Origin of the sequence: Nannocystis pusilla, from assembly GCF_026626665.1 — a bacterium.
GTDB classification, from domain to species: Bacteria; Myxococcota_A; Polyangia; order Nannocystales; family Nannocystaceae; genus Nannocystis; species Nannocystis pusilla.
This window is the reverse complement of sequence record NZ_JAPNKE010000002.1, coordinates 11,722,645-11,835,275: the sequence shown is the minus strand read 5'-3', so window position 1 is coordinate 11,835,275 and position 112,631 is coordinate 11,722,645. Positions and strand designations below refer to the sequence as shown.

Here is a 112,631-nt window from a genome sequence, read left to right as displayed (position 1 = left end):
GCGGTCTGGAGGTCGAGCGGAGTCGCCGCAGCGCGCGGAGGAGTAGCGCCTGCTCCTCGCTCTCGACGACGATCTGGGTCACCGAGAGATCGAGGGCGGCGACCCGAGAGGCGTGGAACTCCTCGCCCTCGTCGCGCGCGCCCAGCGCTCGCGGTACTTGAGCAGGACCTTGCGGGCGATGGCGAAGAGGAACGTGCGGAAGGAGGCGTCCTGGCGGAACCGCTCCTTGGCGCCGACGCACTCGAGGAAGGTCTCCTGCACGAGGTCGTCGGCGTCGCGCGGGACCTTGTTGCAGAAGAAGCGGTAGACCGACTCGAAGTGACGTTCGAAGAGAGCTCGCCGGCGAGCGCATCGCCTCCTCTCCAGGCGTCGAGGAGCTCGAGATCCGAGCGCGCCGTCGTCTTGGAAGCGTGAGGCAAGGTGCGGATAATCGACGGCAGGCAGGAGAAACGCAACCGGAGCCCTCCGTGACAGAAAGTCTTCGTTTGCGGGGCGTGCGCCTCGACCCCGGCGCGATCGAGGTCCAGATGGCCCGGAGCCAGGCCCGCGCCCGACTCTTCGGTCGTCCGGCCGAGCCGATCCGTCTCGGCCGCTTCGTCGTCCTGCGCCGGCTCGGGAGCGGCGGGATGGGCGTGGTCTACGAGGCTCACGATCCGCAGCTTCGACCGCAAGGTCGCGCTCAAGTTGCTGCGCTCCGACGCGGGTACGAGCGCCATGCCCACGTCGCGGTCGCGCCTCGACGAGCTCGGCGCCGAGGCCCGGGCGATGGCCCGCCTCTCCCATCCCAACGTCGTCTCCGTCTTCGACGTCGGCGAGGTCGACGGCCGGGTCTACATCGCCATGGAGTACGTCGCGCCGCCGACGCTGCGAGGCTGGCTCGAGGCCGAGCCGCGCAGCGTCGAAGCGGTCGTCGCCGTGCTGCTCGAGGCGGGCGCCGGGCTCGCGGCGGCTCACCGCGCGGGCCTGGTACACCGCGACTTCAGGCCGGAGAACGTCGTCGTCCCTGCGGGCGAGCCGGTGCGAGTCATGGACTTTGGCCTCGCCCGCCGCCTCGGGCCCTTGCTCGACGGGCACGAGCGCACGGACCTCCGCGCTCCCGAGGCCCGCGAGGGCGTGCTGACCACCCAGATCGCCGGCACGCCGCGCTACATGGCCCCCGAGCAGCTCCGTCCCGGGGCGATCGACGGCCGCGTCGATCAGTGGGCGTTCTGCGCCACGCTCTTCGAGGCGCTCCACGGGCATCCGCCTTTCAGCCTCGAAGAGCGCCTGCGCGGCGAGGCCTCGCTCCGCCTGCCGACCGAGGGGCGCAGCGGCGCGATCCCCCCGCGGGTCAACGGGGTCCTGCGGCGCGGCCTCGCCTTCGATCCGGCGCAGCGCTTCGAGTCCATGGACGCGCTGCTCGAGTGCCTGCGACCGCCGCGTCGGCAGAGCCGCGCGCCGCTCCTCTGGCTCGCCGCGGCCGCGATCTTCGCGCTCGTCATCGCCGGGCTCCTCGGCGCCCGGCCGCCCGCCGCCGACCCGTGCCCTGCCCGTGAGGACAGGTTCCGCACCGCCTGGGACGAGGCCGACGCCGCCCGGCTCCAGGCTCGCTTCGCCGAGACGGGCCTCGTCTATGCTGCGGCGAGCGCCGACCGGGCCGCGGCCCTGATCGATCGCTACGGCGACGAGTGGATCGCCGCCGAGCGGCGGGTCTGCCTCCTCGGCCACGGCGGCGCCGAAGAGCTCGCGCGCGAGCGCAGCGCTTGCCTCGACGAGCGCCTCGAGGCCGTGGCGGTCACCCGCGACGAGCTGCTCGACGGCCCCGCGGAGGACCTGCCGCTGACGGTCGAGCGAGCGGTGTCGCTGGCCACCCGCCTGGCCCCGCTCCGCGATTGTGAGCGGGCGCAGAGCGTCCGGGCGACCGACCCGCTCGCTCCCGAGGCGCGGCGGCGGCTCTTCCCGTCACGCGAGCCGAGCGCGCGCACGGCTCCAGGCCCGTCGTCTCGACGCCGCCGACGCGGCGCTCGCCGAGGCGCGCGCCGACATGGGCGACGACCACCCCGAGAGCGAGGCCGTCCTCGGCCTGCTCGAGGCCGAGCTCGCGCTGCTGCGGGCGCAGCTCGAGCGGGCGCACGAGCGCCTCGATCGGGTGGTCGAAGTCGCGGGCCGCGCGCGCCTCGTCGACCTCGTCGCCGAGGCGGCGGTGATGCAGGCCGAGGTCGAGGCCGGCCTGCGGGCTCACGCCGAGGTCGCCCGCGACGTCCTCCGGGTCGCCCGCCTGGCCCTCGCCGTCTCCGACCCCGGGCCCCAGGCGCGGGGCAACCTCGAGCTGGTCCAAGCCCGCGTCGAGTACGACAGCAGCCGCTTCGAGGCCGGGCGACGCGCGACCGAGGCGGCGATCGAGGCGTTCGAGGAGGCCGGCGTTCGCGGCCACCTCAAGCTGGGCGAGGGCCTGCAGATGTTGGCGATCCAGACCTTCGGCGCCGGCGAGTACGAGCAGGCCCGCGAGCTCGCCGAACGGGCCGAGGCCCTGCAGCGCGAGCTCCTCGGCGAGTCCCACCCCGATCTGGCCAGGACCGCCCTGGTCCTCGGCGCCCTCGACCTCGTCGACGGTCGCGGCGAGCAGGCCGTCGTCCAGTTCCGTCGCGCCGCCGCGCTCCAGGCCGAGAGCCTCGGGCGCGAGCACCCGCAGCTCGCCCAGACCGCGCTCAACCTCGGAAACGCCTACATCGAGCTCGGCGACCACGCGGCCGCGCTCGCCGAGTACGAGCGCGCCCTTGCGATCCTGGAGCCGCTCCTCGGGCGCGATGATCCCAGGGTCCTCGCCTGCCTCGCCAACATCGGCGGCAGTCACCGCAGCCTCGGCGACGCCCCGCGGGCCGAGGGCGTGTTCCGCGAGGTCATCGCGCGCAGCCGCGGCCTCGGAGAGCCGGGCGCGGCGACGCTCTCCCTGGTGGTCGGCAACCTCGCCCGCGCGCTCCACGACCAGGGTCGCTTCGCCGAGGCCGAAGACACCTGCGAAGAGGCGCTGGCGCTCCGTCGCGCGACCTTCGGCGACGACCACCCGAAGACTGCCGCGCTCTACGACGATCTCGGCCGCCTCCTCCTCGACGTCGGTCGCCCCGAGCGCGGCGCCGCTGATCGAGCGCGCCCGGGCGATCCGGTCCACCCGCTTCGGCGACGACCACGTCGAGCTCGCCCGCAGCGAGGTGAGTCTCGGCCTCCTCGAGCTCGCGCGCGGCCGCAGCGACGAGGCGATCGATCGCATCGACCGCGCCCTCGTCCGGCTCGAGCGCGGCGGCCGAGCCGAGGTCCTGGGCGACGCCCACCTGAGCCTCGCCCGCGCGCTCAGTCAGCGTGGCCGTCCCGGGACCTCGAGCGCGCGCGCACCTTGATCGCCCGGTGTCGCCAGGGCCCCGCGGGCGCGCCTTACATGGCCGAGCTCGCGGCCTGGTGCGCCTCGCGCGGGGGCGGACCACCTTGCGATTGAGCCTGCGCGACGAGCACGCGCCCGAGGGGACTGCTACCGATCCGCGCCACCACGTGCTCGATCAGCGGCCGCGCCACCGGGCAGGCGAAGCGGTGCGGCGCGCCGGCGGGAGCTTCGACCCGCTCGCTGGGAGCCGCCTCGCCGAGGTGGAGGCGGCTGCATGCCTGGCCAGGGACAGCTCGCAGGCGCCCATCCGCTCGCGGCGGGCCGCGATGGTCCGGGCGTAGGCCGGCGTGGCGAAGCTGGCGACCGCGTCGGGCGCGAAGAAATTGCCGATCCGTCCGGCGGGCGTGTAGCTGTCGCCGTAGGTATAGGTCTCGCCGTCGGTATCGACCACCAGCGCCCATTCGCCGTGCCCCGGGTCGTAGGCGAGCCCCGGTGCGCCGCGGAGGTAGCGGAGGGCCGTCTGCACGTACTGATCGATCGGCTCCACGGCGATCTTTCGCGGCGACGCGATCACTCGCTCGGCGAGCCGACGCATCGCCGCGCGGACCTCTTCCTGGTGAAGGCCGAGGCCATGGCGACGGCCCGTGCCCGCGTCGAAGTCGAGGATGGGCAGCAGGCGGAAGTCGACGCCCTGCGCGTACCAGAAGTCGAAGATCGAATCGACCCGATTGAGGTTGCGACGGTGGAGCACACTGATTCCGCCGAAGCGCACTCCCGCCGCGCGCAGCCGGTCGAGGTTTCGAGCACCGCCTCGTGACGCTCGCGGCCGCTGATGTCGATCCGGGCGCCGCCGACGACGTCGTGGGAGACGCCGACGCCGACACCGGTCTCGCGGAGCATCGTCAGGCTCGCGTCCGGAAGGCGGACCAGATTGGTCTGGAGCTCCACCCGAGTCCGCAGCGGCTCGCCCGCGAAGATCTCGTCGCGCAGGGCGAGGAACTCGCGGATCAGCGCCGGCGGCAAGAGCAGCGGCTCGCCCCGTGGAGCACGAGGTGGACGATCCGCGGCTGCGGCGCCAGCGTCCGCGCATAGTCGCGGATGTTGATGAAGAGCTGACGGGCTGCGCCGGCCCCATTCGCGCGGGATCTCCGAGCTGGTCGTACTCGAAGCAGTACTCGCAACGGAGGTTGCAGAGCTTGGACAGCTTGATCACCACGTGGAGATGGTGCGTGGACGGGGTTCGGCGCGGCGCGTGCATCGCTCTACTCCAGGGGCGCGCCAGCACTCCACCCAAACGCCAGGCTCCGGCTAGCACATCGACCAGAAGCCGCCTCCGCCGTCGGAGAACTCCTCGCCCCACAGCGCGCCGATCTGGCCGCCCTCGAGGATCTCGGCGATGATCCCGTCCGGGAAGACGTAGTAACCCTGGGGCGCCGGGAGCACCTGACCCTCGCTGGAGACGAGGATGGCGATCTTGCGGTCGCGCAGGATCGTCGCGTAGTCGTATTCGGTCGAGAGCTCGAAGAGAGAGTGAACGAATCGACGCCCTCGGGCAGCTTGACCTCGTGCTTCACCAGGTACTCGATGACCGTCTTCTCGTAGCCGGGGACGACCGTCGGGTTGCACTCGTTCGAGGGGCCGGCGTGGGCGGTGCTGACGACCGCCGAACCGAGCGCGGTCAAGAACTGCTCGGCGACGCCGGGCATCGCTGCGAGGCCGAGCGCCGAGGCGGCGATGAAGAGCACCTTGCGCCCCCGCGAGGGCCATGGTCGGCGGCGCGGAGCGTCATCACGCTCGCCTTCGGGTCGGAGGAATCGTTGGTCTCGATGGTTCTCGCTGTGGTTCATGGCTTCGTCGGCGCCGAGGTCGACTCGGCGTTCGGCTCGGGTAGTCCGGCGAAGGCCCGCCGTGATCGCGACTCCGACGTTTTTTTTGAGGGCGCGGACGGAGCGCGACCGGCGCGAAAGAGCACCCGGTCTGTCGGTGAGAGGGCCCGAATGTCAGGCCGATCCCGATCGACCGCTTGCGACCTCGGCCCGCACCGACGACATCGCGCCGGCCCCTCGGACGACCGACCGCGCAGTCGCGTTCCCCTCCGGGCGCGAGCGCATGACCGTCGTCGTCGGCGAGCCGGCCGCGGTCGCCCTCCGATTCACGATGCCTCAGCGGGCCGCCGGTCCGTGTCTCATCGAGGACATGCAGGACGCAGTCGAACTCTCTCTGCGACGCCGGGAGCGCCCGCACCGGGGAGGCGCGCGTGAACGGCTCTGCATCGTCGCGGCGATGCGGCGAGGGCGTCTTCAACGGGCCGCCGGGAGGAGTGCCGGCGACCCGGGCCGCCTGCGCACAGTTGAGCTCGCACGTCTCCCTCGATTGGTCGGCCGCTCGTTGTCGAGGGGACACGTGCTCACGCAGGCCTGCAGCTGATCGAGCACCTGGGCGGAGGGCTGCGGCGTGGCACTGGCGGCCAGATTCCTGCATCCGGCGACACATGCATCTCCGCCGGTGGAGCCTGTGTAGCAGCGACCGAGGCAACTGGCGACTTGACCGATGGCGTCGCCCCCCGTCGCCGCGCGGTCGCCGGCGGCGGCGGAGTGCCGCATGCGGCGTCGCAGTTGAGTCGGCACGTGTGGCGGTTGGTGGCGATGACGTCGGCCTGCTCACACGAGCTCAAGCACTCGGAGAGGCTGTTGAACCGGGCGGACGGGGCGGCCGCGGCCGCGGCCGGGCTGTCGCCCTTGTCGACGAGGGCTCCGCCTCTTTCGTGGAACTGGCCTCGCCGCTGCTCTTGGCGACCTCCTTCGGGTCGCAGGCGGCGACGAAGAAGAAGAGGTGATGACGAGGACATGTCGATTCATGAGTTCTACTTCCTTCGGGATGAATGGAGCGATGCCGGAACCATGACACCGTGAACTCGACGGCCCAACGTCTATCGTCACGAAGCGACGTCGTCTACCATGATGATTCCTGCCATGTTCACCCGTGAAACGATTATGATTCACAGAGCCCAAGCTTCTCCGCTTCGGAGGCGGGTGCAGCGCCGCGCAATCGCCGAGCATTACCGAAAGGTCAGGTTGGCTGTCGGCGCTCTCGCGACGTGCGCGGTCAGCCGACCCCGCAGCGGCCGGAGATGCCGATGACGTCGTCGCTCGTCGTCGACACGAAGCTCGACGATCAGGTCCTGCTCCTGCCAGGTCGTCCTTCGCACGGCCCTCCGCCGTGCGCCTGCCGCTCCACGGAGCTGGCCTCCCGCGCTCGTCGTAGCATTCGATCGACGGTGGCTCGCCCCACGCCGAAGCGTTCGGCGAGCTGCTCGTGGTCAACCTTCCTGAGCACGGGCCTCGACAATGCGAATCCGAAGATCGGTGGAGGTGGCGATCGGCACACCAGCAAGAGCACATGAGCGCTTCCGCGCGAGCTGGCTCAGCCACGCGCAGGCGCGGCTTTAGCCAGGTTTCACGGAAAAAGCCGCGGCCTCGACGCCGTAGTGCGCCGCGATCACGCCGGGGAGGATCTGCCCGAGGATCGGCGCCGACACGACCCAGAAGTATTTCACGATGGCCCGCCGCGACGGCGTCGTCATCGCGCCGATCAGCGGATCGGTCTCCGGCGTGACCTCGGGGAGCGGCCCCGGCGGCCGCGCGGAGGGCCACCAGCACATCGCGCCGATCCCGGCGAGCAGGAGGATCACCGACACGCCATGATGCGATCTGAATGGAAGGACACGGCCGACACGCGCATTACAAATCGCAGGTGAGAGCGAGTCTTTCGGGGTGCGACATCGGGGCTGGGCCGCCCGGTCCTCACGCGTTGCTCTCGGCCTCACCTCACCGCACGCGACCAATAGACATATGTCCCCTGGACCATAATCTCTGAAATCCTCGCCCATACCATCGTTCTGCGGCCCGCGCGATCGCCGGGGCGCTCGCGCTCGCGCCGCCCGCGCATGCGCGCCGACGATCGCGGCGGTGATGATATAGATGCAAGCATGCAAAACACTCCGCGCATTCTCGCCCTCCTCGCCCTCCTCGCCCCCGTCGCGTGCGACGTCGACGACGAAACCGCGAACCCCATCGGCGAGGGCGTCGTGGGCATCGGTCTCGATTCGACCCAAATGGAGGATCTCGGCATCGAGGAGCTGACCGACGCGGTCGACCCCTCGTTCGCCTGCAGCGACGCCGGCTGGGATCCGGCCTGGGCCACGTTCGAGGACCAGGTGCTCACCCTCGTCAATCAGAAGCGCGCCGCCGGGGCCGTCCATGGCGGCGTCAGCAAGTCGCCCGTGCCGGCGCTCACCGCCCAGGCCCAGCTCGCTGCGCCGCCCGCAACCACTCCAAGGACATGGGCGTCAACAACTTCTTCAGCCACACCGGCTCGAACGGCTCGACCTTCTCCCAGCGGATCACCGCCGCCGCGTGCGGAAGGCCGCCGGCGAGAACATCGCCGCCGGCTATTCGACCGCCGCCCAGGTCGTCAACGGCTGGATGACCAGCACCGGCCACTGCAACAACATCATGAACGGCAATTACAAGCACCTCGGCGTCGGCTACTACAGGCCGCGGGCGCCACCTACAAGCATTACTGGACGCAGGACTTCGGCAAGAACTGAGCCCGGCCCCGCGCCCCGGGCATCGTCGTCCGCGCGGCGGATCGGCGGTGCCCCGCGCCGTTTCGCGGCCGCGCCTCAGCCGACGTCGAGCTCGATCGTGAAGTCCTGATCGGCCGCGGTGAGGTACTGGTCGTACCACGGCGAGTACGTCCGCACGTGCATCGTCCGCCCGTCGGGCTCGAGCTCGAGCAGCCGCAGGTAGCCCTCGCCGCCGAGCTCGCGGTGCTGATAGTTGGAGAGCATCTGGTGGACCACGCGGCCGTGGTCGTCGACGCTGGCCAGATAGCCGGTGCCGTCGCCGAGCACGTGGCCGCTCAGGGTGAGGACGAAGCGTGCTGCCGGACCAGCTCTGCCACAGCTCCTCGCCGTCGTTGACCCCGCCCGGCGTGCCGTACCAGTGCGGGTTGTAGGCCTGCGGGTAGATGTCGTCGTTGTGGTCGTAGCGCCGGTCGTTGTGGTTGAGGTACGCGTGGGTGACGAGGATCCCCAGGCGATCGGCGTACAGCCCCATCACGTCGTTGGCCCACTCCACGACCTCGTCGCGCGGGCCCCACTCGAGCAGCAGCGCGACCCACGAGTGCCCGCCGGCGTCGAACAGGTGGAAGCTGTTGTCGAGCTTGCCCGCCTCGTACGCGCCGCCGAAGCTCGGCATCAGCTCGGTGTCGTCGAACGAGAACCATTGGTTGAACAGCGACTCGCGGGTCGAGGCGTCCCCCGCCGGGCCGTAGTCGTGGTTGCCGGTCACGAGCCCGTACGGCACGATCCCGTCGAGCTCCGCCATCGCCGCGCTGGCCCGCTTCCACTCCGACTCCTTGTTGTAATGCACGAGGTCGCCGAGGTGGAACACGTAGGCGATGTTGCGGTCGATCGCGTTGCGGGCGATCCACTTCGTCTGGCTCGAGAACACCCCGGGGAACCGCAGCGAGTAGTACTGCGTGTCCGGCAGGACCACGAAGGTCGTCGAGCCCTCGACGAACAGCGGCAGCGACGGCCCGGGCGGCGTGGGCGGCGGCTCGGTCGGCGGCCCGGGCGGCTCGGGCTCGACGACGGCGCCTCCAGATCGCAGCCGCCGTGCGCCCCGCCGACGAGCTTGTCGAACAGATCCAGGCCGCCGTCGACCCGGCCGGTCGGCCCGGCGCACCCGCCGTGGCGTGGGTCGTCCGCGTCGCCGCCCTCGTCCGCCTCGTCGACCGGCGCTCCCGTCGGCGCGCCTGGTAATCCTGCAGCGCGTCCTGACACGCGACGATCGACAATGCGACAGTGACCAGGCCGAGGCGCCGGCGAAGAGCTGCATCCATGCATCGATCTTACCGGCGCCGCCAGGCGTCAGGACCGGCCCGCGCGGCCGAATGCGGCCGCAAGCGAGGCGGTCGCGCTGTCTGAAACGACAGGTTACTGTCACGATAAGTCGTCGCCGAGCGCGTCGCCGCCGCGGTCGCGCGACTCGATCGCGATCGCCCCACGCCGCCGCCGACCCGCGCCCGCGTCGTCGCCGGGCGCCGACAGGCCCGCGCCCGCGCTGCCTGACCGCGGCGACAGACGAGCTGCGCGCGACGCAGACTGTCTGCACCCGGACGCGACGGGAATTGCCTCGCCGCCGAGATCTGCAGCCCGCGCGCGCGCCGGCAGCGCCGGCCTCGTCGCGCGGGTCAGCCCGCGGCCGCCGGAGGACCGGCGGGGCCCGGCGGCATGCCCCTCTCCGGCGGCACACCCTCCTCGGGCGGCACGACGTAGAGCGTGCGGCTCGGGAACGCAAAGTCATAGCCGCGCTCGCGCATCTCGCGGATCAAGTCGAAGAGCAGCTGCTGGTGAGTCTCGGCGTAGAAGCCGCAATCCGGGCTCAGCACCCAATACACGAGTTCGTACTCGATCGCCGAGTCGCCGAGGTTGACCAGCGTCCCGCGCTCGAAGCGGACCTTCTCGCGCCGCTCCACGGCCGCTCGCAGCAGGTCCGGCAGCCGCTCGAGCAGGTCCTGCGGCGTCGAGTAGACCACGCCGACGCGCATCACCACCCGTCGGTCCTGCATGCGGGTGTAGTTCTGGATCCGGCTCGACAACAGGTCGTTGTTCGACAGCACCAGCCTCGCCGCCGAGGCTGGCGAGCACCGTGCTGCGCATGCCGATCCGCCGCACCGTACCCGACATTTGACCGGACGGAGATGAAGTCGCCCGGCTGGAACGGCTTGTCCATGATGATCGAGACCGACGCGAGGATGTCGCCGAGGACCTTCTGGACCGCCAGCGCGATCGCCACGCCGCCGACGCCGAGGCCGGCGACCAGCGCCGTGATGTCGATGCCGAACGCCGACAGCGCCACCAGCAGCACGATCGACCACACGATGACGAGGCCGGCCAGGCGCAGCAGCGCCTGGGCGATCGGCGTGACCTGCGGCGACGCGCCCTGGGCGTGCACGTGCCGCGCGAACCGGTGGTCGACCAGGTAGCGCACCACCGTGCTGGCCCAGATCCCGCCCTGGATCATCCCGCCGACGATCAGCGCCGTGTGGACCCGGTGGTCCCACCGCTCCGGCAGCTCGAGCATCAGCGTCGCCAGCCGCAGCCCGAGCAGCGCGAAGAACCACCCGCGCGTGCGCTCGATCAAGTCGGCGATCGCGTCGTCGACGTCCGAGTCCGTCTTCACCGCGTGCTTGCGTACCCGCCTGCACAGGATCCGCCGCACGAACATCAGCGTCGGCGTCATCGCCAGCAAGATCACCGACGCGGCCATCCACTGCAGGCCCGTGATCCCGAGCCAGGACCGCTCCAAGAGCCCTCCGAGGACATCTCCCATGGCGCGGGCGAGCATAACCGAAGTCGCCGCAGGCGCCACGCCGCAGGCCGCGCGCGCCTCCCCGGGACATGACTCTCGGCACATGCTCTAAAGCACATGCCCGAAGAGCCATCCTCACTGGCGCGAGCGCCGGCTCCGTGTACGGGCGGGCACATCCGTGTCGACCGTCGCCAGGCGCGGGGGCGGGGTGCGCCGAACCCGCGGCGCCCGGTGCGGAGCCCCGCGGAGCTTATGACGGGGGGCTACGGCGTTTTCGCAACCGGCGCGGGGAGCCGGCGGCGCTCACGTATCCTTGTCGTCGCCGTGATCCCGGGGACAGAGTTGGCCGAGCTGCTCGACGACGGCCTAGTTGGTCGTCTCCCACGAGGGCGAGGTTCGGGCCGCCAACCCAGCGGCCGAGCACGTGCTCGGGACGGAGCGGACCGCGCTGATCGGGCGCGGCCTGGGGTCGCTGTTCGTGGGCGTGCCCGAGGGTCTGCTGCAGGAGGCGTGCGCCGGCAGCCGCGAGCTCAGCCTGCGCGCGACCACCCGCCGCGGCTTCGCGGTGGCGGTCCGGATCGTCCCGCGCGCCGCCGACGCGTGGGTGTTCGTGCGCGGCCAGGTCGTGCCGACCCCCGCGGCCCTCAAGGACTTCGACGTGGTGCGCACGATCCTCGACCACGTCCCGGTCGTGCTGTTCGCCGTCGACGCCGACGCGATCATCACCCTCAGCGAGGGCCACGGCCTCAGCCTCCTGGGCCGCGCCCCGGGCACCAACGTCGGCCGCTCGTGCTTCGACGCCTACCGCGACGTCCCGTGGGTCCTCGACAGCGTCCGCAAGGCGCTGGCCGGCCAGCCGGTCACGATCGTGGGCGAGCTGCGCGGGCGCGTGTTCGACGTCCACTACTCGCCGGTCCGCGGCGACCGCGGCGAGGTCACCGGCGTGCTCGGCGTGGCCCTCGACGTCACCGAGCGCCAGCGGGCGATGGAGAAGCTGGCCTCGCAGCAGGCTGTCCTCAAGTACCTGCTCGCCAACGTCCCGCAGGCGATCTTCTGGAAGGACCGCCAGCGGCGGTTCCTCGGCTGCAACCAGAAGTTCCTCGAGCACACCGGCCTCGACAGCGAGGATCAGCTGCTCGGCAAGACCGACCACGACATCTGGGCCTCGCGCGAGGAGGCCGACTTCTTCCGCATGATGGACGAGCGGGTGATGTCGAGCGGCGTGCCGATCCTCGACATCGAGGAGCCGCTGCGCCGCCCCGACGGCCGCCAGACCTTCATCCTCACCAGCAAGGTCCCGATCCGCGACGACACCGGCGAGGTCACCGGGCTGCTCGGGATCTACGTCGACATCACCGAGCGCAAGCGCATCGAGCTCGAGGTCCAGCGCGCCAAGGAGGCCGCCGACGCCGCGCTGCGGGCCAAGAGCGAGTTCCTCACGGTGATGAGCCACGAGCTGCGGACCCCGCTCACCCTGATCCTCGGCCCGCTGGAGGCGCTGCTCGCCGACCCGGCCGAGCCGCTCAGCGACAGCGCCCGCGCCACGCTCGCCCGCACGTGGCGCAACGCCTCCCGCCTCGGCCGCCTGGTCGACGACATCCTCGACTATCAAAAGCTCGAGGCCGGCAAGATGAAGGTCGTGTGGGAGCCGGTCGACGTCCACGACCTCGTCGAGGGCATCGTCCTCGACGCCGAGCCCGCCGCCCACAGCGCCGGCATCAGCCTGCGTCACGAGCTCGCCGGCGACGTGCGGACCGTCCCGCTCGACCGGCGCATGTTCGAGAAGATCGTCCTCAACCTCCTCGGCAACGCCCTCAAGTTCACCCCCGCCGGCGGCACCGTCACCGTCTCGCTCGCGCGCCACGGCGACTATCGCATGCGCCTGTCCGTCCGCGACACCGGCCCTGGATCGCGCCGGAGGAGCACGAGCGGGTGTTCCAGCGCTTCCAGCAGCTCGACAGCTCGATCAGCCGCAAGCACGAGGGCACCGGCCTCGGCCTCGCCATCGTCCGCGAGTTCGCCGAGGCCATGGGCGGCGGGGTGCACCTGTACAGCGAGCTCGGGGCCGGCGCCTGCTTCGCCGTCGAGCTGCCGATCGACGCCGACCGCCTGGCCCACTGGGCCCGCCGACGGAGCGACCCACGCGTCCCCCGCCGCCCGTCGGCCCCGCGGTCGCCGTCCCCGTCGTCGCCCCGTCGCCTGCGCCGGGCCGCCCGCGCGTCGTCGTCGCCGAGGACAACGCGGACATGCGGGCCTATATCGCCTCGGTCCTGCACCCCGACTACGACATCGTCCTCACGGCCACCGGCGCCGAGGCGCTGGCGGCCATCCGCGAGCGCCGGCCCGACGTCATCGTGTCCGACATCATGATGCCGGAGATGGACGGCTACGAGCTCGTCACCCGCCTCAAGCGCGCCCCGGAGCTGCGCGACATCCCCGTGGTCGTCCTCAGCGCCAAGGCCAGCCGCGAGGAGGCCGTCCGCGGCCTCGAGGTCGGCGCCGACGACTACCTGCCCAAGCCGTTCGCCCCCGCCGAGCTGCGCGCCCGCGTCGGCGCGGCCCTCCGCCTGCACCGCGTCCACCGCGAGGTCGTGGCCCAGAAGCAGGAGCTCGAGCAGACCCTCCGCATCCTCAAGGACACCCAGGACCAGCTGGTCCAGTCGAGCAAGATGGCCGCCGTCGGCACCCTCGTGGCGGGCCTCTCGCACGAGCTCAACAACCCGGTCGCGATCATCCGCATGAGCGCGCAGATGCTGCTGCGCCGGGGCTCGCGCGACCCGTTCGTCCGCCGCACGCTCGAGCGGATCGACCGCCACTCGCAGCGGTGCGCCGGCCTGGTCGAGGCGCTCCTGGCCTACAGCCGCCGCCGGCCTCAGGTGGCCGAGCGCTGCGAGCTCGGCCAGGTGCTCACGTGGCTGCTGGAGCTCGCCCGACCCGAGACCGCGGAGCGCGGCATCCGTCTCGTCGCCGACTTCGCGGCGGAGAAGCTGCCCGCCCTCGTGGTCCACCGACCCGCGCTCGAGTCCGCGCTCCTGAATGTGATCGGCAACGCCGCCGACGCCACCAGCCGAGGTGGTATCATCGAGGTCCACGCGCGCGCCGCCGCCGGCGACGACGACGTCGACGGCGCGGAGATCCTCATCCGCGACAGCGGCGTCGGCATCGCCCCGCAGGCCCTCCCCCACGTGTTCGAACCGTTCTTCACCACCAAAGCCCCGGGCAAGGGCACCGGCCTCGGCCTGCCGATGACGCAGAAGTTCGTCCAGGCCCACGGCGGTACCATCCACGTCGACAGCGAGCTCGGGCGCGGCACCACGGTCCGCATGTGGCTGCCGCTGGTCCCGCCCGAGCCGCCCGAGCTGCCCCTGGTGCCCGAGCCGGCGCGCCTGGCCCAGGAGGTCCTGTGACCGCCGTCGACGCCGCCGGCGGAGCGGCCGACGCCTGCGCGCTCCCGCGGGTGCTGGTGGTCGACGACGAGCGCGACATGCTCGAGATCCTGCAAGACTTCTTCGAGAGCGAGGGCTACACGGTGCAGGTCGCCGACAGCGGCGAGCGGGCGATCGAGCTGTGCCGCCACGGCAGCTTCGACGTCGCCATCACCGACATGCGCATGCCCGGCATCGACGGCCTGCACACGCTCATGGGCCTGCGCCAGCTCGACCCCCGCCTGCCGGTCATCGTCGTCACCGGCTACGCCTCCGACGACACCGAGCAGCGCTGCCGCAACGCCGGCGCCTTCGACTGCATCCAAAAGCCGGTCGACCTCGACACGCTGCTGCGCCTCGTCGGCGCCGCCGTCCAGGCCCGCGACTAAGCGAGCGGTCCGCGGATCCCGGCCGCGTAGAACCACTCGTCGAGCGCCGCCGGGAACACGCCGGCGCGCCACAACGTGCTCACCGCCTGCAATCGTTCGCGCAGCAGGAACGCCTCGACCCCGCCTCGGACGGGTCGTCCTCGTACAAGCGCCGGCGAAACGACTCGGGACCAAGAAACGCGGCGATCCCCGCCTCGACCCAGGCCACCGATTCGGCGAGGTACGCCCGTGCCCGACTGTCGCCCAGGCCCCGGTTCAGGATGCACGTCGTCCGCCACGCGTGACCGATGCACTCGAGACCCTGGCGCGTGAACGCCTCCGAGATCTCGGCGGCGGCCGTGTCATAAGAGACGATCGTGGCCTCCGCCCAACCGGAAGCGTCGGCGCCCGGCGCCGAGCCGGTCGGCGACGAGGCGACCGCGGCGTAGGCCCTGCGCGCGCAGGCCTGGGCCAGGACGCCCCAATCCGGGAGCACGGGCCGCTGCCGCGTCCAGGATCGCAGCCGGTCCGCCGTCCAGCACCACTCGCAATCTGTCGGGCATAAAAAAGACGAGGACCGTTCGCTGCAGCGTGTCCGTCGGAGAGCGTCGGGCGCTCGTCAGGACCCGCGCTCGCGCCCCCGCTTGCCGGGATAGCGGCGCCAGCCACCGCGACGGATCTCTGTCGCGCTCGTGGTGACGCTCACGGTGCCGCGGCGCTGCGAGCCCTGCCGACGCGCCAGCGCTTGGCGGACGCGGGCGCGAACGACTATCGTCGCCCGCGTGAACGGCACCGACCTCGCCTACGCGCTCGTGCTCGTGTCGGGCGCGCTGCACGCCACGGTCAACGCGATCCTCAAGGCCGGCAGCGACAAGCTGGTCGGCCGCGCCCTCATCGACGCCGCCAGCGCCGCGTTCGTCCTGCCCGCGCTCGCCTTCGTCTCGCTGCCGGCGGGCGCCTGGAGCTGGCTCGTCGCCTCTCTGGCGATCCACCTCGTCTACCTCTACGCCCTCGTGCGCGCCTACGAGGTCAGCGACTTCTCGGCCGCCTACCCCGTGGCCCGCGGGACCGCCCCGCTGCTGACCGCCGTGGTCGTCCTCGGCGTGTTCCACGAGCCCGCGCGGCCGCTCGAGCTGGTCGGCATCGTCGCCATCGGCGCGGGCATGCTCGCCATGGGCCTCGGCCGCCACCTCAGCCGCGCCGCGCTCGGCTGGTCGCTGCTGACCGGCGTGGCATCGCCGGCTACACCGTCGTCGACGCCTGGGGCGTGCGCGCGGCTCGTCCGGCGCGAGCTACATCGCCTGGCTGTTCGTCCTCCACGGCGTCGTCATCAGCTCCGTGTTCGCCGCCATCCGCGGCCGCGGCGTCCTCGCGGTCGCCCGCGAGCAGTGGCGCCCGGGCGTGATCGCCGGCGCGCTCAGCATCGGCACCTACGGCCTCGCGCTCGCCGCCTACCGCCTCGGCCCCACCGCCCCGCTGTCCGCCCTGCGCGAGACCGGCATCCTCGTCGCCACCGTCATCGCCGTCGCCTGGCTCAAAGAGCAGGTCACCCCGCTGCGCGCCGCCGCGGCCGCCGCGATCGCCCTCGGCGCGGCGCTGATCCTGGCGGCCTGAGTCTCTTCCCAAATTGGACATGTCCGTTCAGACATGTCCAAATCCACATGCCCTCCCGGACATGCCCTGCTGGTCATGTCCGGACACACCGCGTCGGTTCGCCGCGAAGCGCAGGTCTCATGTCCCTTCGGACATGCCCTTCGGGCACGCCGGGCTCAGACCTCGTAGCGCTCGCGCGTCGGCGGGCCCTCGACCAACCTGAAAAATGCCACCGAGGGGTCGTCGGGGCCCTTGTAGTGCTTCGCCAGCGCGCCTTGCATGGCCGCGACGTCGCGCCAGCGCTCGAGCATCACCAGGAGGTCGGGGTCGGAGTGGCCGACGAACAGCTCGTATTGCTCGCAGCCGTCCTCGCCGCGGACTTTGTCGATGATCGGGCCGAACCCGTCGATGAACGCCTGCGCCGCGCCGCGCTGCACGCGGAACGTGATGACCTGCCGGATCGCCATGGTCTGCCTCCTGGGGCCCCGAACACACCACGAGCGGCCCCCACCGGTGCACGTGCGTGCCGCCCCACGGCGCGAGTTCGCGCACGCGCGTGCAGCGAACGCATGTCTCGAGAGACATGCCGCGATCGTCGCGCCCGCGGTTCACGGCATGGTGCGCAAGACCTGTGCGGTGGTTCCGACGACCCCGACGATGTCCGCCTTGCCGTCACCGTCGAGGTCCCCGGTCGCCAGGCTCGACGCGTACCAGCCGACTTGACTGGACGCAGGGCGCGTCGACGTAGACGACGTGGACCGCCAACGCGTCCACCGAGGTCACCAGCAGCTCGCCGCGGCCGTCGCCGTCGACGTCGGCGATCGACTTGAGGCGGATCGGCCGCTCGACCGGCAAGCCCTGGCCGGGCATGAGCTGGGGCCAGGTCTGGATCTGCCCGCCCGTGATGACTTCGCGGTGGGCGACCACGTCGCCCGCGGCGTCGCCGTCGATGTCGCCGATCGCGACCCCGTCGTAAAGTGTGACGCCGACGCCCGGCATCGTCGCCACCGTCGCAAACACACCGGTCCCCGGCTCGTACTCGAGCACCTCCGCGCCCAGCGGCGCAGCGCGCGTCACCACCACGTCGAGCCTCGGCTCGCCCGCCACCGCCCCCACGGCGGCGAAGAAGAACTCGTCACCGGGCACGTCGTGGGGCTCGACCACGAGCCCGCCCATCCCGTCGCCGCGGTACAGCACGATCTCGGCCTCGTACGTGCCACCGAGCGCCACCAGATCGGCGTTGCCGTCCCCGTCGAAGTCGCCGGCCCGCAGGTCCATCGGCGGGTGCGTCGACGGCGTCACGACCGGCTCGGCGAACGACCCCGCTTCGCCGAACAGCAAGCTCAACCCTGTGGGCTCCCACCAGCGCCCGATCGCCAGATCGGGCGATCCGTCGGCGTCGAAGTCGGCGATCGCCATCGATTGATGCGACAGCTCCAGGCCGGTGAAATGGGTGGTGCCGGGCAAAATCCGCCGGCCCCGTCGCCGAGCGCCACCTCGACCAGGGCGTCGTCGGCCAGCAGCACCACCAGGTCGAGCGCGCCGTCGCCGTCGAGGTCTGCCAGTTCCACCTGGGTCGCCCTGCCGTGGAGTTCGAGCTCCGACATCACGAAGGCCTGGCGCTCACAGGTCGGGAGCGCCGGGGCGGCACGCAAAGCCCTCGCTCGCACTCCTGACCGTCCCCGCATTCGCCGTCGGCGCCCCCGCAGGGGGTCGAAGTTACACGGCCACGGCTCGCCAGGCTTGCACACATGACACTCGGACCAAGAGAGCCCGCAGATCTCGGGCTCCGGCTCTCCCTCGCAGATCTGCGCGCCCGCCTGGCCGTCGACCTCACATTCTTGCGTGTCGCCCGCCTCGGGGCATTTACATTCCTCGTAATCGGACGAATCGTTCGGCAGATCCTCCCAGGGCGGAGACATCCCGTCGGTCGGCGCCCCGGAGCTGCTCGATCCCCCGCTCGTCCCCGAACTACCATCGGTCTCGCCCTGGGTATCCGGCCCGCATGCCGCCCAACATAGACCTGCCACCAGTAAGTCCAGGCGTATGCGCATGGCGACGAGCATGCCACGGGCCGGCGGCCTGGACCATGCGCGCGAGCGCCTCGTCGCGCGCATGGAGTCACCCCGTGTCGGCTCTTCGCCGGCGACGGATTCGGTCAGGTCCGGCGACGCCGGCAGCAGCGGCACCAGCACCAGCCACGCCAGCGGCCCCGCCTCGCGGCTCGACGCGCACGCGCAGCCGCTCTCGGCCGCGTCCGTCCCGGCGGTCGCCGCGTCTTCTGCCGAGGTCCCGCTCGTCGCCGCGCCGCTGCTGCTGCCGCGCCCTCGGACTCGCCCGCGCCCGTCACCGCCTCGCCGCCCGAGCTCGTGCTCGTCGGATCGGCCGTCCCGCTGCCCTCGCCCTCGCTCTCCTCGCCGCTGCTGCTGCTGCTCGGGGTCTCGGGCTCGTAGTCGTCGGGCACGTCCCAGAAGCCGTCGTCGTTCACCGGCGGCGGGCCCATCGCCCCGGTCGAGAACGTGAAGCTCCAGCCTGCCAGCGACTCGCCGTGGATCGTCTGCACCCCGATCGACGGTCGCCACATAGACCTCGTCGGCCAGCAGATCGCTGGTCGGCTTGACGTGGACCACATGGGAAGAATCGCCGTAGAACAGATCGATCTCGATCGGCGCCTCCACCTGGGCCGAATCGACCACGTGGAATTGCTCGGCGCTCAGCGCCGCCTCGTCGAGCCCGCGCGGGAACACGATCGAGATCCACGTCTCGATCGACGCCGCCTCGGTCGCGTGCCCGCTCGCGCCGTCGGCCGGGAATGTCCACAGCACCGGCCGCGGCAGCGGCTCGCCGTGGAGCAGCGCCCAGTTGCTCTGCCAGTACCGGCGGGCGACCTCCGCCTCGCTCGGCGGATTGCCGGGGACCGCCGGATCGTCGGCGTGCGCCGCCGCCCACGGAAAGTCCGCCTCCGCGTCGGCCAGGCCCTCCGGATCGGCCGCGATCGCCGACACCGCGTGGATGGCGAACCCGACCAGGCCCACCTTCTGCGCCATGCTCCCGCCGTCGATCGTCTTGCCGATCACCGAGTCGAACAGTCCCAGCAATTGCGGCGTCGGCAGCCACGCCATCGGCACCTCGCCCGGCCCGGTCGCGCCCGCCCACATCACGTCCGAGTCCTGATCGAACTCCGAGTGATCCTTCCCCTCATAGAACCGCGAGCGCTCGAAGAACATCGCATCATAAGTCTGGTCGGCGATCCGTGCGACGTCATGCCGAGGTAGAACGCCAGGTGCAGCCGCGCCTCGTCCGACCACGGCGGCGCGAAGCTGTCGGCGATCCACCGGCGATACGCCTCCTGCACCGGCTCCCAGTGCGACGATTCGCCCGCCGCGCCCTCGTCGGCCGTCGCGCCCGGCGTATGGCCCAGTCGGGGAACATCGTGCCCGTGTACAGCGCCTGCCGCAGCGCCGGGTCGCCGACCAGCGCCCGCAGCGACCCATCCGCCGGCACCAGCGTGGCCGCGGTCTTCGAGATCCACTGGTGCGAGACGTTGCCGTTGGCCCGCGCCTCCGTCGACAGCGACGCCGCGCATGTTCCAAAAAGAGCGAAGAGCCAGAGCCGACGACGGGTCATCTGCGTCACGCTAACCCGACCGCGAGCGGCGCGGGGACGACGTCCGCGGACCCGCCGACAACCCCTCGCTCCGCGCCCGCTCGTATGCCGGCTCGTCCCCGGATCTCCGTCGCGGGGATCTCGACCCACGCGCCCATGGCGTCGCGGTCGATGACCGGGCAGTCTCGGGCCATGTTCACGCAACACCCTCGCCAGCGAGACCGTGTTCAAAATTGTCGTGTTCGCCGGCGACGAGGCGCGGCCGCGCGAGCTGCTGGAAGCGATGGGCGCGGCGCTGCCGCGGTTCGGCAGCGTCGGCGACGCGCCGGGCGGCGCGGGGCTCGTGTTCGACCCGCGCTTCGACGCGGCCGGCGTGCCCGGGCGCTACACCTTCCTCGCCGTCGACGACCTCGCGCGCGCGAGCACTCGCTCTCCGACGCCGACGCCGCGCTGATCGTCGCCGACAGCGCGGGCGAGCGCGACTTCCTGGTCAAGGTGCTGGAGCAGCTCGCCCCTGCCCTCCTGCGCGATCGCAGCGGTAGCCGACGACGCCGCCGCGCCCCATCCCGCGACCTTCCACGCCGCGCTCGCCGACCCGGTGGGCGTGTTCAAGACCGTCGTCAAGGCGCTGCTAACGGTGCGCAGGGAAGGCCGCCTCGTCGAGTACAACCGCTCGGCCGGCGCGTCCTGACGGGACGGCGACGGCGCGGGAGCTCCAGGACGCCGGGCCGCGCGAGTCACATGTCCTCGGAGACATATTCATTCCAACATGTCCTCGCGTACAGCATCACCCGCGCTGGCCGCGGCGATGTCCGGGCGGGCGTCGACGTCGACGTCGCCGACCGCGAGGAGGTCGTGGGTGACGCGATCCGGTGTCGGCCCCAGGCCTCGCAGAACGAAGCCGCCGGCGCCGTCGTCCGGGAGGAGCCTCAGGACGTCGTCGGAGTCGCCGCTCAGCGCCGACACGGCGCCAGCCAGCGCTCCGCGTTGTCGCGCAGGATCGGCGCGAGCCATTGCGCCCGAGCTCGAGCCCGCGGTACTCGCCGCGCGTCAATCCGCCGTGCACCGACCCCTCGTCGCGGCGCCAGAACTTCAGCGTCGGCGCGCGCAGCAGGTCGAGGTTCGCGGCCAAATGATAGTCCCAGTCGTCGCCGCGCTGCGGCCCTCGCGGCCCGGCCGTCAGGTCCGAGCCGAACAGGAACCGCTCGGGGTGAGCCCGCAGCAGCGCGCCGACGCGAGCGCGCGCCTGCTCGAGGCCGGCGAACCCGGCCGCCGCGTGGAGCGGGCGCCGCCGCTGGTGTCGAAGCGCAGCCCCGGGTGGGCCGCCAGCAGCCGCTCCAGCCGGTCGACCGAGGTCCGCGCCCCGCAGGTGCGGGCACACCAGCGCGAGCTCCGGTACGCCGCCAGCAGCCGCGACAGCTCGTCCTCGTAGCGCACCGTGTTGACGTGCAAGATCACCGGCACGCGCTCGGCCGCCAGCGCGGCCCACAGCGGCGCCAGGCGCGGATCGTCGAGCGGTCGGTCGTCAGCTCAGGCGTGCCGAGGTACAGCTTCACCGCACGCCCCGCGGCCGCGCAGCTCGGCCAGCGCCTCCGGACCGTCCTCGGGGCCGAGCGCCGGAAAGGCCACCAGGCGCTCGGGGTGCCGCGCGGCCGCCAGCACCGCGTCGTTGCTGGCCGTGAAGCGCAGCGCCGGGCTGTCCTTCGGGACATCCGAGCAGCACCGCGCTCGATGCCGTGGCGGTCCATCGCGGCCAGCAGCGCGGGCACGCCGTCCGGCGCCGGCAAGTGGACGTGGACGTCGGTCACCGGCGCCGGCTCCGCGCGGCCTCGGAGACGCAGGCCGAGGCCGCCAGCGCCGCGGCGAACATCAACACTCGCACGAGTCCTCCCACTGCGAATCGCGGCGGTCGACCCACAGCTCGTACGCCCACGACGCGTCGGCCGGCCCGACCACGTGGATCAGCAGCGCCGCGCCGAACTGCGGGTCCGCCTCGTAGAACGACGTCCACTGCTCCATGCTCGCGGCGGTCCCCAGCAGCGACAGCGTCTCGGCGTCATAGATCTCGATCGTCTTCGCCAGCTCGGCCCCGTCGGGACCGGCTCCCAGTCGCAATTGCACGAAGAGCTCCACGGCAGGATCGTCAGCTCAACCTGCAGGATGGTCCATTGGCCAGAGATCGGCGCGGCGGGCAGCGAATACCAGTCGTGATCGCCGAGCGCGGACAGGCGTCGAGCCACCCCGAGCAGTACCACTGGTCGTCGCCGAACACGTCGCTGCACGGCGCATCGATGGCCGTGGCCAGCATCGCCTCGTCGTTGGCCTCGAACTCGTCGGTCTCGCAGGCGAGCGCCCACGGCGGCTCGGGGGGCAGATCTGGCGGCTGCGGCTGCGTCGGCTCGCCGGTGGTCGGCTCGCCGGTGGTCGCCGCGGCGGTCGTGCTGCCGGTGGTCGAATGCGAGGTCGAGGTGGTGCTCGCCGCGGACTCCTCCATCGCCGCGCTCGCCGTGACGCTCGTCGGCCGCCGCCGCACGGTCGTCGAAGCCGCGCCCTCGCTGGTGGAAGCCGCGCTCGCCCGCGGCCGGAGCTTGCGGTCCGCAGCCAGGCAACAGCGCGATCGCGGCGAGCCAACGCAATCGTTGCAGGCGAATCCGCCGATCCGACACGAGCATATGTCCGTGACCTTGAAATCTCCGTGAGACGCGGCGCGTCGCGGCTTGCGATCACGATCACCGCCCGCGACCGAGCCGGTCGCTGCGCCCTCGATTTCCGCGCCGCGGTCCTGCGCAGGCGGCGCGAACCTCATCGCCCGCAAGCCGTCGTACGCATCGCGCATCGCTTTCGCGGCAGATCGCGGACACGAGCCGTCGCATCGCTCACCGCTCTGTCGTCGAGCGTTGGAGCCACGAATGCCGCGGGCCTGACGAGCTTGCGCCGCGCATGACATCTCGGACATGTTCTGTCCGCTTCCGTGCGGCGGTCGGCCCGCGCGTGTATCGTCGCGGCGCATGGCCGCCGACCTCGCGCACTACGTCCGTGATCTCAGCATCATCCTCGGCACGGCGGCCGCGACGGCCTCATCTCGCAGTCGCTGCGCCAGCCGCCGGTGCTCGGCTACCTGATCGCCGGCATGCTGATCGGCCCGCACGTCCCCGGCATCGTGCTCGGCGGGCCCGACAGCCTCGACATGACCCAGAACCTCTCCGAGTTCGGGGTCATCCTGCTGATGTTCAGCGTCGGCCTCGAGTTCAGCCTGCGAAAGATCGCCCGGATCGGCCCCGGCGCCGGCCTCACCGCCGTGTTCGAAATCGGCCTGATGATGACCCTCCGGTTTTGGTCAGCGCGCTGATGGGCTGGAGCACGATCGAGAGCCTGTTCCTCGCCGGTTGCATCTGCAGCTCGTCGACCATGATCGCCGCCAAGGCCTTCGAGGAGCGGAAGCTGCGCGGCAGCTTCGTCGACCTGACCTTCGCCATCCTCGTGTTCGACGACATGACCACGATCATGGTGTTCGCGGTGCTGACCGCGATCGCCTCGGGCGCGGGCCTCGGGCCGGGGGAGTTCGCGCTGTCGGTCGGCCAGCTGTTCGGCTTCCTGCTCGCGCTGCTGGCCGGCGGCCTGTTCGTCGTGCCGCGCGCGATCCGGGCGGTGGTCCGGCGCGGGCGCGACGAGCTGACGCTGCTCGCCGCCGTCGCGGCCTGCTTCGGCATGGCGGCGCTCGCGGCCCTCGCCGGCTACTCGGTCGCGCTCGGGGCCTTCATCGCCGGCATCCTCGTCTCCGAGTCGGGCGAGGGCGGGCGCATCGAGCCGCTGGTGCTGCCGGTGCGCAACATCTTCGCCGCGATCTTCTTCGTCGCCATCGGCATGCAGATCGATCCGCTGCAGATCCTCGCCAACTGGCCGCTGGTGCTGATCTTCACCGCCGTCGTGCTGGTCGGCAAGGTCCTCGGCGTGTCGCTCGGCGCGTTCCTGTCGGGCAACGGCTTCAAGGCCTCGGTGCGGGCCGGCATGAGCTGCGCGCACAACGGCGAGTTCTCGTTCATCATGGCCTCGTTCGCCATCTCGAAGGGGATCCTCGGCGACTGGGTGTTCCCCGTGGCCGTCGGCGTGTCGGTGCTGACGCAGCTGACCGCGCCGCTGATGATCGGCCGCTCGGAGTCGGTGGCGCTGAGGCTCGAGCAGCGGATGCCGGCCAAGCTGCAGACGTTCATCACGTTCTACCAGTCGTGGATCGAGCAGCTCCGCAGCGCGCCGCGCACGGTCTCGGTGTGGTCGCAGATCCGCGGCGACGTGGTGGTGCTGGCGCTCGACGCGGCGCTCCTGTGGGCCGTGCTCGCCGGCTCCAACCTGGTCCACTGGTGGGTCGTCACCGAGCTCACCGAGCGCTTCACCCTGCCGCCGTGGCTGGTCGAGCTGACGTGGCTCGGCGGCACGCTGCTGCTCGCCGCGATCTTCCTGCTCGGGGCCCTGCGGCGCGCGGCGGCGCTGGCCCACCGCCTGGCCGAGATGGTGATCCCGGTCCGCGGCGGCAAGCTCGACCTCGGCTCCGCGCCGCGCCGCCTGTTCGTGCTGGTGCTCGAGCTGGCGCTGTGCCTCGTCGTCGGCCTGCCGCTGGTCGGCATGGCCCAGCCGTTCCTGCCGCTGAGCGCCGCGCCGCTGGTGCTGGTGGTGGTGGTCGTGGCGCTGGTGATCAGCGTGTGGCGCAACATCGCCCACCTGCACGGCCACGTCCGCGCCGGCACCGAGCTCATCGTCGAGGTGCTGGCGAAGCAGAGCCGCGAAGGCGGCGGCGAGGCGACCGCCCAGAGCTCGCTCGACGACGTGCAAGCGCTGCTGCCGGGCTTCCCGGACATGACGCCGGTGCGCCTGCACGAGGAAGCGCCGCGGTCGGCCTGACGCTGGCGCAGATCGACCTGCGCGTGCGCACCGGCGCGACCGTGCTGGCGGTCAGCCGCGACGGCGCCAGCGCCGAGGTCCCGTCCCCGCGCGAGCTCCTGCGCCCCGGCGACATCCTGACCCTGGACAGGCTCGGAAGCGGCGCTCACCGCCGCGAAGACGCTGCCCACGAGGGCCCGGCGGCCGACCCGGCGCAGCTCGAAGCACAGGACGCGTGATCCACCAGTACCTACTCGCCGGGCTTCACCCCCGGCAACGGCTGTTTCGAGTCCGCCGCCACCGTCTTGCAGCCCGCGCCGGAGAAGTGATCACGAAGCCGTCGCTGCCGCTCCCCCTGCTGCCGACATTGCCGTCATCCCGCACGCGTCCGAAGCACAGCCCGGCGTCGATGGAGATCGGGCGCAGCTCGCCGGCCGCGAGGTGCAGGCGGCGCGTCGGCCGGCGGCACCTCGAGCCCGCACGGCATCATCGCCACCTCGATGTCCTCGCTGCACCGATTGTGCAGCTCGACGCGGACCGTCTCGCCGATCAGCTCGTCCGCGATCGACTCGGCCGTGCGGTCGCACTCGCGCTCGCCGCACCGCCGCAAGCGCCCCCCGTCCCGCATCAGCCGCAGCATGGACATGCCATTGAGCAGCCCCATCTGGCGTCCCTGCGCCAACACTGCCTCCACCACCCCGTCCCGCCCCGCCCGCAGGCGCAACCGGACCACCGCCGCTCGCCCGCCTCCAGCGCGACAGGCCACGAGCCCGGCCCCTCGACCCGCGTCAGCCCCTCGAGCTCGACCCAGCCGGTCCCGCCGTTCATCGCAATCGCCTCGTCGCCCGCGTACGCGACCTCCACGACCACCTCGTCGCCCTGCAGCAGATACCGCATGCGCCAGCGCCACGTCCCCTGCCCGCGGGACGACGAGCCGCCAGGCCGTCGATCCACGCCTCGTCCGCTCGCGCGTCGCCGAAGAGGTCATTCGCCCGAGCGCCGTCGCTACCGGCGGCTCGCGCGTCACCGAACCCACCATTCACGCCAGCGCCGTCGCCATCGGCCTCTCGCGCGTCGCCGAAGTCGCCATTCATCGGAGCTGGCGGGATCGACCTCCGCGCCGGAACCCCGGCCAACCTCGAAACCGGCTCCGTTCCCCCCCTGTCCGCCACCCTCCTCGACGCTCGCTCTCGTCATTCGCCGCACACCCGCGCACTGCCCACATTCCGCCCACGCTCGCCGTCAGCACCCCGAACAGCGCCAGCGGGTCGTGAGCGCCAGGCTGCCGCGCTGCGACGATTCACCGAACACCGGCAGCCACAGCCACGCCCCCGTCGTTCGCCGCGGCGCCGCCATCGTCCGCTCGAACCCGGCCTTGGCGACCCGCAGCCGCGCGTACACGGTGCTCAGATTGACCCCGAGCTCGGCCGCGATCTCCGTCCCCCGCAGCCCCTCGATCTCCGACAGCACGAACACCGCCCAGCGGTCCGGATCGAGCTCGCCCAAGAACGCCTGCAGATCGGCCAGCGCCTCCTGCCGCGATGACCGCTCTCCGGGTCGAGCCCCGGCGCCGCCATCTCCGCCTCCTCGAGCGCCCCCGGGGCCCGCAGGGCCCGCTCGCGGTGCCGCCGGGCGATCTTGCGCGCCACCCCGGCCATCCACTGCCGCAGCGAGAAGCGCCGGTCGTAGGCCCCGATCCGCCGCACCAGCACCTCGAACACGTCCTGGACCGCGTCGTCGAGCCCCGCCTCCGGCACCCCGAGCCCGCGCAAGCGCCCGCGCAGGTACGCCTCGTGGCGGGCGCAGGCTTCCCTCAGGAGGTCGATCGGGCGGCTCGGCGGGGTCGTGGTCATGCAGGCTCCTCGCACCCTCCTTGCAGGCAGGCCGCCCGGATCGTAACGCGAAATGCAGGCAAAGGCCGCGCGAATCCGCGCGATGCCCCCGGAGCTCTCGCCACCCGTCGCGTCGATGGGCTCGCCACCATTCGCTCGCCGTCAGGAGCCGGCCCCTCCGGCTATTCGTCGCAGGCGCAGCCTGGCGGCGTTCGGCACACCTCGTTGCGAGCGATGCAAGTGTTGCCGCAAGCCTTGCCCTTGCGACACATGCGGCAGCACGAGCTGGCCGGTGACGTCCGGCGTCGGCTCCGACGCCGGCGGAGTCGGCTGTTCCACGCGGATGTGGTCTCTGTGGTGGTGCTGCGGCCTTCGACGGTCGACGACGATTCGCCGCGCTCGACGGCCGGCGGAGGAGGTCTCCCGCGGCGGCTCTGGCACCCGCTCGACGACGGGCTCGGGCGACGTCGTCGCGCCGGTCCTCGCGGAGCCGCAGCCCAGCAATCCGGTCACCACGATTGCAGTGAGGACACGCATGGACCGTCGGCGCGACCCGGGTTCTCTCGGAGGCGCGGGATCGATACATTGCATGGCCATGCGGAGCCGGTGCATCGCCGCCTTATCACTCGCCGCGCGCGCCGGCGTCAACACCGGTCGGATGCGCCGCTGCGCTTGACGCATCGAACCTCGTCTGCATCGCCATGCCCCACGAGCCTCGCTTTCAGCATCACGGTGAACGGGCCGAGACCCGCGAGCAGTGGGCCGCGCGTCAGCGAGCCGCGCCCGCCCGGACGCAAGGACCGGCCCCCTCTCCGGCAGTCGCGCCGAGCCGAGCGTCACCACCTGAATCCCGGCGGAACAAACCCGCCTCCCGGAAACCACGCCGGTGGCTCCGCGGCCTCGGTGCCGCGCTCCTGCTCGCCGGTGGGGTCGCCACGCTCGCGGCATTCGCCTCGTCCTCCTCGTCTTCGCCCGGCCCGCAGACCGACAATCGCACCACGCGTGAATCGCCTCATCGCGGCCCGGGCCTCGACATTCCCGCCCAACCCGTCAACGTCCCGCCGCCCGCCGAAAGCCCGACGTCTGGGGCGGGCTCACCGCTCGCCCAGCCTGGGCTGACAACCCGTCCATCGCGCCGCAGCCCGACGGATGGTGGTGCTTCTGTTACAAGACGCAGACCGGCGCCGACCACACCGCCTGCCGCCGCCTCGCCGGCGAATGCACGGAGTTGCTGAGCAAGGTCCAGACACAGGGCTCCGCGTCGATCCTGCGTGGCTCCGCGACCCCGGCCACGTGCCGGCACGTAAGCGGCGATTTCCCTGGCTGCGCCTCGGCCACCGAGGCGCCTGGGCGCGTCGAGTACCCGGGGGACCCAGGCCTACAAAGTCTGCGCGCTGGCGAATCTGAATCACGGCTCGAGCGATTGATCTCTGTTCGCTCCGCGGGCGCTCCGCCTGTGTCGCGCTCAGCCGCATGAGCCGACCAAGCCAAAGGTCACGGCGCTACCGGACGCTGCGGAGCAGCCCCAGCGCCAGCGCGACCAGGGCCAGCGCCAGGCACACCATCCCGACCGCATCCCTGCCCTGGCGCATGGCGGCCACGGCCTCCTCGATCTGCTCCGCCGTCAGCAACGGCTGCCCCCCTCGACGTCCGCCGGGCTCTCCCGCACCTGCTCACAGGAGCCGTTCGCCAGCACGTTCGCCGCCCACACGATCGAGCCCATCAATGCGTACATGGCGGACGGATCGGCCGGCCCATCGAGGATCGCCGCCGCCTGCTCGATGACGACCCTGTCACCCGAACACCGCATGGTCGGCTTGTTGTCGAACCCCGACCAGGAGAACGGGCCTTGTGTCAGCATGATCGGTGACAGCTCTTTCAGAGGCCCCTCCGAGCTTCCCGTCGATTTCGCCATGACCAGCGCTTCGCCCTCGCGGCGGACGACGCTGGCATCACCAAGATCCGCGACGACCTCCGGCCTTTGCAAGTCGCGGCGGCCCATCTCCGCGACGAAGTCGCCATCCTTCTTCAGCAACTCCCGAGCAGCTCGGCGAGTGAGCCGTCCTGCAGCTTGAATCGCAGCCGGACCGGCACATCGCGGCGACTTAGCCGCGTCTTCCCGAACCCCGCGCTCAGCACGGTGGCCTGCGCGAGGTCATTGCACCGTCCCCTGAGCCGCAGCACACGCTGACCGGAGTCGGAGACGTCCCCCTCGACGGGCTCGAGGGGGTAGTTCGCAAGGAACGTCTCGTCCCGCATCCACAACTTCGCCTTGATCCCGCCATCCCACCGACCCAGCACCACCGCCGAGACCTCGATCGTAATCCCGTCCGAATCGACCATCGCCGGCCCGAGCCGCAGGACCGTACCCTCCTTTTCGATGTCGGCTTCCGCGTGCCGGCAGGTTGCGATCTCGCGGGCGTCGAGCGTCCGCTTCATGATATCCCACGGGTCGGGATCCGCGATCCGCGGCCCCGGATCGAGGACCACGCCGGTCAGTTGATACGCCCGCGCCGCGAGCTCGACGAGGCTGAGCTCGATCGACACCCGCTCGGTCGGCAACACGTCGGTCGGAGCGCAGCCCTGCTTTTCACTCGAAAAACCATCGCCGGCAGCGGCCACGATCGCCTGCGCGAGGCCCTCCCGGACGACGAGCGCACATGACAGAGCACCGCGTCGACCCACGGACCCGTCGCCTCCTGTCGGGAGATCGCCGCCCACGGCGACGACGATGGCTCGCAAGGCGGCTCCGTCCCCAGGGGTCGCCTCGCCGACGCGCAGCGTGACGAACGGCGGCAGAAGCAACACGAAGCCGAGGATCGTCAACAACGGCGTCGCCAGTGCCCACGCCAGCGAACGTCCCCCGAGACGGCGATGGGCGAGGCGCCGCTCGTCCTCGGTCAACGGCCCGGAGAAGCGCCGCGGCCAGTACAACAGCACCGCGGCGCACGATCACCACGAGGGCGATCCACAACAGCGAAGCAGCGGTCCCGGCGATCACGGCGAGAGAAGTCATCCCTACCTCAAGATCTGCAGCAAGCGACCGTCGGCCAGCGCCTGCTCGACGTCGTGCGAGTGAAAGGTCGTGGCGATCACCGCCAGACCGCCCGTCGTCATCTCGAAGATTCGCTCGATCTGGTCGCGCCGGCGGCAGAACGCGGCGAACACGTCGTCCGGATCCCAGTCCGCGCGGTCGACCCATGCACCCGAGCCCGCCAGGCGGCCGCCTTCGCTCATCGTGAATTCGTCGGGGCTGTAGATCATCACGCCGCCCACGCGGATCCCCGCGCCCTCCAGCGAGGCGAGCCAGGCTTGCAGCGCACGCTCGTCCTCGTGCTGAAAGTCGGACACGTACACCACCGCGCCGCACTCCGGCAGCTCCGCCGGCCACGGCGTCGCGTCGCGCACCGGTGTTTGACGCAGTCGCGACAGCAGGCTCTGCTCGGCCTCCTCGTGGCCCGGGCTCGAGCGTTGCGGCGGCACGATCTCCGTCTCCCCGGCGATTCCGACCGCGGACAGCGCCACCTCGCCGCCGATCCGCCACGCCGAGGCGGCGATGTGCATACCGTCTGCCCCGCGCACCGGCCCTTGCTGCGCTCGCCGCTCCCTGGCATCCGCATCGACGCGCCGAGGTTGAGCAGATCGCCGTCGTCGGCGCCGCCTCTTCGATGCGCAACGCCACGCGCGGCAGCACCTGGGTGCCCTGCAGCCGACGCACGAGCAAGTCGCTGAGCACGGCTGCGCCGGCGCGATCGCCGGGCTCGATCGGCCGATAGCCTCCGAAGGCGCCCGTGCGCGGCCACGTGGTCGCCCGGCCGTCCCAGTCGCCACCTGCGGCGACGACGGCCCGGGCGGATCGTAGCGCCGCTGCACGATCTGCTCCGCCCGCCGCAATCGGCGCTCGCCGCCCGGCCGCGCATGCGACGAATCGCCCGACGACTCCACGCGACGAGGAAGACGCATGCGAGCAATCCGAGCCCGAAGGCCGCGTGCACGCGCGGCTGAATGTCCGCAGCACCGGCGCGCAACAACCGGCCGCCCGAGTAGCGCGAGCTGCTCCAATGCCTGGAGGGCCGCCATGCGACTGCTCGTGCCCTCGACCTTGACGGGCGGGCAGGCAACCACGACTGCCTCGTCGGTCTCGATGGGTCTGAGCGGTTCGCACTCGGCGAGCTTCTCGAGCTCGACCGCCGGCAGGGCGTAGGTGAAGAGGCCTCGCTCGTCCGAGAAGTCGACCAGCGGCGCGTCGATGGTCCCGATTTGCTCCGTGGCCACCTTCAGCGCACGGAGCCCCTGCGACCTCACGGCGTCGCGGGTGACGGTAATCCACAGCGCGCCGTCCGCCTGTTGCTTCACGCCGACGATCTTGCCGTGCACCTCGGCGATGAACGCCTCGGTATTCTTATAGAGATCCTCGATCAGGTCCATGCCGCCGAGGACGTCCACGCGCGTGCTGACACCCTCGCGCCAGAACTCGCTGTCGGACTCGTCCTCGAACAGAGTAGCTCATGAGCAACAGATGCCCGCGCCCGACCATTGCCCCGAGGGCCAGCGGGCGCTCGACGGACCCCATCGGTGGTCGTGTTCGCCAACTCGATCGCCATGTCCTGCGCGCTCGAAAACGGAGTTGTCGGGCTCTGCCACCGCTGAAGCGATTGGCGCCTCGGTCCGCACCTCATCGCCCGCATCGCGCAGGTGCGGGAAGCGGGAGATGACCTCCGAAGTCCGCTTCCACGCGCTCGCGTCTGCGCGACGAGGCTGATGTGCGAGACGCCGCCGGACGGGCTCGCCTGGATATCATCCAGGGCAGGCATCCTCCTCGTGAAAGAACATGCCTGCGGCGGTTGCGGCCACGCATCCATCGTGAACTCGGAGGAGAGGCGCATGGAGGGATCGGCGACGACATCCGGCCATCCTGGGTATTCATCTCGCCCGGATGATCCTTCCATGCCGCTGTCAAAGAAGATCCATAGGGATCTTCGATGACGATTCGATGAATCGATATCGGCAGCGACGTTATCGACTTGAGCAGAGAATCGTCGCGCTGGTCGTGGGTAAAGATGATGAGATGCTCGTTCTCCCAGACATCGTTTCGCGCCGTGCGCTCGCGCATGTACTCCGAGACCGCGAACCGCGGGCTGCTGTGCTCGATACGCTTGCAATCGGCGTTGTCCGGGCACGAGACCTTGCGAGTCGTGTCTCGTCCCAGGTAGCGCACACGCGCGGCAGCGTCCTCGCTCGCCAAGCATGCGCCGGAACCCGTCTGCCCGTGGATAAACTGCGTTTTCCTGCAGATCTCGGCAGCCAGCGTCTTCTGTTCTTCGATCATGGGCTCCAACGATCGAGACGTCCGGCTCGGGACAGCCGATGACGGCCGTGGGGCTCTCGTCGAGACCCTTCTCGAACTCCTCGTCGAGCATGAACGTCAGCCGGGGCGTCCGGTCAAAAACGACCTCCTCGGCCCCGTACTTCCGCGGGTCCGGCAGCTCGCAGTCGCTTGAAAAAACTCGCTTGCGGGTCGCGCGACGACCACGGTCGCGCCTTTGCGAAGCAACTCATACGCCCACTCGCAGCTCTCCCGCGTGCGCGGACGGTCGAGGACCAGCATCGACGCGTCCTCCGTCAGCGCGTCTTCCTCGCTCATGACGCTGGCGACTTCGAGTCCCATCATTTCGTATTGTTAATGTCGATCCTCAGACGATCGGCGGGGCTCTGCGAGTTCGCGCCGCTGTCCTGTTCGCCCGCCTCGATTCTTTGGACGAACGCCGCGTCGCTGGAAGCGAACACCACTCCGGCGCTGACGATCTGCACGGACGTCGTCGCTGCCTCGTCGGGGCGCTCCTCCGGCCAGCAGCGCAGGCGGTGAAACCCCACCTTCTCGCGTGAGTCGTGCAGCAGCGCTTCGAACGTCTCGTCGCGCTCGACCGGCCCGTCGTCGATCTGGCACTGCACGGCTCCCGGCGGGCCCGTCAGCGTCGGTCGCACCTTGTCGATATAGGACAGCGGGATGGGGGTCTTCGCTGGGAAGCGGCGGTCATTGCCCGCGTCGAGCACGCGTGCAAACTCGATCCTCCGCCGGGAAAGCGACTCCCTCGGCGAGCTTCACATCGACGGCCACGCGAGCGCGAGCTGCGAGCTCGACCAGATCGCCGAGCGCGATGGGGGTCACCAGATCGCGCGGCCCGACCGTCACCTCGAGGCGGCCGCACGGGCGCACCATCCACGTCCAGCGGTCGAGCGCGGCTCGCAGGCGCTCTTCCAGCGGCGCCGCATTCTCATCACCCGCCAGCCTCTCTTCACATAGAACGCGGGGCACGGCGAACGACGCGTCGACGGCCGTCACCAGCATCGCCGCGCACGCCGCCCACGCCAGCACCAGCGACAGCGTACGCGGCGTAGTCTTGCGGCGTCGCCACGCCATCGCCGTCACGATCGCCGCCGCCGTCGCGGCCAGCGTCACGACCACCAGCGCCAGCCAATACACCAATTCACCAGCTCCCCGGTCGCGCCGCGTTCGGTGCGTTCTTCGGGTTCGCCGGCGAGCGCAGCACCGACGCCACCGCCTCCTCGACCACCTGGCGGCCCACCTGCGCCCGCTCTTGACCCGCGGGGTTGGCCGCGCTGCCGATCGCCTGATACGTCCGCTCGTACAGCTCGCCGACCTGCTTGACCAGGTGGACATCGACCAGCGTCTGGCCCGGGCGGAGCGCGCGGATGAGCGCCCAGAAGCCGTGCATGGCGATCTGCTGCACATCGCCCGGCGTCGCGTAGGGCTGCAACACCCCGTCGACAGTGTTGACCCAAATCCGCACGTGCTCGGCGGTCGGCAGCAGTGTATTGCGGTAGTGTGGATAGCCGCGCACGAGCGTCGCCAAGAACACGCGGGCGTGGACATAGTCGGCCACGATCTCCGCCAGCTGCGGCTCCGCCAGCTGAGCCGGCGCGAATGCGTGGGCCGCAGGCGAGGCTGTCGGGGCCGACTTCGCCCGCGCGTCGTGGCCGAGGTTGGCCGCGAAACCCGGCGTCCGCATGATTCGCTGCACGATGTTGAGGATCAGCCGGTCGCGGCGGATCCCGAGGTTCGGGTTGGCGCCCTCGTTGAACTTTTCGCGGACCTTGTGGCTGAGCACGTGGACCGCCGTCTCCTCGAGGTGAGTCGGCGCCACGCTCGTCGCCCCTTGCGTGGCGGCGCGGGCCATCGCGCAGCCGATCCAGTCGGTCACCGCGCGCGCGTCGGGTCCGAAGTCGATAAGCGTCGCCAGCTCCGCATGTCACGGGCGAGCGAATCGCTCGCCGCCATCAGCCGCGTCAGGTGAGAGCGCGTCGCGCGGGTGAGGAAGAAGCGGCCTTTCGAGTCGGCCCCCGGGTCGCCCTACAGGCACAGCGTCGCCCCGGCCGCGAGGTAGCGGATCTCCTGCGACACCGCGGGCGCGCCCGATTGGGTGTAGGCGCGCGCGAAGTCCAGGATCTTCGCCGGCATGATGCCGTGGACCAGCACCTCGATGTCGGGCTGCGACACGCGGAACGAGCGGGTGATTCGCGCCTGTAGCGGCGGGCTGAGCTTCTTGGCCGTGACGTCGTAGCCGGGCGGGTTGGCCGTGGCGACCACCACGATGGGCACGTAGTAATCCTGGCCGCGGCGCACGATCTTCCGCTCCTCGAGCAGCGCGAGCAGGCTGTCGAGGAAGCCATCGCCGAAGCGGTTGATCTCGTCGAGGAACAGCACCATCCAGTCGCGATTGGTCCATAGCTGCGTCGGGTCGTCGATGCCCGAGCCGCGAGGGATCCCCGGCCAATCCGGAAAACCTTCGCGCGGCACCGAGCCGCTCTCCTCGAGCGGGCGCAACGCCAGCGCCTTGAGCAGCTTGACCTGCGCGCCGTCGTCGACGATGAGCATGTCCTCGCTCAGCGCGTCGCGCGGGATCTCCCGGTTGCCCTGCAGAAGCGCGAGCCGCCGATGATCCCCTGGGCCTTGGCCAGCTTGATCGCCTGCTCCGCGCAAAAGCTCTTGCCGCACCCGCGCGGCCCGGTGACCAGGACCGACCGCCGCAGGCGGATGTTCTCGAGGATCGCTTGTGTCAGCGCGTCGCCCGTCATCATCAGCGCCGGGTCGTCCTCCTCGTCGAGCAGCGGCCCGGTCTTGTCGCCGGTACGCTCCGTCTTGCCAAGCCCGAAGTATTGCAGCACGCGCGAACGCATCAAGAGCCTCCGATTCGATCACGGATTTCTTGCGGCGAGAGCTCGGGACAGGCTTGACGAAGCTGGTCATTTAACTCGGTTCTGCGACGCTCTCGGGCCTCCGCGATGGCTTTGTTACAAGCGGCCGAGGCTTCTTTCTCCGACTTCTTATTACCCACCTCCTTGAACGTGCGCATCGCCTCCGAATCACCGACTCCGCGCTTCTCGAGCGCCCCATGGATCTTCTCGATCACGGCCGCGCCCTGGCGCACCAGCTTGATGTTCTTCTTGAACTTGGGCGCCGACAGCTTGCCGGTCTTCGTCGTCGACATCGCCAGCGCCACCGACACCTGAAGGATGTTCTCTAGCGAGAGGTCGCCGTCGATCAGCAGGGCTGCGAGCACCGCTTCGACCAGCGCCGGCGACAGGCCGAGCAGGGGTCCCAGCGTCGCCGCGGCCAGCCCGAGCAGGGCTTTTTGGACCAGCGGATTGTCGAGCCCGAACTCTCGCATCAGCTCGGAGAAACCGGACGGCGCCGGCGCCTTCCCGGCCTGTACCTCCGCGATGCCGGCGGCCTTTTCGAGCGCCTTCTTCGTCTTCGGCGGCAACGCGGCGACCGCCGCCGGGTCGAACCCGAGCGCCCCGAGATCGCGGTGCGGCACCTCGATCCCGCGCTCTTCCGCGGCCTTCAGCGCGCGTCCGAGGGTATCGAGCGCCTTCGCAGCCTCCTCGGCCGCCTGCGCCTCACGCCGCGTCTCCGGCGACCGGGCCGTCGACTGCAACTCTTGTGCGCTCGCGCTCAATTCTTCGGATGCCGTCTGCATCGTCATCTCCCGCCGCAGGTCGGCCAGCGACAGCGCGATCCAGGCCGGCAAGATCGGGCAAGCGATCAGAAGACCCCAGCGCAGGACCACCGGGAGAAAACCGGTCGAGCGACGCCTGACCAGGCCGATGGCGAAGGCCGCCGCCACCAGCCCGCCGAGGATCAGCGCCGGCCAGCCGCCCCCACACCGAATCCACGTCGGCGGCAAAGAGCTCGGCTCGCCACAGCACGAGCCACACGAAGCACAGCACGAAGGCCAGGTCGGCGACGAAGCCGAACCGGCTGCCTTCCTGGGCTGATTTATCGAAGGGGTTAGTTTGCTCGGCCATGCTGATACCTATTCGTCGCACTTCACATTTTCGATAATCATAGTGGCCACTTCGATATTGTTACACCTCGACCGACCCTGCTCCTGAATCTCTGACTTCGCGCGGCCCTGAGAGTCACCGTCGAGGCTGATCCAACCGCTGATTGGCGGGACGAACTCTCGCCCCCCTGAGCGGGAGCGGGGAAGCGGATTGATCGGAGCTCGCGTGTCCGGCACGATGTCGAGCATCACGACCACTCCCGCGAGATCGGCGGGCGACACGCGATGGCTCCCTCCGCTCGAGCCGCAGGAGGAATCATGGCACTTCACGGAGGCGACGATCTCGACAGCGCAGCGCCGGCCAATCTCCACCCGCCAAGAGCGCCCGGCGTCGCTCCGCGGCCTCGAGCGCCTGGACCAGCAGGCCGGGGGCTACGCAAGCGAGGATCCACGCCGCCCGCGTCCGCCGTCTCGCGCGCCACTTCGACGCAGCGCCGATCTCGCCGTACGCACGCCGCGATGTCGTCACGACGCTCCTTTCACAGGAGAACATTCAGCGAGGTCTCCACCCCGCGCGAGGTACCGTCGTCGGGAACGGGCCGCGGATTTATTTCGCCAGCGGACCGTGGCGACGCACCGGATCGGTCTCCAGCCGCCACTACAGATCCGCCGTGCCGCGGCGAGGAGACGATGACCTTCGGCCCTGAACGACACAGAGGACACGCCCCACGCCTCCCGGCGCTTGTGGCGCGAGGGCAGCGTCCCGGGCTCGCCGAGCCGCGAGAGCCCGCCGCGGCGTTCGTGCCGATCCCGCCGGCGTCGATGCGGACGAACTCGGCTTCGGGCTCGAAGCTCCGGCCGGGCCGGCTCGTGGGTACGCTGTTCATGATCGCGATCCTCGGGGCTACTGCGTATGTGCTGGGAACCGCCCGACCCGGTCTGTTCGCGACCGAAGCTGTGTCCGTGCAAAATCACACGAGTCCGCCGGACCCCCCTCACCTGCACCGTCCGTGGGCCCACCGGAGCCGCGGACCGGCGACATCGTTATCCCTGCCCCTCCTCGGCAGCCGACCGCTCCGGCCACCACGCCGAGCCCTCCTGCCGCTCTGAAAAACCTACGCGCCGCCCCTCCCGAAAAACCTCCGCCCCTGCCTGCAATCGCCGTCGAACGGGTCAGCGGCACCCACGGCTTGAGCTCGATCGACATTCGTGTGGCCGTCGATCCGCTCCGCCCGCAACTCCGACAGTGCCACGCCAGCGCCATCGATCGCGGCCTCCTCGCCACCGTACCGATCACCGCCAGGCTGAGCGTGCGCGGCGCCGCGGTCGAATCCGTCGCGCCGGTCACCTCGCGCTCCCCGTCGAGCTTGTGGCGCTGCGTCCGCGACGTCCTCCAACGAGCCACCTTCAAGACCGCGCCGCAGTACGCCGAGGTGACGGTCGAGCTGCGCCTCGGTCCGCCGACTCGCCATGAATGAGTCGACGCCGGTGACGCGAAGGTCCGCACGCTCAGCATCGCAGGTCCAAGCATGCGAACCATCGCTCGGTGCGAGCGTACGGACTCGGGCGACGCGTCGCCTGGTGAAGCCTGCGAGGACAGGGCGCCGAATCGCTGCACGACATCACCGCCTCGTCACGCACCCACCCATTGCGATTCGCAGCCGACCGTGCCGCCGGCTGCGAATCGCCTGCGCCTCACCGCAGGAACTCGCCCATGCGGCGGGCGATGAGTCCGCTGTCGGGTTCGCTGCCGCTGAACATCGCCGCCGAGTCGGCGTCGAGCGGGTGATACTTGACGTGCTCGGGCGGCGTGCTGCGCAGCGCGCACGTGTACGACGTATTGAGGTCGAGCTCGAGCTCACCGCGGTCGGGTTTGCCGACCACGATCACCTCGATCTCGCCCTGGAACGTGCGGGCCGGCTTGTAGCCGAGCATCGCCCGCAGGCCCGCCTCGTACATCTTCATGCGGTGCATGAACAGGTGCTCTTCCGCCGGGCTCTTGAGGAAGCCGGCCTCGCGCATGAAGGCCGTCACGAACGAATAGCGGTCCGCCTCGGCCAGCGCGCGGATCGGGTCCATCGGCAATACCACGTGGATCCCCAGCATCCGTTCGAAGATGAAGAGGTGGTCCTCGATCGCTCGCAGCTGCAGCGCGTCGGTGCCGGGCAGGCAGGCCCACGGGCGCAGGAACACCGGCATCACGTTGAGCAGCAGCGCCACCTCCTCGCCCTGCGCTTGCAGCTGGCAGGCCACCTCGTACGACGGCAGGCCGCCCATGCAGAAGCCGCCGATGTAGTACGGCCCGTGCGGCTGGATCGCGCGGATGTGGCGGAGGTTGTAGGCCGCGATCTCCTCGACCGAGCCGAACGGCTCGCGCTCCTCGTCGAAGCCCGGCGCCTGGCAGCCGTACAGCGACACCGACTCCGGCAGGTGCGGCGCCAGGTAGCGGAAGTACGACGCTCCGCCGTCGGTCGCCGGGAAGAAGAACAGCGACGGCCCGCCGGGCGCCCCTGTTTTGAACTGCACGATGTTGGAGGGCACCTCGGCCGCGTCGCGGGTGGTCGTCTGCTCGCGGTTCTTGATCAGCGCGCGCAGCAGGTCCTGTTTGGTGTTCGACAATGACTGGTCCATGCTCGTCTCGTTTCGTTCTCACGCATCGAGGCGCGCGAGCAGCTCGTGCGCCTCCTCCTCGCGCAGCCCGGCGAGCATCGCCGTCAGCGCATCGAGATCTCCGTTCGCGGCCGCGGCCCGCAGCCGCGCCAGCTTGATGGCGCTCGCCAGGCCTGCGACCGTCGGCGCCTGAAACAGCGCGGTCATCGTCAGCGCCACGCCATGGCGCTGCTTGACCGCGAAGAGCAGGCGCGCCGCCAGCAGCGAGTGCCCGCCGAGCGCGAAGAAGTCGTCGTCGCGGCCGGGCGCGCGGCCCGGCAGCTTCGCGAACAGCTCCGCCACCGCCGCCTCGACCGCGTCCGCCGGCGGCGCGTAGCGGGCCTCGGACGCGACCTCGGCGATCCGCGTCGTCAGCAGCGACTGGCGGTGCAGCTTGCCGTTCGGCGTGCGCGGCAGCTCCGGCAGCACCACCACCCGCGCCGGCAGCATGTACGCGGGCAGGCTGCGGCGCAGCGACTCCAGCAGCTCGGCGGTCCGCACCACCTCACCGCTCGCCGCGCACACGAACGCCACCAACTGGCGCTCCCCGTCGGGCCCCGGGCGGGCCGCCGCCGCCTCGCGCACCGCAGGGTGGCGCGAGAGCGCGTGCTCGATCTCCCCGATCTCGATGCGGTGGCCGCGGATCTTCACCTGATCGTCGAGGCGCCCGAGGAACTCGAGCTGGCCGTCGTCGCGCAGGCGCACCAGGTCGCCCGTGCGGTAGCAGCGGATCGGCGCCGGCAGCAGCCCCGCGGGGTTCTGCTCGACGAACCGCGCCGCGGTCAGCTCCGGGCGGCCCAAATAACCCGCAGCCACGCCCTCGCCGGCGATCCACAGCTCGCCCGGCGTCCCCGGCCAAGCGGCTGGCCCTCGGGGTCGAGCACGAACACCTGCGTGTTCTCGATCGGTCGGCCGAGAGTGATCGGGTCGCCGGGCCGCAGGCGCGCGTCGACCAGATGGTCGTCTCGGTCGGCCCGTACATGTTCCACAGCTCGGCGCAACGCGACGCCAGCCAGTCGACCAGCCCGCGCGGCGGGTGCTCTCCGCCGCACAGCGCCCGCAGCTTGCGGTCGCCGGCCCACCCGGACGCCACCAGCAGCGACCACGTCGCCGGCGTCGCCTGCATCACGGTGATCGCCTCCGCGGCCAGCAGCGCCTGCAGCTGCGCCCCGTCGGCCAGCGCCGCGGTGTCGGCGAGCACCAGCCGGGCCCCGTGCGTCAGCGGCAGGAACAGCTCGAGCGCCGCGATATCGAAGCCCCAGGTCGTGACCGACAGCAGGACGTCGTCGGCGGCGATCCCCGGCCCGCGCGCCATCGCCGACAGGCAGCTGACCAGGTTGCGGTGGCGCACCACCACCCTCGGCGTGCCGGTCGAGCCCGAGGTGTAAGCACGTACGCGGGATCCTCGGGTCCGCCGTGGTTCGGCGCGGCCTCGACGGCGGATTCGCCAGGTTCATGATTCGTCCCCGCCGATCCATGAAGACGCCGACTCGCCGCCTCCGTGGATTCGCGGTATGGACAATCATCTCGAGATTCGAGCCTGCGACGATTCACCGGCTCGGCGATCGATCCCTGCCTGTGCCGATTCGCCGCGCCCGCGGACAGCGCCGCGATGGTCACGCTCGGTGCCTCGCCCGGCACCGCCCGCGTCTCGACATCGCGAATCACCAGAGTCGCCCTGCTGTCCTCGATCATGAAGCGCAGCCGGTCCTCGGGGAACGCGGGGTCGAGCGGCAGGTAGGCCGCCCCGGCCGCCAGCACCCCGAGCAGGGCACCCAGCAGCTCCGCCGAGCGCTCGCCGAGGACCGCCACGATCTGCCCCGGGCCGACCCCGCGCGCGCGCAGCCCCGCCGCGATCGCCTCCACTTCGGCCGCGAGCTCGCCGTAGCGCCACGTCCGACCCGCGTGCGTCACGGCCGGCGCCTCCGGCGTGCGCATGGCCTGCTCGCGGATCAGCGCCGGCAGCGTCGATTCGCGGGGGAACGGCGCCGCGGTCCGGTTGTAGGCCAGCACCACCTCGCGGGCGCGCAGCTCGTCGAGCATCGGCGCCGCCTCGATCGCCGCCGCCGGCGCAGCAGCCAGGCCTGCGGCCAGCTGCACGAACGCCTCGACGAAGCGGCTCGCGAACGCCGCCTCGAACAGGTCCGTCGTGTACGTCAGCGTCCCGCGCGTGCCGCCCGGGCCGGTGACGGACTGGCACTCGAGGTCGAAGGTCGCGACCTCCGGGTCGAACGGCCACGCCTCCGCGACCACGCCCGGCAGCGCCGGCGGCTCGGCGGGCCCTTGCGCCCCGAAGAACACCGAGAACAGCGGCGTGCGGGCCGGGTCGCGCGGCTGGCCCGACAGCTCGACCAGCCGCTCGAACCCCACGTCCTTGTGGGCGAACGCCTCGCGGCAGCCCGCGTCGACCCGGCGCAGCAGCTCGCGGAACGACAGCCCGCGCGCCACCTCCACCCGCAGCACCACGGTGCTGACCAGGCAGCCGATCAGCCCCTCGATCCCCCGGTCGTCGCGGTTCGCGTGCGGCGTGCCGACCACCAGGTCACGCGCCCGGCACAGCCGCTGCAGCGTCACCAGGAACACCGCCAGCAGCGCCGCGAAGCGGTCACCCCCCGCGTCCGCGGCCGCCCGCTGCAGCGCGTGCTCGACCTCGCCGGGCAGGCCGAACCCGAGCTGACGCCCGCGGTAGCTCTGCAGCGGCGGCCGCGGCCGGTCTTGCGGCAGCTCGACCACCGGCAGCTCGGCCAGCCGCGCGCGCCAGAACTCGAGCGAATCCGCGGCCGCGTGCACCCGCCGCTCCCACGCCACGAAGTCCGCGTGGCCGAGCGCCGGCGCCGGCACCCTCGCCTCCGCGCCCGCGAGCTCGGCGGTGTACAGCGGCCCGAGCTCGCCGGCCAGCAGCGCCAGCGAGGCCCCGTCGATCACCAGGTGGTGGAACGCCAGCGCGAGGATCGATCTCCCCGCCCCGCAGGCGATCAGGCACGCGCGCACCGGCGGCTCTCGATCGAGCGCGAACGGCCGGCACAGCGCGTCCTGGCCGCCGCGGCGATCGCCGCGTCGTCCGCCGACGCATCCATCTCCAGCCGCATCAACGCCGGCGCCCACGCGGGCAGCACGAGCTGCACCGGATAGCCGTCGAGCTCGGCGAAGGTCGCCCGCAGCGCCTCGTGCCGGCCCACCACCCGCGCCAGCGCCCGCGCCAGCGCGTCGGCCTCGACCGGCCCGCGCAGCGTACGCCTGCGTCACCAAGTAAGCCGGCCGCGTGCCGTCGAAGCGCGTCAGGAACCACAGCCGGCGCTGCACGCTCGACATCGGCGTCGCAGCGCGTCCGGCCAGCAGCGCCAGCACCTCGGCCTTGGCAGCGCGCAGCGCCTCGCGGTCCGCCGGCGTCACCACCCCCGGCTCCGCGCGCAGCCGCAGCTGCTCGCCCTCGGCCCACAACCGGACCCCGCGCTCCACCAATCCACCGACCAGCGTCGCCGCGCTCGCCCCGGACCCCTCGCTCCGAATCGCCGCACTCACGGACAACTCTCCGTCTCCGCGCTCCGACGATTCGTCACTCCGCATCCCCGCGCTCGCAGCCCCCTGCACCACGGATTCACCGGTCCGAATCGCCGCACTCACGGACAACTCTCCATCTCCGCGCTCCGACGATTCGTCACTCCGCGTCCCCGCGCTCGCAGCCTCCCGCACCACGGATTCACCGGTCCGAATCGCCGCACTCACGGACAACTCTCCGTCTCCGCGCTCCGACGATTCGTCACTCCGCGTCCCCGCGCTCACAGGCACCGCCACCCCATCACCGCTCCGAATCGTCGCGCTCACAGCCCTTCCTCCTCCATCGCCGCCGCCAGCTCGCCCGCCGACGCCACGCGCCCGCGGCCCTGCGCTGCCGACTCCGCCAGCGCCAGCGCCAGCGCGGCCACGCTGCGGTCCTCGAGGAACAACGGCGCCGGCGCCTCCACCCGCAGCGCCTCGCGCACCCGGTTGCCCAGCCGCATCGCCCCCAGCGAGTCGAGCCCCAGCCGCCGCAGCGACAGCGTCGGCGACAGCGCCCCCGGGGCCAGCGCCAGCAGCTCGCCTGCCACCAGCTGCACGAACCGCTCGATCTGCCGCGTCGACGGCTCTCTCGCCAGCGCCTCCGCCAGCGCCGCCAATTCGGGCTGCGCCGGCGCCTCCGCGCGCCCCGGCCCGACCTCGGTCTCCCCGCCCGAGAGCGCCGCGGGCCACAGCCGCCGGCGCTGGAACGGGTAGGTCGGCAGCGACACGATCGAGCCCGCGCCCCGCAGCACCGCCGGCCACGCGACCGCCAGCCCCCGCTGGTACAGCCGCGCCAGCACCTCGAGCAGGTGCGCCCGGCCGCCGCCGCGGCGCAGCGACGACAGCACCCGCGCCGGCGCCCCGTGCTCGGCGATCGTCTGCTCGCACGCGTGCGCCAGCACCGGGTGCGGTCCGACCTCGAGCAGCACGTCGATCCCGTCGTCGAGCAGCGCGCGCGTCTGCTCGTGGAAGCGCACCGGCTCCAGCGCGTGGCGCAGCCAGTAGTCGGCGTCCATCTCGGCGCCGTCGATCCGGCGCCCGAGCAGGGTCGAGTAGATCGGGACGCGCCCGCGCTGCGGCGCCACGCCGGCGAGGTCGTGGGCGAGCGCGCCCGCGATCGGGCGCGACAGCGCGCAGTGGATCGGGAACGGCAGGCCCGTGAGGCGCGCGAACGCCCCGCTCGCCTGGAATTCGCCCACGATCGCCGCCAGCGCCGCGGCCTCGCCGGCCAGCAGGAAGCTGCGCGGGCCGTTGCGGGCCGCCACGCTGACGGCCCCGGCGTGGCCGGCCAGCGCGAGCTCCAGCGCCGCCGGCGTCGCCTCGACCAGCGCCATCGTCCCGCGCCCGGCGAGCGAGCCGATGAGGCGGCTGCGGCGGGCGATCAGGCGCGCCGCGTCGTCGAGGCTCAGCGCCCCGGCCACGTGCGCCGCCGCGACCTCGCCCATGCTGTGACCGACGACCGCCGCCGGCTCGACCCCGTAGGCCGCCCACGTGCGCGCCAGCGCCACCTGCACCGCGAACAGCAGCGGCTGGACCCGCGCCGCGTCCTCCGGCGCCTCGCCGCGGGCCAGCGCCTCCGCCACCGAGAAGCCGGCGTGGCGCCCGAGCGCCGCGTCGCAGGCGTACAGCGCCCGGCGAAACGCCGGCTCGTCCGCCAGCAGCTCGCGGCCCATGCCTGCCCACGCCCCGCCCTGCCCGGGGAACACCAGGGCCACCCGCGGCGCGCGCAGGGCCGGCCCGCCCGCGTCGGCTCCGCTCGCCAGCGCGCCCGCCAGGCGCTCGCGCAGCCCTTCCCTCGTCTCGGCGACCACCGCGATCCGGTGCGCCAGGTGCTCGCGCCCGAGCGCCGCCGAGTGGCACAGGTCGCCCGGGCCCGGCCCCGCCGGCTCCGTCAGCGCCGCCACCAGCCCGGCCACCCGCTCGCGCAGCGCCTCGCGGGTGTGCGCCGAGACCGGCAACAGCCACGGCCCGGCCTCGCCGTCGCCCGGCTCCTCGAAGACCCGGACCGCGCACCGCCGCGACGCCCCCACGCCCTCCATCACCAGCCGCGTCCCCACGCCTGCCTCTCGCGCCTCCACCGTCAACTGCGTCCCCACGCCTGCCTCTCGCGCCCCCACCGTCAACTGCGTCCCCGCGCCTGCCTCTCGCGCCTCCACCGGCACCTGCCGCGTCCCAGCGCCTGCCTCCGCGCCCCCACGAACCGCCACCCTGCCTCCTCGCCCGGCCCATCGATCGCCGCCACCCGCACCCCGAGCGTCCACAACGCCGCCGCCGCCGTCCCCAGCTCGCCCGCCCCCGGCCCGTCGCGGCGCATCGACGCGATCGCCTGCCCCTCGCGCCCCGCGTGCGCCAGGCACTGCTGCAGCGCCGGCGCCAGCACCGGGTGCGGACCTGCCTCGAGGAACAGGTCGGCCCCCTCGCGCAAGAGCCCGTCGATCGCCGCCGCGAACGCCACCGGCGCCCGCAGGTTGCGGGCCCAGTAGCTCGCTCCGAGCGCGCGGCCGTCGATCGCCGCCCCGGTGACCGTCGACACCAGCGGCACCTGCGTCGGCATCGCCACGATGCCCTCGAGCCCCGCCACCAGCTCGTCGAGCAGCGGCTCCACCTGCGGCCCGTGGGCCGCGTAGGCCGCCTCGACCCGCGCGCACGGATCTCCGCCCGCCGGCACTGCTCCGCCAGCCGCTCGAGCCCCGCGCGATCGCCCGACACCACGGTCGCCTGCGGGCTGTTGTGGGCCGCGATCGTGACCCCCGCGAACTCGGCGACGAGCGCCGCCACCTCGGCCGCCGCCCGCTCGATCAACATCACCCCGCCGAGCCCGGCGATCCGCCGCGTCAGGCGCCCGCGCAGGCAGATCACGCGCACCGCGTCGGCGAGGTCGAGCGCGCCCGCCACGTGGGCCGCCGCCACCTCGCCCGCGCTGTGACCGACGATCGCCGCCGGCACCACGCCCTGCGCCCGCCAGGCCGCCGCGATCGCCACCTGCACCGCGAACAGCAGCGGCTGCACCGCGTCCGCCTCGCGCAGCCGCGACGCCTGCGGCGACGCCCCCAGCTCGTCCAGCAGCGACCACCCGACCTGCCCCGCGACCTCGCGCTCGCACGCCCGCAGCACCGCCCGCGCCGCCGGCGAGTGTGCCAGCAGCGCGCGACCCATCCCGAGCCACTGCCCGCCCTGCCCCGAGACACCAGCACCGGCCGCCGCGACCCGGCCACTCCGGTCACCAGCCCCGGCGCCGCCTCGCCGCGCCCGAACGCCGCCAGGCCCTCGCGCAGCGCCCCGCCCCGCCCCGCGATCGCCAGCCGAAACGCCCCGTCGCTCGGCCCCGCAGCCACCTCACTCAGGCCCGCGACCGCCTGCTGCGACGCCTCGCTCGCGCCCGCAGGCCCATCACTCGACTCCGCGACCGCCTGCTGCGACGCCTCGCTCGCGCCCGCAGGCCCATCACTCGACTCCGCGACCGCCCGCTGCGACGCCTCGCTCGCGCCCGCAGACCCATCACTCGACTCCGCGACCGCCCGCTGCGACGCCTCGCTCGCGCCCGCAGACCCATCACTCGACTCCGCGACCGCTCGCTGCGACGCCTCGCTCACGCCCACGGACCCATCGCTCGACTCCGCGACCGCCCGCTGCGACGCCTCGCTCACGCCCGCGGACCCATCGCTCGACTCCGCGACCGTCCGCTGCGACGCCTCACTCACGTTCACGGACCCATCGCTCGACGCTGCCAGCCGCGCCGCCGCTGCGGCCGCCCGCGCTTGCAGCTCCGCCGCACTGCCGGCGGCCAGCGCCACGATCGACTCCGGCCGCGGCGCCGCCTCGAGCACCGCGTGTGCATTCGTCCCGCCGAACCCGAACGAGCTCACCCCGGCGCGCGCCGGCCCCTCGCGCGCCGGCCACGGCTCGCCGCGGTCCTGCACCGCCAGCTTCAGCGCCGCGAAGTCGATGTCCGGATTGCCTGTCCGAAAGTGCAGGTTCGCCGGCAGCGCCGCGTGGTGCAGCGCCAGCGCCGTCTTCATCAGCCCGGCGATCCCCGCGGCCGCCTCCGTGTGGCCGATGTTCGTCTTGATCGAGCCGATCCGCAACGCCTGCGCGCGTCCGGGCCCGTACACCGCTGCCAGCGCCGACGCCTCGATCGGGTCGCCGAGCCGCGTCCCGGTCCCGTGGGCCTCCACGTAATCGATCGACGCCGGCTCCACCCCGGCGCGCGCACGCGGCCGCCAGCACCGCCCGCTGCGCCCGCGGGCTCGGGGCGGTCAGCCCGTTGCTGCGCCCGTCGTTGTTGACCGCGCTGCCGCGCACGAGCCCGTAGATCCGCCGCCCCGCCGCCAGCGCCCGCGCGAGCGGCTCCAGCACCACCAGCCCCGCCCCTCGGCGCGCACGTAGCCGTCGCCGGCCGCGTCGAAGCTGCGGCAGCGCCCCGTCGGGCTGCGCGCCCCGAACCTCGCCATCTGCACCATGCTGTCGGGCGCCAGGATCAGGTTGACCCCGCCCGCCAGCGCCAGAGTCGACTCGCCGCGGCGCAGGCTCTCGCACGCCAGATGCACCGCCACCAGCGACGCCGAGCACGCGGTGTCGACCGCCATGCTCGGCCCTCGAGCCCCAGCGCGTACGACACCCGGTTGGCGATCACCGCGTGACTCAGCCCCGTCGCCGTGTGCTGCTCGATCGCCGTCAGCCCCGCGCGCGCCAGCAGCAGCGCGAAGTCATGCCACAGCGCCCCGACGAACACCCCGTCGGCGACCCGACCCGCGAGCTCGGGACCACCCCCGCGTCCTCGAGCGCCTCCCAGGCCAGCTCGAGCACCACCCGCTGCTGCGGATCGCAGACGGCAGCCTCGCGCGGCGACATCCCGAAGAACAGCGGGTCGAACCCATCCACCTCGGCGAAAAAGCCGCCCTCGCGGGCCGTGCTCTCGCCGGTCGCCGCCTCGAGCCGCGCCAGCGCCTCGAGGTCGAGGCGGTGCGGCGGGATCGGTGCGATCGCGTCGACTTCTTCCGTCAACAATCGCCACAGCGCCGCCGGCGAGCTCGCCCCGCCGGGGAAGCGGCACGCCAGGCCGACGATCGCCACCGGCTCGTCGCTCGCCGCCACGCGCGTCGCCTGGGCCTCCGGCCGCGCCTCGCCGGCCAGGTGCGCCGCCAGCTCGACGACGCTCGGGTGCTCCCACAGCGCAGTCAACGGCACCGACGAGCCGAGCCACGCCGACAGCCGCGCCACCAGGACCGCCGCCGCCGCCGAATCGAGCCCGTGGCTGCGAAAGCTCGCCCGCGCGTCGATCCGCCGCGACGGCGCGCCGAGGAGCTCCGCGATCGCGCCCGTCAACCACCGCCGCACCTCGTCAGCCGATCGCACCGACCACCTCCCGAACAATCACAGCAGCGCCGTCCATCCCGGAGGCGCCGGCCCCATCCACGCAGGAGCTCACGCAGGAGATTTCCGCCCTGCTCACCCGGGCCCGCTCGCCCCGGCTCTGCGGCACGCCCCACATTCGGTCTACGCCGCCGCGCCTGCGCCACCATCGGACGTCGATCGGTCCTGCCTCGACCACGCCCGCGATCGATCGAAGAAATTCTCCGGCTCCTCGCTGCCAGCGCGTCGACGCCGTCCCCGCATTGCCCACAGCGAGACTTCGCCCGCGCGGGCGCCTTACGAAGTCGTCCGCGGCAGACGAGGCCCGCGGGGTCCCGAGGGCCGCGCGGCCGCGAGGAGCGCCGCTGACCGGCATGTCGTAGGTTTCGCATGACTTCATGCACGAGCGCGGTGAGGCACGGCGCCGCGCGGCGGCATCGCTACCAGTGCCCGCCGATCCGCGATCAATTGCCCCGGACGACAACATGCACCCACGCAGGCTCGTCGAGCCCCTGAACCCGCCCCGGCCCGCGGACGGCGCGTCCCCGGTCCGCAACGGCGCGCCCGAAACTCCCTCGCCCGGCCGAGGAAATTCGACCCGCACTCACAGCAATGCCCGGCGTCGCGCAAGAGCCCCGCCGCGCGGCCCCCCGCAAGAGAGCACGCCGAGCGCCGATTCGCGGCTCGCTCGACTGTGATGATTCGCCTCGTCGATCCTCGAGCGCTGCACAGGCTCGAGCGCCGCTCATTCACCAGCGAACGACTTCATCGCGTGTCTCCACCGGGGCGACGCGCCGGCGCGCGCGGAGGCGATCCCGACCCACCGAGCCGAACGATGCACGAGCTCGCCCGCGCCCGCGGCGATGTCTCCTCGACCGCGCCTCCGCGGCGAAGACCGTTCGCTGCGACCGACTCACGCGCGCCCCGTGGCTTGCCCCCGCGCGATGTCCCCTTCATCATGGCCCGGGCTCGACGATGACCACCGACAAGAGCATCTTCGACTGCGTCGAGGGCGACGAGACCGCCGACCCGGACGAGTACCCGCTGGGGCTGCCGACGAAGGTCCGCCCGCCGCGGCTGTTCCGCGACGGCGGCTTCGACCCCGTGGGCGCCGAGGTCGTCGCAGTCGAGACGCACCTCGGCACCTACGGCATGGGCGGCCCGGGCTTCTTCGGTCTCCGGCTCGCGGGTGGTCAGCCGCCCGAGCCCCGCTGGCTCGTGGTCACTCTGTGGGCCGCAGCGAGCTGGGCCACCCTCGACGGCGACCTCGTCCGCGAGGAGTTCTTCGAGCCCGAGCGCGCCGAGCTCGAGGCGGCCGGCCGGCGGTTCCGCAGCGTCCAGGCGAGCCTGCTCGGCACGAGGTTGATGGCGGCCGAATGCACCGACGATCTGCTCGCGCTGGAGTTCGAGCGCGACGGCGCGCGACAGCGCCTGCAGATCCGGCGCGACGGCCTCGACGTGCCGCCGTGGCGCGGCAGCGGCCAGCCCCGCATGCTCGGGCCGGGCGAGTCCATGCGCGACGCCGTGGTCGTCAGCGAGTCCGGCTATTTGTGGACGGCCGACGACGAGGACGAGGACGAGGACGAATAACCTCGCGCGCTGGTCAGCGCGTCCGAACGCGACTCGAGCAGCCGACTCCGACGACAGCGCACGCAGCGTGCGACCCGAGGTGGTGCGTCGATGACTCGAGCAGCGACGTGCACGGTGAGCGTCGCCATGAAGCCGGCCTCGACGCTGCCGATGACCTCCGCGCGCGGGAGCGCGACCCTCGTCGCAGAACACATGACCGGTGTCGAGGTCGGGTCTGCGCGAAGTCCGTCACGACGCGACGCTCGACCGCCCGGACGCCCTCCTGCGCCGCCGTCACGGCGCAAGCGACTCGCGACGGCGCGGGCGCTCGCTTGTCGCGGCCGGTGCCGTCGTGGCACCGTGGCGCATGGGCATCGCCCACGAACGCTTCTATTTCTTCCCCGCCGCGGCCCCGACGCTCACACCGTTGCTCGTGCGCGTCGTCCGGCCGACCGCGCCGAACGCCGCCGAGCCGGCCGTCGAGTTCGCGGAGGCGCTCGCCGACGCCAAGGCCGGGGCGCTCGCGTGGGCGTGGTCGGGCGCGGGCGAGGCCGGGCCTCCGGCGCCGCTCGGCGACTTCGCCCCGTACCTCGACGAGCAGGACCCGAATGACGCCGAGCTGCTCGCCTTTCACGGGCGCGCCCTCGAGCTGTGGTGGACCGCCGAGGAGCTCCTGCCTGCCTCGTTCGCCATCGGCCCGGGCGCCGACGAGGCGGCGTTCTGGGACTGGCTCGCGGCCTCGCGCGACGACGACGCCTACGTCGCCCGCCTGCGCCGCCCGGCCACGCGGATCCACGTCCGGCTCGTCACCGAGGCCGACGCTCGCCTGGTCGACACCCCGCTGCTGCTCGTCGACGACGTCGACTGGCTGACCGCCGACGAGTTCGCTCACCTCTCCCGCGGAGGCCTCGCGGCCCTCACCGCCCAACCCCCGGCGACCAGCCCCGCGGTGACGCAGGCCGAGTTTCGCGCCGCCAAGCTCCGCCTGGTCGAACGCGCCCTCGCCCACGACCTCGCGCACGGCGATCGCCGGTCCGCCGCCTTCCGCGCGAGCGAGCTGGCGCGCTTCGATCCGCCGGCCGCGCTGGCGCTGATCGAGCGCCTCCCGGGCTCGCTGAAGCGCAACGACGATCGCAAGGGCATCACCTGGGCCCTGGCGTACGCCCTGCACCGCCTCCGCCGCGAGCCGGCCCGCGCCGAGCTGCTCGAGCGCTGGCGAGCCGCCTGCGACGGCCTGCGGGGCGACGTCCTCGCGGAGCTCGATCGGCTCGATCGCTACCCGTAGTCACGAGCTGTCCTTTCAGACACATCGATCGCCGCGGCCCGGCGCTCCCCGGCCGCCGCGAGCCCTCGTGCACCGACCCCGGACCGCCCGGCGGCGTCCGTCGCAACCTCGCTCGTCGATGGCAGAGTGCTCGCTCACGAGGGAGGCATTGGATGGGGTCGGCACCGCCGACAGGCGAGCCAGGCCGCGCAGATCGCGAGCACCGAGGACTTGCGTGTCTCGTGAGAGGCATCGCCTGCGGCGCCGTTCACGGGAGCGGGAGGATCACGCTCCAGCTCTTGCGCCACCCCTATTGGTCGTGTCGAGATTGACCTTGCCGTCGGCGCCGAAGCCGACGACGTCGCCTTCACCGGTCGCGCGATCGTAGAGCAGGATCTCCTGCTTGCCGCCGCCGACGAAGTCGCCCGCGATGATGATCTCCCACGACTTGCGCCAGCCCCTGTTGGTCGTATCGAGGGTGACGGCGCCGTTCGGACCGAAGGCGACCACGTCCGCCTCACCGGTCTGGCTGTCGTAGAACAGGACCTCCGACTTCGCGTTGCCGAGGAAGTCGCCCGGGACCAGCAGATCCCAGGACCTTCGCCATCCGGTGTTGGTAAAATCGAGGTTGACCTTGCCGTTCGCGTCGAAGCCGACGATGTCGCCCTCGCCCGCGTTGCGATCGTAGAGCAGGATCTGGCTCCGGCCGTTGCCGACGAAGTCGCCGACCACGATGAGATCCCAGGTCTTGCGCCAGCCGCGGTTGGTCGTGTCGAGGTTGACCCGGCCGTCGGCGCCGAAGCCGACGACGTCCGCCTCCCCCGCGGCGCGGTCGTAGAGCAGCACCTGGTCCTTGCCGTTCCCCAGGATTTGCCGGTGACCAGCACGTCCCAGCTCGTGCGCCAGCCCGTGTTGGTGGTGTCGAGGTCGACGCGTCCGTCCGCGGCGAAGCCGACGACATCCGCCTCGCCCCCGTCGCGGTCGTAGAACAGGGCCTCCGACCTGGCGTTGCCCAGGAAGTCGCCCGCGATGATGGCGTCCCAGGTCTTTCGCCAGCCCCGATTGGTGAAGTCGAGATTGACCGCACCGTTGGCGTCGAAGCCGACGACGTCGCCCTCGCCCGCCCCCCGATCGTAGAGCAGCACGGAGCTCCGTCCGATGAAGTTGCCGGTCAGGAGGATGTCCCAGGATTTACGCCAGCCCCGATTGGTCTTATCGAGGTTGACCCGCCCATTTGCGTCGAAGCCGACGACATCCGCCTCGCCGGCGCCACGATCGTAAAACAGCACTCGATTCGCCATGATGTTTCACTCCCCGTCCCACAGAGCGCCGCGATGCTCGCAGCCGTCCTGGACGTGAGAGGAGCACGCGCCCATATCCGTGTCAACGCGCAGTTCGTGCGGGCAATCCGCCATGGAAGATAGCAGCGCCGATCGATCACAACATTGTTCAATTCACCACCCGCCCTTCGACCCCATCCGGCACCCCGCACGCACGGCGCTGTCATCCCGCTTTGTTCATTGTTCCCCGACATGCGAGCGAGATTCGCCGAGTTCGCGCCGCGGCGCCGCGCGGTGAACATCGTCAGCAGAACGGAGGCGCCATATCGCACGCCCTGAATCTATCGGGACCGCGATCATTCGCGAACTCCGACCGCCTCACTTCACCGCGTCGGCCACCACCTCGAGCGTCGCCCCGCGCCCGAGCCCCAGCTTCACCGTCGTCCCCGCCGGCACTGCCGACAATTCATGGAACAGGTACCCATTTGGCCCCGTCACGTCCTGCCCGTCGACGCTCACGATCTCGTCGCCGATCTGCAGCCCTGCGCGCATCGCCGGGCCCCGGGGCGGATCGACCCCACGATCAGCTTCCCCTCGCCCGGCTCCGTCTCGGGGCCGGCGGGCGCACGCGCAGTCCCAGGTCGCCCGGCGCCTCGCCCTCCTTGACGCGCTGCTTGGCGATCCGCAGCGGCGGCAATTCCACCGACGTCGCCCCCGTGCTCGGCACTTGCAGCGCGATCGACGTCCAGCCGTAGCCGTTGTCCACCCAATCTTTCGGCAGCACGATCGCCTCGGCCGCGCCCGCCGCCACCTTCTCGACCTCGAAGCGGCCCTGCTCGTCGGACGTCTGGCCTTTCGGCGTATTGTCGGACATCGTGAAGAACTGCACCAGCCCGCGCGCCCGGATCCGTACCTCCATCCCCGGCACCGGCTCGCCCGAGCGCGCGTCGAGCACTCGCCCGCGCACCGTCAGCAGCGGCAGCAGCTCCACCTGCACCTCCGCGCGACCGCCCTCGCGCACGCTCGCCTTCGTCGAGCTCGAGCCCTCCGCCGCCTCGACGATCACCCTGTAGCTGCCTTGCGGTACCTCGGGGAAGCGGAATACGCCACCTGTCCGAAAGAACTTGTCACCGGTGCGCCAGCCCGTGCTCGGCTCGTGCAGCGTCACCTCGAACTCTTGCGGCGACCCGCCGCCTGGATCCGCACCGTCCCGGTCACCGAGCCCGCGTCGGCGATCTTGATCTCCACCTCGCTGCCCGTCTTCACGTGCTCGACCGATCCCTCGCCCCCGCCGCGGCGCTGGGCCACCAGCGTGTAATTGCCGTCGCCCAGCCGCGACAGTTCGAACCGGCCGTCCTGGTCGGTCAGCTTGCGCGTCTCGCCGCCCCACATCGACCAGCGCGAGTCCCGGAGCGCGTCTCCGGCCCCGGCCGCCGCGCTGTCGCTCTCGCGCGTCGCCTCGACGAACGCGTCCGACAGCGGTCCGCCGGCGGAGTCGACCACGCGCCCGACGATCCGCCCGTGCTGTGATTCCACCACCAATTGCACCTCGCGCACCTCGCCGGTGGCGACCGTCACCGCCGTCCCCTGCACGTCGTCGTCGGTGGTCCCCGGCGCCTGCAGCGGCACCGACGAGCTCACCGCCTGCACCCGGTATTCGCCCGCCGGCACGTGCGCCAGGCGGAAGCTGCCGTCGTCGAGCGTGCGCGTCGTCGGCAGCTCTGTTTGCCCGCCGCGCAGCATCACCTCGACCCCCTTCACCGCCAGGCCCTCGCTGTCCTTGACCGTCCCGCGCAGCTCGCCGGTCGCCGGCACCGTCACCAGGATGTCCTCGAGGTCCTGTCCTTCGAACAGTCGACCTCCAGCGGCGGCTCCAGCCGCGGGTGGTCGCCCGACGACGCGCTCACGCCATAGCGCCCCGGCAGCAGCCCGAGCAATTCGAATCGGCCGTCCTCCGCCGTCGGCTCCGACCACGCCCGGGTCGTGCGGGCCCGCGCCGCCGCCGCGTCGGTCTGCGGCTCCGCGCCGACGTGGAACCCGCGCGAACCTGTCCCTCCGGACAGCACCACCCGGCCGCGGATCGCCTGGCCCCGCTGGACCTGCCAGCGCAGCCCGCGGATCGCCGCGTCGACCACCGCCACCGGCTCGTACGACGGCTCGGCGACGTACGTGTCGCACTCCACCTGCGCCTCGTACGTCCCCGGCAGGACCCCGCGGATCCGCACCAGCCCGTCGGCCTCGACCTGGCCCGCGCGAGCCCCGACCGCCTTGTCGACCAGGCGCACCCAGCCGCGCTCGCACGATTCGCCGCCCGCGATCACGACTGTCCCTTCGACCAGGAACGCCGGGTGCGCCTTGATCACGATCGGCTCCGACGTCTCGCCGAGCCCGAGCACCGCGCTCTCGGGCCCCGTCCCGTAGGCCTCGTCGTGGAACGCCTCGAGCCCGTAGGCCCCCGGCTTCAGGCCGACGATGCGGAAATTCCCGTCGGCGTCGGTGACCGCCTGCGCGGACGTGTCGAGGTGCTTCTCCGCGTACACGCTCGCGCCCGCCAGCGGCGCCCCGTCCTCGACGCGCACCACGCGACCGACCAGCACCGACTCCGGCGTCAACGCGATCTCGAACGTCATCCCCGGCGCCAGACCCATCATCCAGCCCTTCACGTAGCCGTCGTGGTGCGCCTCGATGTACGCCTCGCCCGGCGCCACCCACAGCGTGAACGTCCCGTCGGCGCCCGAGCGCGCGTACGCGAAGCCGGACGACACCAGCGCCCCCTCGAGCTCGCCGCCGCTGAGGTCGCGCACCACCCCCTTGAGCTCGACCCCGCCGGCCGCCAGCAGCACGTCGATCCCCGCCGTCTCCTGGCCCGCGCGCAGCGTCGCCAGGGTGCTCGCCCGCCGGCCCGGGCCCGCACGATACTGCCCCGGCACGTGCCCCGGCGCGCTCGCGTGGACGAATTGCCGCACCGGCAACAGCCCCTCGATGCGATAACTGCCGTCCACCGCGCTGGTCGTGCAGGCGCGGGCCGCCTGCTCCTCGCTGCCGAGCCCCGGCGCCAAGCTGCCGGCGCACACCGTCGCGCCGGCGATCCCGCGGCCATCGGCGGCGTGCACGCGCCCGGAGATCGTCGATCGGTCGGCGCGGCGCGGGTCGAGCGCGCCAGCCTCGCCTCGTCGCCGAGCGGGCCGATCGCTATCGCCGGCCCGCCGCTCGCCCCTGCGGCGTCCTCGGGCCCCGCCGTCGACTCGCCTCGCCGCCCCGCCGACCACCACCACAAGAGCAGCGCAATCACCCCGATCGCCGCCGCGATCACGAACTTCCGTGTCGTTTGGGTCATCCTGAAGATCCTCGGAGCGCCGGGCTTGCACGTTTGTCCAGCCCCGGCCTGCCGCGCAAAGCGTCATCGTAACACGATCGCGCGCCGCGACGCCCCGCCCGACGTGCGCCCGAGCAGCCTGCGCGCCCCCTCCGCCGCCTCGGGCGGCTCCTGGCCCGCCTCTGGCGGCTTTCATCGGTCGCGCGGAGACGCGCAGGCCGGCCATGATAGGATTCACACATGTCGGAAACGCCGTGCCGACCGCCGTGATTGCGGGGTCGCCCGGCGCCGACACCGATGATTGGCGAGTCTCGCCGTACACCCTGCACATTCCCAGTCGACAATGCGCAGCCGACGCCGGTGAAGCGCGGACCCCGGGCACCCGGACGCCGTGCGCGACCGTCGGGGTTCGCCGCGCCGGGCCGGCGATCGCCCGCGCCGGCGCCTCGATGCAGACCGCGGCGCCGACTCGGCGAATGCACTCATGGATCCCCGTACACCCGCGCGCGAAACTTCGGAGCCACACCCGACAGTCCAATCGACACAGCGCGCGGTTCGACGAGCACGACCTCGAGTGCGTGATCCGAGGTGAGCAGACAGCGACATTCACGCCTGTTCAGCCGCGCGCTGGGGTCCCAAGACCTCAAGCTATCTCGCATGCCCGGGGGCAAATGTATCCTCCCTGGATCGGCGGCGTGTGTTCAAGTCGGGTGAAGCCGATGCCTGAGAACGCCGAGATCGCCCGCCTACAGGCGGAGAACGCTGCTCTTCGCCGCCGGATCGCCGAGCAGGACGAAGACCTCGACCGCCTGGAGCGCCTGCTCCAGACCACGATCGATCACGTCGACTCGGTGATCTACCTACGGGACGAGACCGGCATCTTCACCCATATCAACAACACGTACGAGCAGTTGACGCATCTGTCGCGCGAGGCCGTGCTCGGCCGCCGCGATTCGGACGTGTTCCCGAGGTCTACGAGGCCTTTCGGGTCGCCGATCGGGAGGTCGTCGAGAACCTCACGACCTTCACGCAGGACAAGCTCCTGCCGCAGGAGGACGGGCTGCACTTCTTTCGCTCGTACAAGTTCCCGGTGCTCGACGCCGCCGGCCGGCTGATCGCGCAGGGCGGGATCTCGACCGACCTGACGCAGCAGCGGCGCGCCGAGGAGCGGCTGCGGGCGACCGATCGATCCTGCAGGCGATCGTCGAGAACGCGCCGCTGGCGATCCTCGCCACCGACGCCAGCAACAAGTACGTCCTGGTCAGCCACGAGGCCGCGCGCCAGGTCGGGCGCACGCCGACCGACGTGCTCGGCAAGCGGGTCCCGGAGGTCCTGCCGCCGGGCGCGGCCGAGGCGATGCAGGACACCACGGCGCAGGTGTTCCGCAGCGGCAAGACGCTGGTGCTCGAGCAGACCGTGCCGTGGGAGGGCAGCACCAAGATGTTCCTCACCCACATGTTCCCGATCCGCAACGACGCCGGCGAGATCGAGGCGGTGGGCACGGTCGCCACCGACGTCACCGACATGCGCCGGGCCGAGAGCGAGCACCTCCGCCTGCAGGAGGAGGTCATCCGGGCCCAGCGTTCGGCGCTGCTCGAGCTGTCGACCCCGATCATTCCGATCGCCGACGGCGTGCTCGCCGTGCCGCTGATCGGCGCCATCGACCACGAGCGCAATCAGCAGATCGCCGGCGCGGTGCTCGAGCGGATCACCGCGACCCGGGCGGCGGCGGTCATCCTCGACCTCACCGGCGTGCGGGAGATCGAGCCCGAGATCGTCGACGCGTTGATGCAGACGGTCCGGGCCATGCGCATGCTCGGCGCCGAGGCGGTGCTGACCGGCATCTCGCCCGAGGTCGCCAAGACGCTGGCCGACCTCGACGCGCCGCTGCGCCAGCTCACCGTCCGTCAGACCTTACAGCACGGGATCGGCCACGCGCTCACGCGGATCCGCGAGCGCAAGACAGGCAACCGCCGCGCGGCGGCAGGGGGTATGGACAATGAGCAGCGTCATTCCTGCGGAGATTCCCGTCATCGACATCGGCCCCTTCGGCGACGGCGACGCCGCCGGCGCGGCCGAGGTCGCCGCGGCGTTCGACCGCGCCTGTCGTGACCTCGGGTTCGTGGTGGTCGTCGGCCACGGCGTCCCGCAGGACGTGATCGACGCGGCGCACCGCAGCTCGCGCGCCTTCTTCGACCTCGACCTGGCCGCGCGCGAGCGCTACGCCGCCCGCCCGGCGGCTTCGTCGGCTACCGCGGCCTGGGCGCGGAGGGCCTGTCCTATTCGCTCGACCAGGAGACGGTGCCCGACTTCAAGAGACGTACACCGTCGGCCGCATCGACCGCGGCGACGAGCCCTACTTCACCTCGCAGCTCGGTCGCATGTACATGCCCGACCCGACCTGGCCGGCCGAGGTGCCCGAGTTCGCGGCCGCCTGGACCGAGTTCTACCGCCAACTGGACCGCGTCGCCTGGCGACTCATGCGCGTGTTCGCCACCGCGCTGGCGCTCCCGCGCGAGTTCTTCGACGACAAGGTCGACCGCAACATCAGCTGCCTGCGCGCCCTCGATACCCGCACCAGTCGACCCCGGCGCAGCCCGGCCAGCTCCGCGCCGGCGCCCACACCGACTACGGCAGCCTCACGCTGCTCAGCATGACGGACGCCCCCGGCGGCCTCGAGGTCCAGCGCCAGGACGGCACCTGGGCGGCCGTGCGCGTGCCCACCGACGCGTTCGTGATGAACGTCGGCGACCTCATGGCCCAGTGGACCAATGACCGCTGGCGCTCGACCATGCACCGCGTCACCAATCCGCCGCCCGACACCAATGGCGACACTCGCCGGCAATCGCTGGTGTTCTTTCATCAGCCCAATTACGACGCCGAGGTCATCCCCCTGGCGAGCTGCTGCGGCCCCGACAACCCGCCGAAGTACGCCCGCACCACCTCCGGCGAGCACCTGTTCATGAAGATGACCAAGGCCAAGAACCTCAACGTGTGACCCGCCGCGCCGCGGCGAGCTCCTCACCGGAACTCAGCGCGACCACCGACCCGTCGGCTCCGCGCACGCGCAGCGGTCGAGGCGGCCGAGGCGTGACGCCCGGTCATTTGCGCGGCGAACCTGCCGCGCGGCTCAGGGGCCGCCGTCTGGCGTGACCACGGGCTTCTTGCGATCTTCGCACGATGCGGCTTCGATTTCTCTTGGCTCTCTCCGGCATTGGTTTATGCGCCTGTTCGCCGGCGTCTCCGCAGACCAGCGAGACGCTCGGCAGCACCTCGAGCGCGCCCGGCACCGACGGCACCGGCGATTCGCCGGGCCAGACTTCGGTGGTCTCGTCCGCGGGTACCGACGCGCCGACCACCGGCCTCGACCCGACCGGGGCTCCCGGGACCTCGACGCAATCCGCCACGACCTCGGCCGCCACGAGCGACGGGACCACCGGCGAGACCGAGACGGGCGCGCCGGACACGACGACCACCGGCGAGACCACCGGCGAGACCACCGACCCCGGCGGCTCCACCACGAGCGAGACCACCGGCCCGGAGACGACCGGCGGCACGGGCGGCGGACCCTGCGAGGTCGACGCCGACTGCAAGCTGCACACCGACTGCTGCTCCTGCTACGCCATCCCCGTGAGCCAGGACGACCCGGACTGCGACGCGCGGTGCGGCAAGACCCAGTGCGAGAAGATCGGCATCGAGGAGGCGAGGTGCGTGTTCGGCCAGTGCGTGACCGAGAAGGTCTCCTGCGACGGCGTCGTCGCCTGCGACGTGCCCCCGCCGGAGTGCCCGCCCGGGGCCCTGCCGGGTCCGACTCCATCTCGTTGTGTTGGACCGGCGCCTGCGTGCCCCCGGCCTCGTGCTGGACGGTGCCCGCGTGCGACCTGTGCCCCGATTCGTTCATTTGCATCAATCGCCCCACCATCTTCGGCGACAGCTATCGTTGCGAGCCGCGGCCCGCGTCGTGCGGCGACGAGGTCGACTGCGAATGCGCCGGGGCGGCCTGTGATGACCGGAACGAGGTGTGCGCGGGCGGCGGAAACGGCGACGTCGACCTCGTCTGCGACTGCCCGAACTGCTGAGGCTGCGCGCTCGCGCCGGCCCGGCTGCGTTCGGCGTCATCCCGAACACGCCGAGGCCCAGCCGCGCCATCGTCCCGGCCAGCGCCTCCTCGCCGTCGACGCAGCGGGTACGCGAAAACCGGCCCAGCGCCTCGCGGCTCGGCGAACAGCGCTTGCTCGAGCAAGGGCGCCGCCGCGTCGACCAGCGCCGTCGTCGGTTGCTGTGGACATTCCCCTCGAAGACTCCCCATCGCTCCGTCACGGCGCCGCGCCGTGCCCCGCCAGCCACTCGGTCGCGCGGCGCAGCTCCGTCTCGCGCGCCTTGCCGCGCCAGCCGGCGAGCGCCGCGTCGACCAGCCGCCGTGCCTCCGCCGGCACCTCGGGCGCCGCGCCCGTGAGCGCCCGGGCGCGGGCGAAGCGGGCGCGCAAGGCCGGCAGGTGGTCGGGCTCGGCGACCGCCTCGTAGGCGGACAGCGCCGCCCCGGAGAACTCGGCCGCCTCCTCGAAGCGCCCGCGGGCCAGCGACAGCTCGGCGAGCACCACGTTCGCCCGGGCGAGGATCAGGTTGTTCGGCGGGGTGAGCCGCTCGGGATCGGCGCGCGCGCCTTGCAGGTCGCTCTCGGCCTCGTCGAGGCGCCCGAGCTTCAGCCGGATCTCGGCGAGGGTCACCGCGGTCGGGGCGGCCTCGATCGGGCGGTCCGCGGCCACCAGCGCCGCGCGCCGCTGCTCGAGCGGCCCCAGGGCCTCGGCCGACCGCCCGAGCGCGTCGAGGCCCCGGCCGTACGCAGACAGCAGCCACTGGTACTTGGAGTCGCTCGCCTGCGGCGGCGCGGGGAGCCGCGCCAGCGCGCGTTCGTACTCGCGCTGCATCGCCTCGGCGTCGCCCAGCAGCGCGAACAGGCGCACGCGCTCGCACAGCACCACGTCGACCTGCATCGACGTCTCGGGCGCCTCTGCCAGCGCGCGGTCGAGGTGCGCCTGCGCGGCCGGCAGCAGGCCCTCGTCGAGCTCCACCAGCGCCATCCCGTGGAGGATCATGCTGCGCACGTAGGCGTTGTCGAGGCCGTCGAAGCGCTGCTCGAGCGACCGCATCCCGGCCAGGGCCTGGCGCGGCCGGCCGAGGCGCCACTGGCTGTCGGCGAGCATCCACGCGTAGCGCAAGTGGGTGGCGTGGCGCGGCCCGAGCAGCCCCTCGAGACCGCGACCGCGCGGCCGTACAGCGCCGCCATGTCCTCGTCGCGGTTCTGCGCCCGCGCCAGCCAGCCGAGGTTGGCCAGCGTCTCCAGGCCCTTGAGGGACTCGCCGCGGCCGTGCTCCTCGCGCAGCGCGACCGCCCGCTCCCAGGAGTCGCGCGTCGCCTCGAGGTCGCCGCTGACCGCGGTCACGGTGCCCATGTTGTTGAGGAACTCGGCGTACAGGTCGACGTCGGCCTCGACGCGGTGGTTGAGCGCGGTCGCCAGCGGCATGTCGGCGCGCCCGTCCTGCGGGCGGTTCAGCGGGATGGCCCGCAGGTAGGCCAGCTTCGAGCTGGCCTGGGCCGCCACCGCCGCGTGCCCTGAGCCGAGCGCCGCCAGCAGCGCCTCGTCGAAGGCGGCCTCGGCCGGGACGTGACGGCCGGCCTCCATCGCCAGGCTGCCGCGGTGCAGCAGCGCCTCCGCGCGCAGCGGCGCGTAGGCCAACGCCGATCTGTCCTTCAGGACATCCTCGACCAGCGCCTCGCCGAGCGCGTACTGCCCGGCGTCCTCGCGGGCCTGGGCGCGCGCGAGGGTCTCGCGGTGGGCCTGCACCGCGAGGCGCAGGTGCGGGTCCTCGGGCGGCGGGATGTCGGCGACGAGCGCCTCCACCTCGGCGCAGCGGGACAGCGGCGGCAGCGCGGCGGCGGCCTGCACCGCCGCGCCGAGCCCGGCCGCCTCGACCTCCGTCAGCGCGACCACCAGCGCGTCGAGCCCGGCGCGGCGCCGATCGAGGCACGCGGTGCGCAGGTCGAACAGCTGCGACGACTGGCGCGCCTCGTCGTGGGCCACGCAGGCCTCGTTGCGCATCTCGACCCAGGACGCCGCGTAGCGGTCGATCCGCGGCAGCACCCCGGCCAGCGCGTCCTCGGCCGCCGGCGTGCCGATCGCTTTCAACGCGTCGTGGACCGCGGCCGCCCGCGTCGCGTCCCACACGCCCGCGAGCTCGGCCTGCGCGTCGGGGCAGCGCTGCACCGCGGGCTCGCGCGCCGCCGCGAAGAACGCCGCGGTCGCGGTCACCACCGCCGTCAGCCCGAGCGCCGCCACGCGGCGCCGGGTGGCTCCAGGGTCGTGCTCGAGCTCGGCGAGCAGCGCCGTCATCGACGGGAAGCGCTCCTCCGGCGCGCTCGCCAGGCCGCGGCGGAGCGCGCGGAACACCCGCGCCGGCACCGGCGTGCCCGCGGGCGGCGGCGCGACCTCGCCGCGCCGCAGATCGGCGAGCAGCGTCGCCAGCGACGTCGTGTCGAACGGCGGCTGCTTGTAGAGGCATTGATACAGCGACACGCAAGCTGAACTGGTCGCTGGCCGCGGTCGACGGCTCGCCGCGGTGGGCCTCGGGCGACATGTACGCGGGCGTCCCGAGCACCACCCCGGTGCGCGTCAGCGGGGTCAGGTGCGAGTCGGCCTGGTTCACGTGACGCGGCAGGTCGACGGCCGCTGGCGCGGCGTCGTCGGCCGCGCGCGCGAGGCCGAAGTCCAGCACCTTGACCGCGCCGTCGTCGCTCACCATCACGTTGGCCGGCTTGAAGTCGCGGTGCACGAGACCCGCGCGATGGGCCGCCTCGAGCCCGCGGCCGGCGCGGACGAACGTCGCCACGATCGCGCGCCACGGCCGGTCCTCCTGCGCCCACGCGTCGAGGGTCGTGCCGCGCACGAACTCCATGGCGACGAACACCTGGCCGTCGTCCTGGCCGACCTCGTGGACCGTGACGATGTGGGGGTGCTGCAGGCGGGCCATCGCCTGGGCCTCGCGCATCAATCGGCCGCGCGACAGCGCCAGGTCGCGCACCGCCTCGCCGAGCAGCACCTTGACCGCGACCTTGCGATCGAGGAGGTCGTCGTAGGCCGCGTAGACCACCCCCATCCCGCCGCGACCGACGAGGCTCAGGATCTGGAAGCGCCCGATCTGCACCGGCGTCGTCCGGCGCGGGAACAGGGCCCGCTTGACCAGCTGCTTGTCGATCGGGTCGTCGCTCGCCGGCGGCCCCGCCAGCGCCCGCGGGAGGGTGTCGCTCTCGCCGACGGCGGGCTCCGGCGTGGACTTACCCCCGGCCTCTTCCGTGTCCGCGTCTGTCTCGAGGGAGGCCATCGCAACGATCGACCGCGACAGTGTGGCTGATCTTGATGGCCACGTGGCGCCCGGCCCGTCGTCGCCGACGCTCGATCAGGTCACGCGCGACGGGGATGGCGGCCGCGCATCGGACCTCGCGCACGCCCGCGGTCCGCGCCGGACGACTGCCATGAGAAGCTCGCCGATGCGACGGCGAAGACGCGGCGCAGGGGCGGCTTGCCGCGGTTTTCGGCGAGGCGAGAAAACTTTCGCGCGGGGGCCAATTGAACGCCCGGCGGCGGTCACCTGCCGGGTGTAGTTCGGGCACTACCATGAACAAGCTGAAGAACTCCTGCTTCCTCCTGGCCTCCACCCTCACCCTCGCCGTCGGCTGCGACGAGCCGCGCGCGGGCGAGTTCGACGACTTCGACGACTTCGGCGTCGGCACCGCTTTCCGTTGTGAAGGCTCCGACTGCCCCCCGCCGGTGCTGGGCAACACCTCGTTGATCGGCGACCACCCGATGTCGAACCTCAAGGAGGCGCTCAACGTCGACGCCGCCAACTACTCCGCGGAGATCCGGATCACCGGCGGCACCGGGCTTCACGACGCAATCCCGCGGGCGATCACCGAGATCGACGTCAAGGAAGACGGCCAGCTCAAGCTCAAGCTCGGCACGTTCGGCTGGATCGACGGCGAATGGGTCGAGGGCGCGGTGTTCAACCTCCTCGTCACGCCGCACGACCCGAGCGAGCCGGCGTTCACCGGCCGATTGAAGATCCAGGACGCCGAGTGCGAGCCGGGCCAGTACCGGCCCGAGATGACCATGTGCCGCTACACGTTCGTCACCGACGTCGAGCCTTACGACGACGAGCTCTATCCGGAGACGACGAAGGGCTCCGGGTGGTACCACACGTGCCCCGACAACGACGAGGGCGGCACTCTCGGCGCGGCGTACCGCTTCAGCTCGGTCCTGAACCACGAGGTCTCGCTCGGCTACACCGCGGTCGGCGGCCCGACGATCGACCTCGCCCCGGGCACCTTCATCAACGGCTGCATCAACGGCGCGGTGTCGAAGGGCCAGTACCGGCTCAACGTCTTCTACGAGCCCGGCATGTACCGCGGCCTCCAGGCCAGCCAGCGCACGGCGATGTTGCGCATGTGGATGGCCTGGCACGACAACAAGCCGCAAACCGAGCCCGGCAACCTGATCTCCCCGCACGACCCGATCGGCGGCCTGTTCACCTGGACCGCCGATCCGGCCTGGCAGATCGAGGGCGCCTACACGGCGACCGGCGCCAGCTGCCGCGGCGGCGCGCTCGCCACCGGCGTCCACCGCGAGTACCTCAACCCGGTGACGAACCTGTCCGGCTGGTCCGCCCTGCCCCACTGCAACACCGCGACCAAGGTCGCCGAGTTCGGCGTGCTCGGGGTCAAGGTCCACAACTGATCCAGGTCGCCGCTCCTGCGAGCCGCCTGGGCCGACTCGATACGACGATGCGCGGCGAACCGGCCTTCCCGGCTCGCCGCGCATCCTCGCGATCGCGCGACGGCCCTCGCATCCATGTTGCGATGCGAGGGCGCATCCTCTCGACCGAGCGGTCCTCCTCGCCTCCTCGTTGCGATGCGGGCGCCCGGATCGCACGGCTCGTCGCCTCGGAGCGCTCCGCGAGCTCGCCGCGCGCCGGGCGACCCCGCGCTCCGCTCCGTGGTAGCGTCGGCCCATGGTGCGTCCTGAAGACGCGGACGAGCTCGGCCCCGAAGGGGGCGGCGCGGCCGCGTCATGCTGCACCGTTTCAGCGGGTGAGAGTCCCGCCCGGGTAAGCGCCGGAGCGCCCGGAAGCAGACCCCAGGTCCGAGGAGAGATCCTCGAGGCCCGAGCAGGGTGTCGAAAGCCTGTCCCTTGCGACAGGGAGCGGAGCTGCGGGCCGCAACGCGTAGTGAACGCCGAGCAAGCCTCGTCAGATCATCAGCCGAGAGTGTTCGGGAGGGCCGAGCCCGTCATGTCAGGGCGAAGGCGACGGACAGCGTGTCGGTTCCGGAATGTGCGCTGGACCTCCCCGGGGTAGTGGCGGCGGCACGTAGTGAAGGAACGGTGCGGAACAGGAGAGACCCTCCCTGGCGACCTACGTCGGGTAAAGCGGCCGGTATAAGCGCAGAGCGTGAAATCCTGTCGTGCCAGGAGGGAGTCCGAGGGGTCGTAGTACCTGCGAAGCGGCGGACAACGCCGTGGAGGGAAGGACCCCTGCTTCGGTCGCGCTTGACGCTGAGGGTAAGTGCGAGGGCATGGCCTGCAGGCCCAACGACCCCAAAGAGAAAGTACGAGAACTTCAGCGCAAGCTTGGGGAGTGTGCCAAGTCGAGCAAGACACGGCGCTTCCACGCGCTGTACGACCGGATCCACAGGGATGACGTCCTGTGGGAAGCGTGGAAGTGTGTGCGGAGGAACCGCGGGGCGGCCGGCGTCGATGGGGTGACCATCGAGGCGATCGAGCAGACGGGGGTCACGAAGTGGCTCGGCGAGCTCGCGGCCGACCTGCGTGAGGGACGCTACCGACCGCAGCCGGTGCGGCGGCAGTACATCCCGAAGGCGGACGGGGGGCAGCGACCGCTCGGGATCCCGACGGTACGGGATCGAGTGGTGCAGGCGGCGACGAAGATCGTGCTGGAACCGATCTTCGAGGCGGACTTCCTGGCGTGCAGCCACGGCTTCCGTCCGGAGAGGAGCGCGCAGCAGGCCATGGAGGTCGTCCGCGAGGCCGGCAACCAGAGCCACGTCTTCATCGTCGACGCGGACATCCAGGGCTTCTTCGACAACATCGACCAGAATATCTTGATCGAGTTGGTGAAGGAGCGTGTGTCGGATCGGCGGGTGCTGAAGCTGATCCGTCAGTGGCTCGAAGCAGGTGTGATGGAGGACTGGAAGACCCGCGAGACGATCGCGGGGACGCCCCAGGGCGGCGTGATCTCGCCGCTGCTGGCCAACATCTATCTGCACGCCTTCGACCGCGCGTGGGAGGCCGAGGGCTCGCACCTCGGGCTGCTCGTGCGCTACGCCGACGACTTCGTGCTCATGTGTCGCAGGGAGTCCACGGCGAAGGCGGCGCTGCAGAAGGCGCGAGAATCCTCGCGCGACTGCGGCTCGAGCTGCACCCGGACAAGACGCGCCTGGTGGACATGCGGTACGGCCGTGGGAGCTTCGACTTCCTCGGCTGCACCTTCCGCAAGCGGCGCAGCATCCAGCGCCTACCGAAGTACCACTTCATGCAGCGGTGGCCCTCGCCGCGCGCCATGAAGCGTGTCCGCGAGAAAGTCCACGCGCTGACCTCCGTGCAGCGCAACCGGGCCAAGGACGTGAAGGAGATCATGGCGTCCCTCAACCCGGTGCTGCGCGGGTGGGGCAACTACTTCAAGACCGGTAACGCCGACAAGAAATTCACCCAGGTCGACCACTACGTGCGCGAGAGAGTCGTGCGCTGGCTGTGGCGACGCGGTGGACAGCGGTCGCGTTTCTGGCCGAACAAGTGGCCCGCAGAACGCCTCTACGAGATGGGCCTCCACAGGCTCCGCACGACCGTGCGCTACCCGGCGCATGCCACTCCTCCAAGACCGTCGGTAAGCCGTGTGCGGGAAAACCGCACGCACGGTTTGACAGGGGGGTCCTGGGCAACCTCGGGGCGGTGCACCGCCCAGAAAGTCATAGGATCTACCAATGCTCGCTCGCCGGCTCGCCCTCGCCTGCGCGCTCGTCGGCGCCTGCACCCCGCTTCAACCTGTCTCCGAGGACATCTCGGAGCCGCCCCCGGGCGACTTGCAACCTGTCCCGAAGGACATGGACCACACGGGCCGCATGCTGCAGCTCGCCGCCGTGTCCGACGAGGCGCTCGCGGTCCGCCCGCTGGCCGACGGCAGCGTCGCCGTGTACGGCCGCGGCGTGCTCGCGCTGGCGCTCGGCGACGCCCCGCTGCACAGCGCGAGCGAGTGGCGGCGCGGCTGGCCGAACGCGTGGGTGACGGCCGTGGGCGGCCGCTGGCCCGACCACGCCTTCGTCAGCGCCGTGGTCAGCTTCACGCGCACCGGCATGACGTACGTGGTGAAGCGCTGGCGCGACCGCCGGTGGGTCGACGCGCCGCTCGCCGGCGCCCCGCCGATGCTCGCGTACTACAGCGACTTCGCGGTCGCGCAGGACGGCGCGCTGCTCGGCCTGCGCGGACGCGTCGACGATCCGATGCTCGGCGGCGACCTCGCCGCGGCGCAGCAGACGTCGATCGACCGCCTCGACGACGGCCCCCGCCGCCCTGGCCGGAGGCGCCGAAGGACTCGTCGCCGATCGGCTGCTCACCTTCGCCGATGGGTCGGTGATCGTGGTCGGCATCGCGTCCGCGTTCACGCCCTCGATCCACCGCTGGTCGCCCGGAGCCCGCGAGTGGACCGCCTTGCCGCCCCCGCCGGAGCGCGGCCTCCAGGTCGCGGCCTTCGTGGTCGGCCGCGACCCCGCAGGGCTGTACGCGTACCGTTGCGTGATCGCCGGCCAACCTGCCCTCGATCACATGTCCCAGGGGACATGGCAGCCGTTCCCCCAGCCGGAAGGCGGCTGCATCACCTCGCTGGCCGAGGCGCCCGACGGGACGCTGTGGCTCGTCAACGATCGCGGCCTGCACCGCCGCCCCCAGGGCTCGGCCCCCTGGGAGGCGGTCCCCCTCGCGCCGGTCGACGCCCCCGGCAAGCCGGTCGCCGCCCTGCCCGGCGCCCCGCAGCCGCCGCCCCCGGGGCCCGAGCCGCTGGTGCCGCAACAGGTGCTGGCGCTCGACCGCGGCGAGCTCTGGGTGGTCGCCACGATCCCGGACCCCAAGCAGGAGCGATCGCGCTGGGCGGTGCTGACGACCCGCACCGTGATCGCCCCGCTGCACTTGCCCAACCTATCCGAAAGGACAGGTCTTTGAAAGCCACGCGCCGCGGCGACGAGCCTGGGACGCATCACGAGACGCACCGCGGGTCGCCCAGGTCGCCCCATTCACGGCTCCTCGCTCCGGCCGCCGAGCGCTCGATGCTCGCGCCGCTCGCCTCGGTCCTCTGTCCGAACGGACATCTCATCGCCCCGGCTGCTCCGCCATCGCGAATCACCACCCGGTCTCGCATCTCGCGTGCGACCCCCTCCCGCCTCCACGACACTTCTCTCCGAAGAGACCATCGCCGCATGTGGAACTCCGCTCGCCGCCGACTCGTCGGGTACATCCCCGCCCCGGACGCCTCGCCCGAGCTCGTCGCGCGGCTGGCCCGGCAGCCCGCCGACGAGTTGCTCGATCTCGTCTGCGATCCGCGCGAGACCTGGTGGCGGCGCCGGCCGTGCGCCCTCGCCCTCCGCGGCCGCGTCCCGCCTGCGGGCGTGCCCCGCCTGATCGCCCGGGTCCGCGACGTGAAGGACGTCGCCGAGGTGCGCCGCGCGATCCTCGAGGCCCTCGGCGACGCCGAGCTCGGCCCGCACGCCGGCGAGCTGCTCGAGTGGTTGCGCGCCGCTCGCAGTCCGAGGTCGGTCACGACATGTCGCCGGCGATCTTGCTCGCCCGCGCGCGCCTGCGCGACGCCTCGGCCGCGCCGCAGCTCGCGGGGCTCGCCGCCGATCCATGGACGCACCGGCGGCTCGCCGGCGAGGCCGCCGTCGACGTCTTGATCGCCGCGGCCGGCCTCGACGCAGCGCTCGCCGCGCTCGAGGCCGCCGACCTGCCCGCCCTCGCCTTCGCCGCCGAAACGTGGGAGCGCCGGCTGCTCGGCGTGCGCCTGCTCGAAGGTCAGGTGGCGACATTGTCCCCGCCCTCGCCGACGCCGACGTCATCGTCGCCCGCCAGGCGCATCTGCTGCTCATCGGCTCGTCGCTCGCCGACGCGGTCTTGTGGGAAGTCGTCGCCGCGCACGGCCCCGCCGCGACCGCCTGGACCGGCGACGAGTGCCCGCGCGGTCCGGCCGGCGCGTGCCTGTGGGCGCTGTGCGTCCTCCACGGCCGCGGCCGCGACATCGGCGACGCCTGGCGCTCGCTCGGCGGCCCCCGCGTGCCGCTGCCCGGCGTGCCCGAGGACGTGCGCCGGGCCATCGCCACCGCGTACGCCCCTGGCCAGCGGCAGACCGATCCGCGCTGGCTGCTCGAGGCCGCCGTCCTCCCGTTCGTCGCGCCGGACGAGCCCACCTTGCTCGCGCAGGCCCACGCCGCCCTCGCAGCCGCCGGCCTCGCGCCCCGGCCCCCGCGCTCCGCCGGCGAAATACACAATCAAGGCGAGGGCACCTATTACCACATCGACTTCGATGGGGGCAGCGTCTCGATCAGCGCGCTCGGGCCGTTCGCCTGGTTCGACGACGACGACCGCCGCGCTCGCAACGCCCTGGTCGCGGCCGGCTTCTACGTCATCGATCCCCCGCTCGGCGGCTACGAGGTCACCGGCCTCCACGTCTACTTCTTCGGCCGCCGCGACCCGCTGTGCGTCCACGACCTGCTGTTCTACTGGCAGGATTGAGGCGCTCGCGTTCACGCTCGAATCGAGCGCCGTGGGCCCGGCGGCTCGCCATTTCGCGGCCGGCCGGGCGACCTCCGATCGAGCGCGTGAAATCAGCGCAGGACCGGCAGGCCTTTCGCCACTCGCTCGCGCAGCTTCGTGTTGTCGAGCTCGATCTCCTCGTCCGCCTCGCCGCGCAGGACCTCGTCGACCAGGACCTCGCGCAGGTTCTTCGGCACCAGCGCCTGCACCCGAGCCTTGAGGGCAGCGGGCACGCGATACTCCGCCCCGTAGCCGACGACCGCCTTCGCCTCGAGGTTGCCGCGGATGTTGAAATGATGGTTCTCGGGGTGGAACAGCGGCGTCACGACGTCCCTGCCGATCGTCGCCCCGTAGTCGTTGTAAAAACCGACCAGCGCCTCGGTCGCCGTGAGCGTGCCCGCGACGCCCAGGGTGCCGGTCGTGATCACCCGCCTGGCCGTCATGTCGCCGAGGACGAACACCCCGCACGCCGGATCGTCCGTGTCCTCGTAGAGCCCCTCGACGCGCAGCGAGCCGCGGACCACGAGGCCCATCAGGCCGTGCTTGAACGTGTCGAGATCGCCGTCGACGTGGAGATCGCCGTCCACCACCACGATGTCGTAGACCGCGCCGTCGACCATGTCGTCCTCGAACAGCGGCGCCGCGTCGGCGAAGCCCTCGGTCAGCGCGCGGATCTCCTCGATCGTGACTTCTTCGGCCTGCCAGGATCGTCCGAGCTTCGGCTTCTGCGTGTCGGTCATCAATGCTCCTCGCGCGGCATCCTACGCGATCGAGCGCCGCCCCACGAGTCGCCTCGCCCACCCGCGCGAGCGCGAGGCGACCTGCTGTTGTGATCTCCCCGCGGCGCCCGGCGACGTTCCTTCGCCGCTCGTCGCAGCGATCCGCGATCACTGCTGCGGCGCCGGCCCGACGTAGCGGGACGCCGGGCGGATCAGCCGGCCCGTCGCGGTTTGCTCGAGCACGTGGGCGCACCAGCCGGCGACGCGGCCGGCGGCGAACGTCGGCGAGAACGCGGCGCGATCGAGGCCGACCGCGTCGAGCAGCACCGCCGTGTAGAACTCGACGTTCGCGGCCAGCGGGCGGTCGGGGTACTTCGCCTTCAGGGCGCCCTCCGCCGCGCGCTCGACCGCGCGGGCCAGCGCCAGCCGGCCGTTCGACACCCCTGCTCGCTCGAGCCGGGCCAGCGCCGCCTCGAGAACCGCCGCTCGCGGATCGCGGACCCGGTAGATCCGGTGGCCCATCCCCATGATTCTGCGGCCTGCCGCCAGCTCCGCCTCGATCCACCCCGCCGCGCCGGCCGGCTCGCCGATCGCGTCGAGCATGTCGAGCACCGGCCCCGGCGCCGCCGTGGAGCGGCCCCTTCAGCGCCCCGATCGCCGCCACGATCGCCGACACCGCGTCCGAGCCGGTCGACGCCACCACGCGCGCGGCGAACGTCGACGCGTTCATCCCGTGATCCGCCACCGTCACCAGATAGGCCTCCAGGGCCGCCACGCGGGCCGGGTCGGGCGCCTCGCCGGTGAGCATGCGCAGGGTATCGGCGGCGTGGGGCAGCGCCGGGTCGGGCGCGAGCGGCTGCCCGCCCGCGCGCACGCGGGCCCACGCCGCGGCGTACACCGCCACCGCGCCGGTGAGGTTCGCCGGCGCGTCGAAGCCGTCGTCGGCGCTCAGCCGGGCCATCGCCGCCCGCAGCGCGTCCATGCCGTCGGCGAAGCGCCCCAGCTCGTCGGCGTTCAGCCGCGCGAACGCCCGCGCCCGGCCCTCGGCCAGCGCCTGGCGGGTCGCCTCGGCCGCCGCGGCCTGCGGCAGCGCGCCGGTCCACAGCAGCTCCGCGAGCGCCTCGAAGGAGACCCGGCCGGCCAGGCGCTCGATGTCGTGGCCGGCCACGATCAGCCGTCCGCGCTCGCCGTCGACCTCGCTGAGCCGCGTGTCCGCCACCACCACGCCGTCCAGACCGCTCCTCGTCACCGTCGTATCCATGCGTTCCTCCTGGCCAGGAGCTTGGGCCGGCGGACAACGTTGATCAACGTTGATTCGACAATCCATCATTCGCTTGATATCACCACAGTGACACCATGACCGCAGGCCGCGACGCGCACGACGAGGACGCCGTCTTCTTGAGCGGCAAGGACGCCGCCGCGCTGCTCGGCGTCAAGCGGGCCACCCTCTACGCCTACGCCAGCCGCGGCCTCGTGCGCAGCGAGCCGGGCGGCCCCGGGCGCGAGCGCCGGTACAGCCGCGAGGACCTCGAGCGGCTCAAGGCCCGCAGCGACGCCCGCTCGGGCCACGGCCCGGTGGCCGCCGGCGCGCTGCGCTGGGGCGAGCCGGTGCTCGAGTCGGCGCTGACGGCGATCGACGCCGCCGGTCCGCGCTACCGCGGGCGCCCTGCCGTCGAGCTGGCGGCGGCGAGCACGTTCGAGGCGGTCGCCGAGCTGCTGTGGTCGGGCGCGCTGCCCGAGCAGGCCCCGCGGTGGCCCGGCCCCGGCCTCGGCCTGCGCCTCCCCTCGCTCACCGCCTTGCTGCCCGACGGCGCCCCGCCGCTCGTGGCCCTCGCGCTCGCCGTGCCGGCCCTCGGCGCCGCCGACCCCGACCGCTACAACCCCGCCCCCGGCCCCGAGCTCGTCCGCGCCCGCGCCCTGCTCGTGCGCATGGCGGCGCTGGCCGGGGCGGGCCTCGCCATCGACCAGGTCCGCCCCGCGCTCGCCGAGCCCGACGTCGCCGGCGCCCTGCTGGTCTCGCTCGGCGCCCCCGCCGGCCCGCGCGCACGCCGGGTGATGGACCGCGCCCTGGTCCTCTCCGCCGACCACGAGCTCAACGCCTCCGCCTTCGCGGTGCGCGTCGCCGCCTCCGCCGGCGCCGACCTGTACGCCTGCGTCAGCGCCGGCCTGGCCACCCTGTCCGGCCCGCGCCACGGCGGCATGGCCGATCGGGTCGAGGCGCTCGTCACCGAGGTCGGCAAGCCCGAGCACGCGCGCGCGGTCGTGCAGGAGCGAGCCCGCCGCGGCGAGGAGGTCCCGGGCTTCGGCCACCCGCTCTACCCCGAGGGCGACCCGCGTGCGGCCGCCATGCTGGCCGCCGCCGCCGAGCACGCCCCGCGCAACCCGAAGGTCCGCACGCTGCTGGCGATCGTCGCCGCCATGCGCGACGCCGGCCGCGACCCGGCCAACTTCGACGTCGGCCTGGTGGCCCTCGGCGCCGCGCTCGGCCTGCCCCCGCGCACCACCGTCGCCATCTTCGCCGTCGGCCGCGCCGCCGGCTGGGTGGCCCACGCCTTCGAACAACGCGCCGCCGGCTTCCTCCTGCGCCCGCGCGCCCGCTACGTCGGCCCGTAACATGCGACAGCGAGCGTCACACGGCGCGCCCGCTCGCTGAGCTCGGCGGCCTCGCGGGCCGTCGCCGCGCGCCGGCGCGCCAACCGGCACGAGCACCGGTTCCTGTGGTTCAAGTGGAGCACCTACGACGTCAAGCTGTTCCGCAGCGCGCAGAAGGGCGTGCTCAACGAGGACGTGTACCGCCAGGTCCGGGCCGAGGTGATCGAGAAGCTCGGCGACAACGCGCGGAAGTTACGGAAGCCTGGTCGTGTCGATGCGGAAGAGCCGTGCGTAAGGGAACTGCGTCATCTCCGAATCGATGCGCAGGCGCAGCGCGAGGGCGAGGTCGCTGCCGAAGGCCTCGAGCACGACCGGGCCGACGGGGCGACCGGGGAACCCGGTGAACGCGCCTTGCGCGGGGTCAGGGAGCGGCAAGGCGAGGACCTCGGCCGGCGCGTCGCCGTCGAGCGGGACGCGGGCGAGGTGCAGCACGTCGACGGTGTCGCCGCTGTCGCCGATCGCCTGGCAGAGGAGGGAGCCCTCGAAGTCCACCAACTCGTAGTGGACGTCGATGTCGCGGTTGGTGACGATCCACGCGAGCCAGCCGACGCCGTCGGCCGAGCGGGCGAACGCGAAGGCGTTGGCGACCATGCCGGCGCCGCCGTCATGGCACGGACCCGGACACACGGCGTCGGGGTCGTCGACCTCGACACTGGGGCAGGCGTCGACGAGGCCCTGGGTGCCCGGGATCGCAACTGCCGCGGGATCGGGCCACCACGCGACCTCGAGCTCGTCGCCGAGCTGCAGCGCGGCGGCGACGGTCGAGCCCCGCGGCGCTCGCGGCCTGGTAGTAAAAAGTACCGACCGGCAAGCTCGAGCCGAGCTCGACGGTCTGGTCGCCGACGAGCGCCTGCAGCTGTTGCTCGGACACCGCGACGGCGATCTCGTCGTCGTCCGGGCCCAGCACGAACTGAGGCGCCGAACCGGGGACGGCGAGGGTGTGGGTCGTCCAAGTGCCGCCGTCGAGCACGGCCGCGCTGTAGTCCTCGGCGTCGAAGAACACGTGCGGGCGGCCCTGGCTGTCGACCTTCACGTCGACGAGGAATTCTTCGGCGCCGGGGACGAGCGTGTCGGTCCACGCCCCGTCGATGCGCGTGAGGTAGTGCAGCCCGCCCTCCCAGTTCGGGCCCTGGGCGTCGACGCCGATGTGCGGCGCGCCGTCGGGCCCTGCGTCATCAAAAAGGTCCTGTCCATGTAGCCGTCGATCACGCCGGTGATCGGCTCGGCGCCGTCGACGTCGGCGCGGAACAGCTGCGCGGAGAGAAGTATCTGCCAGCCACGTACCACGTCCCGTCGGAGGCCGGCGCGACGCCGACGCCGCGGGACGCGAAGTCGTGGTCGTTGCACCGGATCTCGAGGTCGACCGTGATCGCGCAATCGGGGGCGCGGCAGACAGCGACGTGATCGCCCTGGACGACGGCGCAGGAGCCGGGTTCGCCGGTGGTCGTGTCCGCCTCGGTCGTGCCACCGGTGGTGGCGTCGGTCGTCGTCGTGCCGTCGTCGGTCGTCGTCGGCGGCGTCTCGGTCGTGCTCGGCGGCGTCTCGGTCGTCGGCTCGCCGGTCGGAGCCTCGCCGCTGCTCCCGGTCGAGCCAGCGGCGGACGGGCCGCAGGCGGCCAGCGTGGCGAGGGATAAAACCACCACTTGGTCATGCGTGGACATTCCGCGAGCCTAACCGGATCGTCGCGGGCACGAACGGAGCGCATCGCGGGAGAGCGGCTTAAATCTGTCGTGAAGGCGCTTAATTGTTCGTGATGCGGCTTAAGTGGCCGCACGGAGGCCGACGTCGCCGCGGGCAAGAACGTCTCCTCTCGTCATTCGGCCGGGACCATGATCAGGGCGACGCGCGGGACTTCCACCACCCGAAGTTGACGGCTGCCTGGGCCACTGGCTCGATGATCTCCCACCCCTCGGCGATGAGCCCGTCCTCGAACCGCCAGATGTCGACGACCGCGATCCCCGGACCGGCGCCGGGAAGCCGGCGCTTCGAGTACATCACGACGTGGTCGCCTGCGGCCAGCATGTGCCGGATCTCGACCTGCATCTCGGCCATCGGCACCGGTCGCGCCGCGGCGAGCCACTCCGCCCGGGTCCGTGAGGTCGAGTCCGGCCGGTGGTGGACGAAGTCCGCTTTCAGCAGCGGTTCGAGCGTGTCGATGTCGCCGGTCTCGATCAGCTTCGCCAGCGCCCGTTCGACGATGTCCTTGTTTTCCATGGTCATGGACGCAGTGTTTCCGCGGCCGCGACGGTTGTCGATGAACTCCGATTTCATGGCGCTCCGCTCCAGGACGGGTACTCTCGACGGGCGTGAACACGATCGGGGAACTCCTGCGGCAGTGGCGGCATCGCCGGCGGCTCAGCCAGCTCGAGCTCGCCCTCGCCGCCGACGTCTCGCCTCGTCACGTCAGCCTGGTCGAGACCGGCAAATCCAACCCGAGCGCCGACATGGTCCTCCGGCTGGCGAAGCAGCTCGGCGTCCGCTGCGCGAGCGCAACCGGCTGCTGCTCGCCGCGGGCTTCGCACCTCGGTACGCCGAGCGGCCGCTCGACGACCACGCGCTGTCGGCGGCCAGGGACGCGGTCGCGAGGGTCCTCCGCGCGCACGAGCCATATCCGGCGCTGGTCTTCGATCGCCGGTGGAACATCGTGATGACCAACCGTGCCGTCGACCCGTTCTTCGCGCACGTCGCCCCCGACCTGCTGCGGCCGCCGGTCAACCTGGTGCGGCTGGGGCTGGACCCACGGGGGCTCGCCTCGCTGGTCGTCAATCTGACCGACGTGCGCGCGGTGTTCCGCTCCCGGATCGCGCGCCAGCTCGCGGCCGCCCCCGACGCCGAGCTCCTCGCGCTCTACGAGCTGCTGGCGTCCGACCCCGAGGAGGCGCCGGGCCGGACGGTCGAATCCAACGTCGTGCTGCCGATGATCGTCCGCGTCGACGGCAGGGAGCTGCGCCTATTCTCGACCATCACCACGTTCGGCACCCCCATGGACATCACGCTGGACGAGATCGCCATCGAATCGTACTACCCGGCGGACGAGGAGACGCCGCCTACTTCACGAGCTCCGGCCGTGGATCGTTCCGGACCCGCCACGCGAGCGGGCCCGACCTCTGACGGTTCCGCCGAGTCGTCGGATTCGCCGGAGTGGCGCTCGATCAGCCGGGGAGCGGGAAGCACACGCCGCCGGGCTGACAGGTGAGGGGCGGGCCGCAGTCCTCATTGGTCTCGCAGGGACGCACTCGCCCTGCTTGCACGTCGGGGTCGGGTTGCCGCAGTCGTCGCCGTCGAAGCACGCGCCGCCCGGGGGTTCGCAGCCGTCGATGTCGAGGATGGCCTCGTCGTAGTGGATGGCGAAGGCGCCGACGAGGTTGATGCCGCCGACGAACAGGGAGCCCCAAATCTCCGCGAGGCCGCCGGCGTTGAACACGGCGTGGGGCTGGTAGAGGTTGCCGCCGAGGGTGAACAGGCTGGCGAAGGTGACGACCCCGCCGACGTACATGCGAAACGCCGCGGGCCGCTCGGTGTCGCCGATGGTGGCGATGTCGGCGAACGAGGCGTTGCCTTTGATGAAGAGGTCGAGCTCGGCGTCGGGGCCGAGCTCGAAGTCGAACAGGCCGATGCTGGTGAGGTCGCCCTGGACGGCGATGACGGTGCGGCCGGTGAGCTTGATCTTGAGGGCCAGCAGGTGCTCGATGTCGGTGAAGAAGTAGACGCCGCAGGGCAGCTCGATCACCTTGGGAAGGACGAGGTCGGCGAGCTCGTCGGGTTCGATGCCGGCGAGCTCGTTGTCGTTGTCCTCCTTGTAGCCCTCGACGATGCCGGCGATGTCGATCGGGTTGCTGCAATCGCACGGGGTCGCGACCGAGACCGGGCCCTTGATGGTCTGGCCGAGCACGTTGGCGCCGGCGTTGACCTTGCCGACCGGCTGGTGCAGGTCGCCGTCGATGGTCATCAGCGGGAGGAGGCCGCCGATGTTGCCCTCGACGAACGCGTCCTCGTTGACGTGGCTGAGCACGGTGGCCGAGACGTCGCCGCCGCACTGCAAGATCTCGCCGACCTCGTGGGCGGCCACGGTGCTGACCTTGCCGTCGACCCTAGGGTGCCGCCGATGTCGGCGAGCGCGACGGTCGTATAGTTGCCGTTGATCCCGACCGAGCCGCCGTGGAGCGGCTGGGGCACGTTGTCGTTGCTGTTGAACGCGTCGACCGTGAAGACGCCGGCGGTCGTGAAGTTCGTACAGGAGCACAGGGCGAAGGTGAAGGTGTTCTCGCCGAGGTCGCCGGTGCACTTGTCGGTCTCGCCGGGCAGCAGGATGCTGCCCTCGCCGGCGCAGAAGTCGGGCTCGCCGGTGGTCGAATCGCCGGTGTCGGTGTCGGCCGAGGTGGTATCGCCGGTGGTGCCGACCGAGGTCGTGCCGACCGAGGTCGTGCCGACCGTCCCGGTGCTGGTGTCGCCGGTGTCGGTGGTCGTCGCGGCGGGGCCGGTGGTCGGGGTGGTCTCGGCGTTGCCGTCCGACTCGCTGGCGCTGCCGGAACCGGTGTCGGATAGCGTCGATGGTGCGCCGGTCGTCGGCGAGCCCTGAGTCGTGTCGCCGGGGCCGCCCGTCGCGTCCGTGCCGTTCCCCGCCGCCGATTCGCCAGCACCGCCGTCCCCGCACGCCATGAGCGCGGCGGCCAGACAGAACACACCCCAACCATTACGTACGACCATGACGGCACCCTATCACGTCCGCGTCGTCCGCAATACGGCCTCGAGGCGCCCGCCGATTAAATGTGTCGGCGGACACAAAACGCAGTCACGACGGCGAGAGGTTCGGAATGATATCGGGGCGTCGAGTCTACATATCGGCGACCTGCGCTTCGCGGTGAGTGTGATCGGGCCGCGGTCGCGCGCAGATCGATGGCGCCGGAGCGCGGCCGCGATCGCTCGGCGCGCGGACGCGTCGCTCACCACCGCGGCGGGCTCATGCGTCGTCTCGAGGACGATCGGCTAAGAACCGTCCTCGGTGCCGCACCACGAGTTCCTCGACGACGCATCCGACGAGCACGAGGACGAGCACGCGTATCGGCCGGTGAACGTCCGAGCGTGCGCCCTTGAATCCGCAGTCGCTGCGCGCGTACGCTGCGGCGGCGATGACCGAGCGCCCCGCCTTCTCTTTCTTCTCGCCCGAGGTGCAGCAGGACCCCTACTCGCGGTACGCCCGGGCGCGCGCCGAGGAGCCGATCTTTTATTGCGAAGATCTGGGCATGTGGGTGGTCACCCGGCACGCCGACGTCGCGGCGATCCTCCGCGACACCGACCGCTTCTCCTCGCGGGTCGCCACCACGAGCGTCGAGAGCCGCCGCCCGAGGTGATGGCGGTGATGCGCAAGGGCTTCCCGCGGACCGGCTCGATCGTCCAGCTCGACCCGCCGGAGCACACCGCGGTGCGGCGCAAGCTGAACGCGGCCTTCACCGCCGACCGGATCGCCGCGCTGGAGGATACGATCGTCGCGCTGGCCGACGGCCTCGTCGATGGCTTCGTCGCCGACGGTCGGACCGAGCTCATGACGCGCTTCTGCGGCCCGCTGCCGGTGGCGGTGATCGCCGGCATCCTGGGCATCTCGCAGGCCGACGCCAGCAAGTTCGGTCAATGGGCGGACGACGCCGCGCGCCTGTTCATGGGCGGTCAGCTGCCCACCGACGAATGGGTGCGTGCCGCCGAGGCGTGGTGGCGATGCAACATCACCTCGCCGACCTCGTCAGCGCGCGAGCGAGCGAACCGTCGACCGACCTGCTGACGACGATCATCCAGGCGTCGACGGACCCGGGCGGGCAGCTCGACATGATCAAGGCGGTCACCCACGCGACCACCTTCGTGTTCGCGGGCCACAAGACCACCACCGACCTGCTCGGCAACGCGGTACGGCTGCTGCTCCTGCACCCGGACCGGCTCGCGGCGCTGGTGCGCGAGCCGTCGCGGGCGGCCGCCGTGGTCGAGGAGACCCTGCGCCGCGACTGCCCGGTCCCGGGGACGACCCGCGTCGCTCGCGTCGAGGTGAAGCTCGGCGAGGTCACGATCCCGGCAGGCGCGCGGGTGTTCCTGGCGCTCGGGTCCGCCAATCACGACGAGCGCGTGATCGCGGACCCCTGCGCTTCGACCCCGAGCGCGCCGACGTCGGCGAGCACCTCGGCTTCGGTCGCGGCGTGCACTTTGCCTCGGCGCCGCGCTGGCGCGCCTGCAGGGGCGCGTGGGGCTCTCCGTGCTCGCCTCGCGCCTGCCGGGCCTGCGCCTCGCCGGCGACGAGCCGCTGAAGTTCCGGCAGGTCGTGATGTTCCGCGGCCTCGTCGCGCTCGAGGTCGCCTGGGACGCGCCCGAGTCGAGCACGGGCCACGGCTGCGCAGGTCGAGCGTCGCCCTGATCAGGAAAGCTGCGTGCCCTGCGTTCATCCGTCTGCGAGGAATTCGCGCCACCGATCCGACTCCGCGATCGCCCGCAGCACGCGATTGCGCTCGACCAGGAAGCCGCGCATGTAGCGGGTGAGGATCAGGGCGTCGGCGACTCGACCGAGCGGGCCGAGCGGCGACGTGAAGTCGAAGCGGTCGCGCATGACCGTGGCGTCGGCGTCGGCCTCGAACAGGTGGTCGTGGTCGAAGCGGGCGAACGCGCCGCGCACCATCGAGTCGCGGAAGCGGCGCGGACGCTCGAACTCGGTGATCCTGCTGGTCAGCAGCTGCCACACGCCGAAGTGACGCGCGCGCCAGGTGACCTCGTCGCCCGGGCCGAGGAGGCCGCGGACGACGCCCGCGACCGCGCGCTCGCCGGTCTCGCCCGCGCCGGCGAGGTGGACGTCGACGCTGCGCGCGAGGTCGAAGCAGCGCTCGATCGGGGCGCGGATCGGCGTGACCAGCTCGATGATCGGCATGGGATTCGGCCTACGTCACCGCGCTGAGCAGCGGTTCTCCGGCGAAGTGCCGGTCGAGGTTGGCGACCAGCAGCGCCCCCATGGCGTCGCGGGTCCGACGCGTGGCGCTGCCCTGATGCGGCGAGAGCACGACGTTGTCGAGGCCGAGCAGCGCCGCGGGCACCTGCGGCTCGTGCTCGAAGACATCGAGCGCGGCGCCACCGAGGCCGCCGCTCTGCAAGAGTTCGATCATGGCGGGCTCGTCGACCAGCGAGCCCCGGGCGACGTTGACCAGCATGCCCTCGGGGCCGAGAGCTTCGAGCACGGAGCGAGAGACCATGCGCTCGGTGTCCTTTCCGCCGGGAGCGACGAGCACCAGCCAATCGCTGTCGCGGGCCATGGCTTCGAGCGCGTCGTAGTAAACGTACGGCACGCCCGGCTGCGGGCGGCGGCCATGGTACACGACGCGCATCTTCATGGCCCGAGCGCGCGGCGATCTCCTTGCCGATCCGGCCGAGGCCCACGATCCCGACCGTCTTGCCGGTCAGCTCGGAGAACAGGCCGAAGCTGCCGCCCGCCCACTTGCCGGCGCGTACGAATCGATCGCCTTGCGGGATCCGTCGCGCGAGCGAGATCATCAGGCCGATCGTCAGCTCGGCCACCGCGTCGTTGAGCACGTCGGGCGTGTTGGTGACGCGGATATTGCGGGCCCTGGCGGCGCTGATGTCGATATTGTCGACGCCGACGCCGAAGCCGGCGATGATCTCGAGGTTGGGGAGGCGGTCCATCAGCGCCGCCTGCACGCCCGAGCCGGCGTGGGCCCGAATGCGCGCCCCGTGAGCCGCGAGCCACGCCTGCGGGTCCGCCTGTTCATGCAGCTTGTGCACCGTGTAGCGCTGGGCCAGCGCGCGTTCACACGACGCGAGGAGCGGGCGGGTCTGCAGGATCTCGATCGCCATGGCCGGCCGCTTCGATCCTACCACGACGACCTGCTCCCCCGGCGTGATTCGGGCCCGCTCCGGCCGGCGCGTCGTGGCGTGCTCCGGCGAGCGCCGCTCTCGTGACGCTCGGGCGAGCCGTGACACGTGCCGGAGATGGCGCAGTGATTCACCGCGAGCCGCCATCGCGGCACGTCGGCCGGGTTCACAGCTCGCGGGCGCGCTGGTGCTCGCGAATGTGCATACGCGGCGGAGGCAGCGAGCCGGTGACGCCGGTCGGCACGAATCCATTGCGGGCGTAGAGGGCGATCGCCGCGGCGTTGGCGTCACCGACCTCGAGCACGAGCCGGCGCAGCCCCTCGGCGCGGGCCCAGGCGACCACGGCGTCGACGAGCGCATCCCCGACGCCCTGTCCTCGAGCGGTCGGCGCGATCCACATCGACAGGAGCTCGCCGGTGTCGAGCTCGACCTTGTGACGCACCGCGCGGACCATCCCGACGTCGCGCCCCGCGAGCTCCGCGACGAAGGTCGGCAGCTCGACGAGCTGCTGCCGCCACTCGTCTGCGCGGCGGACCGCCGCCTCGGCCAGCGTGCCGCCGAACGCGTCGGGCGCGTCGCCCAGCGCCGCCAGCCGCACCGTTCGCAGCCGCTCCCCCTCGTGCGCCTCGAGTCGAACGATCTTCATCTCATCCACGGTATCAGCGCGGGCGGGACGCGCCAAGGCGACCTCGCAGCCGCCGTCGTCGCCCCGCGCGCCGCACGGAGCCAGCCCGTCCGCGTCCGCTCGTCGCTCGCCGTTTCCGTCGCGCCGCGACATCGGGTAACACTCGTCGCTCCGTGCCTCGCCCTCCCCCGCGGCGGCCTCCGCAGGTCATCACCCTCGACGCGATGGGCGCGGGCGACATGCGCCTCCACGTCACTCGCGTCCCGAGCGGACCGCCGCCGCCGACCGGCCCGCTCGTCTCGACCTTCTTCACGATCTTCGTGTTCACTGCGGGCCGCGGGCGAGGACGACACCTCGAGACGGTCGAGCTGCGGGCCGGCGACGTCCACCTCGTCCCGGAGGTGGAGCACCAGCCGCTCGAGGTCGCCGATCTCGAGGGCTGGATCGTCAGCGTCGATCCGCTGCTGCTCCGCGCCCTCGGACCGCCGCTGTGGCCGGGCCAGCCGCGGATCCGCGGGGAGGCGGGGCCTGCTCCGGCGCGCAGCCTGCTGCTCCGCGGATTGCTGCGCCTGCGCCCCGAGCCGGCCCGACTCCGGCGAATCGAGCAATTCGTCGCCGAGATGGCGGCGGAGCTGCGCGAGCGCAAGTGGGCCGCGGAGCACGCCGCGCACGCGTGGCTCGTCCTGCTGCTCGCGGAGCTCGTGCGCGAGCTGCAGGAGCACGCCCGCTGCGTCGCCGCTGGTCGGCGGGATCGTGCGCGACGCCCTCGCCTTCATCGAGGCGCACTGCCTGGAGCCCCTCTCGCTGAAGGACGTGGCCTCGGCGGTGGGCCGCACGCCGTCGCACCTGGCCAACGCCATCCGCCAGGAGACCGGGTTGACCGTCAGCGACTGGCTGCGAGCGCACCGAATGTCGGAGGCGCGCCGGCGCCTGCGCGACACCGACGAGAGCGTCGAGACTATCGCCAATGCGGTCGGCTACGCCGATGTCACTCATTTCATTCGCGTGTTTCGCCGCACCCACGACGTGACGCCGCGCGGCTGGCGAGACGCCGGCGCGCCGCGCCGTGATCGCCCCGCCCGGCGACCCCAATCCGCGCCGATTTCTCCGCCAAGCCGCGCGCTGGCGGGCGTGGTCGGCCGCTACCCTCGGCCCCATGACGAACAGCGCAACGACACGCCGCCCGCGCGTCCTGGTGGTCGGGCTCGGGATCAGCGGCATCGCCACGGCCCTGCGGCTGCACCGGCTCGGCTGGCAACCAGTGATCCTCGAGCGCGCCCCCGGACGGCGCCGCGGCGGCTACGCGGTGGCCCTGTTCGGCACGGGCGTGGCGTCCGCGGCCCGGCTCGGCGTGCTCGATGCGGTGGGCAATCGTCTGGGCCCGCCGGTCCAGACGTTCGAGATCGATCGCAGCGGTCGCAAACGCAAGGGGATGGGCCTGCCCGACCTGCCCGGCGGGCCGCGGCTGGTGCTGCGGGGCGACGTCGAGAACGCGCTCTATTCGGCGCTGCCGGCGGACGTCGAGGTCCGCTTCGCCACGAGCCCCGTGGCGATCGCCCAGGACGATCGCGGCGTCGACGTGACGATGCGCGACGCGACGACCGGCGCGACCACGACCGAGCGCTTCGACCTCGTGGTCGGCGCGGACGGGATGCGCTCGACCGTCCGCCGGCTGGTCTTCGGCCCGCACGAGGCGTTCCTGCGGCCGATGAATACATGATCGGCGCCTGCGTGCTGCAGCGGCCCGTCGACGGCCACCGGACCAGCGACGGCCTCGTCCTCGCCGAGGCGGGCCGCTCGGCGTGGGTGTTCCCGTTCGTGAATCGCAACCCCACCGTGCTGTTCTCGTACCGCGTGGACGACGTCGCGGCGCAGCTTCGCCGGCCGGCGATCGATTCGGTGCGCGCGGCGTTCGGCCCGGAGCCCGCCGGGCCGATGCTGAGCCAGCTGTTCGACGATTACGCGGCGGCGGACGAGCGCCTGTTCGATTCGGTCGAGCAGGTCCGCATGGAGCGGTGGCACCAGGGCCGCGTCGTGCTGCTCGGCGACGCGGCGTGGTGCCTGACCCTGTACTCGGGGATGGGCGCCTCGACCGGATGGCGGGCGCCGAGCTGCTCGGCAACATGCTCGCGCAGCACCCTCACGACCTGCCCCGCGCGCTGCGCGAGTGGGAGGCGAAGCTGCGCCCCTTCACCGCCAGCCTGCAGCAGACCGCGACGACGATGCGGCAGCTGTTCACGCCCGCCGGCGAGCTGCAGCGGATCCTCCGCGCCACGATCATTCGCCTGAGCAACAGCCCGGTCGCGCCGGTGCTGCGGCGGCTGCTCCGCCCCGGCGCCCTGACGGAGCTCGACATCGTCGCGGCGTGACGCGCGAGCGTTGACGGCCCCCCACCGGCGCCGATACGCCTCGTGCCATGAATGACCCGAGTCGATCGGCGTTCGAGGCGCAGCTGCGGGAGCTCGGATACGACGAGCTCGAGCCGTTCGACTCCGAACCATCGTCCACGAGGCCGCGGACGAATGCGCGATGTTCGTGATGCCGACCCGCGAATGCAAGGAGGCCGACACCTACGGGGCGCTCGGCTGGCTCGTGTACGAGGGTTGCCGGGACTGCTGCGAGGCTCGCACCCGGACCTTGAACTGCGGGGGGATGTTCACCCACCTGCGCGTGTTCACCGACGGGGTGCTGAGCGAGCGCTTCGACGACGACGAGATCCGGCCCGCCGCAGCGGCGATCGACGAGGACGAGTAAGGCCGCCGCACCGCCGCGTCACCGGGTCGCTCGAATGCACGCTCGCGCCGTCGCCCGCTCAGGCGTCGCGGATCCGGGTGTGGACATTGTAGCCGTTCTCGCCGAACGGCGAGGTCCGCTCGATCCACACCTGCTCCAGCAGCCACAGCTCGTCCTCGTGCGGACCCGCCTCCTCGTCCTGCGGCGTCACCACCTCGGCGATCGTAATCTGAACGCCTCCGGCCCGAGGCGCCGCCAGTCCTCCTGCAGCGCGGATCGGATGGGCCCCGATCGACAGCATGAAGCGGTGGCGATTCAGCGGACCTTGCAAGTTCATGCTGCTGCCGAGCAGCAGCTTGCCGCTCGTGGTGTTGCGAATGACATAGATGCCGGCGCGCCGCGGCTGCTCGCGGTAATCTCGCTTCGCTCTGCGCGGGTCCGGCTCGGCGTGGAAGCGGTCATGATTCGTCTCCGGGGGGGAATGCGCCTTCGACCATGCGCGCCAGGTGATCGCGGATGTCCGCGGGCCAGCGGCGGATCTGCTGCGCGAAGCGCTGCGAGTCGCGCGCGAACAGGGCGCGCGCGGCCTCCTCGTAATGGGGTAGATCGCCGGCGAGCGCGGTCATCACCCGGTGCGCCGCTTCTCGCGCCAGGCGGGCCCGCTCCTCGTCCGGGTCGCGCCGGATCGCCTCCTCGACGAGTCGGCGCAGCGCCGCCGAGATCCCGCTCGGCTGCCGCTCGAGCCATTCCCAGTGCCGCGGCAGCAGCGAGACCTCGCGCGAGACGACGCCCAGCTTCGGGCGCCCGGGACCGGCGCGCCGGCGGCTCCTCGGCCAGCCCGCGGTCGAAGCTCGACCTGCTGCCCGCTGGCGTCGTCGAACACGAGGACGGGCCCGTCGCACGGGCCGACCTCGCCGAGGCGCCGCAGCACCTCCCGGGCGCTGCTGGAGGCGAGCCGGCGAACGCCGGCAAAAACGCCGTGTAGGTGCGCTCCGAGGTCACGCGGCAATAATACCCGGGAAATAATCCCGGTCAATATTACCCGGGTGAAAATTTCCGCGCGAGTAGCGCTGCCCCTTCGAGACGGGACCGAGCCTCGCAAGGAGCGGCGCTCCGGGACCCGAGTGACATGTCCGATCGGACATGTCCCCAAGCTCCGGCGACCCCGTCACCGAGCTCGCCGCGGAGCTCGACCCTCGCCTCGGCGATCGCCACCTCGTCCGCGCTCGCTCTCGAGCTCACTTCGCGGCCCGCGAGCCCGAGCCTCGCGCACCGCCACCGCGCGCTACCCTCCGCCGGGCTCAGGAGGCCGCGTGCGCGAGGGAACAGTCGTCCTCATCACCGGCGCATCGTCCGGGTTCGGCGAGGCTGCCGCGCGGCTCCTGGCCGCGCGCGGGCCTTGTCGCGTGTTCGGCACCAGTCGGCGCGCCGCCGGCCACGACACCCCGGGCGGCGTCGAGATGCTGCCGCTCGACGTGCGCAGCGACGCCTCGGTGGCCGCCTGCGTCGACGCCGTGATGCAGCGCGCCGGGCGGATCGACGTCCTCGTCAACAACGCCGGCTACACCCTCGCGGGCGCCGTCGAGGAGACCGCGATCGACGAGGCGAAGGCCCAGTTCGACACCAACTTCTTCGGCATGGCGCGGATGGTGCGGGCAGTCCTGCCGGTGATGCGCGCCCAGGGCGGCGGCCGGATCGTCAACGTCTCCTCGCTCGCCGGCCTCGTCGGCGTGCCGTTCCACGCCCACTACTCGGCCAGCAAGTTCGCCGTCGAGGGCCTCAGCGAGGGCCTGCGCCAGGAGGTGCGCCGGTTCGGCATTCACGTGTCGCTGATCGAGCCGGGCGACTTCAAGACCGCCGGCACGGCCGCGCGCGAGCGGGCGGCCGGGGTGTGGCCGCGTACGCCGCCGCCCGTGATCGCGCGATCGACATCATGGCCCGCGCCGAGCAATCCGGCCCCGACCCGCTGCGCTTCGCCGAGCTGCTCCTGCGGATCCTCGCCGCTCGCCGGCCGCGCCTGCGCTACCGCCTCGGCGACGACGCCGTGTGGGTCCCGCGGGCCCGTCGGCTCATCCCCGAATCGCTGTTCGAATGGCTCATGCGCGCCGATTACGAGATGAACGAGTGACGGCGGACCGCAGCGGGCTCGGCCGTGGCGCCTGACACCCGGGCCTCCCGCGCTACGCTGATCGACGATGGCGATCACCCTCAATCACACGATCGTGCCGGCCCACGACAAGGTCGCGTCGGCCAAGTTCTTCGCCGAGCTTCTTCGGCGTGCGCTACGCCGGGGAGGTCGGCCCGTTCGCCGCGGTGCGCGTCAACGACTCCCTGACGCTCGACTTCGGCGACGACGACGGCTTCGAGTCGCACCACTACGCGTTCCTCGTCGACGACGCCGAGTTCGACGCGATCTTCGCCCGCGTCCGCGCCGCCGGCCTGCCGTTCGCCTCGAGCCCGCACGGCGGCTTCGACAATCGGATCAGCCACTACGACCGCGACGGCCGCCGCGTGTACTTCGCCGACCCGAACGGCCACTTCCTCGAGCTGATGACGCGCGTCGACGCCTGAGCCGCGGTTCGCCTCGCAGTCGACGGCCCCCTCCGCGGGCGAATCACGCGCGTCGACGCCGGAGCCGCGGTTCGCCTCGCAGTCGACGGCCCCTTCCGCGAGCGGATGACGCGCGTCGACGCCGGAGCCGCGGCAGGCCGCAGCGTCGACCTCGCGATCGGCCCCCTTCCGCGAGCGGATGACGCGCCTCGACGTCGGAGCCGCGGCCCGCCGCGAGCGCACGCGACCCGCCTGGTGCTGGCCCGCCCCCCGCGTGCCCGTCTGCCCTCGCCGTCGTGGCGCGCCTGGTCGCCGCTTGCGGATCGCGCTCGCGGGAGCAGCGCTGTCCGGGTGCGCGAACGCCTCGCCCTCGCGCCGCGACGACTTGCAGCGAGCCGGCAATTTTTCTCCCGGCGGCGGCGACTCCACGGGCCGAGCGGCGCCGCGGCGGAACGGACCCCGACGGCTCGCCCCTCTCACGGATAACATCATGCTGCGCTCTAGCCTCTCCTTCCTTACCCTTACCTTCCTGTTCCTCACCGGCGCCTGTGACCCCAAGCCGGGCGACACCGACAGCGGCACCGCCTCGGCCTCGACCACCGACGCCTCCACCACCGACGCCTCCACCACCGACGCCTCGACCACCGACGAGTCGCCGACCTCGAGCGCCACCGACGACGGCGCGACCACCGGGAACGACGAGCCCACGGTCGCCACCAGCGGCGACGACACCGGCAGCGACACCACCGGCCCCGTCGACCCCGAGCACCAGGCGCCTGCGAGGACGCTTGCAAGCTCATGTTCGAGTGCGAGGGCGGAGGCGACGGCTCGCTCGCCGAGTGCGCCCAGGACTGCGCCAGCGAGTTCCAGTGGCTCGAGGCCGAGTGCGTGCCCCTCAACCTCGTCTTCGTCCAGTGCATCGCCCAGCTGACCTGCGCCGGAGCTCGATGGCGAAGAGCGTGCGCGGCCGAGCTCGCGGCGGTGGAAGACTGCGCAGGCGGCGGCCAGGAATGCACCCAGGCCGTGAGCGAGGAGAGCGACGGCTGCGGCGGAGCACGTTCTGCCCCGACGCGCCGACCCAGGAGATCTTCTGCGACGCCGAGACCTGCGTCTGCAGCGTGGACGGCGTCGAGGTCGCCCAGTGCCCGGCCGACAACGTGTGCGCCGAGGGCGACGCGATCTTCGACAAGATGGCCAGCTGCTGCAAATTCGAATGATCACAGGCGCCGGTCCGACGAATCGTCGGACCGGCGTACCCATCATTCGTGGCTCGCCAGCCAATCACCGCGCATTCGCGTCGGCGACCGAAGCGTCGGCGCGTGGTCCCTCGCGCCACCGCTCACCGACGCGTCGCGTCCGGCGAGCGACCGACTTCGTGACGCACGAAGTCAATGACTCGCCAGCCAATCGGCGACGCGCCTCGCGTCCGCGTCGCCGACCGGCGTGGCCAGCGCGCGAAAGCCCGCCTGCGCGCGAGCGGCCAGGCGCTGCGCCTGTTCCTGGCTGCGGCCGGCGTCCCCCAGGGCGCGCGCGAGCAGGAAGTCCACTCGTGCCAGGAGCGACGGGAAGATCCGGTGCTTCTCCAGCAACGCCTGCGCCCGCTCGAGCGGAGCTATCGCCGCCGCCGCCTCGCCGCGCATCACGTGCGCCTCGCCGATGCCCGCGAGCGCGAACGCGTTGTCGATGAACTCGGCGCCGAGGGCCTTCTCGCGCAGGGCCAGCGCCCGCTCGTAGTGGTCCAGCGCCGCCATGACCTCATTTCGGCGCAGGAGCACGTCGCCGAGGTTCTCCAGCGACTGCTGACCTGCTCGTGCTCCGCCCCGAACACTTCCTCGTAGATCGCCAGCGCCGAGCGATGGGCGGCGAGCGCCGCGTCGAGCTCTCCGAGATCGCTCTCGGCGCGCCCGATCGCCGACAGCGCGTCGGCCACCAGCGGGCGCGCCCCCTCGGTGGCCTCGAAGCTGCGGAGCGCTCGCCTCGCCGCGTCGAGGGCTGCGCGCCCGTTCCCAGCTTGCGCAGCGCGCCGCTCGTGTTCAGCAGGATCACCGCCACCTGCGGATGGTCCTGCCGCGCGCCGCCTCCACGATCGCCAGCGCCTCGGCGAACAGCGCCTCGGCCTCGGCCGCCCTGTCCTCGAGCATCAGCTGATTGCCCGTGCGCACGAGGATCGCCCCGTACGCCGGGTGCTTCGCGCCGAACAGCTTCCGCGACAGCGCCGTCGCGCGGCGCAGGTGGGCGTGGCCGCCTCGGCGTCGCCCTGGGCGCTGGCGGCGATCGCCACCAGCTCGAGCGACTGCGCGGTGGCGGTGCTCCTCGCCGAGCGCCTGCTCGCGGAGCGCCAGCGACTCCGCGAACTCGGCCCGCGCCGCCGGGAAGTCGCCGGCGTTGTAGAGCAGGCTGCCGAAGTTCGCGTGCAGCGATCCTTCGAGCCCGGATCTGCGCCCCACCGCGCGAGGGCGGCCCGCGCGTGAAGGCCCACTCGCGGCCCGCCAGCGGGTCGAACAGCTGCGAACCGACCACGAACACCAGGCCGATGGCGGCCCGCGCCGCGACTCGATCGTGCCGCCCCGCGTGGGCCGTCGCATACGCCGCGCGCAGCGTGGACTCGGCGGCCTTCGGATCGACGGCCTCCGCTGGATGCCACCCAGAGCCTCGAGCGCCTCCGCCTCGGTCGGCGGGTGGGCGAGCGCCCGGGCCCGCTCGACCGCCCGCGCGGCCTCGGCGAGCCCTGCCTCGTGGCGCCCGAGCGACGCCAGGAACTTGGCCTGCGCCAGCATCGTCTCGATCGCGCGCGCCTCCGCGGCCTGCTCGCCGCCCTCCGGGGCCCGCACGGGCATGCGCAGCGCCTCGAGGTTCGCGCACGCCGTGACGCTCGTCAGGCCGAAGGCCGCGTCGACCGCCTTCGTGACCCCGTCGGCGTCCACCGCCCCGAGCAGCGCCGTCAATGTGCGCACCTCCGTCAATCGCCGGTCCAGGCACAGCATCCGCAGCGACAGCAATTCATCGGACTGTTCGCCGCGGACCCGCGTCGCCTCGCACGCGTCGGTGTGCATCGCCGCCCAGCCGCGCCCATACGAATCCAGGGTGCGCGACACCGTGTCCCAGATGTCCTCGGCGTGGGCCACGCCGGTCGCCGCGAACCTGGCGTGGATCGCCCCGCGCGCCTCGTCGCTCCACACCTGGGCGAACTTCGCCGCGCTCCCCTGACACAGCGGCGCCGGCTCGCCGGCGAATTGCGCCGCCGCGACGATCGACGCCGCCAGCGCGCCGACCCCGAGCCCCGCGAGGGCCGCCCGCCGCCAGGTCTGCCGCGGGTCGCGCGACAGCGCGGCGAGCAGGGCCCCCATCGACGGGAAGCGCTCCTCCGGCGCCAGGCGAAGGCCGCGCTCCAACACCCGGCGGACGAATGCAGGCACCGGCGGCCCGCCTTCCACGACGGGCAGCTTGCCCCGCTGCGCCTCGGCGCGGATCACCTCGCGGGTGTTGATCGAGTACGGCCGCCGCTGATACAGCGCCGCGAACAACGCCACGCAGAAGCTGAATTGATCGGCGCTCGCATCGACCACGCTGTTCTCGAACTGCTCCGGCGCCATGTAAGCGGGGGTCCCGAGGAACGCCCCCGCCTGCGTGATCTCGTCGAACGGCTCGACGGCCTCCGCGGAGATCGAGACCTCCGATTCGGTGCGCGCGGCGCTCGAGCGGACGAGGCCGAAGTCGACCACGCAGACCCGCCCGTCGCGACCGACGAGCACGTTGGCCGGCTTGAAGTCGCGGTGGATGAGCCCCTCCGCGCGCCGCCGCCAGCCCCTGCCCGACCTTTTTGAAGATCTCCACGATGGCGCGCCACGAGTGCCTGCGCTGCGCCAGCCAGGCGGCGAGCGTCACGCCTCGATCAGCTCCATGGCGATGAACACGCTCGAGCCGAACGTGCCCACGTCGTACACCGCGACCACGTTGGGATGGGACAGCCGCGCCAGCGCCTGCGCCTCGCGCATCAACCGGCCGCGCGGCTCGTGCGAGCGCTCGAACGCCGGGCTGCGCAGGAGCTTCAGCGCGACCTTGCGGTTCAGCTCGGATCGTACGCCGCATAAACGACCCCCGCGCCGCCGACCCCCAGCGTCTCTAGCACGACGTAGCGGCCCACGAGGGCGCCTCGCGCCAGCGAGCGGTGCGACGCGACGTCCTCGTCGGGCCCCGTGAAGGACGTCGAAGCCGCGCGCGAGCGGGCGAGCGCCGACAACAACCTGCGACACCCGGGGCACGCGGCCGCGTGCGCCTCGACGCGGCTGCTCTCCTCCGGCGAGAGCATCCCGGCCACGAACTCGGTGATGGTGTTCTCCTCGGGGCAGACCATCGCCGGCAAGAGATAGGGCGCCGCGCCGGGCGTGTCCACCGGGCCTGCCCGCGCCTCAGCTCCGGTCGATCACGCCGCCGACGCTGAGCTGGCTCTGGGCGAACTCGAGTAAGCGCTCGAGCTCGTCGCCCCACAGCTTGTGGTGGCTCATCAACGACCGCCGCACCTGCGCCAGCAAGAGGCCGCGGATCCGGGCCAGATTGCGGCTGATGGTCGAGGGCGCCACGTTGAAGAGACGCCCGAGCTCGACCACCCCGACCCCGTCGAGGTGATACTGGAGCAAGAGCATCCGGTCGCGCGCCGGCAACCCGGTGATCGCCCCGTTCAGCGCGGCTTGCACGATCTGGCGCGCGTCCTGCTTGAGCTGCGCCAATCCCGGGCTGTGCCCCGGATCGACGCTGAGGGCGTCGAGCAGGTCGTCGTCGGTGGGCTGCTCGCGGGCCGGCCGGGCGCTGTCGATCGCGACCCTCGCCGCCACCGTCCGCACCCAGCCGCCGAGCTCGCCGCGCCCGCCGTAGCGCGCGATCCGGGCCGGCGTGTCGCCGTGGGCCAAAAACAGCTTCTGGCGGATGACCTGCTTCTCGTCGTCCGAGGTGCGTCGGTCGCGGGCGATGAACTCGGCGTCGAAGGCTGCGATCGCCGCCGCCGAGCCGGCCGCGCACGCGCACGCGAGGAACAGCTCCGCCAGCCGCAGCTTCGCCAGCGCCTCCTCGACCGGCTCCGAGCCCGCGGGCACCCGCGCGGCGACCCAGGCCACGAACGTCTCCGGCTCGAGGCTGACGCCGGGCCAGCGGCGAGTGGCGTCGTCGATCGCCCCGGCGAGCAGCCGCTCGACCGCCTCCGCGTCACGGCCCCGCGCTCCGCCGAGCAGCGACAGCAAGCGCGTGGAGAGGCGCATGGGCGAGGATCCTAAGCGACAAACCGCGAGCCCCGGGCGCGACAAATGGGTCAGGTTATCCCGGATCGACGCGTGTGGACGCCCCGGCCTGCGCAGTGCCTCCGCGCGCGACGGAGCTCGAAAAAAAACCCGCAAATCGTCAGGTCGGTCCCCGTCTCCTGTCGGACCGGGCCTCGTGCCCGGAGAAGCGAACATGTCCTTCACATCTCCCGAAAGACGGCCCGTCCCGACTCTCCCTTTGCCTCGTGCTGCTCGCAGGCGCCGCTTGCGGCGATGACGCCCAGACCCCCGGTGCGACCGACGCCGCCACCTCGGAGTCGGGCAGCACCGTCGGGACCCCACGGGCCCCGAGCCGACCGGGACGACCGCGGGCGACGAGACGACGACGACCGCCGACACGACCGTCCCGACCTCGACCTCGACGGCCGACACCGGCACGGACAGCACCTCGCCCGTCACCTCGACGAGCGACGACACGGCCACCAGCACCAGCACCAGCACCAGCCCCGGCACCAGCACCGGCGAGACCACGGAGGACGGCACGAGCACGTCCACGAGCGCCGCCGACACCACCGACACCACCGACGGCGAGACCGGCGACACCGGCGACACCGGCGTGGACCCGTGCGGACCGGACAGCGCGGGCCCCCTGCTGAACTGCTTCGTCGGCTGTCCCGACGAGCTGTTCGCGGTCCCCCCTACGTCGAGGAGTTCGACGTCCAGGCGCAGTACGACGCCCACTGGAAGGGCACCTGGGCCGCGCCGACCCTGGCCGGCGGCGCGCTGAACTTCGGCCCGCACCCGATGACCATGGACTGGTGGGACAACTACAGCCCGACCTGGTCCAAGCTGGAGTACGGCGACGCCCTGCTGTGCGCGCGCCTGCGGCTGACCCCGCCGATGGTCGGCATCCCCGAAGAGGACATGTTCGAGATCACGTCCCGTCTGCCGGCCGACGCCGCGTTCGAGACCGGCGCCATGTCTCTCGGGCTCCTCACCGCCGACGAGCAGGTGTTCCGCACCCGCATCGCCGAGTCCCAGTGGCAGGACCACGCCGAGGCCCTGTTCCCGCTCGACCGCGGCGTCGAGAACACCCTCGACGTGCTGATCTACGCCCAGGGCGACAAGTACGTCGCCGAGCTGCGCAACGCCGCGTATCCCGACGACATCACGGTGCTGCCGGCCACCGCGCACTTCAGCCCGAAGGGCCTGGTGACGCTGCTCGGCTGGCGCAACAGCGAGGCGGTCCACGTCGATCGCCTGGTGCTCGGCGGACCCTCCGCCGACGTCTACGAGAAGCTCGCCGCCGAGCTGCCGTGAGCACCGGCGGGGCCGCGTCCCCGCCACTGCACGCACATCATCGGCGGGGCCGCGTCCCCGCCAATGCGAGCACATGTCCCTGCGGACATCTTACTTCGCCGCGCGCCCGGCCTTCTGCTCGCCGAGCCGGGCGATGCAGTGCTGCAGCGCGTCGCGCAGGCGGGCGTGGACCGCCACGTGCGACAGGTCGACGCCGATCGCCACCATGGTCTGGGCGATCCGCGGGTGGATGCCGGTCAGCACGCCCTCGGCGCCGAGCAGGCCGATCGCGCGGATCATCGCGATCAGGTGGCTCGCGGTGCCGGTGTCGACGACCTCGACGCCGGTGAGGTCGAGGATGGCGAAGCGGGCGCGCAGGCGGCCGACGGCCTGCAGCAGCTCGTCCATGATCTCGGCGGTGCGCACGCTGTCGACGAGGCCGAGGATCGGCACCGTGATGATGCCGTCCCACACCTCGATGATCGGCGTCGAGAGCTCGCGGATCACCTCCTGCTGCTTCTCGATCAGGTCGATCTTGCCCTGCAGCTCGGCCTCGCGGCGCAGCGACTCGCGGAGGTCGAACGAGATGCCGACCATCGCCGCCCCGCTGTCTCCGGGGTCGGCGACCGGCACGTACCAGTTGCGCCAAGGCACCCCGAGCACCTCGACCTCCTCGCCGCGGTAGGCCTCGCCGGCGAGCGCCCGCCTCACCACGCCGTGGCCGGGGTGGTCCGGGAACGCCTCGAAGATGTTGCGGCCGACGAAGTGCTGCGGCGACAGCCCGACCGCCTGCATGCCCTTGCCGTCCTGGAACAGGTAGTTGCCGGCCTTGTCGAGCGCCCACACCGAGACGTCGAGGTTCTCGATCACCGCCTCGAACATCTTCTCGGCCAGCGCGGCGCGGCGGTAGCGGCCGATGCGATCGGAGACGTCGTGGCCGTGGATCGTCGCCCCCGTCGCGCGCCCGTCGGCGTCGCGCTCGGATTGCCACCACGCCTGGAAATACAGCACCTCGCCGCCGCGCCGCACCGCCTCGACCTCCGGCGCCTCGCGGTCCTCCGCCAGCAGCGCGGCCCAGTCGCCGGCCACGAGCGGCACGACCTCGCCGAGCCCGCGCCCCAGCACCTCCGCCTCCGCCGCCGCGAACACCTGCTCCGCGCGGCGACTCCACCCGGTCACCCGCAGCGCCTCGTCCACCTCGATCACCACGTGCGGGCCGCGCTTGCTCCGTTCGTCCATCGTCGGTCCTTATCTATCATGCGCCGACCGGCGTGGACGGCGTGCGGACTCCGTTCCGCCTGCGTGCGCCGATCTCCCACATGATGCGCCAGGCCGGCGAGGCGCCGCCCAATCATCGGCTCTCCGGATGCAGACAGCGCACGATCGCCCATCTGGCCGATCGGACATGTCACCGGCGGCGCGGATGCGACCTGTCCCTTCGGACATCCAGCCTCAGCGCGGCCACCAAAGATAGAGCGACAGCGGGCCGAGGGTGGCGAGCATCGCGGCGGCACACACGAAGTGGAGGACACCGACCACGACCGCGACGCCGCCCTCGACCTCGCCGTGGAGCAAGCGGCCGCTCGCGGCGCGGCCGTACAGGACGGTGCGGCGCCCGATCACCCCGCGCACGCCCCAGCGGATCGTCAGCGCCACGCCGACCACCAGCAGCACCGGCAGGAGCAGCCGCAAGAACGTCACGTCGCGCAGCTGGTCGGCCGCGCCGGCGAGGGCCTGCAGGTATCCGTTCACGCGGTCAGTGTACTGCGACCCCGACGTCCGGCGCGGGGACCCCCGCGCCGGCGCCCGGGTCTCGGCGCGCCTGCACGCAGAAGGCCGCGAAATCGCCCGCGCTCCCGTGGCGATTTCACGCACTGACCCCGGCGCGTCCGACACTGATCCTCCGCTCCGATGACCGGCGAGGACGAGAGCCTGGGGGCGACCCTCGCCGCCACCGGTCAAGGGACGAACACCGACTCGGGCGAGGTCGAGCTGCGCCCGCCGCCGCCGGGCGCGGGCACGCCGGTCGACAAGGAGATCGTCAAGCGGGCCCTGTTCCCCGGGCGCGGCGGGCCGCTGCGGATCGGTCGTTTCACCGTGCTGGGCCAGGTCGGCCGCGGGGCCATGGGCGTGGTGTACGCCTGCTACGACGACCTGCTCGACCGCAAGGTCGCGGTCAAGCTGCTCAAGCACACGGCCGCCGGCGATCCCTCGGCGGCGCAGGTCCGGCTGCGCGAGGCCCAGGCGCTGGCCCGGCTCGACCACCCCGACGTGGTGAAGATCCACGACGTCGGCACCTTCGAGGATCGCGTCTACCTCGCCATGGAATTCGTCGACGGCCAGACGCTCGGCGCGTGGCTCACGGCCGCGCCGCGCACGTGGCAGGAGATCCTCGCGGTCGTGATCGCGGCCGGCGAGGGCCTCGCCGCGGCCCACGCGAAGGGCCTGGTCCACCGCGACATCAAGCCCGACAACATCATGGTCGGCGGCGACGGTCGCGTGCGCCTGATGGACTTCGGGCTCGCGCGCGCCGAGGCCTCGGCGGCGCCGGCGGGCGAGCTCGCGGGCGCGAGCGGGACGACCGTGCTCACCCACACCGGGGCGATCATGGGCACGCCGGCCTTCATGGCGCCGGAGCAGTTCCTGGGCGAGCCCGTCGACGCCCGCTCCGACCAGTTCGCCCTGTGCGCGACCGCCTGGGAGGCGCTCTACGGCCAGCGGCCGTTCGCCGGCGACACCCTGCCGACCCTGATGGCCAGCGTCACCGCCGGCGTCGTCACCCCGCCGCCGCGGGCCCGCGCGCCGCAGTGGCTGCGCAGGGTGCTGGAGCGCGCCTCTCGCGCGACCGCGCGGCCCGCTTCGCCGACACGCGGGCGCTGCCGCAGGCCCTGCGCGCCGACCCGACCCGCCGGCGCCGGACCCTCGCGCTCGTCGCCGGCGCGCTCGCGCTGCTCTCGGCCGGCGTCGGCGCGGCCGAGGTCGCCGAGCGGCGCACGATCGCCGCCTGCGACGCCGCCGCCTCGGCCGTGTTCGCCGACTGGGACGAGCCGGCCCGCGCCGCGCTCGAGCAGGCCTTTCTCGCCACCGGAGCGGCCCACGCCGCCGCCACCTCGCCCGCGCCGCGCCGTGGCTCGACCGCTGGGCCGCCTCGTGGCACGCGGTCGCCGACGCCGCCTGCCGCGCGAACCGCCTCGAAGCCACCTGGGACGGCGAGCAGTACGCCCGCGCGGTCGACTGCCTCGCCGAGGCCCGCGGCAACTTCGTCGCGCTCGTCGGCGAGCTGCGGCGCGTCGACGCGGCCAGCCTCACCGAGGCCACCAGCGCCGCCGCCGCGCTCGCCACCCCGAGCCGTGCGCCGACCCGACCTACCTGCGCGAGCGGCCGCTCTTGCGCTTCGACCAGCGCGCGCAGATCTCGGCGGTGCGCGCCCGGCTGGCCCGGGCCGGCTCGCTGGCGGCCGCCGGGCGCTACGCCGAGGGCCTGCCGGTCGCGCGCGAGGCCCTGCACGCGGCCGTGGTCGTCGGCTGGCTGGCCCTGGTCGCCCAGGCCGAGCTGCGCGCCGCCGGCCTGGCCGAGCACACCGGCGCCTACGCCGAGGCCGAGGCCGGCCTCCTGCGCGCGCTGGCGGCCGCCCGCGAGGCTCGCTCGGCCCGCCTCGCCCTGCAGGCCAGCACCGAGCTGGTGTTCGTGGTCGGCTACCGCGGCTCGCGGCTGGCCGAGGGCAAGGTGTGGGCCGAGTCGGCGCGGACCCAGCTCGCGCTGCTGGCCGGCGCCCACCCGCTCGAGCAGGCCGACCTCGACAGCAACCTCGCCGGCGTCCAGTACGTCGGCGGCGAGCTCGGCGCGGCCGTCGACCTCTACGCCCGCGTCCTCGCCGCCCGCGAGGCCGCCCTCGGCGAGCAGCACCCGCGCGTCGCCGACAGCGTCAACAACCTCGCCGGTGTGCGCTACGCGACCGGGGCCATCGACGAGGCCGCGCGCTCTACGCCCGCTCCCTGGCGATCTACGAGCAGGTATTGGGCGAGGACCACCCGCAGGTCGCCACCACCCTCAACAACATCGCGCTGGTCCACGAGTCCCTCGGCACCTACGACCCGGCGATCGCCGCCCTCACCCGCGCCCTGGCGATCCGCGAGGCCACCTTCGGCCGCGAGCACGTCTCGGTCGCCACCTCGCTGTGCAACCTCGCCCTCGTGTACGAGGCCACCGGCGTCTACGACGAGGCCGCGCGGCTGTTCCTGCGGGCCCTGGCGATCCAGGAGCGGGCGCTCGGCCCCGACCACCCGGTGGTCGCCGACACGCTGCACAACCTCGCCACCGTCCGCTACGACACCGGCGACGACGCCGAGGCGACGCGCCTGCTGAAGCGCGCCCTGGCGATCTACGAGCGCCGGCTCGGCCCACCACCCGTCGACGGTCGCGAGCGTGGCCGGCCTCGGCCAGCTCACCGCCGGCGGCGCGCACGAGGACGCGCTGAAGCTGTTCGCCCGCGCCCTCGCCAGCCAGGAGCAGGTCCTGGGCCCCGACCACGCGAGCGTCGCCCACACCCTGCTCGGCCGCGGCGACGCCCTGATCGGCCTCGGCCGCGCCGCCGAGGCGGTGCCCGAGCTCGAGCGAGCGCTGGCGATCCGCGAGGCCGCGCAGGTCCAGCCCGAGGAGCTCGCCGAGGCCCGCTTCGCGGTCGCCCGCGCCCTGTGGGACGCGAACGGCGACCGCACCCGCGCCCGCGCCCTGGCCGAGCAGGCCGCCACGACCTACCCCACGGCCCCCGGCACCGAAGACGCGCGCGCCAGCGTGGGCAAGTGGCTGGCCAGCCACCCGGCCCCGTGAGTCGCAGATCCCATCATATCACTCGAGACATGTGCTCATGCACATGTCCCGATCGACATGCTTTAAAGCATGCTCTTCGGGACATGACCGCTCACCCTCGCGCCGACTCCCCGCCACACGCCGCTGCGCCCGTCGATTCCCACTCCGACAGCGCCACTCGCAATCGTCTCGTTCACCGGCGCGGTGTCGTTCATCGCCGACGGGCGACCGCAGCGCACCTGTCCCCCTGCCTCGGACGCCATCGCCATCGCGCGCCCGAGCCTCGCGGTGCTCTGCGAGCTGCGCCTGACAGCGTCTCCGCCCCGCCTCGGGCATCCGACGCCATCGCTCGCCCGAGCCTCGCGGTGCTCTGCGAGCTGCGCCTGACAGCGTCTCCGCCCCGCCTCGGACATCCGACGCCATCGCTCGCCCGAGCCTCGCGGTGCTCTGCGAGTTGCGCCTGACCGCGTCCCCGCGCCACCCGAAGCATCGCTCGCCCCGATCGACACGCCCGCGAGCCCGCCCGAGCGCGATCCCGGCAATCGCGAAGCGAGCTCGACGACAGCCCCCGGGAGCGCATCGCCCTCCGCACGAGCCGAGCGACCGTCCACCGGGGCATACGAGCATTGCCCCGATGCCGCGGCGGGCGAGTCCCTGCATTGCCCGGCGACGCGCCTCCTTCCGCTGCGAACTGCCATGGAGCCTCGGTGCGCCCGCCGTGACCGCGCCGCGGTGTCACGCGAGCGCGGCGGCCCCGTCCGGCCCGGCTCGGTCCGTCGATTCGCCGCTGCCGCGCTCCTGTCCGTCCCCTACGCCGGCGCCGCCCGGCCATCCCGTCAATCCTCGCGGCTCCGTCCGCGGTCCGATCATTCACCTCAGGCCCGGCACGACCGGGACCCTGCCACGCTCCTGATCGTCCCTCCGCCGGCGCCGGCCCCACGGCGCTTTTCATTTCTATCCAAGACTATTACGAATGCGTCACGGCGGCAGAGTCGCACCGCGAACTCGGCGCCGATCGTCTGTCTCCACGAGTCTCGACATTTCATCGACCCTTGCCCCGCCGTAACCTGGCGGTGCTTCGCTCATGCCAGCCTGGCGGCGCTCTGGTGGCTCGCGATTCACCGCACCACGACCGGCGCACCCACGTCGTGAGCGCTCTTCCCGCACGTACGGGCGCGCCGTGGCTCCGCTCGGGGCCGCCGGCACTCGCCTCGCGTGGCGGATCGCCGGCGTGGCGATGCTCCTCCACTGGCTGCAAGGCCTGCGCTCCGCGACGCTGCTCGACTACCTCGGCGCGCGGCCTCTCGGCTTCACCTCGCCGGCCTGGGCGGCCTCCTCCTCGTCGCGCTCGGCCCGCGCCTCGTCCTGCTCGTCCCGCTCGCCGCCGCCTGGTCGTGGCTCTGCTGGACCGTGCCCGCGGCGCGGCCGGGCCCATGGTCAAGGTCGTCGACGAGTACGCCCTGTTCGCCCTGCTCCCGCTGCTCGCGCTCGCCAGCGCGTGCGTCACCTGGTCCGAAGGACATCTCGACGATCGCGGCCCGTCCGCCGAATCGGCCGGTCAGCGGTGGTCTTGCGAATCTGCGTCAGCGCCGCGCTCGGGTTCGCGGCCCTGCACAAGCTCAACACCGACTTCCTCGCGCCCGCCACCTCCTGCGCCGACCTGGCCGGGCGGCTCGGCCAGTTCTGGGCCGTCCCCGCCCCGCCCCTGCGCCGTGGACCCTCGTCGCCCTCGAAGCCCTGGCCGTCCCGCTGCTGTGGTTCTACCCGCGCCTCGGCCTGCCGTGGACCCTCGCCCTGGTCGCCGGCCTCGGCCACATCGGGCCCGCCGCCTTCAACACCCTGATCCTCGGCGCCGCCCTCGCCTTCGTGCCCGAGCGCGACGTCGCCGCGCTGGCCGTCGCGCTGCGGCGGCGCGGCCTATGGCTCGCGCTCGTCGGCCTGGTCCTGCTGCCGATCTCCACGCCTCTACCGCGGGCCCAACAACTGGTCGATCTTCGCCGTCTTCCAGGTCGTCCTGCTGCTCGCCGCCTGCCTGGCGGCCGTGGGCCTGCGCGACGCCGCCGGCCGCGGCTCGCGGTCTCTCGCGCCGAGGCGGTCGCGCCTGCGCCTGCCCGGCGGACCGCACCACCGCAGCTTCGCCGTCGCCACGATCGCCCTGCTGCTCGCCCTCGGCTCCTCGCCCTACCTCGGCCTGAAGTACCGCTACAGCTTCGCCATGCTCAGCAACCTGCGCGTCGACGACGCCCGCTGGAACAGCCTGATCGTGCCGCGTCAGGTCCGACTGACGCGCCACGATCCGTTCGTCCACGTGCTCCGGGTCGAGCCTGCGTTGCCGCGCGGCGACAGGCGCGAGCCGGTCCTCGCCCCCGGCGTCTACAGCCCCGACGCATTCCGCCGCCGCTTCGAGGCCGCGCGCCGGCACCAGCGCCGCTCCGCGCTCGAGCTGCGCTACCATGGCCAATTGTTGAAGAGCCCTGACATCGCCGCCGATCTCGGCATCCTCGGCTTCGTCGAATCGCTGCCGGCAGCGCCGCTGTACCAGCCGGCCCTGACGCTCCGCGCCCCGCAGCCCTGCGTCCATTGACGCGCCGCGCAGTCGGCCGGCGACTCCTCTGATTCCACCAGCCCGCCTTCGCGCCGCGCTCGCCGAGAAAATCTGCGCACAATTGCCGCGCCCTCGGCCAGCGCCCCCTCTCACAGCTCGTTTCACGCGGGCTGATGCGAGGGGCGCTCGCATCGGAGGCCACGCGACCCGAGCGCCGCTCGCTTGGAGCCGCCGTCCGGCTCAGCCGACCTCGCACGTGCTGTCATTTCACCAGCCGCCTTCGCGCCGCGCTCGCCGAGAATTCTCTGCGCCCATCGCAAAGACACGCGATTTTCGTCTGTCGCAACACCCGCCAATCACCATTTACACTGAGACATCGACTCCGCACATTCCTTCAATCCGCAGAGCCGAAGTCTTTCTCGCCACACCGATCGCCAAGACGGGCGACGTTCCCAGCCCACTGTCCCGCGGACAAAAACATATCTCGCGACTTGCCCTCACAGCCGAGGCAGCGCCGCGAGCTCGGGCGTCGTGCGCCGGCACCAGCATGATTTCAGGGAAGCGCGCCGCGATCGCCGCGACCCGCAGCAGGTTCTCGCGCACTCCCTCCGCGTCCGCATCGGCCAGCGTGCGCAGCGGCCAGGCCGCTCGGCCCGCTCGGTGATGCCCTCGAGCTGCCACACCAGATCGCCGAGAAAGGCGTAGCGGCGCTCGCCCGGCAGCGTGACGAACACGATCACCGACCCGGGCGTGTGACCGAAGGCCGGCACCACCACGATCGCGCCGTCGCCGTACAGATCGTGGCTCGCGGGGAAGCCGAGGTAGGGCCCGCCGTCGAAGCGGTATGCCTCGTAGCGGGCCTCCGCGAACCCGCGCCACCGCGGTGAGCGAGCCGCCCTCGGCGATGAACGCCCGCTCCTCCGCCGGCACGAGCACCGGCGTCCCGGGGAAGCCGGGCACGCCGCTGACGTGATCCCAGTGCGCGTGCGTGAGGAGAATGCCGCGCAGGCGCTCTGGCGCGTAGCCGGCCGCGTCGAGCTGATCGGCCGCTGGCGTCGCCGCCTCGTAGCGGGTCGTGGCCCGGAAGTAGAGCGGCATCTGTCCGAAGTGCGCGTCGATGTCGCGACCGAAGCCCGTGTCGATCAAAATATCGCCGCGCGGGTGACGGACCAGCGCCGCGCTCATCGTGAACTCGCGGCGATCGGAGAACGCCCCGCCGCGGTAGGCGAAGCCGGCGCTGCGCCGCGTCAGCCCCGTCGGCAGGTGGACCAGCGCCATCTCGGCCGGCGGCGACGCGCGGCAGCTCGCCCGCGAGCTCGGGCGGCGCCGGCAACGGGGCCGCCCGGAGAGTTGGCCAGCGACGCGAGCGGCAGGCCCACCGCCAGGACGAGGACGAACCATCGCGCGCGAGTCCGCCGATTCACCCCACCAGCATAGACGAGGACGCCGCCCCACTGCACAGGAGAACGTCCGCCCCGATTCGTCGCAGCTTGCGCGGCCTGCGGCTCGCTGCAGACGGGCCGCGCATGTCCCCCGCTGCAGCTTCGCCCGTCCTCCTCCTCGCGCCCGCCTGCGGCGACGACGACTCCGGCGCCACCGAGGCCGGCACCGACGCCACCGCCACGACCACGCCCGGCGAGTCGGCCTCCGCGAGCCAGACCTCCGGCGACGACCCGACCACCCGCGGCCCGACCACCCGCGGCGACGACGGCACCACCACCGACGACGAGCCCGGCACCGGCGCCACCACCGAGCCCGACACCGGCGCGCCATCGACGACCGGCGAGACCGGCGAGACCGGCGAGACCGGCGAGCCCCCGGACACCGCGTCGCGGGTGCCTACCTCACCCGCAACGTCGACGGCCAGACCTGGCCCGAAGACAACGCCGACGAGGCCGGCATCTGCCCCGCCGGCTGGGCCTACCTCGGCGGCACCAGCTTCGCCGCGGCGTGCCTGCTCGAGACCCCCGGCACGGTCGTCAACCTCACCCGCGACGTCGACGGCCAGACCTGGCCCGAGAACGTCGTCGACGAGGCCGACATCTGCCCCGCCGGCTGGGACTACCTCGGCGGCACCGGCTTCAACGCCGTCTGCACCACCGACCAGCGCCTCGCCCTCGCCTATCTCACCCGCAACGCCGACGGCCAGATCTGGCCCGACGACGTCCCCGACGAGGCCGACATCTGCCCGGCCGGCTGGGACTACCTCGGCGGCTCCAGCTTCGCCGCCGTCTGCAGCACCGCGGAGGCGCGCTCGATCGTCAACCTCAGCCGCAACGCCGCCGGACAGATCTGGCCCGACGACGTCCCCGACGAGGCCGACATCTGCCCGGCCGGCTGGGACTACCTCGGCGGCACCGGCTTCAACGCCGTGTGCGCCGGCGCCGACGACCTCGCCCTCGCCTATTTGACCCGCGACGCCGCCGGCCAGATCTGGCCCGACGACGTCCCCGACGAAGCCGACATCTGCCCCGCCGGCTGGGACTACCTCGGCGGCTCGTCCTTCGCCGCCGCCTGCTCGCAGACCGGCCCCGCCGCGGTCGTCAACCTCACCCGCAACGCCGACGGCCAGATCTGGCCCGACGACGTCGCCGACGAGGCCGACATCTGCCCCGCCGGCTGGGACTACCTCGGCCGCACCAGCTTCAACGCCGTCTGCCGCGAGCCGTGAGCGTCGCCCGCGGCGCGCATCCTCGAATGGACCGTGTCTCTTCAGACATGGTCCGACGTCCATATAAAAAGACATGTCTTTCAAGACATGTCATCGACTTCGTCCACGCAGCGGCGTGAGCGTCGCTCCTCGACGCCGCCCTCGCCCCGGCGCGCGGGCGCAGCGTCGCCGCCACCGGGCGGCCGAGCTGCGATGCAACACCTCGCCGAGGATCGTGGCCAGCGCAGGCGCAGGGTCGCCGCCGCGCCTCGACGGCGTGGGCGGGCGCCCGCCCACGCCCGCCCACGCGTTCGCATCGACGCGCCGATCCTCGCCATCCTCTTTCTATCACCGTCGACGACGCTCTCGTCAGCGCGACCGAGATCCGTCTCCCTGTCGATCCGCGCCGCCGCCGGCGATGACCGCGGGACAGCCGTCATTGCGACGAGCCCCAGCCAGCCAGCCGATAGCCGTCCCACGTCGGCACTCGCGGTCCGTCTGTGTCGCACGCGGCGGCGAGCCGCCGCGAATGCGCCGGATCGGCTCCGCTCGTGAGCGGGCGATCGACCCGCGAGCACGCGTGGGCGCGGCGTTGCGCCGGCAATCGTGGCTCAGCCTGAACAATGGCTCGTCCCTCGGCATGCCGACATTCGTTCACGACATGTCTCCGAGACACCCGAATGTTCGCTCCGGCCGCCCGGCCGCGCTCGTTCGCGCCGCGCTCGCCGGCGCCACAATGGCGCGACCGCGGCCGCCCCGACGCGGCGAACGCCCGAGCGCATGCCTTTGCCCCCTCGCGGCGCGCCGTCTCCCCGCCCCGGCGCGTCCCCTCCTGCAGGTATTCGGCGCCCGCACGGCGCCGATCGAGGGTCGCGGCGCCGTGCCATCGGGCCGCCGTGAATCGTCGACTTTCATCGACAATGATTCGCCGGCCTCACGGCTCGCCGGCGCAACCACCATAAGCCGTCCGCGGCGCTGTCGATCGCAGCACGAGTTCGAGCGGACAATCGGCGCTGCACACGAATGAGCGCACCCTCGTCTTCGCGCCCTCCTCTTTAAGAATACGGCGCACCGTCGACACGCGCGTTTAACCGCCACAGTTAGTCCTTGCTTGTAATCGACGGTGCCGCCACCATGCGAATCGCCGCGGGCGGACGTGTTCGACCCGCGCGCATTGGGGTGTCTCGACATGACGGACGATTTGGCTCACTCGGATGACAACGAATGGGAGCAGCTCACGCGTGGGCGGCCCTTCATCGCCAACCTCGGCTACCAACCGAACTACGTTCAAAAGGTGCCTGACGGCCCGCCGATGCTCATGGGCCGCTTCGCGGTATTCGCCGCTGCCCGAGGACCAGGCGCGGCATCAAATCGTCGAGGTCGGCCACGACCTCGCCTATCTACAGCAGAGTACGAGGTCACCGACGACCTGGTGCTGCACATCCAGCTCGCGGCCGGCTGATCGGAGGTCCACACCATGTCCTCACAACTCGACGAATTGCTCGCCACCATCAGCGGAGGTATCGGAGACACCCTCAGGGCCGTGGAGGACCACGCGCTCACGCGATACCTCGACTTCTTCGAGGCCGGTCCGACCGTCGACGGCGAGACCCCGCTCGTGCCGAAGACGGTCTCGCTCCCGGTCCCGGCCGCGGACGGCAGCTATCAGCTGCGGAAGATCCCGATCGTCGCCCTCGTGAACCACAACTCCCTGCAGATCGACGAGCTCAAGCTCAAGTTCCGGCTCGAGCTCGACGAGGCCGCCTCGCAGGACGGCCCGGTCAAGATCCTGGCCCGCCTGGCGCCGATGCGCTCGTACGCCGCGCCGGCGAGCCGAGCGGGAAGGACGGGGAGAGCGCGCCGCACACCGGCCGATTCGTTCGCCGAGGTCGAGGTCCACTTCAAGCGCGGCGAGGCGAGCGAGGGCATCGCCCGGCTGGCCGCGCACTACCACAAGCTCCTCGATCGCACCGCTCGCCATCGTCGCAAACGTCGCTGTCCTTCGACAGAAAGTGAGAATCGAAGTGGCTGATTCATCGTTAACCCAACAGTTCGCCGGACTGCCCATGGGGCTGCTGATCTGCAGCCCCATCATCGAGGTCGCCAGGGCCAGGCCGAGCTGTGCCGCGTCTACCTCGAGTACGTGTTCAAGCTCGCCTACGACGGTGACCCCAAGGCCGGGAAGGTGAACATGGTCACCTTCCAGCTCAATCGTCCGGTGACCTCCGGCACGGGCCAGATCTCCCAGCAGGCGATCACGGTCAACGCGCCGCTCATGGCCCTCGTGCCGATCCCTGCGTTACCATGCAGGAGGCGACCGTGTCGTTCACGATGGAGGTCAAGGTCGACCGTCGACACCTCCTCCACCACCGCGTCGGCGGGCTCGTCGTTCGGCGGCACGTTCTGGGGCTTCACCGCCTCGATCAGCGGCAGCGTGACGACCTCGAGCAGCAACACGCGCAGCACCGACCACTCGGCCAAGTACGACATCTCGGCGCGAGCCACCCAGCAGCCCCCCGCCGAGGGCATGTCGCGCCTGAACCAGATCTTCGCCTCGGTCATCGAGCCCATCCCGACCGGCGGCAAGTAAAGCCCCGCCCCGGACTCGCCCCGGCGGCTCCCGCCGGGGCGCCCGGCCCTTCGCACCGCGCGCCAATTCGGAGACACCGTCATGCCCAAGAAGCTGGATCTCAACGGCCTCATGCTACTCGACGAAGAGCAAGAGCGTCGGCCGTGAGCGACGCGCAGATGCGGTGCAACGAGGTCGAGAGAGAAGCCCAGCTACAGTTGACAGTGGTCAGGCAAAGTCTGGGGCAGGTTCCAGATAATATCGGCTCGCTCGTGGCTGACCTTCGAGCCACCTCTGTCCGCCTCCGGAACGAGTTGACATCGGCCGCCTCCTCGCAGGACGGCGAGGCGACGCGCCTGAGGGACGTCCTTGAACAAGTCAACGTCCTGATCGGTTCTTTCAACAAGTTCAGCGGTAACCTCCCAAGGACTCTGCACGAAATAATAACCCGCCTCGCCGAGGCAAGGGCCGGACGCTTCTGGCGAACGGCCCAGTGGTACGGCGACAATCTCGAGCGACAAGAAATTCTGTCCCTGCGAGTGGCGAACCTGCTGCGCCGCCCCGAACAGTCTCTCGCTCAGGCAGTTGGGGGAGGTTTACGGGAAGTCGACGAGTGCGTGCGTCGCTCGGAAATCTTCCGCCTGAAAGACCGCTGCGCGAAAATGGTCTTTCTCCCGCGAGTCGATGAATTGTCCGGCTGGCACTCGCCCGCAACTGGAAGGTCGACCAGGCGCTGCAAGAGGTCCAGAAACTGCGGTTGAACCCAAATCCCCGCGAGTGGCAGGTGGCCTTCAACATTCGCAATGGTTGGACTTTGTGGGGGTAAGACACAACTCGGCGACATCGGCAGGGCCCACGTGACGATATCGCCAAATTCGATCAAGCGCCCCGCCAAGGTGGTATCCGCCTACACCAACGGCCAAGACTTGCGCGACGACCTGTTCACCCTCCCCAATTATGATGGAGGTTCATGCCACACTGGAAATAGTAGTTACAACCACCGGCGTCGGCGGGGACGGTCATCCTCACATCTACTTCAGCGGAAAAGACCTGTACTGGGGCAAGCTCGGCGACTACTACTGGAAGCCAGGAATGTCAGATACTGAGGTGAACAAACGTGTTACCGCTGCCCGGCGGGCGGTCCAAAAATTGATGGATGAATACAAAGGCCACCTCACGGCTCTCTGCGACGGAATCCTGAAGCACATCCGTCAAGGCCAGGACGTCTGTGGAAACAGCTACGCGCCATGATCACCGAGGCCTTCACCGACGTCGAGCGCCACTGGCACGCCGGCCGGATCGAGCAAGCCGCCGCCCTGTGCCAGCAGATCCTCGCCGCTGCCCCGGGCACGCCGGCGCGTGGTTGACTCTCGTGCGAATCGCTCGCGAGATCGGCCAGGCCGACACCGCCACGCAGCTGCTGCAGCGCGCCGCCGCGGCTTGTCCCGAGGACGCCGCGATCGTCAACGACCTCGGCGTCGCCCTGCGCGAGCGCGGCGATCCCGAGGGCGCGCTCGCCTGCTACGAGCGCGCCCTCTCGCTCCAGCCCGATCATGTCGAGGCGATCGGCAACCTCGCCATCAGCCTGGCCGAGCAGGCCGCTGGAGCGCGCGGCCGAGGTCTGCCGGCGCGCGGTGCAGCGGCACCCCGACTTCGTCGCCGGTCACTACAACCTCGGCAACATCCTCCGCCAGCTCGACCGGACCGCGGCCGCAGTCGAATGTTACGAGTGGGTGATCGCGCTCGACGGCGGCCACGCCGAGGCGCGCACCAACCTCGGCGTCGAGCTGCAGAAGCTCGGCCGGCTCGACGAGGCCGCCGAGCAGTGCGCGCGGGCCATCGACCTGCGGCCCGGGCTCGCCCTCGCCCACTACAACCTCGGCAACATCCGCAAGCAGCAGGGCCGGCTCGACGCCGCGGTCGCCTGCTATCGCCGCGCCGTCGAGCTCGACCCGGGCCACGCCCAGGCCCACAACAACCTCGGCGTCGCCCTCGCGGAGCTCGGCGACCAGGACGGCTGCGTGCAGCACTGTCAGCAGGCCCTCGCCCTGGAGCCCGGGTACGCCAGATGCTGGTACAACCTCGGCAACGCGCGCCGCGCCCAGGGGCAGCTCGAGCGCGCGGTCGAGTGCTACCGCCGCGCCGTCGCCCTCGACCCCCATTATCGTGAGACCCACAACAACCTCGGCGTCGTCTTCAGCGAGCTGGGCGAGCCTCACGAGGCGCTCGCCTGCTACCGCAAGGCCCTCCTCCTCCAGCCGGACGACGCCGAGCTGCACATGAACGTCGCCTTCATGCAGCTCCTGCTCGGCCGCTTCGAGGACGGCTGGAACGAATACGAGTGGCGCTGGAGATCGCAGAAATTCGCCCCGCGGCGCTACCCCGTCCCTGTGGGACGGCGCGCCCGCGCCCGACAAGACCCTGCTGCTGCATTCGGAGCAGGGCCTGGGCGACACCCTGCACTTCATCCGCTACGCCGCCTGGGCCCGGACGCGGGTCGGTCGCGTGGTCGTGACCTGTCAGAAGCCGCTGTCGTCCTTGCTCGCGGCGACCGCCGGGATCGATCATTTCGTCGACAAGGGCGAGCCGCTGCCGCCCGTCGATCTGCACGCCCCGCTGATGAGCCTCCCGCGATTGCACGGTACGACCGACCGGCACCTGCCCGCGCAGACCCCCTATTTGTTCACCGAACCCGAGCGAGTCGCGCGATTCGCCCGCGAGCTCGGCGGGCGCCCGGGCCTGCGCGTGGGCATCGTCTGGCAGGGCAATCCGCGTCACGTCGGCGATCGCCTGCGATCGATCCCCTCGCGCGATTCGCCGCCCTCGCCGCCATCCCCGGCGTCGAGCTCGTCAGCCTGCAATGGGGAGCGGGCGCCGAACAGCTCGCCCGCGCCGATTTCCCGATCACCGATCTCGGCGATCGCATCGAAGACTTCCGCGACCTCGCCGCCGCCATGCTCGCCCTCGACCTCGTCGTCTGCTGCGACACCGCGCCCGCGCACCTCGCCGGCGGTCTGGGCGCTCCGGTGTGGGTCGCCCTGTCGGTCGCGCCCGACTGGCGGTGGCTGCGAGGCCGCGCCGATACTCCGTGGTATCCGACGATGCGGCTCTATCGCCAGAGCGCGACCCGGACGTGGGAGCCCGTGTTCGCCGAGATGGCCGCCGACCTGCGCGCGCTCGCGGCGGCCGGCGCATCACCATGAGAACGACGGGTCGCGGAGCGCGCTGGCGCGAACGCGCAGATCGTCGACGGCGTGAACGCCGTGGACGTGCAGCCCCAGATCGATCGGCAGCCGCTGCTCGGCGAGAGCGCGTGCGCCCGCGCGACCACCTCCTCGCGGGTGAGCGCGCCCGGCTCGGCACTGGCGATGATGATCTTGTTGCCGAGGCCGACGACGTCGAGCACGTGCACGCGCTCGAACACCTCGCGGTACGTCGCGAGCGTCGCGTCGTAGTGGCGATTCGCCGCCGCGCTCCACACATTCGCGACCACCACCCCGACGGGGCCAGCGCCGCGCGCACGCTCGCCAGGGATTCGCAGGTCGAAGGTGCCGGGCACACCGCCGAGGCCGTGCCCGTCGAGGATCACCGCGTCCTGGGGGCGAATCCCGGCGGCCAGGAGCTTGCGCCCGTCGCCCTCGTGAATGCGCAATCGCTCGTCGGCCTCGACCGCGAAGAAGCGGCGGGCGACGTCGATGACCAGCGGATCGATCTCCACCACCTCGACAGTCGCCGCGGGCAGGTACGCGCGCACGAATCGCGGGATCACCCCCGCGCCCAGCCCGATCATCCACACGTCCCGGAGCGGACGCGCCAGCGCCAGGCCGGCCAGCATCACCGGCACGCACGGCGACTCGAGGTGCGCCGGCTCCGCCAGCTTGGCCACCCCGTGGCGCACGCGCTGCCGACCGAACCATGGCGTGCGCAGGCCGTCGTCGCCTTCGGTCACCGTCAGGCGATCGAACATCGACGGCGACTCGAACAACAGGCGCTCTTTGCCGCTCAAGGCTTCGCCTCCGGACCGGCCCCGGGGAGGTGCGGTAGCGCGGATCGTTGTACATCTTGAATTGACGGTAGACCTTGAGGGTCCGCCGGCCGGCGAGGACCTCGACGGCCAGCTGATCGAGCTCGGCGACGAGGTCGTCGCGCTGGGTCGTGAGGATCTGCAGACGGCGGGCGCAGGCGGCCCGGTGCTCCTCGCCGGCGTCTTCGCGCTCGACCTGCCGGGCCATGTAGAACCGCTTGAGCTCGACGATCGAGATCTTGTCGACGAGGCTGCCGAGGTCTCCGCCATGGCTCACCCCGCTCCCCGGACAGTCGGATGAACTCGGCGTCGACGGCCTCGATCAGGTCGTTGCGCCGCTGGTTGAGCGCGTCGATGCGCCGCTTCGCGGCCGCGACCGCCGCGTCGTCGGGGCTGCGCGCCAGGTCCTCCTCGTGCCACAGGCTGACGTTCGCCTGCGCGAGCTCGCTGACGAGCTGACCCAGAGTCCGATGGACCGCGTCTTTCATCGCCCCATGATAATGCAATACAGGTCCCTCCCGCAAGTCGCGAATGCGGTGACATGCGTGCATCCGCGAATGCGAGCGCGCATGGTCGCCAGTGAATCGAGTCGACGCATTTTTGCGCCCGCGGCGGCCCGCAGACCGGGAGCGGAGCTGCTCGCCCGCGGCGGGCGACGTCGCACCATTCGCGGCGCTTGTCCGCCTCGTCCTCGTCCCTTAGCATGGACGATCGATAGGATAGCCATGCCCAAGTCACAACCCCGACCTTCCCGTGAAGAGCGACGCGTGCAGCAGCAAGTCACGAAGGCCCGAGATCGGGTCGACAAGCGCTATCGAACCCGCTCCGGCAAGGCCCTCGAGGAGCGATTGACGAAGATCGAGACCGGGCACCCCGGCACCCTGCGGCGGCTCGCGGAGGACACCCGCAAGAACACGCCGCCGACCGCCGTCGCCGGCCAGAACATCTACTCCGGCAAGTGGCGCGGCTTCGAGGCCAACTTCCAGCGCGATTGGTGGCGCAAGCAGAAGCAGCCGTGGACCTGCTATTTGTGCGGACGGCCGATCGTCGCCGGCGCCCGCGACCGGGACGCCCCGTCCATCGAACACAAGGAGCCGTGGGCCCGGGCCAAGCTCGGGATCGCCACCAGGACGGTCTGCTGCAACGGCTCCCACTGGGAGGTCGCCCTGACCGACGACGTGCGCGCGGTGCTGCAGGACGAGAACAACCTGCTGCCGGCCCACAAGGGCTGCAACAGCGCCAAGAACGGCCCCAAGGACACCGACAGCATCGCCCCGCGCCGCCTCGGCGATTGCCCGGGCCCCGGGCTCTGCAAGGCGCAAGGCGACCTAGCCCGCAGCGACCCGCCTCCCGGCGCGGCCCTCTTATTCCCCGAAGGACATGTCTCTAAAAACATGCCCTTTAGGGCATTGCACCTCGCCGACGCGCGCCCGGCCGACCCCGCGGTGATGCAGTGCTTCAGCGCCTCGCGCAGCGTCGCGTGGACCACGATGTCGCGGAGGTCCATGCCCTGCGTCACGAGCGTCTGGGCGATCCCGGGTTGATGCCGGTGATGATGCCCTCGGCGCCGAGCAGGCGGATCGCGCGGATCATCCGCAGCAAGTGGCCCGCGGCCCAGTCCGCTCGGCGCCGGCCCGACCGTGGTAAAAATCGCCGGCCCCGCGAGGCGCGGTCGACGAAGGGCGGCGAGGATGACGGCGACGAAGAAGAGAACCGCGGCGGCGAAGCCCGCCAGGACAGCGAAGGTCGGCAAGGCGAAGAGCAAGACCTCCACTGCCGCGCCGCCGACCCCGGCGAAGAAGACCAAGCCCGCGACGGCCAAGACCGCCGCGAAGAAGCAGGCGAGCGCCGAGCAGAAGCCCGCCCCCGCCGAGACCCCCGCGAAGAAGCAGGCCAAGCGCCGAGCAAGAAGCCCGCCCCCGCCGAGGCCCCCGCGAAGAAGCAGGCCAAAGCGCCGAGCAAGAAGCCCGCCCCCGCCGAGACCCCCGCGAAGAAGCAGGCCAAAGCGCCGAGCAAAGCCCGCCCCGCCGAGGCCCCCGCGAAGAAGCAGGCGACGCCGAGGACGGCCGCCGCGAAGCAGACGACCAAGAAGTCCGCGCCGGCCAAGCACTCTGCGAAGCAGAGCGACGAGCAAGAAGCCTGCGGACCTTGCAGCCCCCGCGAAGAAGCCCGCCGCGATCGCCAGAAAGACCACCCCGCCCGCCGAATGGCTCGTCGGCTCGCTCGCCCCGCTGCGCGAGCTCGCCGAGGCCGTCGCCGATCTGGGCGTCCGCGCCGTCGACGACGACGCGTCCAAGGAGGCCGGCCAGGCGCTGCGCGAGCGCTACGCCGACAACTGGACGCTCGGCGTCCTGTGGTCGCCCGCGCTGTGGGACGCCTGTCAAGCGCGCGCGCAGCCGCTGCGACTGTGGGCGACCGGACCGGCGCAGCGCGGCGCTCGCGACCGCGAGTTCATCCCGTCGTTCTACCTCGATCCCGCGGAGCCGGGTCGGCTCTGGTACACCCCCGACCCCGCGCTGCCCGCCGCGCTGTTCGTGCCGCTGCCCGCCACGCGAGCGGCGATCGAGCAGGCGCTGACGGAGTTCGGCCCGCACACTCCGCCGCTCGACCTCGCCGAGGCGAAGACCGTGCGCGCGTTCATGGGCGAGGCCGGCTTCCTGCGCGTGCCCAGCCCCTACTCCGGCGAGCTCGAGCCCGCCGGTCCGCACGAGCTCGACCGCCACTTCAACTTCAGCCCCGTCGTCACTCCGCACGCCTGGGGCAGCGCCTTCGTCGACGACCCGCTGCACGACGCCGGCAAGTTGTCGGCCCTCCAGGAGGTCGTGGCTTTGCGGGAGATCCGCGAGCAGCTCGCCGACTCCCTCCCGCGCTTCACCCGTCGCGCCTGGTTCTCGCGGGCCTTCGTCGCCATCGAGATGCACACCGAAGGCCGCTACGTCTGGGAGGTCACCTACCGCCCGAGCCGCTTCGCGTCCGAGGTCATCGCCGAGCTCAACAAGATCGTCGACGCGCCGTTCCCCGCGGACCTGCCCCTCGACGTCGCCGCCGCGCTGCACGGCTTCCTGTTCCTCGACGCCGCCTGGTTCGAGGCCACGATCGCCGGCGAGACCGACCTCCGCCAGCGCGGCGCGCTGGTCAGCGCAGCCCTCGCCGTCGTCTCCGACGACATCGTCGAGGCGGCCCGGATCGCCCGCGCCGCCCTCGCCCGCGACGAGGCCGATCAGGTCGCGGTGGCCAACGCCGCGCTGCAGTACAACTGGCAGTTCTTGCTCGAGGAGCTGGGCAGCCGGACCGCCAGCGCCGAGCTGCGGGCCCAGATCACCGCGGTGCTGGCCCAGGGCATCCCGCCGCCGCAGGTGGACGAGCACGGCGAGCCCGCCGACCTCTACGACAGCATCCGCGACACCGAGGAGCAGGACGATGCCTGACCTGCGCATGATGCCCGACCCCACGCTCCCGCGCGCCGAGCTCGAAGCCCGCCTGCGCGCTCTCGGCTACGCCCGCGCCGGCCTCGAGCCGCGCACGCACCTCGGCTACCGCCTCCAGGACTGGCGCCACCCGGCCGGCGCGAGCGTGACCCTGTGCGAGGCCCACGTCCTCGGCGAGCGCTACGCGATCGTCCACGCCGAGGCGCTCGAAGAGCTCACGCAGGCGCTGGGGACCGTGCCGTACGCGGACCTGCTGCAGGCAGCCGCGGCCGCGCCGAGCCCCGCGAGGCCCTGCCGTGGCTGCGCCGGCTGTGCCTGCTCGAGTACGACGTCCTGTCGCCCGA

Annotated in this window: 109 protein-coding genes and 27 pseudogenes (1 of these 136 running past the window's edge); 61 read left to right on the top strand and 75 right to left on the bottom strand. The window is 72.0% G+C overall.

The window, feature by feature from the left end:
- Positions 1–78: 78 nt before the first annotated feature.
- Positions 79–366, bottom strand: a complete 288-nt coding sequence (locus OV079_RS60365) for an RNA polymerase sigma factor (RefSeq protein WP_420829612.1) — start codon at positions 364–366, stop codon at positions 79–81.
- 255 nt (positions 367–621) lie between these two features.
- On the opposite strand from OV079_RS60365, the pseudogene OV079_RS60360 reads away from it, so the two are divergent.
- Positions 622–1,365 (top strand): annotated as a pseudogene (locus OV079_RS60360) (serine/threonine-protein kinase); the annotation flags it as partial.
- A 658-nt stretch (positions 1,366–2,023) separates the two neighbouring features.
- Positions 2,024–3,469, top strand: coding sequence for a tetratricopeptide repeat protein (locus tag OV079_RS52670; protein ID WP_267778248.1), 1,446 nt, complete (start codon positions 2,024–2,026; stop codon positions 3,467–3,469).
- A 61-nt stretch (positions 3,470–3,530) separates the two neighbouring features.
- Here OV079_RS52670 and OV079_RS52665 read toward each other — a convergent pair whose 3' ends face one another.
- Positions 3,531–4,106, bottom strand: a complete 576-nt coding sequence (locus tag OV079_RS52665; protein WP_267778246.1) for a radical SAM protein — start codon at positions 4,104–4,106, stop codon at positions 3,531–3,533.
- Positions 4,107–4,168: 62 nt separating this feature from the next.
- On the opposite strand from OV079_RS52665, the gene OV079_RS52660 reads away from it, so the two are divergent.
- On the top strand, positions 4,169–4,447 hold the full coding sequence (locus OV079_RS52660) for a hypothetical protein (protein WP_267778245.1): 279 nt from the start codon (positions 4,169–4,171) through the stop codon (positions 4,445–4,447).
- Between the two features lie 216 nt (positions 4,448–4,663).
- Here OV079_RS52660 and OV079_RS52655 read toward each other — a convergent pair whose 3' ends face one another.
- A complete protein-coding gene (locus tag OV079_RS52655; RefSeq protein WP_267778244.1) occupies positions 4,664–4,981 on the bottom strand; it encodes a hypothetical protein in 318 nt (105 codons plus the stop codon).
- Positions 4,982–6,800: 1,819 nt separating this feature from the next.
- The gene (locus OV079_RS52650; RefSeq protein ID WP_267778243.1) at positions 6,801–7,616 is read right to left on the bottom strand and encodes a hypothetical protein; all 816 of its coding nucleotides are present in this window, start codon (positions 7,614–7,616) and stop codon (positions 6,801–6,803) included.
- Here OV079_RS52650 and OV079_RS60355 point away from each other — a divergent pair.
- Complete coding sequence (locus OV079_RS60355; RefSeq protein WP_267778857.1) at positions 7,615–8,073, top strand: CAP domain-containing protein; 459 nt, start codon at positions 7,615–7,617, stop codon at positions 8,071–8,073. The genes OV079_RS52650 and OV079_RS60355 overlap by 2 nt on opposite strands.
- Before the next feature lie 330 nt (positions 8,074–8,403).
- On the opposite strand, the pseudogene OV079_RS60350 reads toward OV079_RS60355, so the two are convergent.
- The 3 genes and pseudogenes from OV079_RS60350 to OV079_RS52630 all read right to left on the bottom strand — a co-directional run.
- A pseudogene (locus OV079_RS60350) lies at positions 8,404–9,258 on the bottom strand (metallophosphoesterase); the annotation flags it as partial.
- Positions 9,259–9,613: 355 nt separating this feature from the next.
- On the bottom strand, positions 9,614–9,991 hold the full coding sequence (locus tag OV079_RS52635) for a mechanosensitive ion channel (RefSeq protein ID WP_267778242.1): 378 nt from the start codon (positions 9,989–9,991) through the stop codon (positions 9,614–9,616).
- Positions 9,970–10,731, bottom strand: a complete 762-nt coding sequence (locus tag OV079_RS52630; RefSeq protein WP_267778241.1) for a mechanosensitive ion channel family protein — start codon at positions 10,729–10,731, stop codon at positions 9,970–9,972. Before OV079_RS52630 ends, OV079_RS52635 begins: the two co-directional genes overlap by 22 nt.
- A 427-nt stretch (positions 10,732–11,158) precedes the next feature.
- Between OV079_RS52630 and OV079_RS60345 the strand changes: the two are divergent.
- The 4 genes and pseudogenes from OV079_RS60345 to OV079_RS52605 all read left to right on the top strand — a co-directional run.
- Positions 11,159–12,771: pseudogene (locus tag OV079_RS60345) on the top strand (PAS domain-containing sensor histidine kinase); the annotation flags it as partial.
- Positions 12,772–12,806: 35 nt separating this feature from the next.
- Positions 12,807–14,141, top strand: coding sequence for a sensor histidine kinase (locus tag OV079_RS52615; protein WP_338089169.1), 1,335 nt, complete (start codon positions 12,807–12,809; stop codon positions 14,139–14,141).
- Complete coding sequence (locus tag OV079_RS52610; RefSeq protein WP_267778856.1) at positions 14,138–14,548, top strand: response regulator; 411 nt, start codon at positions 14,138–14,140, stop codon at positions 14,546–14,548. The genes OV079_RS52615 and OV079_RS52610 overlap by 4 nt, the downstream gene beginning before the upstream one ends.
- Before the next feature lie 1,317 nt (positions 14,549–15,865).
- Positions 15,866–16,141, top strand: a complete 276-nt coding sequence (locus OV079_RS52605) for an EamA family transporter (protein WP_267778238.1) — start codon at positions 15,866–15,868, stop codon at positions 16,139–16,141.
- Positions 16,142–16,296: 155 nt separating this feature from the next.
- Here the strand turns inward: OV079_RS52605 and OV079_RS52600 are convergent, their stop codons facing one another.
- The 4 genes and pseudogenes from OV079_RS52600 to OV079_RS52590 form a co-directional block, all read right to left on the bottom strand.
- A complete protein-coding gene (locus OV079_RS52600; RefSeq protein WP_267778236.1) occupies positions 16,297–16,587 on the bottom strand; it encodes a putative quinol monooxygenase in 291 nt (96 codons plus the stop codon).
- Between the two features lie 141 nt (positions 16,588–16,728).
- A pseudogene (locus tag OV079_RS60340) lies at positions 16,729–16,836 on the bottom strand (hypothetical protein); the annotation flags it as partial.
- On the bottom strand, positions 16,793–17,539 hold the full coding sequence (locus OV079_RS52595; protein ID WP_420829480.1) for an FG-GAP repeat domain-containing protein: 747 nt from the start codon (positions 17,537–17,539) through the stop codon (positions 16,793–16,795). The pseudogene OV079_RS60340 and the gene OV079_RS52595, both read right to left, overlap by 44 nt.
- Positions 17,464–19,347 carry an Ig-like domain-containing protein gene (locus OV079_RS52590; RefSeq protein WP_267778232.1) on the bottom strand — a complete coding sequence of 628 codons (1,884 nt, stop codon included), beginning with the start codon at positions 19,345–19,347 and terminating at the stop codon, positions 17,464–17,466. The genes OV079_RS52595 and OV079_RS52590 overlap by 76 nt, the downstream gene beginning before the upstream one ends.
- A gap of 602 nt (positions 19,348–19,949) precedes the next feature.
- Here OV079_RS52590 and OV079_RS52585 point away from each other — a divergent pair.
- Positions 19,950–20,180 (top strand): hypothetical protein, encoded by a 231-nt coding sequence (locus OV079_RS52585; protein WP_267778230.1) that lies wholly within the window; start codon positions 19,950–19,952, stop codon positions 20,178–20,180.
- 305 nt (positions 20,181–20,485) lie between these two features.
- Here OV079_RS52585 and OV079_RS52580 read toward each other — a convergent pair whose 3' ends face one another.
- From OV079_RS52580 to OV079_RS52565, 4 genes are all read right to left on the bottom strand, one after another.
- Complete coding sequence (locus tag OV079_RS52580) at positions 20,486–20,692, bottom strand: hypothetical protein (RefSeq protein WP_267778229.1); 207 nt, start codon at positions 20,690–20,692, stop codon at positions 20,486–20,488.
- Positions 20,693–20,905: 213 nt separating this feature from the next.
- Complete coding sequence (locus tag OV079_RS52575) at positions 20,906–21,190, bottom strand: hypothetical protein (protein ID WP_267778226.1); 285 nt, start codon at positions 21,188–21,190, stop codon at positions 20,906–20,908.
- A 66-nt stretch (positions 21,191–21,256) separates the two neighbouring features.
- On the bottom strand, positions 21,257–21,388 hold the full coding sequence (locus tag OV079_RS52570) for a hypothetical protein (RefSeq protein WP_267778224.1): 132 nt from the start codon (positions 21,386–21,388) through the stop codon (positions 21,257–21,259).
- A gap of 207 nt (positions 21,389–21,595) precedes the next feature.
- Positions 21,596–21,859 carry a hypothetical protein gene (locus OV079_RS52565; protein ID WP_267778223.1) on the bottom strand — a complete coding sequence of 88 codons (264 nt, stop codon included), beginning with the start codon at positions 21,857–21,859 and terminating at the stop codon, positions 21,596–21,598.
- A gap of 74 nt (positions 21,860–21,933) precedes the next feature.
- Between OV079_RS52565 and OV079_RS52560 the strand changes: the two genes are divergently transcribed.
- The 4 genes from OV079_RS52560 (at position 21,934) to OV079_RS52545 (ending at position 24,840) form a co-directional block, all read left to right on the top strand.
- Positions 21,934–22,425, top strand: coding sequence for a hypothetical protein (locus tag OV079_RS52560; RefSeq protein ID WP_267778222.1), 492 nt, complete (start codon positions 21,934–21,936; stop codon positions 22,423–22,425).
- 380 nt (positions 22,426–22,805) lie between these two features.
- Entirely contained in the window at positions 22,806–23,075 is a 270-nt protein-coding gene (locus OV079_RS52555) for a cation:proton antiporter domain-containing protein (protein ID WP_338089168.1), read from the top strand.
- Positions 23,060–24,622: a cation:proton antiporter gene (locus tag OV079_RS52550; RefSeq protein ID WP_267778221.1), complete on the top strand. Its 1,563-nt coding sequence runs from the start codon at positions 23,060–23,062 to the stop codon at positions 24,620–24,622. Before OV079_RS52555 ends, OV079_RS52550 begins: the two co-directional genes overlap by 16 nt.
- Before the next feature lie 23 nt (positions 24,623–24,645).
- On the top strand, positions 24,646–24,840 hold the full coding sequence (locus OV079_RS52545) for a TrkA C-terminal domain-containing protein (protein WP_267778219.1): 195 nt from the start codon (positions 24,646–24,648) through the stop codon (positions 24,838–24,840).
- Positions 24,841–24,974: 134 nt separating this feature from the next.
- Here OV079_RS52545 and OV079_RS52540 read toward each other — a convergent pair whose 3' ends face one another.
- The 6 genes from OV079_RS52540 to OV079_RS52515 all read right to left on the bottom strand — a co-directional run bounded on the left by OV079_RS52540 (position 24,975) and on the right by OV079_RS52515 (position 29,997).
- Positions 24,975–25,265 (bottom strand): hypothetical protein, encoded by a 291-nt coding sequence (locus OV079_RS52540; RefSeq protein ID WP_267778218.1) that lies wholly within the window; start codon positions 25,263–25,265, stop codon positions 24,975–24,977.
- Positions 25,266–25,843: 578 nt separating this feature from the next.
- Positions 25,844–26,071, bottom strand: coding sequence for a hypothetical protein (locus tag OV079_RS52535; protein WP_420829611.1), 228 nt, complete (start codon positions 26,069–26,071; stop codon positions 25,844–25,846).
- Complete coding sequence (locus tag OV079_RS52530; protein WP_267778216.1) at positions 26,008–26,454, bottom strand: RNA polymerase sigma factor; 447 nt, start codon at positions 26,452–26,454, stop codon at positions 26,008–26,010. The genes OV079_RS52535 and OV079_RS52530 overlap by 64 nt, the downstream gene beginning before the upstream one ends.
- 1,603 nt (positions 26,455–28,057) lie before the next feature.
- A complete protein-coding gene (locus OV079_RS52525) occupies positions 28,058–28,468 on the bottom strand; it encodes a hypothetical protein (RefSeq protein ID WP_267778215.1) in 411 nt (136 codons plus the stop codon).
- Positions 28,462–29,373, bottom strand: a complete 912-nt coding sequence (locus tag OV079_RS52520; protein WP_267778214.1) for a hypothetical protein — start codon at positions 29,371–29,373, stop codon at positions 28,462–28,464. The genes OV079_RS52525 and OV079_RS52520 overlap by 7 nt, the downstream gene beginning before the upstream one ends.
- A 78-nt stretch (positions 29,374–29,451) precedes the next feature.
- Positions 29,452–29,997, bottom strand: coding sequence for a hypothetical protein (locus OV079_RS52515; protein ID WP_267778212.1), 546 nt, complete (start codon positions 29,995–29,997; stop codon positions 29,452–29,454).
- An 807-nt stretch (positions 29,998–30,804) separates the two neighbouring features.
- On the opposite strand from OV079_RS52515, the gene OV079_RS52510 reads away from it, so the two are divergent.
- The gene (locus OV079_RS52510; protein ID WP_267778211.1) at positions 30,805–30,945 is read left to right on the top strand and encodes a hypothetical protein; all 141 of its coding nucleotides are present in this window, start codon (positions 30,805–30,807) and stop codon (positions 30,943–30,945) included.
- 163 nt (positions 30,946–31,108) lie between these two features.
- On the opposite strand, the gene OV079_RS52505 is transcribed toward OV079_RS52510, so the two are convergent.
- From OV079_RS52505 to OV079_RS52475, 7 genes are all read right to left on the bottom strand, one after another.
- Positions 31,109–31,762, bottom strand: a complete 654-nt coding sequence (locus OV079_RS52505; protein WP_267778210.1) for a hypothetical protein — start codon at positions 31,760–31,762, stop codon at positions 31,109–31,111.
- A gap of 338 nt (positions 31,763–32,100) precedes the next feature.
- Positions 32,101–32,487 (bottom strand): hypothetical protein, encoded by a 387-nt coding sequence (locus OV079_RS52500; RefSeq protein ID WP_267778208.1) that lies wholly within the window; start codon positions 32,485–32,487, stop codon positions 32,101–32,103.
- Entirely contained in the window at positions 32,468–32,893 is a 426-nt protein-coding gene (locus tag OV079_RS52495) for a hypothetical protein (protein WP_267778206.1), read from the bottom strand. Before OV079_RS52495 ends, OV079_RS52500 begins: the two co-directional genes overlap by 20 nt.
- 28 nt (positions 32,894–32,921) lie before the next feature.
- Complete coding sequence (locus tag OV079_RS52490) at positions 32,922–33,683, bottom strand: hypothetical protein (RefSeq protein ID WP_267778854.1); 762 nt, start codon at positions 33,681–33,683, stop codon at positions 32,922–32,924.
- A 122-nt stretch (positions 33,684–33,805) separates the two neighbouring features.
- A complete protein-coding gene (locus OV079_RS52485; RefSeq protein WP_267778204.1) occupies positions 33,806–34,330 on the bottom strand; it encodes an AAA family ATPase in 525 nt (174 codons plus the stop codon).
- Positions 34,331–34,338: 8 nt separating this feature from the next.
- Positions 34,339–34,632 carry a hypothetical protein gene (locus tag OV079_RS52480; protein ID WP_267778202.1) on the bottom strand — a complete coding sequence of 98 codons (294 nt, stop codon included), beginning with the start codon at positions 34,630–34,632 and terminating at the stop codon, positions 34,339–34,341.
- Positions 34,632–35,582, bottom strand: a complete 951-nt coding sequence (locus OV079_RS52475) for a hypothetical protein (RefSeq protein ID WP_267778200.1) — start codon at positions 35,580–35,582, stop codon at positions 34,632–34,634. The genes OV079_RS52480 and OV079_RS52475 overlap by 1 nt, the downstream gene beginning before the upstream one ends.
- A 1,349-nt stretch (positions 35,583–36,931) precedes the next feature.
- Between OV079_RS52475 and OV079_RS52470 the strand changes: the two genes are divergently transcribed.
- On the top strand, positions 36,932–37,219 hold the full coding sequence (locus OV079_RS52470; RefSeq protein ID WP_267778198.1) for a hypothetical protein: 288 nt from the start codon (positions 36,932–36,934) through the stop codon (positions 37,217–37,219).
- Between the two features lie 217 nt (positions 37,220–37,436).
- Here OV079_RS52470 and OV079_RS52465 read toward each other — a convergent pair whose 3' ends face one another.
- The 11 genes and pseudogenes from OV079_RS52465 to OV079_RS52420 form a co-directional block, all read right to left on the bottom strand.
- On the bottom strand, positions 37,437–38,372 hold the full coding sequence (locus OV079_RS52465; protein ID WP_267778196.1) for a thioesterase domain-containing protein: 936 nt from the start codon (positions 38,370–38,372) through the stop codon (positions 37,437–37,439).
- 18 nt (positions 38,373–38,390) lie between these two features.
- Positions 38,391–39,206 (bottom strand): non-ribosomal peptide synthetase, encoded by an 816-nt coding sequence (locus tag OV079_RS56965; RefSeq protein ID WP_338089032.1) that lies wholly within the window; start codon positions 39,204–39,206, stop codon positions 38,391–38,393.
- 163 nt (positions 39,207–39,369) lie between these two features.
- Positions 39,370–39,726, bottom strand: a pseudogene (locus tag OV079_RS60335) (AMP-binding protein); the annotation flags it as partial.
- Positions 39,609–41,381, bottom strand: a complete 1,773-nt coding sequence (locus OV079_RS52450) for a condensation domain-containing protein (RefSeq protein WP_267778852.1) — start codon at positions 41,379–41,381, stop codon at positions 39,609–39,611. The gene OV079_RS52450 and the pseudogene OV079_RS60335, both read right to left, overlap by 118 nt.
- Positions 41,366–41,572, bottom strand: coding sequence for a hypothetical protein (locus OV079_RS56960; RefSeq protein ID WP_267778910.1), 207 nt, complete (start codon positions 41,570–41,572; stop codon positions 41,366–41,368). Before OV079_RS56960 ends, OV079_RS52450 begins: the two co-directional genes overlap by 16 nt.
- Positions 41,573–41,735: 163 nt before the next feature.
- A pseudogene (locus tag OV079_RS60330) lies at positions 41,736–41,957 on the bottom strand (TubC N-terminal docking domain-related protein); the annotation flags it as partial.
- Positions 41,958–42,211: 254 nt separating this feature from the next.
- Positions 42,212–44,026, bottom strand: a complete 1,815-nt coding sequence (locus tag OV079_RS52440) for an acyltransferase domain-containing protein (protein WP_267778194.1) — start codon at positions 44,024–44,026, stop codon at positions 42,212–42,214.
- A 23-nt stretch (positions 44,027–44,049) separates the two neighbouring features.
- Positions 44,050–45,086 (bottom strand): annotated as a pseudogene (locus OV079_RS56955) (acyltransferase domain-containing protein).
- Positions 45,087–45,772: 686 nt separating this feature from the next.
- Positions 45,773–46,232, bottom strand: a pseudogene (locus tag OV079_RS60325) (beta-ketoacyl [acyl carrier protein] synthase domain-containing protein); the annotation flags it as partial.
- Positions 46,187–46,516, bottom strand: a complete 330-nt coding sequence (locus OV079_RS55375) for a beta-ketoacyl synthase N-terminal-like domain-containing protein (protein ID WP_420829479.1) — start codon at positions 46,514–46,516, stop codon at positions 46,187–46,189. The gene OV079_RS55375 and the pseudogene OV079_RS60325, both read right to left, overlap by 46 nt.
- Positions 46,517–46,604: 88 nt before the next feature.
- Positions 46,605–47,285 (bottom strand): beta-ketoacyl synthase N-terminal-like domain-containing protein, encoded by a 681-nt coding sequence (locus tag OV079_RS52420; RefSeq protein ID WP_267778192.1) that lies wholly within the window; start codon positions 47,283–47,285, stop codon positions 46,605–46,607.
- A gap of 972 nt (positions 47,286–48,257) precedes the next feature.
- Between OV079_RS52420 and OV079_RS52415 the strand changes: the two genes are divergently transcribed.
- Together OV079_RS52415 and OV079_RS52410 are read left to right on the top strand one after the other, a co-directional pair.
- Complete coding sequence (locus tag OV079_RS52415; RefSeq protein ID WP_267778190.1) at positions 48,258–48,872, top strand: hypothetical protein; 615 nt, start codon at positions 48,258–48,260, stop codon at positions 48,870–48,872.
- A 331-nt stretch (positions 48,873–49,203) separates the two neighbouring features.
- Positions 49,204–50,136 carry a hypothetical protein gene (locus OV079_RS52410; protein WP_267778188.1) on the top strand — a complete coding sequence of 311 codons (933 nt, stop codon included), beginning with the start codon at positions 49,204–49,206 and terminating at the stop codon, positions 50,134–50,136.
- Between the two features lie 264 nt (positions 50,137–50,400).
- Here the strand turns inward: OV079_RS52410 and OV079_RS52405 are convergent, their stop codons facing one another.
- From OV079_RS52405 to OV079_RS52385, 5 genes and pseudogenes are all read right to left on the bottom strand, one after another.
- On the bottom strand, positions 50,401–50,961 hold the full coding sequence (locus OV079_RS52405) for a hypothetical protein (protein WP_267778187.1): 561 nt from the start codon (positions 50,959–50,961) through the stop codon (positions 50,401–50,403).
- 812 nt (positions 50,962–51,773) lie between these two features.
- Positions 51,774–51,950 (bottom strand): annotated as a pseudogene (locus OV079_RS52400) (PDZ domain-containing protein); the annotation flags it as partial.
- A 28-nt stretch (positions 51,951–51,978) separates the two neighbouring features.
- The gene (locus OV079_RS52395; RefSeq protein WP_267778186.1) at positions 51,979–52,563 is read right to left on the bottom strand and encodes an MSCRAMM family protein; all 585 of its coding nucleotides are present in this window, start codon (positions 52,561–52,563) and stop codon (positions 51,979–51,981) included.
- Positions 52,560–53,216, bottom strand: coding sequence for an MSCRAMM family protein (locus OV079_RS52390; protein ID WP_267778184.1), 657 nt, complete (start codon positions 53,214–53,216; stop codon positions 52,560–52,562). The genes OV079_RS52395 and OV079_RS52390 overlap by 4 nt, the downstream gene beginning before the upstream one ends.
- Complete coding sequence (locus OV079_RS52385; protein ID WP_267778183.1) at positions 53,213–54,799, bottom strand: carboxypeptidase-like regulatory domain-containing protein; 1,587 nt, start codon at positions 54,797–54,799, stop codon at positions 53,213–53,215. The genes OV079_RS52390 and OV079_RS52385 overlap by 4 nt, the downstream gene beginning before the upstream one ends.
- 136 nt (positions 54,800–54,935) lie before the next feature.
- On the opposite strand from OV079_RS52385, the pseudogene OV079_RS60320 reads away from it, so the two are divergent.
- The 6 genes and pseudogenes from OV079_RS60320 to OV079_RS52365 all read left to right on the top strand — a co-directional run.
- Positions 54,936–55,667, top strand: a pseudogene (locus tag OV079_RS60320) (PAS domain-containing protein); the annotation flags it as partial.
- Between the two features lie 68 nt (positions 55,668–55,735).
- Positions 55,736–55,810 (top strand): annotated as a pseudogene (locus tag OV079_RS60315) (hypothetical protein); the annotation flags it as partial.
- 89 nt (positions 55,811–55,899) lie between these two features.
- A complete protein-coding gene (locus OV079_RS52375; protein WP_338089166.1) occupies positions 55,900–56,823 on the top strand; it encodes a PAS domain-containing protein in 924 nt (307 codons plus the stop codon).
- Positions 56,795–56,887 (top strand): annotated as a pseudogene (locus OV079_RS60310) (2-oxoglutarate and iron-dependent oxygenase domain-containing protein); the annotation flags it as partial. The gene OV079_RS52375 and the pseudogene OV079_RS60310, both read left to right, overlap by 29 nt.
- Positions 56,888–57,098: 211 nt before the next feature.
- A complete protein-coding gene (locus OV079_RS52370) occupies positions 57,099–57,368 on the top strand; it encodes a hypothetical protein (protein WP_267778909.1) in 270 nt (89 codons plus the stop codon).
- On the top strand, positions 57,263–57,709 hold the full coding sequence (locus tag OV079_RS52365; protein ID WP_267778849.1) for a 2OG-Fe(II) oxygenase family protein: 447 nt from the start codon (positions 57,263–57,265) through the stop codon (positions 57,707–57,709). Before OV079_RS52370 ends, OV079_RS52365 begins: the two co-directional genes overlap by 106 nt.
- Before the next feature lie 103 nt (positions 57,710–57,812).
- On the opposite strand, the gene OV079_RS52360 is transcribed toward OV079_RS52365, so the two are convergent.
- Entirely contained in the window at positions 57,813–58,268 is a 456-nt protein-coding gene (locus OV079_RS52360; RefSeq protein ID WP_267778180.1) for a hypothetical protein, read from the bottom strand.
- Positions 58,269–58,553: 285 nt separating this feature from the next.
- On the opposite strand from OV079_RS52360, the gene OV079_RS52355 reads away from it, so the two are divergent.
- On the top strand, positions 58,554–58,790 hold the full coding sequence (locus tag OV079_RS52355; RefSeq protein WP_267778178.1) for a hypothetical protein: 237 nt from the start codon (positions 58,554–58,556) through the stop codon (positions 58,788–58,790).
- Between the two features lie 237 nt (positions 58,791–59,027).
- Here the strand turns inward: OV079_RS52355 and OV079_RS52350 are convergent, their stop codons facing one another.
- The 3 genes and pseudogenes from OV079_RS52350 to OV079_RS60305 all read right to left on the bottom strand — a co-directional run.
- The gene (locus OV079_RS52350; RefSeq protein ID WP_267778177.1) at positions 59,028–59,861 is read right to left on the bottom strand and encodes a tetratricopeptide repeat protein; all 834 of its coding nucleotides are present in this window, start codon (positions 59,859–59,861) and stop codon (positions 59,028–59,030) included.
- Positions 59,804–61,285, bottom strand: a complete 1,482-nt coding sequence (locus tag OV079_RS52345; protein ID WP_267778176.1) for a tetratricopeptide repeat-containing protein kinase family protein — start codon at positions 61,283–61,285, stop codon at positions 59,804–59,806. The genes OV079_RS52350 and OV079_RS52345 overlap by 58 nt, the downstream gene beginning before the upstream one ends.
- A 49-nt stretch (positions 61,286–61,334) precedes the next feature.
- Positions 61,335–61,865 (bottom strand): annotated as a pseudogene (locus OV079_RS60305) (serine/threonine-protein kinase); the annotation flags it as partial.
- A gap of 518 nt (positions 61,866–62,383) precedes the next feature.
- On the opposite strand from OV079_RS60305, the gene OV079_RS52335 reads away from it, so the two are divergent.
- The 3 genes and pseudogenes from OV079_RS52335 to OV079_RS60300 all read left to right on the top strand — a co-directional run.
- On the top strand, positions 62,384–63,499 hold the full coding sequence (locus tag OV079_RS52335) for an ADYC domain-containing protein (protein ID WP_267778173.1): 1,116 nt from the start codon (positions 62,384–62,386) through the stop codon (positions 63,497–63,499).
- An 836-nt stretch (positions 63,500–64,335) separates the two neighbouring features.
- On the top strand, positions 64,336–65,343 hold the full coding sequence (gene ltrA, locus OV079_RS52330) for a group II intron reverse transcriptase/maturase (RefSeq protein WP_267778171.1): 1,008 nt from the start codon (positions 64,336–64,338) through the stop codon (positions 65,341–65,343).
- Positions 65,226–65,504: pseudogene (locus tag OV079_RS60300) on the top strand (group II intron maturase-specific domain-containing protein); the annotation flags it as partial. The gene ltrA and the pseudogene OV079_RS60300, both read left to right, overlap by 118 nt.
- A 312-nt stretch (positions 65,505–65,816) precedes the next feature.
- Here OV079_RS60300 and OV079_RS52325 read toward each other — a convergent pair.
- Positions 65,817–66,125, bottom strand: coding sequence for a hypothetical protein (locus OV079_RS52325; RefSeq protein WP_267778170.1), 309 nt, complete (start codon positions 66,123–66,125; stop codon positions 65,817–65,819).
- A gap of 281 nt (positions 66,126–66,406) precedes the next feature.
- Here OV079_RS52325 and OV079_RS52320 point away from each other — a divergent pair, with 281 nt between their 5' ends.
- The 3 genes from OV079_RS52320 (at position 66,407) to OV079_RS52310 (ending at position 68,554) form a co-directional block, all read left to right on the top strand.
- Positions 66,407–66,991 (top strand): hypothetical protein, encoded by a 585-nt coding sequence (locus OV079_RS52320; protein WP_267778169.1) that lies wholly within the window; start codon positions 66,407–66,409, stop codon positions 66,989–66,991.
- A gap of 254 nt (positions 66,992–67,245) precedes the next feature.
- Positions 67,246–67,719: a hypothetical protein gene (locus OV079_RS52315; RefSeq protein ID WP_267778168.1), complete on the top strand. Its 474-nt coding sequence runs from the start codon at positions 67,246–67,248 to the stop codon at positions 67,717–67,719.
- A gap of 79 nt (positions 67,720–67,798) precedes the next feature.
- On the top strand, positions 67,799–68,554 hold the full coding sequence (locus OV079_RS52310; protein WP_267778167.1) for a hypothetical protein: 756 nt from the start codon (positions 67,799–67,801) through the stop codon (positions 68,552–68,554).
- A gap of 92 nt (positions 68,555–68,646) precedes the next feature.
- On the opposite strand, the gene OV079_RS52305 is transcribed toward OV079_RS52310, so the two are convergent.
- Together OV079_RS52305 and OV079_RS52300 are read right to left on the bottom strand one after the other, a co-directional pair.
- Positions 68,647–69,315, bottom strand: a complete 669-nt coding sequence (locus OV079_RS52305) for a hypothetical protein (protein WP_267778165.1) — start codon at positions 69,313–69,315, stop codon at positions 68,647–68,649.
- 147 nt (positions 69,316–69,462) lie between these two features.
- Positions 69,463–70,555, bottom strand: a pseudogene (locus OV079_RS52300) (citrate synthase).
- A gap of 95 nt (positions 70,556–70,650) precedes the next feature.
- Here OV079_RS52300 and OV079_RS52295 point away from each other — a divergent pair.
- Entirely contained in the window at positions 70,651–71,907 is a 1,257-nt protein-coding gene (locus tag OV079_RS52295; protein ID WP_267778164.1) for a citrate synthase family protein, read from the top strand.
- A gap of 231 nt (positions 71,908–72,138) precedes the next feature.
- On the opposite strand, the gene OV079_RS52290 is transcribed toward OV079_RS52295, so the two are convergent.
- The 4 genes from OV079_RS52290 to OV079_RS52275 all read right to left on the bottom strand — a co-directional run bounded on the left by OV079_RS52290 (position 72,139) and on the right by OV079_RS52275 (position 74,217).
- Complete coding sequence (locus OV079_RS52290; protein ID WP_267778163.1) at positions 72,139–72,537, bottom strand: hypothetical protein; 399 nt, start codon at positions 72,535–72,537, stop codon at positions 72,139–72,141.
- A 13-nt stretch (positions 72,538–72,550) separates the two neighbouring features.
- Entirely contained in the window at positions 72,551–72,979 is a 429-nt protein-coding gene (locus tag OV079_RS52285) for a hypothetical protein (protein WP_267778162.1), read from the bottom strand.
- Positions 72,980–73,151: 172 nt separating this feature from the next.
- Entirely contained in the window at positions 73,152–73,607 is a 456-nt protein-coding gene (locus OV079_RS52280; RefSeq protein WP_267778160.1) for a hypothetical protein, read from the bottom strand.
- Positions 73,608–73,779: 172 nt separating this feature from the next.
- Positions 73,780–74,217, bottom strand: a complete 438-nt coding sequence (locus OV079_RS52275; RefSeq protein WP_267778158.1) for a nuclear transport factor 2 family protein — start codon at positions 74,215–74,217, stop codon at positions 73,780–73,782.
- A gap of 35 nt (positions 74,218–74,252) precedes the next feature.
- Between OV079_RS52275 and OV079_RS52265 the strand changes: the two are divergent.
- Positions 74,253–75,057 (top strand): annotated as a pseudogene (locus tag OV079_RS52265) (helix-turn-helix domain-containing protein).
- Here the strand turns inward: OV079_RS52265 and OV079_RS60295 are convergent.
- Both OV079_RS60295 and OV079_RS52260 read right to left on the bottom strand, forming a co-directional pair.
- Positions 74,999–75,895: a DUF7305 domain-containing protein gene (locus tag OV079_RS60295; RefSeq protein WP_420829610.1), complete on the bottom strand. Its 897-nt coding sequence runs from the start codon at positions 75,893–75,895 to the stop codon at positions 74,999–75,001. The pseudogene OV079_RS52265 and the gene OV079_RS60295 sit on opposite strands and share 59 nt — an antisense overlap.
- Positions 75,895–76,653 (bottom strand): hypothetical protein, encoded by a 759-nt coding sequence (locus OV079_RS52260; protein WP_267778156.1) that lies wholly within the window; start codon positions 76,651–76,653, stop codon positions 75,895–75,897. The genes OV079_RS60295 and OV079_RS52260 overlap by 1 nt, the downstream gene beginning before the upstream one ends.
- Positions 76,654–77,075: 422 nt before the next feature.
- On the opposite strand from OV079_RS52260, the gene OV079_RS52255 reads away from it, so the two are divergent.
- From OV079_RS52255 to OV079_RS52245, 4 genes and pseudogenes are all read left to right on the top strand, one after another.
- On the top strand, positions 77,076–77,297 hold the full coding sequence (locus OV079_RS52255; protein WP_267778155.1) for a hypothetical protein: 222 nt from the start codon (positions 77,076–77,078) through the stop codon (positions 77,295–77,297).
- Positions 77,298–77,302: 5 nt separating this feature from the next.
- The gene (locus OV079_RS52250; RefSeq protein WP_267778154.1) at positions 77,303–77,722 is read left to right on the top strand and encodes a cytochrome P450 family protein; all 420 of its coding nucleotides are present in this window, start codon (positions 77,303–77,305) and stop codon (positions 77,720–77,722) included.
- A pseudogene (locus OV079_RS60290) lies at positions 77,629–78,012 on the top strand (cytochrome P450); the annotation flags it as partial. The gene OV079_RS52250 and the pseudogene OV079_RS60290, both read left to right, overlap by 94 nt.
- 160 nt (positions 78,013–78,172) lie before the next feature.
- A complete protein-coding gene (locus OV079_RS52245; RefSeq protein ID WP_267778153.1) occupies positions 78,173–78,343 on the top strand; it encodes a hypothetical protein in 171 nt (56 codons plus the stop codon).
- A 24-nt stretch (positions 78,344–78,367) separates the two neighbouring features.
- On the opposite strand, the gene OV079_RS52240 is transcribed toward OV079_RS52245, so the two are convergent.
- From OV079_RS52240 to OV079_RS52230, 3 genes and pseudogenes are all read right to left on the bottom strand, one after another.
- Positions 78,368–78,847 carry an SRPBCC family protein gene (locus OV079_RS52240; RefSeq protein ID WP_267778152.1) on the bottom strand — a complete coding sequence of 160 codons (480 nt, stop codon included), beginning with the start codon at positions 78,845–78,847 and terminating at the stop codon, positions 78,368–78,370.
- Between the two features lie 10 nt (positions 78,848–78,857).
- Positions 78,858–79,464: pseudogene (locus OV079_RS52235) on the bottom strand (NAD(P)-dependent oxidoreductase).
- A gap of 505 nt (positions 79,465–79,969) precedes the next feature.
- Positions 79,970–80,449, bottom strand: coding sequence for a GNAT family N-acetyltransferase (locus OV079_RS52230; protein ID WP_267778151.1), 480 nt, complete (start codon positions 80,447–80,449; stop codon positions 79,970–79,972).
- Here OV079_RS52230 and OV079_RS52225 point away from each other — a divergent pair.
- The 4 genes and pseudogenes from OV079_RS52225 to OV079_RS52210 all read left to right on the top strand — a co-directional run.
- A pseudogene (locus OV079_RS52225) lies at positions 80,423–81,421 on the top strand (helix-turn-helix domain-containing protein); the annotation flags it as partial. The gene OV079_RS52230 and the pseudogene OV079_RS52225 sit on opposite strands and share 27 nt — an antisense overlap.
- Positions 81,422–81,584: 163 nt before the next feature.
- A complete protein-coding gene (locus OV079_RS52220) occupies positions 81,585–82,148 on the top strand; it encodes an FAD-dependent monooxygenase (RefSeq protein WP_267778149.1) in 564 nt (187 codons plus the stop codon).
- Positions 82,149–82,524: 376 nt separating this feature from the next.
- Positions 82,525–82,797: a hypothetical protein gene (locus OV079_RS52215; protein ID WP_267778147.1), complete on the top strand. Its 273-nt coding sequence runs from the start codon at positions 82,525–82,527 to the stop codon at positions 82,795–82,797.
- A 160-nt stretch (positions 82,798–82,957) separates the two neighbouring features.
- The gene (locus OV079_RS52210) at positions 82,958–83,182 is read left to right on the top strand and encodes a hypothetical protein (protein WP_267778145.1); all 225 of its coding nucleotides are present in this window, start codon (positions 82,958–82,960) and stop codon (positions 83,180–83,182) included.
- Positions 83,183–83,240: 58 nt separating this feature from the next.
- On the opposite strand, the gene OV079_RS52205 is transcribed toward OV079_RS52210, so the two are convergent.
- Together OV079_RS52205 and OV079_RS52200 are read right to left on the bottom strand one after the other, a co-directional pair.
- Positions 83,241–83,498, bottom strand: a complete 258-nt coding sequence (locus OV079_RS52205; protein WP_267778144.1) for a GIY-YIG nuclease family protein — start codon at positions 83,496–83,498, stop codon at positions 83,241–83,243.
- Between the two features lie 121 nt (positions 83,499–83,619).
- Positions 83,620–84,063: a DUF2239 family protein gene (locus OV079_RS52200; RefSeq protein ID WP_267778143.1), complete on the bottom strand. Its 444-nt coding sequence runs from the start codon at positions 84,061–84,063 to the stop codon at positions 83,620–83,622.
- A 411-nt stretch (positions 84,064–84,474) separates the two neighbouring features.
- Here OV079_RS52200 and OV079_RS52195 point away from each other — a divergent pair, with 411 nt between their 5' ends.
- From OV079_RS52195 to OV079_RS52180, 4 genes and pseudogenes are all read left to right on the top strand, one after another.
- Positions 84,475–85,281 (top strand): SDR family NAD(P)-dependent oxidoreductase, encoded by an 807-nt coding sequence (locus OV079_RS52195; protein WP_267778141.1) that lies wholly within the window; start codon positions 84,475–84,477, stop codon positions 85,279–85,281.
- A gap of 75 nt (positions 85,282–85,356) precedes the next feature.
- Positions 85,357–85,732, top strand: a pseudogene (locus tag OV079_RS52190) (VOC family protein).
- Positions 85,733–86,201: 469 nt separating this feature from the next.
- Entirely contained in the window at positions 86,202–86,642 is a 441-nt protein-coding gene (locus tag OV079_RS52185) for a hypothetical protein (RefSeq protein ID WP_267778139.1), read from the top strand.
- A gap of 79 nt (positions 86,643–86,721) precedes the next feature.
- A complete protein-coding gene (locus tag OV079_RS52180) occupies positions 86,722–86,928 on the top strand; it encodes a hypothetical protein (protein ID WP_267778138.1) in 207 nt (68 codons plus the stop codon).
- Positions 86,929–87,099: 171 nt separating this feature from the next.
- On the opposite strand, the gene OV079_RS52175 is transcribed toward OV079_RS52180, so the two are convergent.
- From OV079_RS52175 to OV079_RS52155, 6 genes and pseudogenes are all read right to left on the bottom strand, one after another.
- Complete coding sequence (locus OV079_RS52175) at positions 87,100–87,504, bottom strand: tetratricopeptide repeat protein (protein WP_276604354.1); 405 nt, start codon at positions 87,502–87,504, stop codon at positions 87,100–87,102.
- A gap of 29 nt (positions 87,505–87,533) precedes the next feature.
- A pseudogene (locus tag OV079_RS60285) lies at positions 87,534–87,641 on the bottom strand (tetratricopeptide repeat protein); the annotation flags it as partial.
- Positions 87,642–87,753: 112 nt separating this feature from the next.
- Positions 87,754–89,058, bottom strand: a complete 1,305-nt coding sequence (locus OV079_RS52170; RefSeq protein WP_338089164.1) for a tetratricopeptide repeat protein — start codon at positions 89,056–89,058, stop codon at positions 87,754–87,756.
- A gap of 9 nt (positions 89,059–89,067) precedes the next feature.
- Positions 89,068–89,493: pseudogene (locus OV079_RS56945) on the bottom strand (protein kinase domain-containing protein); the annotation flags it as partial.
- A gap of 284 nt (positions 89,494–89,777) precedes the next feature.
- A complete protein-coding gene (locus tag OV079_RS52160; protein WP_267778135.1) occupies positions 89,778–90,104 on the bottom strand; it encodes an anti-sigma factor family protein in 327 nt (108 codons plus the stop codon).
- A gap of 16 nt (positions 90,105–90,120) precedes the next feature.
- A complete protein-coding gene (locus tag OV079_RS52155) occupies positions 90,121–90,963 on the bottom strand; it encodes a hypothetical protein (protein ID WP_267778133.1) in 843 nt (280 codons plus the stop codon).
- A gap of 624 nt (positions 90,964–91,587) precedes the next feature.
- Here OV079_RS52155 and OV079_RS52150 point away from each other — a divergent pair.
- The gene (locus OV079_RS52150; RefSeq protein WP_267778132.1) at positions 91,588–92,283 is read left to right on the top strand and encodes a hypothetical protein; all 696 of its coding nucleotides are present in this window, start codon (positions 91,588–91,590) and stop codon (positions 92,281–92,283) included.
- A 90-nt stretch (positions 92,284–92,373) separates the two neighbouring features.
- On the opposite strand, the gene OV079_RS52145 is transcribed toward OV079_RS52150, so the two are convergent.
- Both OV079_RS52145 and OV079_RS52140 read right to left on the bottom strand, forming a co-directional pair.
- A complete protein-coding gene (locus OV079_RS52145; RefSeq protein ID WP_267778130.1) occupies positions 92,374–93,501 on the bottom strand; it encodes a PAS domain-containing protein in 1,128 nt (375 codons plus the stop codon).
- 213 nt (positions 93,502–93,714) lie between these two features.
- Complete coding sequence (locus OV079_RS52140) at positions 93,715–94,014, bottom strand: hypothetical protein (RefSeq protein ID WP_267778128.1); 300 nt, start codon at positions 94,012–94,014, stop codon at positions 93,715–93,717.
- Between the two features lie 159 nt (positions 94,015–94,173).
- On the opposite strand from OV079_RS52140, the pseudogene OV079_RS60280 reads away from it, so the two are divergent.
- The 5 genes and pseudogenes from OV079_RS60280 to OV079_RS52120 all read left to right on the top strand — a co-directional run.
- Positions 94,174–95,082 (top strand): annotated as a pseudogene (locus OV079_RS60280) (serine/threonine-protein kinase); the annotation flags it as partial.
- A pseudogene (locus tag OV079_RS60275) lies at positions 95,070–96,611 on the top strand (tetratricopeptide repeat protein); the annotation flags it as partial. The pseudogenes OV079_RS60280 and OV079_RS60275, both read left to right, overlap by 13 nt.
- Positions 96,612–96,687: 76 nt before the next feature.
- A complete protein-coding gene (locus tag OV079_RS52130) occupies positions 96,688–97,092 on the top strand; it encodes a tetratricopeptide repeat protein (protein WP_267778125.1) in 405 nt (134 codons plus the stop codon).
- Between the two features lie 1,543 nt (positions 97,093–98,635).
- Positions 98,636–98,914 carry a hypothetical protein gene (locus OV079_RS52125; protein ID WP_267778124.1) on the top strand — a complete coding sequence of 93 codons (279 nt, stop codon included), beginning with the start codon at positions 98,636–98,638 and terminating at the stop codon, positions 98,912–98,914.
- 198 nt (positions 98,915–99,112) lie between these two features.
- Positions 99,113–99,655 carry a hypothetical protein gene (locus tag OV079_RS52120; RefSeq protein ID WP_267778123.1) on the top strand — a complete coding sequence of 181 codons (543 nt, stop codon included), beginning with the start codon at positions 99,113–99,115 and terminating at the stop codon, positions 99,653–99,655.
- 324 nt (positions 99,656–99,979) lie between these two features.
- Here OV079_RS52120 and OV079_RS52115 read toward each other — a convergent pair whose 3' ends face one another.
- Positions 99,980–100,894, bottom strand: a complete 915-nt coding sequence (locus OV079_RS52115; protein ID WP_267778122.1) for an MBL fold metallo-hydrolase — start codon at positions 100,892–100,894, stop codon at positions 99,980–99,982.
- 142 nt (positions 100,895–101,036) lie between these two features.
- Positions 101,037–101,441, bottom strand: a complete 405-nt coding sequence (locus OV079_RS52110; RefSeq protein WP_267778121.1) for a hypothetical protein — start codon at positions 101,439–101,441, stop codon at positions 101,037–101,039.
- 546 nt (positions 101,442–101,987) lie between these two features.
- Between OV079_RS52110 and OV079_RS52105 the strand changes: the two genes are divergently transcribed.
- The 8 genes and pseudogenes from OV079_RS52105 (at position 101,988) to OV079_RS52075 (ending at position 108,038) form a co-directional block, all read left to right on the top strand.
- Positions 101,988–102,287, top strand: a complete 300-nt coding sequence (locus OV079_RS52105) for a hypothetical protein (protein ID WP_267778120.1) — start codon at positions 101,988–101,990, stop codon at positions 102,285–102,287.
- 1,180 nt (positions 102,288–103,467) lie between these two features.
- Complete coding sequence (locus tag OV079_RS52100) at positions 103,468–103,728, top strand: hypothetical protein (RefSeq protein ID WP_267778119.1); 261 nt, start codon at positions 103,468–103,470, stop codon at positions 103,726–103,728.
- Positions 103,729–103,743: 15 nt separating this feature from the next.
- The gene (locus tag OV079_RS52095) at positions 103,744–104,298 is read left to right on the top strand and encodes a DUF2589 domain-containing protein (protein WP_267778117.1); all 555 of its coding nucleotides are present in this window, start codon (positions 103,744–103,746) and stop codon (positions 104,296–104,298) included.
- Between the two features lie 111 nt (positions 104,299–104,409).
- On the top strand, positions 104,410–104,856 hold the full coding sequence (locus OV079_RS52090; protein ID WP_420829478.1) for a DUF2589 domain-containing protein: 447 nt from the start codon (positions 104,410–104,412) through the stop codon (positions 104,854–104,856).
- A gap of 143 nt (positions 104,857–104,999) precedes the next feature.
- A complete protein-coding gene (locus OV079_RS52085; RefSeq protein ID WP_267778115.1) occupies positions 105,000–105,596 on the top strand; it encodes a hypothetical protein in 597 nt (198 codons plus the stop codon).
- Between the two features lie 196 nt (positions 105,597–105,792).
- Positions 105,793–106,086 carry a hypothetical protein gene (locus OV079_RS52080; protein WP_267778111.1) on the top strand — a complete coding sequence of 98 codons (294 nt, stop codon included), beginning with the start codon at positions 105,793–105,795 and terminating at the stop codon, positions 106,084–106,086.
- Between the two features lie 67 nt (positions 106,087–106,153).
- A pseudogene (locus OV079_RS60270) lies at positions 106,154–106,402 on the top strand (tetratricopeptide repeat protein); the annotation flags it as partial.
- A complete protein-coding gene (locus tag OV079_RS52075; protein ID WP_267778108.1) occupies positions 106,389–108,038 on the top strand; it encodes a tetratricopeptide repeat protein in 1,650 nt (549 codons plus the stop codon). The pseudogene OV079_RS60270 and the gene OV079_RS52075, both read left to right, overlap by 14 nt.
- Here OV079_RS52075 and OV079_RS52070 read toward each other — a convergent pair.
- The 3 genes and pseudogenes from OV079_RS52070 to OV079_RS60260 form a co-directional block, all read right to left on the bottom strand.
- Entirely contained in the window at positions 107,945–108,841 is an 897-nt protein-coding gene (locus OV079_RS52070) for a spermine/spermidine synthase domain-containing protein (RefSeq protein ID WP_267778107.1), read from the bottom strand. The genes OV079_RS52075 and OV079_RS52070 overlap by 94 nt on opposite strands.
- Positions 108,842–108,971: 130 nt before the next feature.
- A pseudogene (locus OV079_RS60265) lies at positions 108,972–109,067 on the bottom strand (DUF4254 domain-containing protein); the annotation flags it as partial.
- Positions 109,068–109,212: 145 nt separating this feature from the next.
- Positions 109,213–109,347, bottom strand: a pseudogene (locus OV079_RS60260) (DUF4254 domain-containing protein); the annotation flags it as partial.
- A 279-nt stretch (positions 109,348–109,626) separates the two neighbouring features.
- On the opposite strand from OV079_RS60260, the gene OV079_RS52060 reads away from it, so the two are divergent.
- The 3 genes from OV079_RS52060 to OV079_RS52050 all read left to right on the top strand — a co-directional run.
- Positions 109,627–110,403, top strand: coding sequence for a hypothetical protein (locus OV079_RS52060; RefSeq protein ID WP_267778104.1), 777 nt, complete (start codon positions 109,627–109,629; stop codon positions 110,401–110,403).
- A gap of 147 nt (positions 110,404–110,550) precedes the next feature.
- The gene (locus tag OV079_RS52055) at positions 110,551–112,287 is read left to right on the top strand and encodes a hypothetical protein (protein WP_267778103.1); all 1,737 of its coding nucleotides are present in this window, start codon (positions 110,551–110,553) and stop codon (positions 112,285–112,287) included.
- Positions 112,280–112,631, top strand: partial view of a hypothetical protein gene (locus OV079_RS52050; RefSeq protein WP_267778101.1) — the 5' portion only. Its footprint extends 17 nt past the window's final position; 352 of the gene's 369 nt are visible here — the first part of the coding sequence; it begins with the start codon at positions 112,280–112,282; the stop codon falls past the right edge of the window. The genes OV079_RS52055 and OV079_RS52050 overlap by 8 nt, the downstream gene beginning before the upstream one ends.

Coding starts and splice junctions, on each gene's coding strand:
- OV079_RS52515 (WP_267778212.1), bottom strand. CDS start 29,997: ATGCACATCGCCGCCTCGGCGTGGCGGATCGGCGGCGAGGTGGCGCTG.
- OV079_RS52260 (WP_267778156.1), bottom strand. CDS start 76,653: ATGGTCGTACGTAATGGTTGGGGTGTGTTCTGTCTGGCCGCCGCGCTC.
- OV079_RS52290 (WP_267778163.1), bottom strand. CDS start 72,537: ATGGTCGCCAACGCCTTCGCGTTCGCCCGCTCGGCCGACGGCGTCGGC.
- OV079_RS52155 (WP_267778133.1), bottom strand. CDS start 90,963: ATGCGCCTCTCCACGCGCTTGCTGTCGCTGCTCGGCGGAGCGCGGGGC.
- OV079_RS60355 (WP_267778857.1), top strand. CDS start 7,615: ATGGCGGCGTCAGCAAGTCGCCCGTGCCGGCGCTCACCGCCCAGGCCC.
- OV079_RS52370 (WP_267778909.1), top strand. CDS start 57,099: ATGCCCGACCCGACCTGGCCGGCCGAGGTGCCCGAGTTCGCGGCCGCC.
- OV079_RS52095 (WP_267778117.1), top strand. CDS start 103,744: ATGTCCTCACAACTCGACGAATTGCTCGCCACCATCAGCGGAGGTATC.
- OV079_RS52350 (WP_267778177.1), bottom strand. CDS start 59,861: ATGCGGTCGCTCGAGCAGCGCTTCGACGGCCTCGACAACGCCTACGTG.
- OV079_RS52600 (WP_267778236.1), bottom strand. CDS start 16,587: ATGGCGATCCGGCAGGTCATCACGTTCCGCGTGCAGCGCGGCGCGGCG.
- OV079_RS52415 (WP_267778190.1), top strand. CDS start 48,258: ATGACCACCGACAAGAGCATCTTCGACTGCGTCGAGGGCGACGAGACC.
- OV079_RS52595 (WP_420829480.1), bottom strand. CDS start 17,539: ATGGCGATCGCCGACTTCGACGCCGACGGATCGCCCGATCTGGCGATC.
- OV079_RS52055 (WP_267778103.1), top strand. CDS start 110,551: ATGACGGCGACGAAGAAGAGAACCGCGGCGGCGAAGCCCGCCAGGACA.
- OV079_RS52480 (WP_267778202.1), bottom strand. CDS start 34,632: ATGCGTTCGCGCGTGCTGCAATACTTCGGGCTTGGCAAGACGGAGCGT.
- OV079_RS52670 (WP_267778248.1), top strand. CDS start 2,024: ATGGGCGACGACCACCCCGAGAGCGAGGCCGTCCTCGGCCTGCTCGAG.
- OV079_RS52170 (WP_338089164.1), bottom strand. CDS start 89,058: ATGGGGGCCCTGCTCGCCGCGCTGTCGCGCGACCCGCGGCAGACCTGG.
- OV079_RS52280 (WP_267778160.1), bottom strand. CDS start 73,607: ATGTCCACGCATGACCAAGTGGTGGTTTTATCCCTCGCCACGCTGGCC.
- OV079_RS52590 (WP_267778232.1), bottom strand. CDS start 19,347: ATGTTCTTCGAGCGCTCGCGGTTCTATGAGGGGAAGGATCACTCGGAG.
- OV079_RS52505 (WP_267778210.1), bottom strand. CDS start 31,762: ATGATCGAAGAACAGAAGACGCTGGCTGCCGAGATCTGCAGGAAAACG.
- OV079_RS52635 (WP_267778242.1), bottom strand. CDS start 9,991: ATGCAGGACCGACGGGTGGTGATGCGCGTCGGCGTGGTCTACTCGACG.
- OV079_RS52315 (WP_267778168.1), top strand. CDS start 67,246: ATGTGGAACTCCGCTCGCCGCCGACTCGTCGGGTACATCCCCGCCCCG.
- OV079_RS52145 (WP_267778130.1), bottom strand. CDS start 93,501: ATGGACGAACGGAGCAAGCGCGGCCCGCACGTGGTGATCGAGGTGGAC.
- OV079_RS52075 (WP_267778108.1), top strand. CDS start 106,389: ATGTCGAGGCGATCGGCAACCTCGCCATCAGCCTGGCCGAGCAGGCCG.
- OV079_RS52530 (WP_267778216.1), bottom strand. CDS start 26,454: ATGACCACGACCCCGCCGAGCCGCCCGATCGACCTCCTGAGGGAAGCC.
- OV079_RS52255 (WP_267778155.1), top strand. CDS start 77,076: ATGACCGAGCGCCCCGCCTTCTCTTTCTTCTCGCCCGAGGTGCAGCAG.
- OV079_RS52185 (WP_267778139.1), top strand. CDS start 86,202: ATGCTGCGCTCTAGCCTCTCCTTCCTTACCCTTACCTTCCTGTTCCTC.
- OV079_RS52335 (WP_267778173.1), top strand. CDS start 62,384: ATGAACAAGCTGAAGAACTCCTGCTTCCTCCTGGCCTCCACCCTCACC.
- OV079_RS52295 (WP_267778164.1), top strand. CDS start 70,651: ATGACCGCAGGCCGCGACGCGCACGACGAGGACGCCGTCTTCTTGAGC.
- OV079_RS52485 (WP_267778204.1), bottom strand. CDS start 34,330: ATGCTCATCGTCGACGACGGCGCGCAGGTCAAGCTGCTCAAGGCGCTG.
- OV079_RS52305 (WP_267778165.1), bottom strand. CDS start 69,315: ATGACCGACACGCAGAAGCCGAAGCTCGGACGATCCTGGCAGGCCGAA.
- OV079_RS52240 (WP_267778152.1), bottom strand. CDS start 78,847: ATGCCGATCATCGAGCTGGTCACGCCGATCCGCGCCCCGATCGAGCGC.
- OV079_RS52220 (WP_267778149.1), top strand. CDS start 81,585: ATGACGAACAGCGCAACGACACGCCGCCCGCGCGTCCTGGTGGTCGGG.
- OV079_RS52215 (WP_267778147.1), top strand. CDS start 82,525: ATGGCGGGCGCCGAGCTGCTCGGCAACATGCTCGCGCAGCACCCTCAC.
- OV079_RS52115 (WP_267778122.1), bottom strand. CDS start 100,894: ATGGCGCTGGTCCACCTGCCGACGGGGCTGACGCGGCGCAGCGCCGGC.
- OV079_RS52465 (WP_267778196.1), bottom strand. CDS start 38,372: ATGGACCAGTCATTGTCGAACACCAAACAGGACCTGCTGCGCGCGCTG.
- OV079_RS52205 (WP_267778144.1), bottom strand. CDS start 83,498: ATGAACTTGCAAGGTCCGCTGAATCGCCACCGCTTCATGCTGTCGATC.
- OV079_RS52540 (WP_267778218.1), bottom strand. CDS start 25,265: ATGGGGCTGCTCAATGGCATGTCCATGCTGCGGCTGATGCGGGACGGG.
- OV079_RS52650 (WP_267778243.1), bottom strand. CDS start 7,616: ATGGACGGCCCCGGCGGCGCGCTTCTGATTGACGAGGGTGAGCACCTG.
- OV079_RS52080 (WP_267778111.1), top strand. CDS start 105,793: ATGATGGAGGTTCATGCCACACTGGAAATAGTAGTTACAACCACCGGC.
- OV079_RS60295 (WP_420829610.1), bottom strand. CDS start 75,895: ATGACCATCGACGGCGACCTGCACCAGCCGGTCGGCAAGGTCAACGCC.
- OV079_RS55375 (WP_420829479.1), bottom strand. CDS start 46,516: ATGGCGGTCGACACCGCGTGCTCGGCGTCGCTGGTGGCGGTGCATCTG.
- OV079_RS52230 (WP_267778151.1), bottom strand. CDS start 80,449: ATGAAGATCGTTCGACTCGAGGCGCACGAGGGGGAGCGGCTGCGAACG.
- OV079_RS52275 (WP_267778158.1), bottom strand. CDS start 74,217: ATGAAATCGGAGTTCATCGACAACCGTCGCGGCCGCGGAAACACTGCG.
- OV079_RS52210 (WP_267778145.1), top strand. CDS start 82,958: ATGTTCGTGATGCCGACCCGCGAATGCAAGGAGGCCGACACCTACGGG.
- OV079_RS52385 (WP_267778183.1), bottom strand. CDS start 54,799: ATGACGCTTTGCGCGGCAGGCCGGGGCTGGACAAACGTGCAAGCCCGG.
- ltrA (WP_267778171.1), top strand. CDS start 64,336: ATGGCCTGCAGGCCCAACGACCCCAAAGAGAAAGTACGAGAACTTCAG.
- OV079_RS52180 (WP_267778138.1), top strand. CDS start 86,722: ATGCACCCAGGCCGTGAGCGAGGAGAGCGACGGCTGCGGCGGAGCACG.